Annotated in this window: 98 protein-coding genes, 1 pseudogene and 1 riboswitch (2 of these 100 running past the window's edge); of the genes and pseudogenes, 49 read left to right on the forward strand and 50 right to left on the reverse strand. The window is 61.8% G+C overall.

Going from position 1 to position 115,343, the window contains the following annotated elements; translation table 11 throughout:
• On the reverse strand, positions 1–142 hold the start of the coding sequence (locus PBDP_RS02445; RefSeq protein WP_414479211.1) for an MFS transporter. It extends 1,115 nt beyond the left edge of the window; the window shows 142 of its 1,257 coding nt (coding positions 1–142); the start codon lies at positions 140–142; its stop codon lies beyond the left edge, outside the window.
• Positions 143–282: 140 nt separating this feature from the next.
• Between PBDP_RS02445 and PBDP_RS02450 the strand changes: the two genes are divergently transcribed.
• A complete protein-coding gene (locus tag PBDP_RS02450) occupies positions 283–1,185 on the forward strand; it encodes a LysR family transcriptional regulator (protein WP_116834001.1) in 903 nt (300 codons plus the stop codon).
• Here PBDP_RS02450 and PBDP_RS02455 read toward each other — a convergent pair.
• A complete protein-coding gene (locus tag PBDP_RS02455) occupies positions 1,175–1,588 on the reverse strand; it encodes a hypothetical protein (protein WP_146206836.1) in 414 nt (137 codons plus the stop codon). The two genes, PBDP_RS02450 and PBDP_RS02455, sit on opposite strands and share 11 nt — an antisense overlap.
• Before the next feature lie 159 nt (positions 1,589–1,747).
• On the opposite strand from PBDP_RS02455, the gene PBDP_RS02460 reads away from it, so the two are divergent.
• Positions 1,748–2,278 carry a DUF2846 domain-containing protein gene (locus PBDP_RS02460; protein WP_249411832.1) on the forward strand — a complete coding sequence of 177 codons (531 nt, stop codon included), beginning with the start codon at positions 1,748–1,750 and terminating at the stop codon, positions 2,276–2,278.
• Between the two features lie 147 nt (positions 2,279–2,425).
• On the opposite strand, the gene PBDP_RS02465 is transcribed toward PBDP_RS02460, so the two are convergent.
• Complete coding sequence (locus PBDP_RS02465) at positions 2,426–3,400, reverse strand: alpha/beta fold hydrolase (protein ID WP_249411833.1); 975 nt, start codon at positions 3,398–3,400, stop codon at positions 2,426–2,428.
• Positions 3,401–3,807: 407 nt separating this feature from the next.
• Here PBDP_RS02465 and PBDP_RS02470 point away from each other — a divergent pair, with 407 nt between their 5' ends.
• Positions 3,808–4,341, forward strand: coding sequence for a PAAR domain-containing protein (locus PBDP_RS02470; protein ID WP_212801773.1), 534 nt, complete (start codon positions 3,808–3,810; stop codon positions 4,339–4,341).
• Positions 4,338–4,613: a PAAR domain-containing protein gene (locus PBDP_RS02475; RefSeq protein WP_116834004.1), complete on the forward strand. Its 276-nt coding sequence runs from the start codon at positions 4,338–4,340 to the stop codon at positions 4,611–4,613. Before PBDP_RS02470 ends, PBDP_RS02475 begins: the two co-directional genes overlap by 4 nt.
• A 155-nt stretch (positions 4,614–4,768) precedes the next feature.
• Here PBDP_RS02475 and PBDP_RS02480 read toward each other — a convergent pair whose 3' ends face one another.
• The 21 genes from PBDP_RS02480 to PBDP_RS02580 form a co-directional block, all read right to left on the reverse strand.
• A complete protein-coding gene (locus tag PBDP_RS02480; protein ID WP_003197008.1) occupies positions 4,769–5,215 on the reverse strand; it encodes a hypothetical protein in 447 nt (148 codons plus the stop codon).
• 42 nt (positions 5,216–5,257) lie between these two features.
• Positions 5,258–6,484 (reverse strand): beta-ketoacyl-ACP synthase, encoded by a 1,227-nt coding sequence (locus PBDP_RS02485; protein ID WP_116834005.1) that lies wholly within the window; start codon positions 6,482–6,484, stop codon positions 5,258–5,260.
• Positions 6,484–7,212 (reverse strand): 3-oxoacyl-ACP reductase FabG, encoded by a 729-nt coding sequence (gene fabG / locus PBDP_RS02490; RefSeq protein ID WP_109752066.1) that lies wholly within the window; start codon positions 7,210–7,212, stop codon positions 6,484–6,486. The genes PBDP_RS02485 and fabG overlap by 1 nt, the downstream gene beginning before the upstream one ends.
• On the reverse strand, positions 7,209–7,676 hold the full coding sequence (locus PBDP_RS02495; protein WP_109752067.1) for a hotdog family protein: 468 nt from the start codon (positions 7,674–7,676) through the stop codon (positions 7,209–7,211). Before PBDP_RS02495 ends, fabG begins: the two co-directional genes overlap by 4 nt.
• Complete coding sequence (locus tag PBDP_RS02500; RefSeq protein ID WP_212801774.1) at positions 7,673–8,869, reverse strand: beta-ketoacyl-[acyl-carrier-protein] synthase family protein; 1,197 nt, start codon at positions 8,867–8,869, stop codon at positions 7,673–7,675. The genes PBDP_RS02495 and PBDP_RS02500 overlap by 4 nt, the downstream gene beginning before the upstream one ends.
• Complete coding sequence (locus PBDP_RS02505; RefSeq protein WP_109752069.1) at positions 8,866–9,348, reverse strand: DUF3261 domain-containing protein; 483 nt, start codon at positions 9,346–9,348, stop codon at positions 8,866–8,868. The genes PBDP_RS02500 and PBDP_RS02505 overlap by 4 nt, the downstream gene beginning before the upstream one ends.
• A complete protein-coding gene (locus PBDP_RS02510; protein ID WP_116834007.1) occupies positions 9,345–10,073 on the reverse strand; it encodes a class I SAM-dependent methyltransferase in 729 nt (242 codons plus the stop codon). Before PBDP_RS02510 ends, PBDP_RS02505 begins: the two co-directional genes overlap by 4 nt.
• A 10-nt stretch (positions 10,074–10,083) precedes the next feature.
• Positions 10,084–11,331 carry an NAD(P)/FAD-dependent oxidoreductase gene (locus PBDP_RS02515; protein WP_109752071.1) on the reverse strand — a complete coding sequence of 416 codons (1,248 nt, stop codon included), beginning with the start codon at positions 11,329–11,331 and terminating at the stop codon, positions 10,084–10,086.
• Positions 11,318–12,475 carry a sodium:proton antiporter gene (locus PBDP_RS02520; RefSeq protein ID WP_109752072.1) on the reverse strand — a complete coding sequence of 386 codons (1,158 nt, stop codon included), beginning with the start codon at positions 12,473–12,475 and terminating at the stop codon, positions 11,318–11,320. The genes PBDP_RS02515 and PBDP_RS02520 overlap by 14 nt, the downstream gene beginning before the upstream one ends.
• On the reverse strand, positions 12,472–14,811 hold the full coding sequence (locus PBDP_RS02525) for an MMPL family transporter (protein ID WP_163855615.1): 2,340 nt from the start codon (positions 14,809–14,811) through the stop codon (positions 12,472–12,474). Before PBDP_RS02525 ends, PBDP_RS02520 begins: the two co-directional genes overlap by 4 nt.
• Entirely contained in the window at positions 14,795–15,388 is a 594-nt protein-coding gene (locus PBDP_RS02530) for an outer membrane lipoprotein carrier protein LolA (RefSeq protein ID WP_212801775.1), read from the reverse strand. The genes PBDP_RS02525 and PBDP_RS02530 overlap by 17 nt, the downstream gene beginning before the upstream one ends.
• Positions 15,385–15,810 carry an acyl-CoA thioesterase gene (locus PBDP_RS02535; RefSeq protein ID WP_212801776.1) on the reverse strand — a complete coding sequence of 142 codons (426 nt, stop codon included), beginning with the start codon at positions 15,808–15,810 and terminating at the stop codon, positions 15,385–15,387. Before PBDP_RS02535 ends, PBDP_RS02530 begins: the two co-directional genes overlap by 4 nt.
• Positions 15,803–17,347: an HAL/PAL/TAL family ammonia-lyase gene (locus PBDP_RS02540; protein ID WP_109752076.1), complete on the reverse strand. Its 1,545-nt coding sequence runs from the start codon at positions 17,345–17,347 to the stop codon at positions 15,803–15,805. The genes PBDP_RS02535 and PBDP_RS02540 overlap by 8 nt, the downstream gene beginning before the upstream one ends.
• Entirely contained in the window at positions 17,328–18,272 is a 945-nt protein-coding gene (locus PBDP_RS02545; RefSeq protein WP_109752077.1) for a lysophospholipid acyltransferase family protein, read from the reverse strand. Before PBDP_RS02545 ends, PBDP_RS02540 begins: the two co-directional genes overlap by 20 nt.
• The gene (locus tag PBDP_RS02550; protein WP_212801777.1) at positions 18,269–19,003 is read right to left on the reverse strand and encodes a glycosyltransferase family 2 protein; all 735 of its coding nucleotides are present in this window, start codon (positions 19,001–19,003) and stop codon (positions 18,269–18,271) included. The genes PBDP_RS02545 and PBDP_RS02550 overlap by 4 nt, the downstream gene beginning before the upstream one ends.
• 146 nt (positions 19,004–19,149) lie before the next feature.
• Positions 19,150–20,829: an ApeI family dehydratase gene (locus PBDP_RS02555; protein WP_109752079.1), complete on the reverse strand. Its 1,680-nt coding sequence runs from the start codon at positions 20,827–20,829 to the stop codon at positions 19,150–19,152.
• On the reverse strand, positions 20,826–21,371 hold the full coding sequence (locus tag PBDP_RS02560; RefSeq protein ID WP_109752080.1) for a COG4648 family protein: 546 nt from the start codon (positions 21,369–21,371) through the stop codon (positions 20,826–20,828). The genes PBDP_RS02555 and PBDP_RS02560 overlap by 4 nt, the downstream gene beginning before the upstream one ends.
• The gene (locus PBDP_RS02565; protein ID WP_030140951.1) at positions 21,368–21,622 is read right to left on the reverse strand and encodes an acyl carrier protein; all 255 of its coding nucleotides are present in this window, start codon (positions 21,620–21,622) and stop codon (positions 21,368–21,370) included. Before PBDP_RS02565 ends, PBDP_RS02560 begins: the two co-directional genes overlap by 4 nt.
• Before the next feature lie 9 nt (positions 21,623–21,631).
• A complete protein-coding gene (locus tag PBDP_RS02570; protein WP_109752081.1) occupies positions 21,632–21,889 on the reverse strand; it encodes a phosphopantetheine-binding protein in 258 nt (85 codons plus the stop codon).
• Entirely contained in the window at positions 21,870–22,679 is an 810-nt protein-coding gene (locus PBDP_RS02575; RefSeq protein ID WP_109752082.1) for a lysophospholipid acyltransferase family protein, read from the reverse strand. Before PBDP_RS02575 ends, PBDP_RS02570 begins: the two co-directional genes overlap by 20 nt.
• Positions 22,655–23,383, reverse strand: coding sequence for a beta-ketoacyl synthase chain length factor (locus PBDP_RS02580; RefSeq protein WP_109752083.1), 729 nt, complete (start codon positions 23,381–23,383; stop codon positions 22,655–22,657). The genes PBDP_RS02575 and PBDP_RS02580 overlap by 25 nt, the downstream gene beginning before the upstream one ends.
• Positions 23,384–23,723: 340 nt before the next feature.
• Between PBDP_RS02580 and PBDP_RS02585 the strand changes: the two genes are divergently transcribed.
• Entirely contained in the window at positions 23,724–24,494 is a 771-nt protein-coding gene (locus tag PBDP_RS02585; RefSeq protein WP_109752084.1) for a ParA family protein, read from the forward strand.
• 152 nt (positions 24,495–24,646) lie between these two features.
• Here PBDP_RS02585 and trxC read toward each other — a convergent pair whose 3' ends face one another.
• Positions 24,647–25,069, reverse strand: coding sequence for a thioredoxin TrxC (gene trxC, locus PBDP_RS02590; RefSeq protein ID WP_178082462.1), 423 nt, complete (start codon positions 25,067–25,069; stop codon positions 24,647–24,649).
• A 175-nt stretch (positions 25,070–25,244) separates the two neighbouring features.
• Positions 25,245–25,871 carry an isochorismate family cysteine hydrolase YcaC gene (ycaC, locus tag PBDP_RS02595; RefSeq protein WP_109752086.1) on the reverse strand — a complete coding sequence of 209 codons (627 nt, stop codon included), beginning with the start codon at positions 25,869–25,871 and terminating at the stop codon, positions 25,245–25,247.
• A 207-nt stretch (positions 25,872–26,078) separates the two neighbouring features.
• Between ycaC and PBDP_RS02600 the strand changes: the two genes are divergently transcribed.
• From PBDP_RS02600 to PBDP_RS02610, 3 genes are all read left to right on the forward strand, one after another.
• On the forward strand, positions 26,079–26,984 hold the full coding sequence (locus tag PBDP_RS02600; protein WP_204334279.1) for a LysR family transcriptional regulator: 906 nt from the start codon (positions 26,079–26,081) through the stop codon (positions 26,982–26,984).
• A gap of 250 nt (positions 26,985–27,234) precedes the next feature.
• Positions 27,235–27,513 (forward strand): hypothetical protein, encoded by a 279-nt coding sequence (locus PBDP_RS02605; protein ID WP_109752088.1) that lies wholly within the window; start codon positions 27,235–27,237, stop codon positions 27,511–27,513.
• A gap of 303 nt (positions 27,514–27,816) precedes the next feature.
• Positions 27,817–28,218, forward strand: coding sequence for a helix-turn-helix domain-containing protein (locus PBDP_RS02610; protein ID WP_109752089.1), 402 nt, complete (start codon positions 27,817–27,819; stop codon positions 28,216–28,218).
• 124 nt (positions 28,219–28,342) lie between these two features.
• Here PBDP_RS02610 and PBDP_RS02615 read toward each other — a convergent pair whose 3' ends face one another.
• The 6 genes and pseudogenes from PBDP_RS02615 to PBDP_RS30200 form a co-directional block, all read right to left on the reverse strand.
• Positions 28,343–28,693, reverse strand: a complete 351-nt coding sequence (locus PBDP_RS02615) for a DUF6124 family protein (protein WP_109752090.1) — start codon at positions 28,691–28,693, stop codon at positions 28,343–28,345.
• 538 nt (positions 28,694–29,231) lie between these two features.
• Complete coding sequence (gene selO, locus PBDP_RS02620; protein WP_109752091.1) at positions 29,232–30,695, reverse strand: protein adenylyltransferase SelO; 1,464 nt, start codon at positions 30,693–30,695, stop codon at positions 29,232–29,234.
• A gap of 36 nt (positions 30,696–30,731) precedes the next feature.
• Positions 30,732–34,094, reverse strand: a complete 3,363-nt coding sequence (gene mscK, locus PBDP_RS02625) for a mechanosensitive channel MscK (RefSeq protein ID WP_109752092.1) — start codon at positions 34,092–34,094, stop codon at positions 30,732–30,734.
• A gap of 34 nt (positions 34,095–34,128) precedes the next feature.
• Positions 34,129–35,871, reverse strand: a complete 1,743-nt coding sequence (locus tag PBDP_RS02630) for a potassium/proton antiporter (protein ID WP_109752093.1) — start codon at positions 35,869–35,871, stop codon at positions 34,129–34,131.
• A gap of 205 nt (positions 35,872–36,076) precedes the next feature.
• On the reverse strand, positions 36,077–36,949 hold the full coding sequence (locus PBDP_RS30195) for a methyl-accepting chemotaxis protein (protein ID WP_428983237.1): 873 nt from the start codon (positions 36,947–36,949) through the stop codon (positions 36,077–36,079).
• A 30-nt stretch (positions 36,950–36,979) separates the two neighbouring features.
• Positions 36,980–37,768 (reverse strand): annotated as a pseudogene (locus tag PBDP_RS30200) (MCP four helix bundle domain-containing protein); the annotation flags it as partial.
• 192 nt (positions 37,769–37,960) lie between these two features.
• Between PBDP_RS30200 and PBDP_RS02640 the strand changes: the two are divergent.
• On the forward strand, positions 37,961–38,191 hold the full coding sequence (locus PBDP_RS02640; RefSeq protein WP_109752095.1) for a hypothetical protein: 231 nt from the start codon (positions 37,961–37,963) through the stop codon (positions 38,189–38,191).
• A complete protein-coding gene (locus tag PBDP_RS02645; RefSeq protein ID WP_212801778.1) occupies positions 38,188–38,490 on the forward strand; it encodes a cell division protein ZapA in 303 nt (100 codons plus the stop codon). Before PBDP_RS02640 ends, PBDP_RS02645 begins: the two co-directional genes overlap by 4 nt.
• A 162-nt stretch (positions 38,491–38,652) precedes the next feature.
• Here PBDP_RS02645 and PBDP_RS02650 read toward each other — a convergent pair whose 3' ends face one another.
• The 3 genes from PBDP_RS02650 to putA form a co-directional block, all read right to left on the reverse strand.
• Positions 38,653–40,455, reverse strand: a complete 1,803-nt coding sequence (locus tag PBDP_RS02650; protein WP_109752097.1) for an acyl-CoA dehydrogenase — start codon at positions 40,453–40,455, stop codon at positions 38,653–38,655.
• Positions 40,456–40,571: 116 nt separating this feature from the next.
• On the reverse strand, positions 40,572–41,534 hold the full coding sequence (locus PBDP_RS02655) for an IS110 family RNA-guided transposase (protein ID WP_212801779.1): 963 nt from the start codon (positions 41,532–41,534) through the stop codon (positions 40,572–40,574).
• 358 nt (positions 41,535–41,892) lie between these two features.
• Complete coding sequence (gene putA / locus PBDP_RS02660; RefSeq protein ID WP_212801780.1) at positions 41,893–45,846, reverse strand: trifunctional transcriptional regulator/proline dehydrogenase/L-glutamate gamma-semialdehyde dehydrogenase; 3,954 nt, start codon at positions 45,844–45,846, stop codon at positions 41,893–41,895.
• 463 nt (positions 45,847–46,309) lie between these two features.
• Between putA and putP the strand changes: the two genes are divergently transcribed.
• Positions 46,310–47,794: a sodium/proline symporter PutP gene (gene putP, locus PBDP_RS02665; protein ID WP_109752099.1), complete on the forward strand. Its 1,485-nt coding sequence runs from the start codon at positions 46,310–46,312 to the stop codon at positions 47,792–47,794.
• A gap of 220 nt (positions 47,795–48,014) precedes the next feature.
• Here the strand turns inward: putP and PBDP_RS02670 are convergent, their stop codons facing one another.
• Positions 48,015–48,509, reverse strand: coding sequence for a DUF2165 family protein (locus PBDP_RS02670; RefSeq protein WP_109752100.1), 495 nt, complete (start codon positions 48,507–48,509; stop codon positions 48,015–48,017).
• A 266-nt stretch (positions 48,510–48,775) separates the two neighbouring features.
• Between PBDP_RS02670 and PBDP_RS02675 the strand changes: the two genes are divergently transcribed.
• The 3 genes from PBDP_RS02675 to PBDP_RS02685 all read left to right on the forward strand — a co-directional run bounded on the left by PBDP_RS02675 (position 48,776) and on the right by PBDP_RS02685 (position 52,479).
• Complete coding sequence (locus PBDP_RS02675; RefSeq protein ID WP_212801781.1) at positions 48,776–50,830, forward strand: type VI secretion system Vgr family protein; 2,055 nt, start codon at positions 48,776–48,778, stop codon at positions 50,828–50,830.
• Positions 50,827–51,558, forward strand: a complete 732-nt coding sequence (locus PBDP_RS02680; protein WP_212801782.1) for a DUF4123 domain-containing protein — start codon at positions 50,827–50,829, stop codon at positions 51,556–51,558. The genes PBDP_RS02675 and PBDP_RS02680 overlap by 4 nt, the downstream gene beginning before the upstream one ends.
• Positions 51,559–51,639: 81 nt before the next feature.
• A complete protein-coding gene (locus PBDP_RS02685; RefSeq protein WP_109752102.1) occupies positions 51,640–52,479 on the forward strand; it encodes a 23S rRNA (adenine(2030)-N(6))-methyltransferase RlmJ in 840 nt (279 codons plus the stop codon).
• Between the two features lie 122 nt (positions 52,480–52,601).
• Here the strand turns inward: PBDP_RS02685 and msrA are convergent, their stop codons facing one another.
• From msrA to aceE, 5 genes are all read right to left on the reverse strand, one after another.
• Positions 52,602–53,249, reverse strand: a complete 648-nt coding sequence (gene msrA, locus PBDP_RS02690; RefSeq protein ID WP_109752361.1) for a peptide-methionine (S)-S-oxide reductase MsrA — start codon at positions 53,247–53,249, stop codon at positions 52,602–52,604.
• Positions 53,250–53,367: 118 nt separating this feature from the next.
• Positions 53,368–56,061: a putative bifunctional diguanylate cyclase/phosphodiesterase gene (locus PBDP_RS02695; protein ID WP_109752103.1), complete on the reverse strand. Its 2,694-nt coding sequence runs from the start codon at positions 56,059–56,061 to the stop codon at positions 53,368–53,370.
• A gap of 194 nt (positions 56,062–56,255) precedes the next feature.
• Positions 56,256–57,647, reverse strand: a complete 1,392-nt coding sequence (locus PBDP_RS02700) for an alkaline phosphatase D family protein (protein WP_176688739.1) — start codon at positions 57,645–57,647, stop codon at positions 56,256–56,258.
• Positions 57,648–57,997: 350 nt separating this feature from the next.
• Positions 57,998–59,680 (reverse strand): dihydrolipoyllysine-residue acetyltransferase, encoded by a 1,683-nt coding sequence (gene aceF, locus PBDP_RS02705; RefSeq protein ID WP_212801783.1) that lies wholly within the window; start codon positions 59,678–59,680, stop codon positions 57,998–58,000.
• 11 nt (positions 59,681–59,691) lie between these two features.
• Positions 59,692–62,337 carry a pyruvate dehydrogenase (acetyl-transferring), homodimeric type gene (gene aceE / locus PBDP_RS02710; RefSeq protein ID WP_063323231.1) on the reverse strand — a complete coding sequence of 882 codons (2,646 nt, stop codon included), beginning with the start codon at positions 62,335–62,337 and terminating at the stop codon, positions 59,692–59,694.
• A 382-nt stretch (positions 62,338–62,719) separates the two neighbouring features.
• On the opposite strand from aceE, the gene glnE reads away from it, so the two are divergent.
• The 15 genes from glnE to PBDP_RS02785 all read left to right on the forward strand — a co-directional run bounded on the left by glnE (position 62,720) and on the right by PBDP_RS02785 (position 81,516).
• Positions 62,720–65,659, forward strand: coding sequence for a bifunctional [glutamate--ammonia ligase]-adenylyl-L-tyrosine phosphorylase/[glutamate--ammonia-ligase] adenylyltransferase (gene glnE / locus PBDP_RS02715; RefSeq protein ID WP_109752106.1), 2,940 nt, complete (start codon positions 62,720–62,722; stop codon positions 65,657–65,659).
• A 344-nt stretch (positions 65,660–66,003) separates the two neighbouring features.
• A complete protein-coding gene (gene waaF / locus PBDP_RS02720) occupies positions 66,004–67,038 on the forward strand; it encodes a lipopolysaccharide heptosyltransferase II (RefSeq protein ID WP_109752107.1) in 1,035 nt (344 codons plus the stop codon).
• A gap of 1 nt (position 67,039) precedes the next feature.
• Positions 67,040–68,098, forward strand: a complete 1,059-nt coding sequence (gene waaC / locus PBDP_RS02725) for a lipopolysaccharide heptosyltransferase I (RefSeq protein ID WP_109752108.1) — start codon at positions 67,040–67,042, stop codon at positions 68,096–68,098.
• Complete coding sequence (locus PBDP_RS02730) at positions 68,098–69,222, forward strand: glycosyltransferase family 4 protein (RefSeq protein ID WP_109752109.1); 1,125 nt, start codon at positions 68,098–68,100, stop codon at positions 69,220–69,222. Before waaC ends, PBDP_RS02730 begins: the two co-directional genes overlap by 1 nt.
• Positions 69,219–70,025 (forward strand): lipopolysaccharide core heptose(I) kinase RfaP, encoded by an 807-nt coding sequence (gene rfaP, locus PBDP_RS02735; RefSeq protein WP_109752110.1) that lies wholly within the window; start codon positions 69,219–69,221, stop codon positions 70,023–70,025. Before PBDP_RS02730 ends, rfaP begins: the two co-directional genes overlap by 4 nt.
• Positions 70,025–70,759, forward strand: coding sequence for a lipopolysaccharide kinase InaA family protein (locus tag PBDP_RS02740; RefSeq protein WP_109752111.1), 735 nt, complete (start codon positions 70,025–70,027; stop codon positions 70,757–70,759). The genes rfaP and PBDP_RS02740 overlap by 1 nt, the downstream gene beginning before the upstream one ends.
• On the forward strand, positions 70,756–71,508 hold the full coding sequence (locus PBDP_RS02745) for a lipopolysaccharide kinase InaA family protein (RefSeq protein WP_109752112.1): 753 nt from the start codon (positions 70,756–70,758) through the stop codon (positions 71,506–71,508). The genes PBDP_RS02740 and PBDP_RS02745 overlap by 4 nt, the downstream gene beginning before the upstream one ends.
• A complete protein-coding gene (locus tag PBDP_RS02750) occupies positions 71,508–72,968 on the forward strand; it encodes a lipopolysaccharide kinase InaA family protein (RefSeq protein ID WP_212801784.1) in 1,461 nt (486 codons plus the stop codon). The genes PBDP_RS02745 and PBDP_RS02750 overlap by 1 nt, the downstream gene beginning before the upstream one ends.
• A gap of 358 nt (positions 72,969–73,326) precedes the next feature.
• A complete protein-coding gene (locus PBDP_RS02755; RefSeq protein ID WP_109752114.1) occupies positions 73,327–75,084 on the forward strand; it encodes a carbamoyltransferase family protein in 1,758 nt (585 codons plus the stop codon).
• Positions 75,068–76,198, forward strand: coding sequence for a glycosyltransferase (locus PBDP_RS02760; protein WP_109752115.1), 1,131 nt, complete (start codon positions 75,068–75,070; stop codon positions 76,196–76,198). The genes PBDP_RS02755 and PBDP_RS02760 overlap by 17 nt, the downstream gene beginning before the upstream one ends.
• Positions 76,198–77,094: an antimicrobial resistance protein Mig-14 gene (locus tag PBDP_RS02765; RefSeq protein ID WP_116834021.1), complete on the forward strand. Its 897-nt coding sequence runs from the start codon at positions 76,198–76,200 to the stop codon at positions 77,092–77,094. The genes PBDP_RS02760 and PBDP_RS02765 overlap by 1 nt, the downstream gene beginning before the upstream one ends.
• 8 nt (positions 77,095–77,102) lie before the next feature.
• Positions 77,103–78,503 carry a PIG-L deacetylase family protein gene (locus PBDP_RS02770; protein WP_212801785.1) on the forward strand — a complete coding sequence of 467 codons (1,401 nt, stop codon included), beginning with the start codon at positions 77,103–77,105 and terminating at the stop codon, positions 78,501–78,503.
• An 84-nt stretch (positions 78,504–78,587) separates the two neighbouring features.
• Positions 78,588–79,544, forward strand: coding sequence for a glycosyltransferase family protein (locus PBDP_RS02775; protein WP_109752118.1), 957 nt, complete (start codon positions 78,588–78,590; stop codon positions 79,542–79,544).
• Positions 79,545–79,599: 55 nt separating this feature from the next.
• A complete protein-coding gene (locus tag PBDP_RS02780; protein WP_109752119.1) occupies positions 79,600–80,364 on the forward strand; it encodes a glycosyltransferase family protein in 765 nt (254 codons plus the stop codon).
• Between the two features lie 48 nt (positions 80,365–80,412).
• Positions 80,413–81,516: a glycosyltransferase gene (locus tag PBDP_RS02785; RefSeq protein WP_109752120.1), complete on the forward strand. Its 1,104-nt coding sequence runs from the start codon at positions 80,413–80,415 to the stop codon at positions 81,514–81,516.
• Here the strand turns inward: PBDP_RS02785 and PBDP_RS02790 are convergent.
• Positions 81,502–82,107, reverse strand: coding sequence for a BUD32 family EKC/KEOPS complex subunit (locus tag PBDP_RS02790; RefSeq protein ID WP_116834023.1), 606 nt, complete (start codon positions 82,105–82,107; stop codon positions 81,502–81,504). The two genes, PBDP_RS02785 and PBDP_RS02790, sit on opposite strands and share 15 nt — an antisense overlap.
• Before the next feature lie 107 nt (positions 82,108–82,214).
• Between PBDP_RS02790 and PBDP_RS02795 the strand changes: the two genes are divergently transcribed.
• From PBDP_RS02795 to hldE, 5 genes are all read left to right on the forward strand, one after another.
• Entirely contained in the window at positions 82,215–83,387 is a 1,173-nt protein-coding gene (locus PBDP_RS02795; RefSeq protein WP_109752122.1) for an O-antigen ligase family protein, read from the forward strand.
• A 15-nt stretch (positions 83,388–83,402) separates the two neighbouring features.
• Positions 83,403–85,208 (forward strand): lipid A export permease/ATP-binding protein MsbA, encoded by a 1,806-nt coding sequence (gene msbA, locus PBDP_RS02800; protein WP_109752123.1) that lies wholly within the window; start codon positions 83,403–83,405, stop codon positions 85,206–85,208.
• Between the two features lie 314 nt (positions 85,209–85,522).
• Entirely contained in the window at positions 85,523–86,227 is a 705-nt protein-coding gene (locus PBDP_RS02805; RefSeq protein ID WP_212801786.1) for a sulfotransferase family 2 domain-containing protein, read from the forward strand.
• Positions 86,220–86,828, forward strand: a complete 609-nt coding sequence (gene cysC, locus PBDP_RS02810) for an adenylyl-sulfate kinase (RefSeq protein ID WP_212801787.1) — start codon at positions 86,220–86,222, stop codon at positions 86,826–86,828. Before PBDP_RS02805 ends, cysC begins: the two co-directional genes overlap by 8 nt.
• Positions 86,829–86,927: 99 nt before the next feature.
• Positions 86,928–88,349 carry a bifunctional D-glycero-beta-D-manno-heptose-7-phosphate kinase/D-glycero-beta-D-manno-heptose 1-phosphate adenylyltransferase HldE gene (gene hldE / locus PBDP_RS02815; protein ID WP_109752363.1) on the forward strand — a complete coding sequence of 474 codons (1,422 nt, stop codon included), beginning with the start codon at positions 86,928–86,930 and terminating at the stop codon, positions 88,347–88,349.
• Between the two features lie 141 nt (positions 88,350–88,490).
• Here hldE and PBDP_RS02820 read toward each other — a convergent pair whose 3' ends face one another.
• The 4 genes from PBDP_RS02820 to PBDP_RS02835 all read right to left on the reverse strand — a co-directional run bounded on the left by PBDP_RS02820 (position 88,491) and on the right by PBDP_RS02835 (position 92,014).
• Complete coding sequence (locus tag PBDP_RS02820; RefSeq protein ID WP_116834024.1) at positions 88,491–89,456, reverse strand: metal ABC transporter ATPase; 966 nt, start codon at positions 89,454–89,456, stop codon at positions 88,491–88,493.
• Between the two features lie 34 nt (positions 89,457–89,490).
• Entirely contained in the window at positions 89,491–90,303 is an 813-nt protein-coding gene (locus PBDP_RS02825; protein WP_109752129.1) for an aldo/keto reductase, read from the reverse strand.
• Positions 90,300–91,475 (reverse strand): NAD(P)/FAD-dependent oxidoreductase, encoded by a 1,176-nt coding sequence (locus tag PBDP_RS02830; RefSeq protein WP_212801788.1) that lies wholly within the window; start codon positions 91,473–91,475, stop codon positions 90,300–90,302. Before PBDP_RS02830 ends, PBDP_RS02825 begins: the two co-directional genes overlap by 4 nt.
• Positions 91,476–91,681: 206 nt before the next feature.
• The gene (locus PBDP_RS02835; protein ID WP_109752132.1) at positions 91,682–92,014 is read right to left on the reverse strand and encodes a DMT family transporter; all 333 of its coding nucleotides are present in this window, start codon (positions 92,012–92,014) and stop codon (positions 91,682–91,684) included.
• Between the two features lie 104 nt (positions 92,015–92,118).
• On the opposite strand from PBDP_RS02835, the gene PBDP_RS02840 reads away from it, so the two are divergent.
• On the forward strand, positions 92,119–93,009 hold the full coding sequence (locus PBDP_RS02840; protein WP_163855572.1) for a LysR family transcriptional regulator: 891 nt from the start codon (positions 92,119–92,121) through the stop codon (positions 93,007–93,009).
• A gap of 22 nt (positions 93,010–93,031) precedes the next feature.
• A complete protein-coding gene (gene waaA / locus PBDP_RS02845; RefSeq protein WP_212801789.1) occupies positions 93,032–94,306 on the forward strand; it encodes a lipid IV(A) 3-deoxy-D-manno-octulosonic acid transferase in 1,275 nt (424 codons plus the stop codon).
• 132 nt (positions 94,307–94,438) lie between these two features.
• On the opposite strand, the gene PBDP_RS02850 is transcribed toward waaA, so the two are convergent.
• A complete protein-coding gene (locus PBDP_RS02850) occupies positions 94,439–95,878 on the reverse strand; it encodes a TolC family outer membrane protein (protein ID WP_116834028.1) in 1,440 nt (479 codons plus the stop codon).
• 154 nt (positions 95,879–96,032) lie between these two features.
• Positions 96,033–96,138: riboswitch (TPP riboswitch) on the forward strand.
• Positions 96,139–96,313: 175 nt separating this feature from the next.
• Between PBDP_RS02850 and thiC the strand changes: the two genes are divergently transcribed.
• A complete protein-coding gene (gene thiC, locus PBDP_RS02855) occupies positions 96,314–98,203 on the forward strand; it encodes a phosphomethylpyrimidine synthase ThiC (protein WP_109752137.1) in 1,890 nt (629 codons plus the stop codon).
• A 171-nt stretch (positions 98,204–98,374) separates the two neighbouring features.
• Positions 98,375–99,667 (forward strand): putative hydroxymethylpyrimidine transporter CytX, encoded by a 1,293-nt coding sequence (cytX, locus tag PBDP_RS02860; protein ID WP_212801790.1) that lies wholly within the window; start codon positions 98,375–98,377, stop codon positions 99,665–99,667.
• On the opposite strand, the gene PBDP_RS02865 is transcribed toward cytX, so the two are convergent.
• Positions 99,636–100,382 (reverse strand): DUF3298 domain-containing protein, encoded by a 747-nt coding sequence (locus PBDP_RS02865; protein WP_109752139.1) that lies wholly within the window; start codon positions 100,380–100,382, stop codon positions 99,636–99,638. The genes cytX and PBDP_RS02865 overlap by 32 nt on opposite strands.
• A 214-nt stretch (positions 100,383–100,596) precedes the next feature.
• On the opposite strand from PBDP_RS02865, the gene PBDP_RS02870 reads away from it, so the two are divergent.
• The 10 genes from PBDP_RS02870 to PBDP_RS02915 all read left to right on the forward strand — a co-directional run bounded on the left by PBDP_RS02870 (position 100,597) and on the right by PBDP_RS02915 (position 111,483).
• Positions 100,597–101,214 (forward strand): NUDIX domain-containing protein, encoded by a 618-nt coding sequence (locus tag PBDP_RS02870; protein ID WP_109752140.1) that lies wholly within the window; start codon positions 100,597–100,599, stop codon positions 101,212–101,214.
• Positions 101,205–101,657 (forward strand): DUF1249 domain-containing protein, encoded by a 453-nt coding sequence (locus PBDP_RS02875; RefSeq protein ID WP_003186471.1) that lies wholly within the window; start codon positions 101,205–101,207, stop codon positions 101,655–101,657. The genes PBDP_RS02870 and PBDP_RS02875 overlap by 10 nt, the downstream gene beginning before the upstream one ends.
• A 99-nt stretch (positions 101,658–101,756) precedes the next feature.
• On the forward strand, positions 101,757–102,572 hold the full coding sequence (cpdA, locus tag PBDP_RS02880; RefSeq protein ID WP_109752141.1) for a 3',5'-cyclic-AMP phosphodiesterase: 816 nt from the start codon (positions 101,757–101,759) through the stop codon (positions 102,570–102,572).
• A 729-nt stretch (positions 102,573–103,301) separates the two neighbouring features.
• On the forward strand, positions 103,302–103,658 hold the full coding sequence (locus tag PBDP_RS02885; protein WP_109752143.1) for a DUF6124 family protein: 357 nt from the start codon (positions 103,302–103,304) through the stop codon (positions 103,656–103,658).
• A 606-nt stretch (positions 103,659–104,264) separates the two neighbouring features.
• Entirely contained in the window at positions 104,265–104,873 is a 609-nt protein-coding gene (locus tag PBDP_RS02890) for a YqiA/YcfP family alpha/beta fold hydrolase (RefSeq protein ID WP_212801791.1), read from the forward strand.
• Positions 104,874–104,915: 42 nt separating this feature from the next.
• Positions 104,916–106,820, forward strand: coding sequence for a DNA topoisomerase IV subunit B (parE, locus tag PBDP_RS02895; RefSeq protein WP_212801792.1), 1,905 nt, complete (start codon positions 104,916–104,918; stop codon positions 106,818–106,820).
• Entirely contained in the window at positions 106,820–107,806 is a 987-nt protein-coding gene (locus tag PBDP_RS02900) for an esterase-like activity of phytase family protein (protein WP_109752146.1), read from the forward strand. Before parE ends, PBDP_RS02900 begins: the two co-directional genes overlap by 1 nt.
• A complete protein-coding gene (locus tag PBDP_RS02905; protein ID WP_109752147.1) occupies positions 107,803–108,324 on the forward strand; it encodes a retropepsin-like aspartic protease family protein in 522 nt (173 codons plus the stop codon). Before PBDP_RS02900 ends, PBDP_RS02905 begins: the two co-directional genes overlap by 4 nt.
• Positions 108,325–108,334: 10 nt before the next feature.
• Positions 108,335–110,599, forward strand: coding sequence for a DNA topoisomerase IV subunit A (gene parC / locus PBDP_RS02910; protein ID WP_116834037.1), 2,265 nt, complete (start codon positions 108,335–108,337; stop codon positions 110,597–110,599).
• 179 nt (positions 110,600–110,778) lie between these two features.
• Entirely contained in the window at positions 110,779–111,483 is a 705-nt protein-coding gene (locus PBDP_RS02915; RefSeq protein WP_109752149.1) for a PqiC family protein, read from the forward strand.
• A gap of 236 nt (positions 111,484–111,719) precedes the next feature.
• Here the strand turns inward: PBDP_RS02915 and PBDP_RS02920 are convergent, their stop codons facing one another.
• Positions 111,720–113,237, reverse strand: coding sequence for an AhpA/YtjB family protein (locus PBDP_RS02920; RefSeq protein ID WP_212801793.1), 1,518 nt, complete (start codon positions 113,235–113,237; stop codon positions 111,720–111,722).
• 133 nt (positions 113,238–113,370) lie between these two features.
• Between PBDP_RS02920 and serB the strand changes: the two genes are divergently transcribed.
• Positions 113,371–114,585, forward strand: coding sequence for a phosphoserine phosphatase SerB (gene serB / locus PBDP_RS02925; RefSeq protein WP_212801794.1), 1,215 nt, complete (start codon positions 113,371–113,373; stop codon positions 114,583–114,585).
• A 184-nt stretch (positions 114,586–114,769) separates the two neighbouring features.
• On the opposite strand, the gene PBDP_RS02930 is transcribed toward serB, so the two are convergent.
• Positions 114,770–115,343, reverse strand: partial view of a cyclic-di-GMP receptor FimW-related protein gene (locus tag PBDP_RS02930; RefSeq protein WP_109752152.1) — the end only. 1,187 nt of this gene lie beyond the right edge of the window; the window shows 574 of its 1,761 coding nt (coding positions 1,188–1,761); its start codon lies off the right edge, out of view; it ends in the stop codon at positions 114,770–114,772.

Consider the following 115,343-nt stretch of genomic DNA (forward strand, 5'->3'; position numbering starts at 1 on the left):
ACAGCAAGGCGAAGGTCGCAAAGCCACCGCTGAACAGCGCCAGCACCGTGCGCATGAACATCGGCGTGCCTTTCTCGATGTAGATGTCCTTCAATTCGGCGACGACGTCATCCTGCACACTAGGTGGGATTTCATGGGCCAGTGGAGCGACAGCAGTTTTCACGGTGGACCTCGAACGAACACGGCCAGGCAGGCAATGAAAAAAGCATATAGCCGGCTAATGTTTCTATCCAATATATTGTTCGACCTGTTTAAGACGTTTTACGACCTATTGGATTGCCCATGGAATTGCGTCATCTGCGTTACTTCATCGCCGTGGCCGAAGAGCTGCATTTTGGCCGCGCGGCCCTGGCCCTGGGCATCTCCCAACCGCCCTTGAGCCAGCAGATCCAGGCGCTGGAGCAGGAGATCGGTGCACGGCTGTTCGAGCGCACCAATCGTCGGGTCGAACTGAGCGAGGCCGGGCGACTGTTCCTCGAAGAGGCGCGACGGGTACTGGCTCAGGTCGATAAGGCGGCTGACGTGGCCCGCCGTGCCCAGTTAGGCGAGTTGGGTGAGCTGAAAATCGGCTTCACTTCCTCGGCGCCGTTCAACTCGACCATTCCCCAAGCGATCTTCACGTTTCGCCAACGCTTCCCGGCCGTGCATCTGAATCTGCGGGAAATGAGCAGCACCCAGGTCGCGGATGCATTGGTAGACGAAGCGATCGAGGTGGGCATCATGCGTCCGCTGCCACTGCCCGACTCCTTGCAGGAAATCGAACTCAGCCGCGAACCGCTGGTGGCCGTGCTCAGCTCCAAGCATCCCCTGGCCCAGGGCAGCGAAGCGGGCCTGTTCCTCTCGGCGCTGGCTCAGGAACCCTTCGTGTTCTTCCCTCGCAGCTACGGCAGCGGCCTCTACGCGCAACTCCTGAGCCTGGCCCGCGACGCCGGCTTCAGCCCACACTTCGCCCAAGAGGCCGGTGAAGCCATGACCATCATCGGCCTGGTCGCGGCGGGGCTGGGTGTCTCAGTCCTGCCGGCGTCATACCAGCGCATGCGTATCGACGGCGTGGTCTATCGATCGCTGCTCGACCCGGCGGCGGTGTCGGCGGTGTGGCTGGTACAGCGCAAGGACCAGCGGTCGCCGATGGCGAAGGCGTTTGTGGCGTTGTTGACCGATGAGGTGGAGTTACCTAGTGGTTAATGTCGGCGCGGATGAAACCATAAAGTTGAAGTTGGTAATGAATGTAAAAACAGAGGGTGGTAAGGAAAATCCAGAAAGTTGGCAAATGTTTTGGCGTTGACCAATAGAGTATGTGCTCCAGCAACAGGATCACCGTTACGGTCGTGGCGAGGACGCTCGCGGATTTGGTAAGAAGGGTATTGGGCGCGTTATTTGCTTTTCTTAAGCGATAAGGATGCTGGAAAAGTAGCAGGAGTAGTAATGTGAGCAGGGTGCCGATCATTGCTGCGAATGGGATGGCGATAATGTCATGTTCGGCTGGGTAGAGGTTGTTTGTATAGTTTGCGAATAAGTTATAACTGCCAATGATTAGAGTGGTTGAAAGGCTCATCAGGTAAGACCAAAGAGAGTGTTTTGTTTTCACGATTTTTATCCCTATCCATGGCATTGCTTATTTTGACGGCTAATTGAGCACGCATGAATAAGAGACTCAATGCCCTAATGACAGCTTGGGAAATGGATTACAAGTTTTACGGAAGGTTACCTGTCTGGGCTTGAGGCTTGCTGTTGCCAGGCGCCACCCGTGACCGAGCAAGCCAACATTGCTTCAGTTTTTCACCGTCTCAGCCGATATCCGATTGTTCGACCTACCCAATCATGGAGAAACAGGATGTTCAAGCGATTGACCTTTACTGCCTTGCTGGCAGTCGCCGCGCTGACCACGGGGTGTGCTTCGGTAAAAATGGCGGATGACACCCAGGATGCTCAGGCGAAAACCTTCCAGACCGTTCCTGACAAAGCGAACATCTACGTTTATCGCAACGAAAGCATGGGCGCCGGGGTGAAAATGCCGGTAACGCTCAACGGTAAAGCTGTCGGGCAGACCGTTGCCAAGTCGTATCTGATGCTATCGGTACCGGCTGGCCAGCAGACGCTGGTGTCGTCTGCGGAAAACGATTCAGAACTCAAGCTCAGTACAGAAGCGGGCAAGAACTATTTTGTCTGGCAGGAAGTGAAAGTGGGTTTCATCAAGGCTCGTAACAACCTGCAGGTTGTCGATGAAAAAACCGGTCGCGCCGGTGTGGTGGAAAGCAAGTTGATTCAGGCACAGTAACTCGACTGTCTCTGATCCGTGCTGCTTGAGAGGGCGCTGAAAAGCGCCCTTATTTCATGCAGCAAGGCCGACAATTGATTGTCCTTCTATGTGGTGGTGATAAAGGCAGTCAAACTCGCGATGAGCCTTGACGGATCATGCCAACGGTCATTTTTTATCACGTAAAAATGCCAGGATCGCCTCGCAGGTAGCCTGGGTTTTTTCTTCCAGTACCCAATGCCCGGTGTTGTGCAATATAAAAGAGTACGGTTGCGTAGTAATGCATTTGACTTGCTCGGCCAAGGTATTTCCTCTCGAATGGTCGCCACCGATGGTGAGCACAGGCATCGTCAGTTTATTGTTGGCGAACGCTTGGTTATCAATCACATCATGCTCTATCCAGGCTGAATAAAGCTTGAAGGCCGCCTCCATGCGTCCAGGCCGGGAATAATCTTTCATCAGGGCCACGCGCACCTCGTCCGGCACTGTGTCGTTGCCAGGAAATACAAAGTCGTCAAAAAACATGTTCAGGTAAGTTTTTTCCTGACCTTGGATCATGGCTATAGCCGTCTTGCCAAAGAAGCGAAAATGCCACTTGCTCGCAATACGGGCTTCCGGGTTTCCGTTATAAGCCGTTTCCCAGCCTGGGATGCCAGGAATGAATCCATCCATCAAGACAATACGTTTGGTTTCATCCGGATAAAGTGCCCCGTAGGCATAGGCAATAATTAACCCCATGTCATGGCCGATAACATCAACCTGTTTGATATTCAGGTGGATGATCAGCTCGTGCAAATCATGCGCCATGCTTTTCTTGTCATAGCCGCTTTCTGAAATATCGGTTTCTCCAGCGCCGCGATAATCAGGAACGATCGGCGTATAACCGGCACGCAGCAATGGGCCCAAAAATACCTCCCAATTGCGCCAGCTTCCCGGAAACCCATGCACCAGCAACACCGGTTTTTCGCCATCGCCGCTCATGAGATAGTGCATGCGAACACCGTTCACATACGCGTACGCACGTGTGAATGTCGCACCACCTACAACAATGTTTTGTTCCACAGAAGGCGAGGTGGCCTGGTGTCGAGAAGATAACGCGGTGACGCCCGACCAAGCTATTGTATCCACCATTTTTTTGTCCATTTTTGGAACCAAATTAATTTCATGAGATACGCAGTACAGCTCATCAATAACAGCCGAACTGTTTTTATCGAGCGTTAACCTGGACGGTATTTTTCAGGCGTTTAAAGCCTTAAGCTTTCCGAGCCCCGTCGATACTGTCGAAGTTGACAGTCCCGACAAGCGGTAGTTGGGGCAGCAGAACAGGGGGGGTGAAGACGCCGGGCAAGGCGTGCCAGGACTCCCGTTGACTGTAGGAAAATACGCTTTCCTAGTTGCGATGTTTCCTATTCGCTCCAGATGTCCACGCTGTTGGGCTTGCGATTCACCAGCGTAGCAACGTCTTATTCATCATTCCGAATTGTCTGGCCCAATGCTCCTTCCCGGCGGAAAGGGAAGTAGCCCAAAGCCCGTGAATAAGGCCCTTGGAAATGCACTCATCTTCCTACACCCCATACACCAACGAAGTCTCTCGTGAATATCTCCGTCATTTGGACGATTTGTACTTGGAGCAACAGCCGCTTGATGGTTTTGACGAAAAAGTCATCACATTTCTTAATCAACAAAAAGCGTTCGTCATGGCTCATCCCCCAATCGCTATTTACCGGGTGGCCACCGAGGGTAGCCAGACGCGTTACGGCGGAACGATCCAGCAAGTGTCATCGTCGTTGACGTTCACCTTGGACAATGGCTGGAAAGTACGCGCCGCGCAGAAAGGCGACCAGGTTGTGTACGCCGATGGCAGCACCGCGCGGATCGTAACCGCCGCCGGGGCCGCCAATAGCAACATCGCCCTGGTCGGCAGCCGCTTGAGCAATGGCGACGAGATCATCAATACGCCGCAGAGACGTTTTCTGATCATCGTGCGTGAAGGCGTGCCGATGGCGGAGGACTTTTTGCCCGCTCTCAAACTGGCGGATGTTCATTACCTGCACTCGAATGGGGTGAAGGAGAACATCCAATGAGAGAGGGGTACTTCATCGGTTTGGGTGACAAGACCACTTGTGGTGGGAAAGTGCTGGAAGGCGATAGCAGGGGCAACATGTTTGGCCTACTGCATGCCCGCGAAGGTGATCGCGTCTCGTGTGGCCGGGATGGAAAAACCTATCAGATCAGCGGCGGCATCACGCATATGGTCAGTCATGGCAGGCATATGGCCGGCACGCTGGATAGCCACAGTACCTGCCCCTGCAAAGCGCGACTGATCCCTTCGGTGCTCTGGGCTACCTACAAATGAAGAGGTGATGACGGTAGCCCAGCCAACATCATCGGTGCTGACCCACTGCAATCGCGAGCAGGCTCGCTCCCACAGGATTTGGTGGCATACCAGATTGCGTACACCCTGGATCCACTGTGGGAGCGAGCCTGCTCGCGATTGCGGCGGATCCGGGTTTATTGCACCTTCGCCAGATCCCCTTTCAACGCGACGCCCGCCATGATCGCGCCGGCGTGGCATTCATAGGTGGTCGGGTCCTTGCGTTCGTTGCTCTTGTAGAAGCTGACGATGTTGGTGACAGCGTTGGCGCCGGCGTTCTTGGCGGCCTGGTGCAGGCTGATCAGTGCCGATTGCAGCACCCATTCGCAGGCCACTTCATCGGATTTGTTGAAGGCGTTGGTTTTCTTGTTGGTCACGGCGCCGGGGCTGACCACGGTGACGTTGCCGGCCGGTTTGTTGCCGGCCAGGTAGAACTTCACGCTGCCGTCGATCTTGCCGGTGCGGATGGCCTCGGCGACGACTTTGTCGAACGGCAGGAACAGCGCGGTATCACGGGCCTGGCTGAGGCTTGGCAGGGTGCTGAGCAACAGGGCGGCGGTTACGGCGATTTTCTTCAACGACATCATGGTCTCCTTGACGAGGGGTAACAGGGTTTTGAATCCGATTCAGTGCCAGCGGCGGAAGATCAGCGAGGTGTTGACCCCACCAAAGGCGAAGTTGTTGTTCATCACGTATTCGTGGCTCATCGGCCGGAATTCGTTGCGCAGGTAATCGAGCTTGCCGCACTGGGGATCGACCTCATCGAGGTTGAAGGTGTGCACGTACAGGTCGCGATTCATCATTTCGATGCTGAACCAGGACTCCAGCGCCCCGCAGGCACCCAGGGTGTGGCCGAGGAAGCTCTTTTGCGAGCTGATGGGCATGTGTTCGCCAAACAGGCTGCTGGTGGCCAGGGTCTCGGCGATGTCGCCCTGCTCAGTCGCGGTGCCGTGGCCGTTGACGTAGCCGATGGCCGAGGGTTCGAGGCCGGCGTCTTCCAGGGCCAGCTCCATGGCCCGGCGCATGGTGCTCAGTTCGGGTCGGGTGGCGTGCTGGCCGTCGGCGTTGCTGCCAAAGCCGACGATCTCGGCATGGATTTTTGCGCCACGGGCCAGGGCGTGTTCCAGTTCTTCGAGTACCAGTATGCCGGCGCCTTCGCCGATCACCAGGCCATCGCGGCCCTTGTCGTAGGGACGTGGGCTGGTTTGCGGCGCATCGTTTTTCAGGCTGGTGGCGTACAGCGCATCGAAGACCATCGCTTCGGTCGGGCACAGCTCTTCGGCGCCGCCGGCCAGCATCAGCGGCAGGCGCCCGAACTTGATGGCCTCGTAGGCATAGCCGATGCCGTGGCTGCCGCTGGTGCAGGCGCTGGAGGTGGGGATCAGGCGCCCGGTCAGCCCAAAGAAGATGCTGATGTTGGCTGCCGTGGTGTGCGGCATCATCCGCACGTAGGAGTTGGCGTTCAGCCCTTCGGCCACGCTGTTGAGCAGCATGTTGCCGAACGCCTTGATTTCGTCGGTGCTGCCGGTGGACGAGCCACAGGACACGCCCATGCGCCCGTCCTTGATCGACTCATCGCCCAACAGGCCTGCGTCGGCCAGGGCCTGTTCCGCCGCGGCGACCGCCAGGCGCGAGACGCGGCCCATGCTGCGCAATTGCTTGCGGGTCCAGTGGGCCGGGACCTGGAAGTCGTCGATGGGGCCGGCCAGCCGCGTGTTCAGTTCGCTGAAGCGGTCCCACTCATCCATGCGCCGGATGCCGCTGCGATTGGCGGCGAAGTTGGCGGCGATGGTTTCCCAGTCGCTGCCTATGGAGGTGATACCGGCCATGCCGGTGACGACAACGCGCTTCATCAGCACAAGCCTCCGTTGACGGCCAGGACTTGCCGGGTGATGTAGCCGGCTTCGGCGGACATCAGGAAATTCACCGCACCCGCCACTTCTTGCGCAGTGCCCATGCGCTGGGCGGGGATCATTTTCATCAGTTCTTCCACGGGTACGTTTTCATCGAGCATGGCGGTGTCGATCAGGCCGGGCGCGACGCAATTGACGGTGATCTTGCGCTTGCCCAGCTCGATTGCCAACGCCTTCGCCGCACCGATCAAACCGGCCTTCGAAGCACTGTAGTTGACCTGCCCGCGATTACCGATCAGCCCGGAGACCGAGGTGATGCAGACGATCCGCCCGGCGGCGCGACGCCGGATCATCGGCATCATCACCGGGTGCAGCACGTTGTAGAAACCGTCGAGATTGGTGCGCATCACCACATCCCAGTCGTCTTCGCTCAGGGCCGGGAAGGCGCCATCGCGGGTCAGGCCGGCATTGAGCACCACGCCGTAATAGGCGCCGTGGGTTTCGACGTCGGCTTCGAGAGTCGCTTTGCAGGCAGCACGGTCGGACACATCGAATTGCAGTACTCGCGCCTGGCGGCCCAGGGCCTGGATTTCTGCCTGGACCGCTTCGGCCTCGGCGCGGCCGCTGCGGCAATGCAGCACGATGTCGTGCCCGGCCTCGGCCAGGCGCAGGGCGATGGCGCGGCCGATGCCACGGCTGGAGCCGGTGACCAGTACGGATTCAGTCATGACGGGTTTCCTGTTGCGGACGGTTCATGAAGGTAATGGGCGGCCTTGGGCGGACGGAAAACGTTGAGCCGGGCCGTGGCATGGATGCCGGGGGCGTGGATGTGGCATTCGAACACGCCCATGCCGTTGTCGTCTTCCAGGGAGCGCACGCCGTGGATGCTCAGCTCGGCACCGACGGGAAAACAGTCGACGTTGCATTCGAACTTGCGGGTGCCGAGCAAAAAGCCCAGCTCCACGGCATCGCCGCGCCGGCGCGCATGGCAACCGGCAAACGCCGCGACGCTCTGGGCCATCAGCTCGATGCCGACCCAGGCCGGCAGCGCGCCGTCTTCGCGGTTGAACAAACCACCAGGCTTGACGGTGGTGTGGGTATGGATCTGTTCGTCATCGAACGACAGGATCCGGTCGATGAGGATCATGTCCCCTGCGTGGGGCAGCAGTTCGGCGAGCGGCCAGTCAATCATGGGGCGTCTCCGATAATCAGGCTGACGTTGTTGCCGCCGAAGGCAAATGAATTGCTCATCAGGCGGCGCGGGATGGCCGGGTTCAGGCGGGTGCTGGCGGTGACCCAGTCCAGCGCCGGCAACGCAGGATCGGCCTGGCCGTCCCAGACATGCGGTGGCAGGGCCTGGGCGCTGTTTTGGGGGCTCAGGGCCAGCCAGCAGAACGCCGCTTCCAGCGCCCCGGCCGCGCCGAGGGTATGGCCGGTCATGGGCTTGGTGGACGAGCAGGGCACACCCGCCGGGAACAGCCCGGCCACGGCCTGGCTCTCCATGGCGTCGTTGTGCTGCGTGGCGGTGCCGTGCAGGTTCAGGTAGTCGATCTGGCTGGCTTTGAGGCCCGCGCAATGCAGGGCTTTTTCCATGGCCTGGCGGGCGCCGCGACCGCTGGGCTCGGGGGCGGAAATATGATGGGCATCGGAGCTGGCGCCGTCGCCCAGCAGGGCGATCCTGGGGCCGTCTCCCGGGGTCTTGCTCATCAGGAACAGCACCGCCGCTTCGCCGATGTTGATGCCGCTGCGGTTCACCGAAAACGGATTGCAGCGTTCGCTCGATACCGCTTCCAGTGCGGAAAAACCGTTGAGGGTCAGTTTGCACAGGCTGTCCACGCCACCGCACAGCACGGCATCGCACAGGCCCAGGTCCAGCAGGCGTCGGGCACTCATCAAGGCGCGGGCGCTGGAGGTGCAGGCCGTGGAGATCACGTAGGACGGACCGCTCAGGCCGAGCCAGTCGGAAAGAAAATTGGCCGGCGCGCTGAGTTCCTGTTGCTGATAGTCGTAGCCATCGGGGAAGCGTTGTTCGCGCAGGTAGTGGGCGATGCCCTGGCTGGCCTCATCGATGCCCGACGTGCTGGTGCCCAGGACGATGCCGATACGGGCATGACCGTAGGCCTGGATGGCCTGGTCGATCTCTGCGCGAATCTGCAACCCGGCTTCCAGCAGCAGTTGGTTGTTGCGGCTGCGTTGCGCCGCAAGGACAGGGGGGATGGGCGCGAGTTCCCCCGGCACCGAGGCGACCGGCAAGGCGCGTTCGGCCACCCAGCCATCCTCGATGCGCACGCCCGAGCAGTCGCCGGCAAACAGGTTGCGCGCGACGCTATGTCTGTCGCGGCCCAGGGCGCAGATCACCCCGAGGGCATTCAAATAGGCGGTCATGGGGCGTTCTCGGTCAACGGTGTGATGCGGTAGCGGGGGCCTTGGGGCAGGCTCAGTTCAAAATCCAGCGGCTGCTTGTAGCGCACCAGCCAGCGACTATCGAGGCTCCGTTGCGACGCCTGTTGCCGGGCGGCCGGGTAGTTGTCGGGCAGTTCGGCTTCGGGGGTCAGGGCGAACAGCAGCGCGGCGAACAACTCCCGGGCCTCGGCGTTGGGCGGCAGCAGACCGTCGGCCTGCCACTGGCCAGCGACCAGGCGCTGGCGGGCCGCTGGAATGCCCAGCGGGTCCATCATCGACCAACGGATGCTGGCGTCTTCGCGCTGGATCACCAGCAACCAGTCCTGGCGTTGGCCGGCCATTGTCCGCTCGATGTGCAGTTGCATCGGCAACGCCAGGGTCGGCATGCGCGCGGGCAGCGGCGCGTGGCTGGCGCAGGCACTGAGCAGCAACACACAGGCGATCAGCAGGCCACGGATCATCCGGCAGCCCCTTCGAGAGGTTTGCGAGCCACCACGTTGACCAGGGTTTCCTCCCGCTCGCCAAATGGCTTGGGACGACGCAGGCCAAAGCGTTCCAGCAGGCCGAAATCCTTGGCACGGCTCCACCACAGGTACGGGTAGGACACGTTGCGGGCCTCGAACTGGAAACCCTGCTCGCGGATCATCTCCAGGTATTGCGCGGCGCTTTTCTGCACGTGCATGGGATGGCGGAACAGCCAGCGAATCACCCAGGTGTCGATGTAGGCTTCGGTGGATTCGGCGAACATCAAGTAGCCGCCGGGCTTGAGTACGCGATAGAACTCGGCGAGGGCCTTTTCCTGCTCCACCAGGTGATGGAAGGTTTGGTGGCAGAACAGCAGGTCGACGCTGGCATCGGGCACCGTCAATGTCGCGCAGTCGCTGCCGATCAGCTCCACGGTGATGCCCTGGCGCGCGGCTTCCTCACGGCTCAGATCCAGACTGTGGGGGTCGGCATCCACGCCGATCAGGCGTTGCGGCGCAAACACCTGACGCAGGTACTGGAATGATTTGCCCTGGCCGCAGCCGGCATCCAGCAGCACCGGGTTGGCCGGCAGCGGGGTGCTGAACAGGCTGCGCAGGTCGTTGATCGCTACGCGCAACACATGGTGCTGCCAGGTGTGGCTGCGCAGGAACCAGAAGCCGAAGCGGGTTTCTTCGACGTAGTTGTCGCTCAGGTAGCTCATGGTTGCTGACTCATGGTGCCGGGCTCGCACAGATTTCCGAAAGCATGCGCAGGCGCCGCTTGGGTTCGCTGACGAACGGGTTGCGCTGATCCCAGGCGTAGCCGGCCAGGATCGAGCTGATCATGCGACGGATGTCGTCCGAACCCTCGGTATAGAAAATCACGTCCTGGAAGGTGCCGGCGTACCAGCCCTCGACATAGCAGCGGAAGGTGTCGACGCCGCGCTTGAGGGGGTCGGCGAACTCGCTTTGCCAGTCCACGCTTTGGCCTTGCAACTGACGGTGGAGTACGTCGGCGGCCATGCTCGCCGAACGCATGGCGATGGTCACGCCGGAGGAGAATACCGGGTCGAGGAATTCCGCGGCGTTGCCCAGCAGGGCGAAGCCAGGACCATGCAGGGTCTTGACGTTGGCCGAGTAGCCGCCGATGGTCCGCGCCGGGGTGTCCCACACGGCGTTGCGCAGCACGCCGGCCAGGCTTGGGGTTTCGTCGATGAAGCCGCGCAGGCAGGCATCGAGGTCGTCGGTGCGGCCAGCGAAATGTTCCGCGGCGGCGACCACGCCCACCGAGCAACGCCCGCCGCTGAACGGAATGGTCCAGAACCACACGTCGCGCTTGCTCGGATGGGTGGTGATGAGGATTTTTTCGCGGTCGAAAGTCGCCGCGTCGATGCGATCTTCAATATGGGTGAACACGGCCTGGCGCACCGGGAAGTTCGACGGTGCCTCAAGGTCCAGCAGGCGCGGCAGGACTCGGCCATAGCCGCTGGCATCGAGCACGAAGTCGGCTTCGACCCGGTACTCGCTGCCGTCTTCGCGCTGCACGCCCAGTTGCGGCTTGGCGAGAGTGAAATCGGCGCTGGCAATGGCTTGGCCGTAGCGGATCTCCACGCCTTGCAGCGCAGCCTGGTCGGCCAGCAGTTTGTCGAAGTCGGCGCGTTGCACCTGGAAGGTCGTGGGCTTGCCGTTGCTGAAGGTGTCGCCGAAATCGAAGGCGCTGTAGCGCTCACCCCAGGCGAACGCGGCGCCGTTCTTGCGCTGGAATCCAGCGGCATTCACCGCGTCGAGCATGCCGGCTTCTTCGACGAAATCCAGGCAATGGGACAACAGGCTCTCGCCGATGGAGAACCGGGGGAAATGCTGGCGCTCGATGACCAGCACATCGTGGCCCTTGCGCTTGAGCAGCGCCGCCGCGATAGCGCCGGAAGGGCCTGCGCCGATGACGACGACCTGCCGACGTTCCATTTCAACTGTTGGCACTGGAGCTCCTGGCCGGGACGGCAATCGAGGGAATACGGTGGAAACCGGCCAAGGCCGGCAGCAATGTCGCGATCAGTCCCATCAGCATCAGCATGAAGTACAGCGCGGGGCTGATGAGCTGTTGTTGCAAGAGCAGATTGAGGAAGACGATTTCACTCAAGCCGCGAATATTCAGCAAGACACTTTCGCGCCAACGACTGGCGCCGGCGAAGGGAGCGGCGGCCCATCCCAGCCCCAGCCAGTTGCCCAGCAGTTTGCTGGCGATGGGCAACAGCAGCAACGCCGTCAATTGCACCCAGTCGAGGCTGTTCATGGCGCTGTGGACGTTGATCTGCACAATGCCGAACGTGAGGATCAGCGGGATCGCCAGGTACGTCTGCAAACCCTGCATCCAGGCGGCATCGAGCGGCAGCCGCAAGGGCACTTTGAGCGCGGCCATGCACAGCAGATAGCCGATGCCGACGATCAGTGCATTGAGCCGGTAGTGCTCGGCCACCACCAACAGCGCAAAGAACACGCCGCTGTACAGCAACGGCTGGCGCAGGCCGAGCAGGCGCAACAGCAGCGGCACGCCGGCGCAGGCCAGCGGCAGCAACAGGCTGCTCAAGTGGAGGCTGCCCTGGGCCAGGCCGAACAGGCTCCAGCAGGCCAGGTCGATCAGGATCGCCGTTTGCACCAATCGCCGCGTGGCGGCGGGCGGATAGTCGATGTGACGCAGGTATAGGTACAGCACCGGGATCGCGGTGATCGCAAACAGCAGCCCCACCGCCAGGGAACTGATCCAGGGTTGGGGCGGCAGCAGCCAGAACGCTGTCGCCAGGCCGCAGGCAAACGGAACGACGAAGCTGGGCAGGGCGATCTTCACGCTCTGGCGATCCAGGCGCAGGTCGATCACGTCGCTGAGAATGTGCCCCAGCAACAGCGCGAACGCGAGGCTGTAGAGGTTCTTCAGCCACACCGGCGACACCAGTTGCGCGCCGCTGAGCTGCCAGCCCGGCTCGATCCAGAAATACATCAGCAGGGGCAGGCCGAAGGTCGCCAGCAACAACTGGCTGACAATCGGGATCAACCCGAAGCGACAGCCTATGCGGGTTGCGACAGCGAACAAGCCCAGGGCCATGAGCCAGAACAGCAGGGTCATCATGGGGCGGGCTCCGCGACGGCAGCCGCGTGGGCCTGATGCCCGGCCCACGGCGCCAGCATGAAGCTGAAGGCCAGTCCCAGGCTCACTGCCAGGCCGAAGTTACTCACCGCCGGGGTGCTGGACAGCGCCAGCAGGCCGAACGACAGCCAGGTGGTGACCGCCGCCAGGAACGTGCCCAGCAGGCTCACGGCGGCACCGCCGATCTGCTCGCGCATCAGGATCGCGTAGTCGACGCCGATGGCCGTCACCAGCAACAGGCCGAACAGGCTGAACAAGGTCAGTGGCTGGCCGAGCCAGCCGAGGCTCGCCAGGCTGCACAGCGCAGCCAGCAGCGGCAGTGCCACGATGCGCAAGGCGCCGCCGACGCCAAACGGCCAGATCAGCACCAGCACAATCAGCACGCAGGAGGCCAGTTTCAACTCGGCGGCGCTGACCTGCGTGGCGGCGAAGACCCGGTTCAGGTCGCCCAGGCGATCCACCAGTTGCACGCCTGGCAAATCCACCGCCTGCACCCGCAGCAGCGCGGCATCGTTCAAGCCTTGCAGGCTGATCATGGCGGCCACGCCCTGTTCTGTCGGGCCGAGCCAGAGTGTGCGATAGGGCTCGGCCAAGGGGCCGGTCAACGCTGCATCGATGTCTTCCACCGGCAAGGCTTGCAGTTGCGCCAGCTCCGTTTGCAGCGCGGCGACCGGCACGCCCAGGTCCAGCAGCGGTTGCCAGAAGGCTGGCAGGCGGGCCAGGGCCTCACGCACTTTCTGCTGTTCGGCGGGTGGGCTGACCAGTTGGTTAAGCGACAGGTAGCCCTGGAGTTTCTCCAGGCCGATCAACTGATCCAGCCGTTCGTTGAGGGCGGTCTGGCGCTCCAGCAGTTGTGCCTGGTCGCCGGCGCGGATCAGGAAGAACTGGCTGGTGGGCTGGAAGCCGGTGATGCGCGCGATGTCGCGGGCTTCGTCGGTAAGGTGCTGGGGCGTGCCGATCCACTGGCGAATGTCGTTTTTGGTGGTCAGGTGCCAGAGACCGCCTGCGCAAAAACTCAGCAGCAACACCAGCAGCACTGGCGTGGGCACCCGCGCCAACAGCGCCTGGCGGGTCTGGAGCAGGCATTCGCACAGCCGCAGCGGCCACTGGGCCGGGCGCAAATCGGCACCCTTGAGCAACGCTGGCAGCAGGCAGACGGCGGTCAAGTAGGCGCCTACCAGCCCGGCGGCGGAAAATATCGCGATCTGGGTCAGGGCCGGGAACGGCGTCCAGGCCAGGGCCAGGTAGCCGATGCAGGTGGTCGCCAGGCTCAGGCTCAGCCCCGGCAGAGTCAGGCGCAAGGCCGGCCAGCTGCGCCAGGGCTTGAGGCTCCAGCTTTTGGACAGGTAGTGCAGCGGGTAGTCCACCGCGACGCCGATCAGGCTGGAACCCAGGACCAGGGTCATCACATGCATGCGCCCGAACAAGGCCACGCACGCCACCGCGCCGAACAGCATGCCCACCAGCACTGGCACGAACGCCAGCCACACGCGCAAACGCCGGAAGGCCAGTAACAACAGCAGTAAGATGCCTACCGTCGCGCCGCCGCCGACCCAGGTGATTTCCCGCGAGGCCTGTTGCTGGCCGCTGGCGGCGTACAGCAGGCCGCTGGCCGCCAGCAGTTGCCCTTGGGCCTGGCCCGCCTGGTCGCGGCTGCGCCGCAGCAGTTCGGCCACTTGCAACGGCAGGTTCATGTCGAAGGCGTTGCCCTGGGCGCGAGCCCGCAGCATCACCCAGCTCTTACCGTCGGCATCGGCGACCAACGCACCGCTGCCAATATCGAATTTGATCGCGCCGCGTTGTGGCTGGCTGTTCTGGATGCGCCCGGTCAGGCCCAGCCAGTCGTCCTGGTTCGGCACCAGGCTGAAGCCGCTGAATGGGTCGAACAGGGCCTGCACCCGTTGTTGGATAAACGCTTGGGGCTGCTCGATCAATTGCTGGCGGTCCGCCGCCGAGAGCATCGCCAACCGCCCGTTGAGCAATTGCGTGCGCAGCGCCGGCAAGTCGGCCTGCAACGTCCACTGGACCTTGTCGAACAGGCCGCTGGCCTGCCATTGCTCACCCAGGGTCTGTGCCAGGGCGATGGCTTGCTGGCGGTCGGTGTGGCCGACCAACACCAGCACTTCACGATTGAGCGGCTCCTGCATGCGTTGCTCGGCGATCAGCTCCAGGGCATCGGGCGACGTGCCCGGCACCAGCTCCATGAGATTGGCCGACAGCGGTGCGCCATTGCGCCATTGCCAACCGGCGAGCGCCAGCACTGCCAGCAGCAGGACCAGGAACAGCCGGGGCAGCATCCGTTCACTCGGCAAAATCATGTTGCTCCGTTTGGCTCAAGGGTTGCGTGCTGATGCTGTCCTGCATGCGCAGCACGGTGCTGTCGCCCTGGGTTTCCAGCAGTTCGATGCGCTGCACCAGTTCGCCGCCGTCGATGTTGATCTGGTTGAAGACCTGCTTGAGCAGCACCGAGCGTGGGGTCAGGGTGAGTTTCCACTGTTGTGGCTCGCCCGACAGGCTCAGTTCGAAGTCCCGCAGCAAGCCACTGCTGTCGCCCTGCAATACCGCCAGGAACAAGCGGTTCTGCTCGGCCCCGGCGCTCTTGTTCGGCAGCATCTGCCAGGCGTTGCCGTCCCGCCGGGCGATGCCCTGGGGGGTGATGCGGTAGTCCTGTTGCAGCGGGGTTTGCAGCAGCCACAGCAGGCCGTGTTTTTTCGCCAGCACGAAGCGTCCCTTGCTGGTGAGGGGCTGGGGCAGGGCGCGCAGGTGTTTTTCCTGGATGAACTGCCCGTGGATCACTTCCGGGCGGGCCAGTTGGTCGCTCAGCTGTTGCAAGTCGAACGCCTGGGCCAGGGGCGCCAGGCAGCACAGCAACAGCCAGACTGACAGGCGCTTCATGGCAGTTTCCTTTCAACGGCTTGGACAAAGACCCGAGGCGAGGCCAACAGCATTTCGCGACTGGCGAGGTCCACGGCCACTTGTACCGAACTGGCGCGGGTCAAGCGTTCGCCTGTGGCGGCGTCGCTGATCAGGTAGTTGATCTTCAGTCGGTTTTCCCATTCCACCAGGCTGGCACGCACGGTCAGCGCCTGGCCGAACACGGCGCTGCGCACGTAGCGCAGTTGCAGGTCGATGATCGGCCACGCATGGCCGGATTCGAGCATTTCGTTGTAGTTGTGGCCGATCAGGTCAAGCAAGGCGCAGCGGGCCACTTCCAGGTATTTGACGTAGTGGCCGTGCCAGACCACGTTCATCGAATCGACATCGAAAAATGGCACCACGATCTGCGTGTCGACGTGCAAAACACCTTGGTTACGCATGCAGCCTCCAGTGTTGGTCGGCGATGCGTTGCAGGCACAGTCGCAGTTCGCCTTCCAGGGCGCGGTCTTCGATGACTGGGGCGAAATCCTCGGCCAGTTGCTGGTGCATGGCGGCCAGGGCCGGGGGCAGCGGTCGCGCGTCTTCGGCGCGGCTGCGTAGCCACACGCCCTGGTTGGCGGCCAGCAGCGTTGCGGCGGCCACTTGCTCAGTCAGCTCCAGCACGCGGATCGCGTCCCGGGCGGCGATGGTGCCCATGCTCACCTTGTCCTGGTTGTGGCATTCGGTGGAGCGCGAGAACACGCTGGCCGGCATGGTGTTTTTCAGGGCTTCGGCGGTCCAGGCACTGGTGCCGATCTGCACGGCCTTGAAGCCATGGTTGAGCATCGCCCGCTCGGCGCTGGCGCCGGACAGGTTGCTCGGCAGGCCGTGGTTGTAACGCTCGTCCACCAGCAGCGCGAGCTGGCGATCCAGCAAGTCGGCGACGTTGGCCACCAGGTTCTTCAGGCTGTCCATGGCGAAGGCGATATGCCCGCCGTAGAAATGCCCGCCGTGCAGTACGCGCTCGGCTTCGGCGTCGATGATCGGGTTGTCGTTGGCGCTGTTGAGTTCGGTTTCGATGAACGAACGCAACCAGCCCAGGCTGTCCGCCAGTACGCCGAGCACGTGAGGGGCGCAGCGCAGGGAATAGCGATCCTGCAGGCGATGCAGCGGCGCGGTCGGCGCGTCGATCGCCAGGTCCTTGCGCAGCCACGCGGCGACTTGCATCTGCCCCGGGTGTGGCTTGGCGGCGAACAGGCGCTCGTCGAAGTGTTCCGGGTTGCCTTGCAGGGCGACAACGTTCAGCGCGGTGATGCGGGTCGCCAGTTGCAGCAGATAGTCCGCGCGGGCGAAGGCCAGGCAGGCCAGGCCGGTCATCACGGCGGTGCCGTTCATCAGCGCCAGGGCTTCCTTGGGCCGCAGCACCAGCGGGGTCCAGCCCAGTTCATGGTGCACGTCCGCAGCCAGGCGCCGCTCGCCACGGAACATCACTTCCCGCTCGCCGGACAGGGTCGCGGCGACGTAGGACAGCGGGGTCAGGTCGCCACTGGCGCCCACCGAGCCTTCTTCCGGAATCAGCGGCAGGATGTCGTGTTCAAGGAAGGCCTGCAGGCGTTCCAGCAGTTCCACCCGCACCCCCGACACGCCGTGGCACAGCGACTGCAAACGCGCCGCCAGCACCGCACGGGTGGCCTGGGCGTCGAGCAACTTGCCCAGGCCGCAGCCATGGAACGTGTACAGGTGACGCGGCAGGGCCTCGACGTGGTGCAACGGCACGGCCACCACGCAGGAGTCGCCGTAACCGGTGGTCACGCCGTAGATCACGCCTTCCTTGTCCAGCAGGGAATCGAGGAATTGCGCACCCTTGGCAATCCGTTGGCGGAACGCCGGGTCATCCTGCAACTGCGTCGGCGCCCGGCGGTTGGCCAGGGCCAGCACATCTTCAATGCGCAAGGGGCATTCGCCGAAGGTTACCGGCTCAAGAGTGGGCATCGTCATCGGTCTTCCAGAAAGGGTAAAAGTTGAACCACTGTTGGGGGCCCTGGAGGCAGTACTGCGCCAGGCGCTCGGCATAGCGGCCGGCCCAGTGGGCGATCACTTGCTCGCGGTCGTTGCGTTTCCACGCCACGGCATCGGCGAAGGGTTCCAGGGTGACGCGATAGCGTCCCTCGTGCTTGAGGCACATCAGCAGGTTGACCGGGCATTTCAGCAGGCCAGCCAGCAACCAGGGCCCCTGGGGGAATGCCGCCGGGTGGCCCATGAAATCCACGGTCACACTGCGTCCGCCGTGCAGCGGTACGCGGTCGCCGGCAATCGCCAGCCACTCGCCACGCTCCAGGCGTTCACTCAGTTGCAACATGATCACCGGGTCCAGCTCGCTGACCTGGATCAGCCGCAGGTGCGTGGCGCCGGCTTCACCGAGCAAGCGGTTGAACTGCTCGGCGTGCTTGGTGTGCACCAGCACGTTCATGGTCACCTTCTCGCCCAGCTCGGCCAGGGCCCGGCACATTTCCAGGTTGCCAAGATGCGCGCCCACCAGCATCTGCCCGCGGGCGTCACGCAAGTGATTGCGCAGTAGCGCCGGGTCGACGATTTCGATCTGGTCGATGCTCAGCTTGCCGTTCCAGACATCGAGCTTGTCCAACAGGGAATCGGCAAACGCCATGAACTGGCCGAACACCCGCCGGTGGGTCGGGCGCAGTTCGGGGCGCTCGCTCCATTCGGCCAGGCGCTGCTGGTATTGCCAGGCGGCCTGGCGGGCGCTGCGGCCGAAAATGAAGAAGTACAGGACGATGCCGTACAGCACCGGGGTCAATAAGCGCCGGCCGAGCACCTTGGCGGCGACTGCGGTGAGTTTCATCAGCCAGAAACTGCCGCGCTCCTGGCGGTCGGCCCAATGTTGCTTGTCTGCCTGAAGGCTCATGCCCGCCACCGTCGCCAGAGAATCAGGGGAAAGCGCACCAGCATGCCGAAGAACAACCGGGTGTGCATGATGGAAATCAGCACGTTGTCGTGGAACAGGCGAAAGTGCGAGACCCCGTCCTGGGGGTAATGGACCCGGGTGTGCAGCCAGTGCATCGGTTGATTGCGCCAGGCCAGGCGCACGAGGATGTCCGAATCGAAATCCATGCGCTTGCCGATGTTGGCCGAGTCGATCAGCGCCAGGGTCGGTGGCAGGGGATAGACCCGAAAGCCGCACATGGAGTCGCGGATCTGCAGGGACAGGCTGTTGATCCAGACCATGATGTGAGTCAGGTAGCGCGCGTACAGACGACCTTTCGGCACGCTGGCGTCGTAGTGCGGATAACCACAGATCACCGCGTCCGGGTGGGCGCGGGATTGCTCGATGAAAGTCTTCACGTCGCCAAGATCGTGCTGTCCGTCGGCGTCCACCTGCAAGGCGTGGCTGAAACCCAGGCGCGCCGCTTCCCGCAGGCCGGTCATCACCGCGCCACCCTTGCCCTGGTTGATCGCCAGCCTGACCAGATGAACCCGCTCGTCTTCGGCCAACCGCTCCAGCACGGCGGCGCACGCCGGGCTGCTGGCGTCATCCACCAGCACACAAGGCAGGCCGTTGGCGAGCAACGCCTGGACCACGGCCGAGATGGCGGTTTCGTGGTTGTAGACCGGGATGACGGCGCAGGGGTTATGCATGCGGCATGTCTCGGTGGCCAAGGAGCATTTTGTGGCGAGGGAGCTTGCTCCCGCTCAAGTGCGAAGCACTCGCTCTTGAAATACCAGGGGCTGCTTCGCAGCCCAACGGGAGCAAGCTCCCTCGCCACAGTGATTTGTACAGGTGCCTAGGCATTGTTTTCCCCCAACACAATCCGCCCACTGGAACAGGCCGCCGTGTCATTGCGGTAGGCAAAGTACAGCTTGCCGCGCTCGCGGTCGAAGCGCAGGTGCAGTTGGACTTCATCGCCAGGGCGAACCAGTTGCTGGAACTTCAGCACCTCCATGCCGACGAACCGGGGCGGCAGGTCCATCAATTGCCGGCCCAGGCTCAAGGCCCAGTCGACCTGCACTACGCCTGGCAACACTGGCGCGGTGGGGAAGTGGCCGCTGAAGTATGCAAGGTCCGCAGGCACGACCAGTTGCAGGTTCCACTCACCGTCGGTTTCGACTTGCTCCAGCACGTCAGGGGTTTTGGGGCGTGGCGCCATCAGCAACGCCTCGACCTCGGCCTGGGGCAACTTGCCCTGGGCGTTGAGCGGCAACTGCCGCAGCCAGCGCCAGCGCCGGGGCAGGGCAAGGGTTTCGCAATGTTCGCTCAGGTGCCGACGCAGGCCTTCGGTAACGGCGCGCCGGCCCAGGTTGCGCAAGGCGTGCAGGCCGTTTTCGCTGAGCACCACCAGTGCGCCAAGGGAGGCGCGCTTCTCCTGCACCACCCCCAGCCGCGCTTCGCTGACCCAGTCGTGGGCCATCAGCGCTTGTTCCAGCATCGGCAGGGAGATGCGTTTTTCTTCGAGCTTGACGATGCGATCCAGTCTCCCGAGCAGCTCAAAGCGTCCATCTGTGGCGATTCGCGCCGCGTCGGCGGTGTGTTCCACATGCCCGGCCGGCAGATAGGGCGAAGCGATCAGCAAGGCGCCGTCGCTGTCCTGGCTGAGCTCGACGCCGGCAAAGGGCTGCCACAATCCGTCACCCTGACGCCAGGCGATACCGCCAGTTTCCGAACTGCCGAAAATTTCCGTCGGCCATTGTCCCAGACGTTGCTGCAAGCTTTGTGCAGCCTCGGGGGGCAAGGCGCCGCCAGAGGAGAACACCCGGCGCACGCTGCTCAGGGCCGGCCAATCGAGGTTATCGCCCATGCGCTTGAGCAGCGCCGGGCTGGCGACCCAGGCGAAGGCCGGTTGTTCGCGGCTGGCGCGTTGCAGGTCCTCGGGAAACGCCAATTGCCGACGCACGAACGGGCGCCCGGCGCACAGCGGCCACAACACCCGGAACAGCAACCCGTAGATATGCTGGGCGGCAACGCTGCCGATCATGCAGGCCGGCCCCAGGTCGGCGCCCCACAAGTGCTCCAGGGCGTGGACTTCGTTACTCAACTGGCGCAGGGTTTTCTCGATGCGCTTGGGCTCGCCGCTGGAGCCGGAGGTGCACAGGCTCAGCCAGCAGTGATCGAGGTCCAGTTCGGCGGCGTCCATCGGCGCCTGTTGCACGTCGTTGGGATGCGTGTCGCCGGGCTGGTCGGTCAGCCACAGGTCCACGTCCGCCGCCCAGCGCTGGCGCGTCTGCACCTGCAGGTCGGCGGGAAGCAAGACCCGGACTCCGGCGCGCCAGGCGCCGAGCAGGGCGATGGCCAGGTCGGCGGCGTCTTCCAGGTGCACCGCCACATGCCGCACGCCACGGGCTTGCAGGCCGGCCGCCAGGCTCAACGCCGCGCCCCGCAGTTGCGTGTGACTGAGCGCCGGATCGAGCGCGACGGCGCGTTCCGGTTCAGTCCTGAGCAGAATCTGCTCAAGTGTTATCCAATTCATGGGCGGCCTCTTACCCGTTGTCGTATGAGCCATTCAATGGCAAACAGCAGCCCCATCAATCCGTAGGAAATCAGGCCGGTGTACAACATCCACCAGCTCAGCGGCGCCCAGAGGGTCAGGGCGGCGGCGAGCAAACCGTTACACAGGAAAAACACACTCCAGGCCACTGTGACCTGGCGGGTATACACCACCGCCTTGGCAGGTAGCTGCGGTTCGCGCAGGCGGGCCAGGCGTTCGATCATCGGCGGGCCGTATTTCAGGCTCAGGACGAACAGCCCGAGCATGAACGCGCTGATCAGCACCGGGTACCAGCGCAGTAGGAGCGGGCTGTCGAACAGCGCCAGCAGTACGCAAAACACGATCGCCGTGGCCGCCATCCAGCGGCTGCCGGGCCCGCCCTTGCCAAGCAATGCCCGGGCCAGCCACAGGCTGCCGAGCAGCAACCCGAACTGCCACGGGGCGAAGTGCTCCATGCCGAAATACACCGCAAAGGGGTACAGCAGGCCCGCCAGCAGCAGGCCGAGGCCAATCAGCCGGGTCATGCGGCCGGTTGGACCAGTCGATAGACCGCCTCGACCACGTCATTGACGGTGCGCACCGACTTGAATTCTTCGGCGGCGATTTTCTTGCCGGTCTGACGCTTGATGTGGTCGATCAGGTCGACCGCATCGATGCTGTCGATTTCCAGGTCCTGGTACAGGTTCGATTCCAGCGTCACGCGCTCGGGGTCCAGCTCGAAGAGCTCGACCAGAGCATCGCGCAGGGTGTTGAAGATGTCGTCACGAGTTTGCATGGTCTGGTCTCAGGCGCTTTTTGCAGTGACGAAGGCCGCAAGGCTTGCCACATTGCTGAAATGGTTACGGGTGTCCTTGGCGTCGGCATCGATCTTGATGCCGTACTTCTTCTGGATCGCCAGGCCTAGCTCCAGGGCATCCACCGAGTCCAGGCCCAGGCCTTCGCCGAACAGGGTCTGGTGGTCGCCGATATCGTCGATGCTTATGTCCTCCAGGCCGAGGGCATCGATGATCAGCTGTTTGATGTCACGGTGCAGATCGCTCATCTTCGGCGAGCTCCTTGATGAAATAGTGATGCAAAAAATCGTTGAGCCTGCGCGAAGCCTGGGGTGGTGGGCCGAGCGCGGCGAAGGCCTGTGGGTCTATATCGGCCCCCACGCGAAAACTGAAGTGCACGCGGCGCTGGGGAATGCGATACCAGGGTTCGGCCTTGGTCAGAGTAGTGGGGCAAACCTTGATGGTGACGGGCGTGAGGATTTTCGCACCCCGCAGGGCAATGGCCGCCGCCCCCCGATGAAAGGCCGGTGCCTGGCCGGGCTGGGTGCGCGTGCCTTCGGGGAAGACGATCAGGGTCTGGCCATCCTGCAGGGCATCGCTGGCGGCATCAAGCATGTCCATGCTGCCGTCGTTGCTGATGTATTGGGTCGAGCGCAGCGGGCCGCGGGTGAAGGGGTTGTCCCACAGGCTTTGCTTGACCACGCAGTTGGCGTTGGGCACCAGCCCGATCAGGAACACCACGTCGATCAGCGACGGGTGATTGGCGATGATCATTTGTCCGGGGCGGCCGAGCCGTTCGGCGCCGTCGATCCGGTAGGTCAGCACCCCGGTGCGGGCCATGAACCGGATGAAGAACCAGAACAACCGCCCGACCGTGCGACGGGCCCGTTGCCGATGGGCCTGGGCATCGCCGGGCCACCAGGCCAGCAACGGAAACACCAGCAAACGCAGGCACAGCCCGCCCAGCCCGAACAGGGCGAAGCTTGCGGCGGTCGCGATCAGGCGCCAGTAATAGGCGTCGCGATGTTTACCGGTCACCGGTTGCGTTGCCAGGTCCATACACGATTCTTCCAGGCATGTTGGCAGGTGGTTTCGTTGTTCAGCAGGGTACGCAACAGATCCAGGGCATGGGGCCAGTCGCTGCCAGGCAATTGGCCGGTTTGCGCACACAGGTCCAGTTGCCAGTCGTCGCCCGGGGTTAGCAGCAAGCCCATGGCATAGGGAAACGGCACGTCATTGACCCACGGCGCGTAGACCTGCGGGGGTTGCTCCTCGGTGATCACCAGCAACACCGCCGGCGAGCCTTCGTTCAACAGTGCGGCGGCTTCCAGCACACCGTGCTCCAACCCGTCGCCGGTAGCGGCCAGGGCAGTCATTTCGCTGGTTTCGCCTCGCATGATCGACCACAGGCCAATCACTGCGTTGTGCACCGACAGGCTGAATTGGGTCGGCGACAAGGGCTGGTCGGCTGCCAGGTCCTTGAGAATCTCGAAAGTGCGTGGGGTTTCGCCGTGGCGGGAAATAAAGACCAACGGTAGGTCCGGCCGATCCTCGGCCAGCGGCCAGCCAACACTGAAGGCCATCCGCGCCAGGCGGCTGAGGCGCCGACGCTGCATGGCCGGCAGGAACGATACGTCAGGGGAGGCATCGCTGGGCGGCAATACGACCGGCTGTCGGCTCCAGGCCTGCCAGTCGTCCACGCTTTCGAGCCCAGGGGCCCACGCGCGCCATTGGGCGATATTGAAATTGATCACAAAATTCATCCCACCCCTGCGGGCTTTTATTGTCACGGCTCAGTGGTTTGACCCGCGTCCAACCCTGCATGGCCTTGCGACCCAAGTGGCGCGCATTATCCCGGTGCGGTTGGCTTGTAGCAAATACTGGTTACATTTTGTCCAGCGAAATGTACGACTTGGTTCAGTTGCAAACTATTGTCGCGATCATTGCTCGCCTGTCTGTCGGTTCTTTCTGTCATTTTCCGGGCGAATTGACGCTTCGATTGTTGGAAAAGCCACTGTTGCCGTAGTCCTTCTACGCAGAAGGTAGCTAAGCGGTGTCGCGGCCTACTACACTCGGGGATCTTTGATACACGGAGGTTTTGACATGCGGCGTGTGGTGTTCAATCAGAAAGGTGGCGTGGGCAAATCCAGCATCGCCTGCAACCTGGCGGCAGTCAGCGCCAGCGAAGGCTATCGCACGCTGTTGGTGGATCTGGATGCCCAGGCCAACTCCACGCAATACCTGACGGGCCTGACCGGCGATGACATTCCCATGGGCATTGCCGATTTCTTCAAGCAAACCCTGTCATCCGGGCCCTTTTCGAAAAAGAACAAGGTGGATATCTACGAAACGCCGTTCGACAACTTGCACGTGATCACCGCCACGGCGGAGCTGACGGATCTGCAGCCCAAGCTTGAGGCCAAGCACAAGATCAACAAGCTGCGCAAACTGCTTGAAGAACTGGAGGAAGATTACGACCGGATTTACCTCGATACCCCGCCAGCGCTGAATTTCTATGCGGTTTCAGCGTTGATCGCTGCTGATCGAGTGCTGATCCCCTTCGACTGTGACAGTTTCTCCCGTCAGGCCCTGTACGGCCTGCTGGCGGAAATCGAAGAGCTCAAGGACGACCATAACGAGGGCCTGGAAGTCGAAGGCATCGTGGTCAACCAGTTCCAGGCTCGCGCCAGCCTGCCGCAGCAGATCCTCGACGAACTGATCGCCGAAGGCCTGCCGGTACTGCCGGTGTACCTGAGCAGTTCGGTGCGCATGCGCGAATCCCACCAGGCCAGTTTGCCGCTGATCCACCTGGACCCACGGCACAAGCTGACCCAGCAGTTCATGGAGTTGCATAGCCTGCTGGAAGGCGCCTGATTCTGGCCTGTGCAAAACCCTGTGGGGGCAACTGTGTGGGAGCAAGGCTTGCCCGCGATGAAAACGCCGCGGTCTCTTGAGGACCGCAGCGCCTGGATCGCGAGCAAGCTTTGCTCCCACAAAAAGCCCGCTCCCACAGTTATCTCATGGCTTCAAATCCCCTGGCTGCGCAACCAGCTCATCAACTGAGGCAAGGGAAACGCCCCACTCTGACGCGCCACCTCCCGGCCTTCCCTGAACAGAATCAGGCTGGGAATCGAGCGGATCCCCAACTGCGCCGATAACTGCTGATTAGCCTCGCTGTCGAGCTTGGCCAACCGACATTTACCCGTCAGTTGCGCAGCGGCCTGTTCGAACACCGGCGCGAAGGACTTGCACGGTCCGCACCAATCGGCCCAGACATCCACCAGCAACGGCAGGTCGCCCTTGATCTGGCTGGCGTAGTCGCCTTGCTTGAGTTCGAACGGTTTGTTCAATAGCACTGGGGCCTTGCAGCGCCCGCACTTGGGCTGGTCGCCCAGGCGTTCGGCGGGGATGCGGTTGAGCCCGTTGCAATGGGGGCAGGGGATCAGCATCGGGGCAGTCTCCAGAAAAATCATTGGCGAAGATTTGAACACCGTGCAAAGCACACCGCAAACCTTTGTGGGAGCGAGCCTGCTCGCGATTGCGACCTGACAGTCAATACATCATTGACTGTCCTGCCGTCATCGCGAGCAGGCTCGCTCCCACAAAGGTGGATCGGTGTGGCTGTTACTTGGCGTTGGTCAGCGTGTTGTAGCTGGTCATCAGGTTGCGGTAGTCCGGGATGTGGTTGGAGAACAAGGTCGCCAGCCCTTCCACATCATTGCGCCAGTCGCGGTGCAGTTCACAGGCCAGGCCGAACCAGGTCATCAGTTGCGCACCGGAGGAGGACATGCGGTCCCAGGCCGATTGACGGGTCAGTTCGTTGAACGTGCCTGAGGCATCGGTGACCACGAACACCTCGAAACCTTCGGCCAGGGCCGAGAGTGCCGGGAAGGCCACGCAGACTTCAGTCACCACGCCGGCGATGATCAGTTGCTTCTTGCCGGTGGCCTTGATGGCCTTGACGAAATCTTCGTTGTCCCAGGCGTTGATCTGGCCGGGACGGGCGATGTACGGCGCGTCCGGGAACAGGGTCTTGAGTTCTGGCATCAGCGGGCCGTTGGGGCCGGTTTCGAAACTGGTGGTGAGGATGGTTGGCAGCTTGAAGTATTTGGCCAGGTCGGCCAGGGCCAGCACGTTGTTCTTGAAACGGTCCGGGTCGATGTCACGCACCAGCGAGAGCAGGCCAGCCTGGTGGTCCACCAGCAGAACGGCGGCGTTATCTTTGTCGAGACGGTTGTAGGAAGTAGTCATGGCGTAGCCCTCATTAAGTTTTGGTTGCCGAAGGTTTCGGCGTGGTTAAGGTTTTTAATGTCGGTGTAGCGATTGATCGGTGACTCATCCGGTCGAAGCGCTTCGGCTTCAAACCGTGTTGCGTTTCGATGGGTGTAGATTAAAACTGGCACCTTTGATGCGCTAGACTGCGAAAATTAGCCTTAGCGTTCTATTTGGAGAACGATCATCGAAGACCTCAACACGCTGTACTACTTCACCCAGGTCGTGGAGCACCGTGGTTTCGCCGCCGCCGGTCGCGCGCTGGACATGCCCAAGTCGAAACTCAGCCGACGTATCGCCCAACTGGAAGAGCGACTCGGGGTGCGGCTGCTCCACCGCACCAGCCGCCATTGCACGCTGACGGAGATCGGCCAGGCCTATTACCAGCGCTGCCTGGCGATGCGGGTCGAGGCCGAGAGCGCGGCGGAAGTGATCGAGCGCAACCGCTCCGAACCCCAGGGGCTGGTGCGCATCAGTTGTCCGACGGCGCTGCTCAACAGTTGGGTCGGACCGATGCTGACCCGCTACATGCTCAAGTACCCACGGGTGGAGTTGTTCATCGAGAGCACCAACCGCCGGGTCGACCTGATCCACGAAGGGTTCGACATCGCCTTGCGGGTGCGCTTTCCGCCGCTGGAAAACACCGACATGGTCATGAAGGTGTTGAGCAACAGCACCCAATGCCTGGTGGGCAGCCCGGCGTTCCTGGAGCGTTTGTCTGCACCGGCTTCCCCGGCGGACCTCAACGGCTTGCCGAGCGTGCACTGGGGGGCGGCACAACGTGAATACCAATGGGAATTGTTCGGCCCCGACGGCACCCGCGCGCTGATCCGTCATGAACCGCGCATGGTCACCGACGACCTGCTGGCCCTGCGTCACGCCGTGCTGGCCGGCATCGGCGTCGCTCACCTGCCCACCGTGGTGGTGCGCGAAGATATCGCAGCCGGGCGGTTGGTGGAGCTGGTGCCGGGCTGGACGCCCAAGTGCGGCATCGTCCATGCGATCTTTGCTTCGCGACGGGGGTTGCTGCCGTCGGTGCGTACGTTGATTGATTTTCTGGCCGAGGAATTCAGCCACAGTGATATGGCGTAGGGCGGGCGCTCTTGAGTGAGCGTGCTTCTGTGGGAGCCAAGCTTGCTCGCGATGAACGATAACGCGATCTTCCGGTAGATCGTGGTGCCTTCATCGCGAGCAGGCTCAGCTCCCACAGGCTTTTCACTGATCTTCCTTCCGAGTTTCGCCAAAGTTATCCAAGGCTGCCATTCATCAGGTGCGCCGCACTGAGAAGGTGTCACGGCCTCAAAAAGACACCACGTACCTGTTTGCAGACTCAGGAGGTCCCATGAGCCATCCTCAAGACCCAACCACGCCCCAGGCAGTGGACAACCCTAACGACGACGGCTTCGTCCTCGGCACCGCCGGCCGCGATGAAGACCCCAACGCCGCCCCGTCCTACGCCACCGACCGCCGCCACGACCGGGATGAACTGACCCCTGAAGACGCCCGCGGCATGCCCGGCTATCCCGAGGAAAAACCACCGGCCAACCCCAAGGAGAAGGGGGTTGAAGAGGCAGAGTCGGGGATCGAGACGCCTGAGCAGGGGAACGATAAGGTTGGATGAGCAGGCAGACGGTTTGGGCGGGCGATGAACCACTCAAAGCCAGTCAGAAACATTGTGGCGAGGGGATTTAGCGAAACGTCGCACCGCCCCGCTCGGCTGCGAAGCAGTCGTAACCCGGCTGATGCGGCTTATCTGCTGCACCACGTTGACTGGTTTTTGGGGCTGCTTCGCAACCCAACGGGGATAAATCCCCTCGCCACAGAAGCTTCGTCTGTTTTCATCACTCTTGCCGAAATTATCGCAGTTTGCGATTAGCCAAGTCCGTGGTTAACTCGTCCATAGCAAAATGAGATGAGTAAAAAGATGAGTCCGCTGATCGAACAAGTCGCCGCCCATTGGGAGTTTGTGTCGCCCCTGCTGCGTAAGCCCAGGAGCGAAGAGGATTACGACCGGTTGGCTGCAGCGCTCGATGAATTGTTGGAGTTGGTTGGCGAAGAAGAAGCCCATCCGCTGATGAGCCTGGTGGACATCATCGGTGAATGGATCGAGGCCTGGGATCATCAACACCGGCCGATGCCCAAGGCTACTGGCGTTGAGGCGCTTCGTTATCTGATGCGTGAACACGGTTTGAGCCAGAGCGATTTGCCGGGCATAGGCACCCAGTCGGTGGTGTCGGAGATATTGAGCGGCAAGCGCCAGCTCAATTTAAGGCAGATCCGCTGGCTGGCGGAGCGCTTCGGCGTATCGGTTGAGACCTTTATTTGATGGCTTGGCGTACTGTGGCGAGGGAGCTTGCTCCCGCTCGGCTGCGAAGCAGTCGTCGCTTTTGAGGTTTTGGGGCCGCTGCGCAGCCCAGCGGGAGCAAGCTCCCTCGCCACAGGGGGATGCGTTATGTCGACTGGCGTGGTTCGACACTGTCCAGTGCGCTGTTCGCCAATAAGCTGCTCAGCTCGATCAATTGCTGAATACCCATGGCAACGTGCCGCCTGGAACCTTTCAGGTCGAATGCCAGGTCACTGATCATGGCGTTGGCCGAGGCTAGGTTTTCGCTGAGGTTGGCGAGCAGGGTTTCGGTGTCGACGCCATTGACGACGGTGAACAGTTGGCTGGGATCAGCCTCGGGTTTGCTGGGTTTTGGGTTGAGGTAGTAGTCGAGGACGCGGTCGGCCGTTTCGTCGAATTCTTTTGAGTTTGGGTGGGCTGGATCGGTATCAGGCGGGTTGGGGGTTGCTTTGAACATGGCGAATCTCCGTGATTGGTTGAGCCGCCACGACCTATCGCTAAACAAGTAAAGGTGGCGGCTGTACGCAGGTTAGCGATCCGGGTCACAGAAACCCCGGGTAGACCAGAAGGTCTCCCACGCACAGCCACCATTAAGCAAATTGCAGATGTAAAAGACTGCAATCGAGACTGGGCATTGTTGCGTCTGTGTTGAGTCGGATCGCTAAACCCGATCGCTGATTTTCAGCGACGGGGAAACGATAGAGCCCGACCCCAAGGCGCACAAGCCGGCGGATTCTGGCGTAGTTGTAGGCAATGGCGCAAGGCGGCGTAGCCTGGTCCTGAGTGGTCCTACATCGAAATAAACGCGGTGACTGCAGTGCTCTTGTGGCGAGGGGATTTAGCGAAACGTCGCACCGCCCCGCTCGGCTGCGAAGCAGTCGTAATCCGGCTGACGCGGTTTATCTGTTGCACCGCGCTGCCTGGTTCTTGGGGCTGCTGCGCAGCCCTGCGGGGATAAATCCCCTCGCCACAGGGTTATGTGTTTGGCGGGAAGGTTACGACGAACAGCTGATCTCCAGGTGCTTGCCCCATTCCGGCGGACGTTGCGCGTAGCTGTCCATGCCCGGTTGTTCTTCGAACGGCTTGCTCAGCACTGTGTGCAGGCGGCGGACTTCTTCGTAGTCGCCTGATTCGGCGGCGTCGATGGCTTTCTGCGCGAGGTAGTTACGCAGCACATACAGTGGGTTGACGGCATGCATGCGGGCTCGGCGCAGGTCCTGATCGACAACGCCTTCGCGGTTGACGCGGGCAATATACAGCTCGCCCCAGGCATCGAAACCCTTGAGGTCGACGAAGTCGTCGCGCAGGTTGGCAATGGCCAGTTCGGGTGATCGATCGCCCAGCCGACGGAAGAACAGGCTGTAGTCGACGCCGCTGTTCTGCATCAGTTGCAGCAGGCGCTCCACCAGTTTCTGGTCATCTTCTTCGGCAAGGGTCAGGCCGAGGCGGCGGCGCATCAGGTCCAGGTAGTGGGCCTGGAACAGTGGCAAGTACAGGCCGAGGGTTTCGCGCAGGGCTTCGACGCTGATGAACGGCGTCAGGGCCTGGGCCAGGGCGCTGAGATTCCACTGACCGATGGGCACTTGGTTGCTGAATGAATAGCGGCCCTGGTCATCGGAGTGGTTGCAGATGAAATTGGCGTCGAAGTCGTCGAGGAAGGCGAACGGCCCGAAGTCGAAGGTGATGCCCAGGATCGACATGTTGTCGGTGTTCATCACGCCGTGGCAGAAACCGTAGGCCTGCCATTTGGCAATCAGCTCGGCGTTGCGCTCGACGATCTCGCGGAACATCGCCAGGTACGGCTCCGGCTGCTCGCGGCACTCGGCAAAATGCAGGTTCAACACGTGCTCGGCGAGGGCCGCGTGCAGCTCGGGCTTCTTGGTGTAGTAGAAATATTCGAAATGGCCGAAGCGCACGTGGCTGGGTGCCAGGCGCAGCACCATGGCGGCGCGCTCCTGTTTTTCGCGCCACACCGGGGTGTCCGAACCGATCACGCACAAGGCGCGGGTGGTGGGGATGCCCAGGGCGTGCAGGGCTTCGGAGGCGAGGAATTCGCGGATCGAGGAACGCAGCACTGCCCGTCCATCGCCCATCCGGGAGAACGGCGTCTGGCCGGCACCCTTGAGGTGCAGGTCCCAATGCTCGCCGGCCTCGTTGTACACCTCGCCCAGCAGCAACCCACGGCCATCGCCCAATTGCGGGTTGTAGTGACCGAACTGATGCCCCGAATACACCATCGCCCGGGGCTCGGTTTCGGCCCAGAGCTTATGGCCGCCGAAGATCTCGGCAAACAGCGGAGCCTCGGCTTCGGCCGGATCCAGGTCCAGTAACGCCATGGCGGCCGGGCTGGCGACCACCAGTCGCGGATTGTCGATGGGCTCGGGCAGCACGTGGGTCGATAACCCGTCGCCCAGGCGGGCGAAACGGTTATCGAAGGTCAACGTTTCCAGCGTTTTCATGGCCGTCTCCGGCGCGAGGCCTTCAGGCAGCGCGCATCAGTCGAGTGTTTCTTGCGGCGGCTCGGGTACCGGCTTGATGCTGGCAACAGCCGAAGGCACGGGTGCGATGGTCTTTTTGTCGGGCTCGGCAGGCACCAGTTTGTATTCCTGGCCTTGCATGTTCTTCAGATAGATTTCCATCTGCCGGAAGGAGATGTTGATGTGCTCCTTCTTGAACTCTCGGTTGATGAAGCGGTTGATCTCGTCCAGTACCGGGTTGCGGTCACCGAGGTCGCGCACGTGCATGCGTAGCTCATGGTCCAGGGTGCTTTCACCGAAGTTCAGGAAGTACACGATCGGTTCCGGCTCCTTCAGTACCCGTGGGTTTTCACGGGCGGCCTTGAGCAGCAGTTCGCGCACCCGATCCAGGTCCGAGCCGTAGTCCACGCCCAGTTTCAGGGTCACCCGGGTCACGGTGTCGGTCAACGACCAGTTGATCAGTTGCCCGGTGATGAAGGTCTTGTTCGGGACGATGATGTCCTTGCGGTCGAAGTCGGTGATGGTGGTCGCGCGGATGCGGATCTTGCTGACGGTGCCCGACAGGTTGCCGATGGTGATGGTGTCGCCGATGCGCACCGGACGCTCGAACAGGATCATGATCCCGGAGATGAAGTTGGCGAAGATCTCCTGCATGCCGAAACCCAGGCCCACCGACAGTGCGGCCACCAGCCATTGCAGTTTGTCCCAGCTCACGCCCAGGGTGGACAGCGTGGTGACGAAGCCGACACCGGCGATCACATAGGACAGCAGCGTGGTGGTGGCATAGGCACTGCCCTGGGCCAGGTTCAGTTTCGACAGTACGAACACTTCCAACAGGCCCGGCAGGTTGCGTGCCAGGGCGAAGGTGATGCCGATGATGATCAACGCGCCGAGCATGTCGCCGATACTGATCGGCACCATGCTCATGTTGACGCCGGTGCCGCTGGTGTATTCGTAGAGGGTGATGTTGTCCAGGTACGAGAACACGCTGATCAGGTCCGACCAGACCCAGTACAACGCGGCGATGAAGCCGCCGAGCAAGGCCAGGCGGATCAGGCGCAGGGACTGCTCGTTGACCTTCTCGATGTCCAGGGTCGGCTCCTCGACCACCGCTTCGCCGTCGCCGGCTTCCTTGGCGGCCTGGCGCTTGGCCAAGGCACGCTGGTAGGCCAGGCGCCGCGCCGCCACCGACAGGCCGCGCACGAAGGTCGCCTCGATCACCAGCCAGAACATCAGCAGGTACAGGGTATTGATCAACCGGTCGCTGAGCTTCAGTGCGGTGTAGTAGTAGCCGAAGCACACCGCCACGAACAGCGCGATCGGCAGCGCGGTGAACAGCACCCCGACGGCCTTGCGGAACAGCGAGGTGTTCTTGTGTGTCGGGCTGCTCAGCAACAGGCGGCTGAGCAACCACGCCATCAGCGCGTAGCAGGTCAGTACCACCGGCATGCCGAGCACGTCATCGGCCAGGGTCGAGGGCTGCAACTCGGCCACGGCCACCACGGCCACCAACGCCAGCACCACCAGCCCAAGCCGGCGGATCCAGCCCTGGAGGAATTCGACCTGGGGTTTCTCCCAGCGGAAATGCAATTCGGCCACGCCGCCCGGGGCCAACACCCGATAGGCGGTGTAGAACACCAGCCAGGCCTGGCCGATCTGCAGCAGCGCCGCGCCGAGGTTGGCGTTCTGGCCGCGGGCGTCGATCTGCAAGGCATAGCCGCAGAGGGTCAGCGCCAGGGCCACCGGCATTGCCAGGAGGATATTGATCAGGATCGCCTGGGGCGTGTGCCACTGGCTGTCGCGCTTGAAGTGACCAACGTCCTGGTGAACCTTGTTCAAGCGCGCATAAAGATTCTTGCGCCGCCACAGCAGTGCCCCAATCAGCAGCGCCAGGGGCAGGAACAGCAGCGGACGCTGGGTCAGGCCATCGGCCAGCTCACTGAGGCTCGAAGCCCAGGGCAGCGAATCGATCTGTTTTTCCAGGCGCATCGGCACGCCGCGCATCCATTCGAAATCCAGCGGCTTGTTGCTGGGAATCCAGAACATCTGCTCTTCAAGCGTCGCCCGCAGGTTCTGGGCGGTGCTGAGCAGTTGCTTCTGGTTGAGCTGCAGGGTGATGGATTCGTTGAGCACTGCGCTCAATTCGCGGTTCAGCCGTTCCAGCAGGTCGACGCGGGTCAGTGCCAGTTCCAGCAAGGTCTTGCGCAGTTGCGGCGTGGCCTGTTCCGATGGCTGGGAGGCCAGCAGGTTGTCGACATAGGCACTGGGATTGTTCAGCAGCTCACGTTGTTGGCTGACTTCGAACTGGTACAGGCGGATGTCGGCGATCTGGTCGGCCAGGTTCTGGTCCAGCTTGAGGCGCGGCAGGGTCTGGCGCTGCTTGTAGAGGATCTTGGAGAGCAGCAGGCTGCCCTTGAGCACGCTGATCTGCTCGTCCAGGGCGGCGTCGGTCTGGGTGACGCTGTCCAGCAGTTGCTTGGTCTGCAAGTTCTGCTGGGTCACCTCGTTGAGGCGGTCGGTGCTTTTGAGCAGGTAGTCGGAGAGCTTCAGGTTGGCCGCGCTTTCGGTCGCCAGCAAGCTGCTGCCACCGGCCTTCTGGGCTTCGATGGATTGCTGGGTCACCGTCTCCTGGGACTGGGCCAGGCGCTTCTGGTTGATCAGGTTCTGCAGGTCCTGGATTTCCTGCTCCGTGCGGGCGATTTTTTCCATCAGCAAATCGTGTTGACCGTTGCCCAGATCCTGCAGTTGGCTGTTGCCGGCCAGCTCCTGGCGGCGTAGCGGAATCAGCGCGTTGAGCGCCGCCAACTCGGCGTTGAGCTGGTCGCGTTGCTCGGCGCTCAGGGTTTTGCCGGCGTCTCGACCGGCCTTGAGGATGGTGTTGATTTGCTGGATGCGGGTCTGGCTGCTGGAGATTTCCGCCTGGGCACGCTCGGGACGGGTCTGGGCGGTGATGATCAGGCTGTTGGCGTCGGCCAGGGCTTTTTGCAGATCACCCTGCTGGGTGGAGCGATCCGAGAGCATTTGCTCAAGCTGGGGAATCGGCAGGTTGGCATAGCGTTGCGCCACCGGCACCACCGTGGTGCCCTTGAGCCGCGCCAGTTCGCGCTGGTTCTCGATGTTCTGCTTGGGCGCGGTGGCCAGTTGCTGTTTGAGCGCCTGCAACTTCTGTTCGTAGTCGGCCTTGTTGCTGAGCTGGGTCAGCGTGTTCTGCAAGACGGCCTGCAGGGCTTTCTGGTCGGCTTCCGGCAGTTTGCGGTCGGCGATCTTGTCCAGGCTGGCCTGCACCGAAGCACTGGAGGGAAGATCAGCGGCTTGCAGTGTGCAGACGGAGAGACTCAAGCCCAGCAGGGCGATGGCGAAAAAGGAGCGCAGGGTAGGCATAGAGACCGGTCGAGCAAGTGAGAGTGGGAGCAGTTTAGAGGAACAAGCCGGGACCCGGGCGACTTCCTTCGGGGAATCTGACGCCCACTTTGCCGATCTTGTTCCCGTCCATGGCCGCGACGGTCCACAGGGTGTTGTTCCAATCCACCTGGTCGCCGACCACCGGCGCGCCGCCGACTTTCTGGGCAATGAAGCGCCCCAGGGACATGTCCGGATCGATGCCATCCAGTTGCAATCCGTACAGGGCGGCAACCGCGGCCAACTGGGCGTCTCCTTCGAGTACGAAGTCGCCGAAAAAGCGCAAATCAAGGCCCCGTTGCGGCGCTTGGCTGAACAGTTTTCCAAGGGCCGGCAAATCATGTTCATGGCCGATAACACAGAGCAAATCATCGACTTCCAACACCGTACTACCCGACGGATGGAGCAGTTGTTGGCCGCGAAACAGTGCGGCGATGCGCGTGCCTTCGGGCATTTTCAGGTCCCGCAGGGGCGAGCCGATGCACCATTTTTCCGCGCCCAGGCGATAGATGAACAGCTCCCATTCGCTGGTGACGTGCACTTCCAGCGCCGCCCGGGAAATCGGCAGCGGCTCGGGCGGGACGGTCACGTGCAGCAACTTGGCGACCCACGGCAGGCTCGTGCCCTGCACCAGCAGCGAGACCAGCACGATGAAGAACGCCAGGTTGAAATAGAGTTGGGCGTGGGGCAGGCCGGCCATCAGCGGGAACACGGCGAGAATGATCGGCACCGCGCCGCGCAGGCCGACCCAGGAAATAAAGGCTTTTTCGCGACCATGGAACGCCTTGAATGGCAGCAGGCCCACCATGACCGACAGCGGGCGCGCGAACAGGATCATCCACAGCGCCAGGCCCAGGGCCGGCAGGGCAATGGGCAGCAGGTCGTGGGGCGTGACCAGCAGCCCCAGCACCAGGAACATGCCGATCTGCGCCAGCCAGGCCATGCCATCGAGCATGTGCAGGATGCCGTGGCGGCTGCGTACCGGACGGTTGCCCAGCACCAGGCCACACAGGTACACCGCCAGGAAACCACTGCCGTGCAGGGCGTTGGTCAGGGCGAACACGGCCAGGCCGCCGCTGATGACCAGGATCGGGTAGAGGCCGTTGGCCAGGTTGATGCGATTGACCAGTTGCAGCATCAGCCAGCCACCGCCCAGGCCAAGCACCGAGCCAATGCCGAACTCGCGCACCAGATGTCCCAGCAGGCTCCAGTGCAGGCCGGTTTCGCCACTGGCGAGCATGCCGATCAGGGTGACGGTGAGGAACACCGCCATGGGGTCGTTACTGCCGGACTCGATCTCGAGGGTGGCGCTGACCCGCTCGTTCAGGCCCTTGCCGCCCAGTAGTGAAAACACTGCCGCCGCATCCGTCGAGCCGACGATGGCGCCGATCAGCAGGCCCTGGATCAGGTTCAGGTTGAACAGCCACGCCGCCGCCAGGCCGGTCAGTCCAGTGGTGATCAATACCCCGACCGTGGCCAGCGACAACGCCGGCCACAGCGCCACGCGAAAGCTCGACACCCGCGTGCGCAAGCCGCCGTCGAGCAGAATGACAGCCAATGCGAGATTGCCGACCAGGTAGGCCGTGGCGTAGTTATCGAAAAGAATACCGGCGCCATCGACACCGGCCACCATGCCCACGGCCAGGATGATCACCAGGATCGGGATACCCAGGCGGGACGAAAGAGAACTCACCAGGATGCTCGCACCTACCAGCAACGCGCCGATCAAGAACAGGCTGTTGATGGTCGTCGCAGTCAAAGGCGTTACTCCGGGAAAACTGAAGGGCGGGCACAGACTGACCATGCAGTCTGCGTGCCAGCGATTCTAACCTGTTGAAATGTGATGCTGTCAAAAAAGGTTGGGGGATCGGGTTCTGGGCGCAGCCCTTGTGGCGAGGGAGCAAGCTCCCTCGCCACAACAGCATTGATCGCTCATGGATTGTGAGCGATCAATGGGTTTGCGGTTAAAGGCTGAACCGTCCAACCATGCTGTTCAGGTCCACGGCCAGGCGCGACAGTTCGGCACTGGCGGCGCTGGTCTGGTTGGCGCCGGTGGCCGATTGCACCGACAGGTCGCGGATGTTCACCAGGTTGCGGTCCACTTCGCGGGCCACTTGGGCCTGCTCCTCGGCGGCGCTGGCAATCACCAGGTTGCGTTCGTTGATCTCGACGATGGCGGTGTTGATGGTGTCCAGGGACATGCCGGCGCCGCGAGCGATGTTCAGCGTCGACTCGGCGCGTTCGGTGCTGTTGCGCATCGAATCCACGGCCTGTTCGGTGCCGTTCTGGATACTGCCGATCATGCGTTCGATCTCGCTGGTCGACTGCTGCGTGCGGTGAGCCAGGGCGCGGACTTCGTCGGCGACCACGGCAAAACCACGACCGGCCTCACCGGCACGGGCCGCTTCGATAGCGGCGTTCAGCGCCAACAGGTTGGTCTGGTCGGCCAGGCCACGGATCACGTCCAGCACCTTGCCGATATCGCGGGACTCATTGGCCAGGTTGCCAATCAGCGTGGCAGTGCTTTGCACGTCGGCGCTCATGCGTTCGATGGCGCTGACGGTTTCCTGCACCAGGTCACGGCCATCACCGGCGGAAGTCGTGGCGTCTTTCGATGCTTCGGAGGTGCTGACCGCATTGCGCGCCACTTCTTCCACGGCACTGGTCATTTCGTTGACTGCCGTGGCGGCCTGTTCGATTTCGTTGTTCTGCTGGGTCAGGCCACGGGCGCTTTCGTCAGTGACGGCGTTGAGCTCTTCGGCCGCCGATGCAAGTTGTGTGGCCGAGCCAGAAATCCGCTGCAGGGTGTCGCGCAGTTTCTCCTGCATGGTCGCCATCGCTTTGAGCAGGCGACCGGCTTCATCGGTGCCATCGACGGTGATTGGCCGGGTCAGGTTGCCCTTGGCGATTTCCTCGGCGGCGTCCAGGGCATTGGCAATCGGCTTGGTAATGCTATTGGTCAGCAGCCAGGCGAACAGCAGGGTCAGGCCGGTGGCGATGACCAGCAGCGTGACGACCAGCATGAAGGCTTTTGAATATTGCTGCTCAGCGCTCTGGTTGAAAGCCTCGGCCTGGTGGTTATTGATTTCCAGCAGGCGGCCCAGGATTGCGTTGATGGCTTCGGAGTTGCTCAGCAGTTCGGTGTTGAGCAATACCCGCAGTTCCTCGATCTGATTATTGCGCGACAGGGTTTTCATCCGCTCTTCGAGCTGACGGTACTGACCCAGCAGTTGCACATACTGATCGTAGGCGGCCCGTTCTTCCGGGGCGCTGATGAGTTTTTCGTAGGCCGTCTGGGCGGCGCGGATCTGTTGGTTGCGTTGCTCGAACAGATCGTAGGTTTTCTGCTGGATGTCCGGTTCGCGGTTGGTCAGCAAGCGATAGGACAGCACCCGCAGACGCAGGGTGAGCTGGGTGAACTCATCCAGGGCCTTGATGCTGGGCACGCTGTTGCGGGCGATGCTTTCGCCAGAGGTGCGGATGTTGCTCATCTGGGCCAGGGCAAACACCCCGAGGGCCAGCATCAGGGCGCCTATCAGGGCAAACCCCAGGAACGCCCGCGGCGCGATGTTCATATTACGTAGAGACATGGGAAGTACCGGAAGAAGACGCGTCCGTGCGGGGCTGTGACTGCTGTTCCCTGACTTATCGGTCATACGACTGAAGTCTTGAGGCCGACGCGTGCTTTTGTCGCAGGGCAACACCTACCGTGCGACGAAGGGTAGGAACCAGATTCCCGAATCGCAGTCTCTACAGCTCGCGAGCGAAGCACCGCCGCCGTGTAACCGTGGCATCGGCGGTGACTTTTCTTTATCGTACGCGCCCCTTGAAAATGCCTGGAAATCAATATGTTGGAAACATCCCTCAGCCAGCTGGAGCAACTGGTCAACGACCTGGTGCAACAGAACCGTCACCTCACCGGCCTGAACGAAACCCTGAGCGCGGAACTTGCCAGGGCCAAGGATGAAAACGAGAGCCTGCAACTGAGCCTGATGGAACAGGAAGAACTGCACGGCGCTACCGCTGCCCGCATCCAGGCGTTGATCGAGCGCGCCAGCGCCGGTCCTGTCAGCGCATGAAGCACGGCGCCGATGGGGTGACAGTCATCTCGATCCTGGGAGAAGACTATTCAATCAAGGCCCCGGCCGGGCAGGAGCAGGCCCTGCTGGACGCCGCTGCCATGCTCAAGGCCGCCCTGGCCGATACCAAGAGGAAATACCCGACGCTGATCGGTGAACGCCTGCTGGTACTGGCGGCGATGAACCTGTGTTCGCAACAGATGGAAATGCAAAAGGCTCATCAAGCGGAACTCGACCGTTACCAAGAGCAAGTCAGCGCCACGGTCGAGGTGATTGCCAAGACTATTCAGCAGGCCTGAACCTGCGACGGGCTTGTGCAGCAGTGTTGTCTGCACCTGAGTCATCGCGAGCAGGCTCGCTCCCACATAGGGGCTAAGTGGACATAAAATCTGTGTTCACCCCGTTCCACTGTGGGAGCGAGCCTGCTCGCGATCGGTTTTCAGCCCCGCACAAGAGCAGGCTCAGAACCACTCATCCCGCATCCCCAGGCACGTATCATCCCGCGTCTCGAGCAGCTCCAGCTCATGGTGACACCCCGGCACTTCCCAGGTCAGGAAGTACCGCGCCGCTTGCAGCTTGCCCTTATAGAAGTCGCTGTCCGCCTCGTTCCCCTTGGCCAAACCTTCCTCGGCCCGAATCGCCTGTTCCAGCCAGCGCCAGCCAATCACCATGTGACCAAACACCTTGAGGTACAGCGCCGAGTTGGCGAGACTGCTGTTGACCTTGCCTTGGGCCAGGTCCGTCAGCAGGCCGAGGGTAACCGTTTGCAGGCGTGCTACCAGCGCTTCCAGTGGTTGGCGCAATGGCGTCAGTGATGCGTGGGCCTGGGCGCGCTCAGTGGTGTCGGCCACCAGCCGGATCAATTGCTTGAGGCCAGCGCCGCCGTTCTGCGCCAGCTTGCGCCCCAGCAGGTCCAGGGACTGGATGCCGTGGGTGCCTTCATGGATCGGGTTCAGGCGGTTGTCGCGGTAATACTGCTCCACCGGGTATTCGCGGGTGTAGCCGTGGCCGCCAAGAATCTGAATCGCCAGCTCGTTGGCCTTCAGGCAGAACTCCGAGGGCCAGGATTTGACGATAGGGGTCAGCAAATCCAGCAGCTCATGGGCGCGCCGGCGCTCGGCTTCGCTTTCCAGGGTGGTGGTGTCGTCGAACAGCCGCGCGGCGTACAGGCCCAGGTCAAATGAACCTTCAACGTAGGCCTTCTGGGTCAGCAGCATGCGGCGTACGTCGGCGTGCTGGATGATCGCCACCGGCGGCGTAGTCGGGTCCTTGCTGTCGGGTACCCGGCCCTGCGGGCGCTCGCGGGCGTATTCAAGTGAATACAGGTAGCCGGCGTAACCCAGCATCACCGCGCCCATGCCGACGCCGATCCGTGCCTCGTTCATCATCTGGAACATGTAGCTCAGGCCGTGGTGCGGTTTGCCTACGAGGTAACCGACACATTCGCCGTTGTCGCCGAAGTTCAGCGCGGTAGAGGTGGTGCCACGCCAGCCCATTTTGTGGAACAGCCCCGCCAGCAGCACATCGTTGCGCGGGCCGAGGCTGCCGTCGTCGTTGACCAGGAACTTGGGCACGATAAACAGCGAAATGCCTTTCACGCCAGGCGGTGCATCCGGCAGTTTCGCCAGCACCATGTGCACGATGTTTTCCGATAGCGGATGATCGCCGCCGGAGATGAAGATCTTGTTGCCCTTGAGTCGGTAGGTGCCGTCGGACGCCGGCTCCGCGCGTGTACGAATATCCGACAGCGAAGAACCTGCATGTGGCTCGGTCAGGGCCATGGTGCCGAAGAAGCGGCCGTCGATCATCGGTTGCAGGAAGCGTTGCTTTTGCTCCTCGCTGCCGAAGCTCTCGATCAGATTCGCCGCGCCCATGGTCAGGAACGGGTAAGAGGTCGAAGCGGCGTTGGCCGATTGGAAATGCGCGAAGCAGGCCTGGGACAACAACGTCGGCAGTTGCATACCGCCAGCCTCGAAGCTGCGTGCGGCATTGAGAAAGCCAGCCTCGAGGAAGGCATCCACCGCCGGTTTCACCTCGGGAATCAGAATCGCCTCGCCGTTCTCGTAGCGCGGTTCGTTTTCATCGTTCTTGCGGTTGTGGGGCGCGAAAAATTTCTCGGCGATGCTGCGGGCCGTAGCGAGGGCTGCGTCGAAGGTTTCGCGATTGTGCTCGGCAAACCGCTCGCGCTGGGTCAGGCCCTCGGCATCGAGGACTTCATACAGCTCGAAAGCCAGATTGCGGGAACTGAGCAACGTCTCGGACATGGCGGCCTACCTTTTTTTGGAATGGGCCGAGTCTAGGCGTGGGAATAGAGGCTGAACAGGATGATTGATGGCAGTGATGCAGAGGTTAGGGCGACACTAATCCAATGTGGGAGATTCTATGTTGCAGGGGAACCCTGCAACCGTGAATTTGGTTGGTATTCGCTCTGATTTTTCATCAGGGCGAATGCTACCCGACACAACTTGCGGGCGAGGATAACCAAGGCCTGAGTTCTGGCCAGGCCTCGTGCCAAGAAGGCCTCATAGTAAGGTTTCCAGGCAGGAGACCGACAGGCCGCCATCGCGGCGTTGTGCGCCAGGCGTCGTAGCTCCCCGTCCCCTTTTTTGCTCAAGTGACGAGGACTGTGCTTCTTCCCTGAATCTTTTGGACGCAAATCCATCCCCAAGAAAGCAATGAATGCATCGCCACTGACAAAGTGACCGCGCATGAATGCGGTCGCCAAGCCAGTGGCCGTCAGTTCACCAATCCCTTCGATGGCTTTGCAGCGGTTGATGTTTTCAGTGATCCCTGCCGCTTGGCTGGCCTCACGCATTAGTTTCTGAATGGCCTGATCGGACTCTTTGAAGACCTCCAACTGCCGGGCCAAGATGTCCTTCAGACACGGTTCGTTCGAAAAACTCAGCACGATACTGACGCGGGCCTTGATGAGTGCCGCACGTTTTCTAAGCAGGTTTTTTAACACTTTGTAGGCTTCTGGAGGTGGGCTCCAGATACGCAGCCTTGCTTGCTCGTTCGTTAGATACCGAGCCAGCAAACGCGCATCACAAGGATCAGTTTTAGCCCGCAGCCCAATACTTTCACGGTAATGGGCCACCCGATAAGGATCCACAACGTAAACATGAAACCCCATTCCATGGGCCAGCTCAGCTGTGTCCAGGTGATAAAAGCTGGTGGCTTCCAGCGCAATCGAGCTTTGGGCTGGTAGCGTTTTGAGCCACCGGCCAAGAGCTTCGCGGTGGTTGGCGATGGCTTGAGTGATTTTCAGGTCTTCGCGGTAAACGACGATTTCGGCCTTCGCTACATCGATACCAATAACCGTTGGTGAGTTAAGGATTGTCATGACGAATCCTCGGAGCTAGGGTTTAGGTGCTTGTCGGGGTCTACCTTTGCGCTGGCTTGCCTCTATCGTCGGTTTTACCGATGAATTCCTTATCGGCGCTTTAGGTAGAAAGGGCGGAACGAGAAGTCTCCCACGGTCCGTACTGGCTAGAGTCGGAATCGAGCTTTTAGTCCCGCCCACCCCTTCAAGTCTAAACATACAAGCGAGTTTTGTGGGAGCAAGGCTTGCCCGCGATGAAAGCGCCGCGGTCTCTTGAGGACCGCAGCGCCTGGGTCGCGAGCAAGCTTTGCTCCCACTAAGCTCGCACACAGGGTTTCTATGACCAGGCACCCATTGCAGGTGCCTGGTCTACAACGGTTTAGCCAATGGTCATCAGGCTGGCGTTACCACCTGCGGCAGCCGTGTTCACGCTCAACGCCCGCTCGATGACCAAACGCTCCAACGCAATGTTGGTCTCGCCCTGGGACAAACCGTGCACCCCGACGATAGCACCGGCCCGCTTGGCCACCTGCTGGCAAACGCCGCGCAGTTGGTCCGAATCGCCATGATGCAGCACGGCGTCGAACAGCACGTCGTCCTTGGTCCAGTCGGCAACCCGTTGGATGCGTGCCTGAATCTCCTTCGGCAAGCGTGCGAACAAAGCCTTGCTGGTGTCGGTTTCCGGCCACACGGCCGAGCCGCCCACAGCCAGTACCGCCGCCAGTTGCGTCAGCAGATCGCCTTCCACGTCCGCCAGGCACAACACGTGCTCGCGCGGCAGGATGGCGTAGCTGTTGCGTTCGCCGGTCGGGCCGGTCAGCTGGCGGGTAATACCGCTTTGCGACTGGGCGGCGAACTGCACGCACAGGGCGCTCAGCTCGGCGAGTTTCTGGCTGTCGGCCCAGGCTTGCAGGGCGGTCAGCGGTTTGCTCAGGGCTTCACGTAAACGCAGGTCTGGCGCAGTGAGGGCATCGCCACGCACGAAGGATTGCTGGATTGCATCGGTAGGACGGGTCGACAGCAGGCGGTACAAGTACAGCGGACCGCCGGCCTTGGGACCGGTGCCCGACAGGCCTTCGCCACCGAACGGCTGCACGCCGACCACGGCCCCGACAATGTTGCGGTTCACGTAGACGTTGCCGGCATGGACGTTATCGACCACTTTGGCGATGGTCTCGTCGATACGGGTGTGCACGCCGAGGGTCAGGCCATAACCGGAAGCGTTGATCTGGCTGATCAACTGATCCAGCTCCTTGCGCTTGTAGCGCACTACGTGCAGCACCGGTCCGAAGATCTCCCGTTGCAGCTCGTCGAAGCTTTCCAGTTCGATCAGGGTCGGCATCACAAAGGTGCCGCGCTTGCACTCGTCACTGTCGGCGATTGCCATCTGGTACACGGTGCGACCTTTATCGCGCATGGCCTGGATGTGTTTCTCGATGCCGGCCTTGGCTTCGGCGTCGATCACCGGGCCGATGTCTACCGACAGGCGTTCAGGATTGCCGAGGCGCGATTCGGCCATGGCGCCCTTGAGCATTTCGATGACACGGTCGGCGGAATCTTCCTGCAAGCACAGCACCCGCAGGGCCGAGCAACGCTGGCCGGCGCTGTCGAAGGCCGAAGACACTACGTCGATGACCACTTGTTCGGTCAGCGCCGAGGAGTCGACGATCATGGCGTTCTGGCCACCGGTTTCGGCGATCAGTGGGATCGGACGGCCCTGGTTGTCCAGGCGACCGGCGATGTTGCGTTGCAGCAGGCGCGCGACCTCGGTGGAGCCGGTGAACATCACGCCTTTGACCCGCTCGTCACCCACCAGACGGGCGCCGACGGTTTCGCCACGGCCCGGCAGCAGTTGCAGCACGCCTTCCGGAATGCCGGCTTCGAGCATCAGGCGCACCGCTTGGGCCGCCACCAATGGCGTCTGCTCGGCGGGCTTGGCCAGTACCGGGTTGCCGGCGGCCAGGGCGGCGGCGACCTGGCCGCTGAAAATCGCCAGGGGGAAGTTCCACGGGCTGATGCAAACCACCGGACCCAAAGGACGGTGGGCGTCATTGGTGAAATCGTTGCGTGCCTGCACTGCGTAGTAGCGCAGGAAGTCCACGGCTTCACGTACTTCGGCGATGGCGTTGGCGAAGGTCTTGCCGGCTTCGCGGGCCAGCAGGCCCATCAGCGGCTGGATCTCGCCTTCCATCAGGTCGGCGGCGCGCTCGAGGATCGCGGCGCGTTCGGCTGGCGGCGTGGCCTGCCAGATAGGCGCGGCGTTGAGGGCGCACTGGATGGCATTGTCGACGTCGCTGATCGTGGCTTCCTGCACATGGCCGACCACGTCACGGTGATCGGACGGGTTCAGCACTGCTGCCGGTGCTTCTTCGCTGGCGGCGCAACCGAGCATCGGCACGGCTTTCCAGTCGTTATGGGCGGTCGCCAGCAGGGCGCAAGACAGCGACGCCAGGCGATGCTCGTTGGCCAGGTCGATGCCGCTGGAGTTGGCGCGCTCGCTGCCATACAGGTCGCGTGGCAGTGGGATGCGCGGATGCGGCAGGCCGAAGCCGCCTTCCAGGGTTGCCATCTGCTCGATGCTGGCCACTGGATCGGCCACCAGCTCCTGGATCGAAATGGACTGGTCGGCGATGCGATTGACGAACGAGGTGTTCGCGCCGTTTTCCAGCAAACGACGTACGAGGTACGCCAGCAGGGTTTCGTGAGTACCTACCGGAGCGTACACGCGGCACGGACGGTTCAGCTTACCTTCGGAGACCTTGCCTACAACCTGTTCGTACAGCGGTTCACCCATGCCGTGGAGGCACTGGAATTCGTACTGGCCCGGGTAATAGTTCTGACCGGCGATGTGATAAATCGCCGACAGGGTATGGGCGTTGTGCGTGGCGAACTGTGGGTAGATGACTTCCGGCACCGACAGCAACTTGCGGGCGCAAGCGATGTAGGACACGTCGGTGTACACCTTGCGGGTATAGACCGGATAGCCTTCCAGGCCTTCGACCTGGGCGCGCTTGATTTCGCTGTCCCAGTACGCGCCTTTCACCAGGCGGATCATCAGGCGATGACGGCTGCGGCGAGCCAGGTCGATGACGTAGTCGATCACATACGGGCAACGCTTCTGGTAAGCCTGGATCACGAAGCCGATGCCGTTCCAGCCGGTCAGTTGCGGCTCGAAGCACAGGCGTTCCAGCAGGTCCAGGGACAACTCGAGGCGGTCGGCTTCCTCGGCGTCGATGTTCAGGCCGATGTCGTATTGCTTGGCCAGCAAGGTCAGCGACAGCAGGCGCGGGTACAGCTCGTCCATGACGCGTTCGTACTGGGCGCGGCTGTAGCGCGGGTGCAATGCGGACAGTTTGATGGAAATGCCCGGGCCTTCATAAATCCCACGGCCATGGGACGCTTTGCCGATCGAGTGGATGGCTTGCTCGTACGAGGCCAGGTACTTCTGGGCGTCATGTTCGGTGAGCGCGGCTTCACCCAGCATGTCGTAGGAATAGCGGAAGCCCTTGGATTCGAACTTGCTGGCGTTGGCCAGGGCCTCGGCGATGGTTTCGCCGGTGACGAACTGTTCGCCCATCAGGCGCATGGCCATGTCGACGCCCTTGCGGATCATCGGCTCGCCGCTCTTGCCGATGATACGGCTCAGGGAGGAAGTCAGGCCGGCTTCGTTGTGGGTGGCGACCAGTTTGCCGGTCAGCAGCAGGCCCCAGGTGGCAGCGTTGACGAACAGCGATGGGCTGTTGCCCAAATGCGGTTGCCAGTTACCGGTACTGATCTTGTCGCGGATCAGTGCATCACGGGTGCCTTTGTCCGGGATACGCAGCAGCGCCTCGGCCAGGCACATCAGCGCCACGCCTTCCTGGGATGACAGGGAAAACTCCTGCAGCAGTCCCTGGACAATACCGGCACGGCCGCCGGCACTTTTCTGGTTGCGCAGCTTTTCAGCAATCGAGGCGGCCAGCTTGTTGGTGGCTTCGGCCATTTGCGCCGGCAGGCGGGCCTGCTCGATCAGCATCGGCACCACTTCCGGCTCGGGGCGACGGTAAGCGGCGGTGATGGAGGCACGCAGGACCGATTGCGGCAGGATGCTCTCGGCGAATTCGAGGAAGCATTGGTGAGCGTGGTCGACCTGTACATCGCCGGCATCATCGCTGTCGGCGCGGGGTGAACCGTTCAGCTCGGTCAGGGTTGCACCACCCTCGAGTTTTTCCAGGTAATTGAAAATTGCCTGCTTGATCAGCCAGTGTGGTGTGCGATCAATCGAGGTTGCGGCCGCCTTGAGGCGTTCGCGGGTCGGGTCATCGAGTTTGACCCCAAGGGTGGTGGTAGCCATATTTTTATCCTCATGTTTACCACGTATGGCGTGGCATCAGCTGGCGGCAAGATTAGCTGCGCGATGATTGAGGTGCAACCGGGTGCAACCCTTTTTTTCTTGAAATGACAGGCAGTTCATCTGGAAGCAAATTCTGCCCCGTCAATCCTGCACCGGCTTAGTGCTTTGGCTTCTAGCGGACCGCTATGGACTGCACTAAAAAGGAGCAAAAAGTACAGATTCTGCGATAAAACCGATCAGGTGCAACTTATTCGAGCGAAACAGGTTGCACCTTATTTCATTTGTTGAATAGCATTCGCGGCCAAGGTGCAACCGGCTTGAAAGTCGAGGGGCATCGGCTGATGGCTTTCCTGGGGAAACATCAGTCATAAATTCGCGGGACTGCAAATCGTCGCTACAACGTCCGCGTTGTCGACGCTTTCAACTGCCACCGCTACATAAAAACAAAGCCAGGGCGTAACTCATGAGTGTTAGTAATCCCACCTTGATCACTTTCGTGATCTACATCGCAGCCATGGTCCTGATCGGTCTGATGGCTTACCGCTCCACCAATAACCTTTCCGATTACATCCTGGGCGGTCGTAGCCTGGGCAGCGTGGTCACGGCATTGTCCGCCGGTGCTTCCGACATGAGCGGCTGGTTGTTGATGGGTTTGCCGGGTGCCATCTACATGTCTGGCCTGTCGGAAAGCTGGATCGCCATTGGCCTGATCGTCGGTGCCTACCTCAACTGGCTGTTCGTGGCAGGGCGCCTGCGGGTGCAGACCGAGCACAACGGTGACGCGCTGACGCTGCCAGACTATTTCTCCAGCCGTTTCGAGGACCACAGCGGCCTGCTGCGGATCATCTCCGCGGTGGTCATCCTGGTGTTCTTCACCATCTACTGCGCTTCCGGCATCGTCGCCGGCGCCCGTCTGTTCGAAAGCACTTTCGGTATGTCCTACGAGACCGCGCTGTGGGCCGGTGCCGCCGCGACCATCGCCTACACCTTCGTCGGTGGTTTCCTGGCCGTGAGCTGGACCGACACCGTACAAGCCACCCTGATGATCTTCGCGCTGATCCTCACGCCGATCATCGTGCTGCTGGCCACCGGTGGCGTGGACACCACGTTCCTGGCCATCGAAGCGAAAGATCCTTCGTCCTTCGACATGCTGAAAAACACCACCTTCATCGGCATCATTTCGCTGATGGGCTGGGGCCTGGGCTACTTCGGTCAACCGCACATCCTGGCGCGCTTCATGGCGGCTGATTCGGTCAAGTCCATCGCCAACGCCCGTCGTATCTCCATGACCTGGATGATCCTGTGCCTGGGCGGCACCGTGGCTGTCGGCTTCTTCGGTATCGCTTACTTCTCGGCGCACCCTGAAGTGGCCGGTCCGGTGACCGAAAACCATGAGCGCGTGTTCATCGAGCTGGCGAAACTGCTGTTCAACCCGTGGATCGCCGGTGTCCTGCTGTCGGCCATCCTGGCGGCGGTAATGAGCACCCTGAGCTGCCAGTTGCTGGTGTGCTCCAGTGCCCTGACCGAAGACTTCTACAAGACCTTCCTGCGCAAGAACGCTTCCCAGCTGGAACTGGTCTGGGTCGGCCGTGCCATGGTGTTGCTGGTGGCCTTGGTCGCCATCGCCCTGGCCGCCAACCCGGAAAACCGCGTACTGGGCCTGGTGAGCTACGCCTGGGCCGGTTTCGGTGCCGCGTTCGGCCCGGTTGTGCTGATCTCGGTGATCTGGAAGAACATGACCCGTAACGGCGCGCTGGCCGGCATCCTGGTCGGTGCGATCACCGTGATCGTCTGGAAGCATTTCGAGCTGCTGGGCCTGTACGAAATCATCCCGGGCTTCATCTTCGCCAGCCTGGCCATCTACGTTGTCAGCAAGATGGGCTCGCCTACCGCCGGTATGCTGCAGCGCTTCGAAGCGGCCGAGAAAGATTTCCGTCTGAATCAGTAAGACCTTCAGCGCGGCCTTGACGGCGCGCTTGAAGAACATGAAAACGGCCCGTCTCCAATGGAAACGGGCCGTTTTTTATGCGCGGAATTTATCGACCACGCCTGTTACCTGTGGGAGCGAGCCTGCTCGCGATGAGGTGTCACATTCAGCATCCAGGCAAGCTGGTACGCCGCTATCGCGAGCAGGCTCGCTCCCACGCTGGATCTTCAAAGGACGCGCATCACTTCACCTCGGTGTCAGGCTGGTTGAGAAAGATCAACACGCCCAAAATCGCCATATAGAACCTGAACGCGGCATCCTGGCCGTTCCAGACTTCTGATTGCCACATCAGGAACCACTCGCCGCCGACGACCATGAAACCGAAGAACCAGACGAAGAAACCCACCGTCAGACCGGCAACGGCCCACCCCTTGGCGCGGGCGAACACCGAGGCCTCGGCCCGGCGTGCCTGCCACAGTTTCAGTGTGCCGTAACCCAAAAGCCCTGCTGTCAGCGCTTCGCCGACGATGATCAGCCAATAGGCGCCATGCCACATCCAGGGCTGATCGATGGCCCGGTATCGGGCGGCATTGTCGGGGAAGGTGGTGTCCATGCTCAGCACGTGATGGACGAAATTGAAGTTGGAGCTGTAGTCCGTGATGTTGTTGAACACGGTCAGGAAGGCGAAGGCGGCGAGCGCCAGGATCATTGCGATTTTTGCGTAACGGATCGTCATCGGTGCTTCCTTTGCTTTTTGCGACGAAAGAACGTTAGCACGGCCAGTTGCAGTCCCGAGGCCCGTCACTTTGTAGGAAGTTGCTGATTGTTCGTGCGGCCATTTCAGTTTGCCGTCACGCAAGGAATGTCTGTCGGAAAATACAGCGCATGCCGCATGCCTTTATCTTCTTGGGTGTAAGGCAAATCTGTTTTTAATGAGGGTCGATCAGCTTTGCGTAGGGCTCATGCACAATCGCCCGCCTCCATTTTGCAGAGGCACATCGGATGTTCCCGCCTGCCAACCCACCGCTTTTCACGCTGACGCTCGACAGCGGACCGAATGACCTCAAGGTGCTTGAGTTCAAGGGCACGGAAGCCATCAGTCAGCCCTATCGTTTTGACCTGGAGCTGGTCAGTGAGCGGTCTGACCTGGCACTGGAAGAACTCCTGCATCGCCAGGCATTTCTGGGTTTCGATGGCGGGAAGGGTGGCATACACGGTCAGGTCTACAGCGTGGCCCAGGGGGATTCGGGCAAACGCCTGACCCGTTACCAGATCAGCCTGGTGCCTCGCCTGGCCTACTTGCGCCATCGCATCAACCAGCGGATTTTCCAGCACCTGAGCGTGCCCGATATCGTCGCCCGGGTGTTGAAGGAACACGGAATCCTGGCGGATGCCTGCCAGTTCACGCTTGGCGGGCAGTACCCCGAACGCGAATATTGTGTGCAGTATGGCGAAAGCGACCTGGCCTTCATCGAGCGAATTTGCGCCGAAGTTGGTATCCATTATCACTTCAGGCACCGCCCTGACGGCCATCTGCTGGTGTTCGGTGACGACCAGACGGTGTTTCCCCGCCTGCCCGAATCGACGCTGTACCTGCCGGACAGCGGCATGGTCGCCGACGAGTCGGCGATCAAGCGCCTGGCGGTGCGGCTCCAGACCTGCACCACTGCCGTAACGTTGCGCGATTACGACTTCCGCAAGCCCGGCTTGTTATTGGAAACCCATTTGGATAATCGGCAGCGTCCTGCCCTGGAAGACTATCGCTATCCCGGCGGATTCTCTGCCCGTGACGACGGCAAGCATCTGACCCGGCGCGCCCTTGAGCGTCATGGTGCCGACCAGCGCGTGGCAGAGGGCGGCAGCGATGAAAGCGCCTTCCTCAGCGGACATTTCATGTGCATGAAGGAGCATCCTCGTGAGCAGTTCAATGATCTCTGGCTCTTGACGCATGTCGACCATCATGGTCGTCAACCGCAGGTGCTGGAAGAAGTCGCCAGTGCCGGCCCGGATGAATTCCAGGGTTACAAAAATACCTTTCTCGCCACGCCATGGGACGTGTTCTTTCGGCCACCCCTGCATCACGAAAAGCCGCGGGCCCACGGTTATCAGTCGGCGGTGGTGACCGGGCCGGTCGACAGCGAGATCCATTGCGATGAGTTCGGGCGGGTCAAGGTGCAGTTGGTCTGGGATCGCGACGGTAAACATGACGAACATTCCAGCTGCTGGCTGCGTGTGGCCTCCGGTTGGGCCCACGATCACTATGGCGCGGTGATGATCCCCCGGGTTGGCATGGAAGTCCTGGTCGGGTTCATCGATGGCGACGTGGACAAGCCGATGGTGGTGGGTTGTCTGCCCAATGGCGCCAACCCGGTGCCGCTGGACTTGCCGGCGGACAAGACCCGCAGCCTGTTGCGCAGTCGGAGCAGCCCTGGCGGGGGAGGTTACAACGAACTGCGCATCGAGGATCGCAAGGGCGCCGAGGAGATCTACCTGCGGGCCCAGCGAAACTGGACCCAGCATGTGCTGCATGACCAGCGGGTGCAGGTCGATCATGAGCGCAGCATTGTCGTCACCGGTATGGCGCGACACGAGCTCAAGGCCGATGAACAGCGCCTTACCCATGGTCGGCGCCGGGCTGAAGTCCGGCAGGATGATCATCTGCTGGTGAGTGGCGAACGGCATATTCGTGTCACCAGCCAGGTGCTGAGTGCGAGCCAGCAGTTTCATGTCAGCGCCGGCCAACACGTAGTATTGGAAGCGGGTGCCAGTGTGACCCTCCAGGCCGGCGGCCATTGGATCAGCATCGGGGCCGGCGGGATCTCCAGCAGCGTGCCGATCGAGGTCGGTGGGGCGCCGATGGCGGTCATGAGCGCGGCATCCGGCACGCCAGGCAGTGCCGAGAAACGGGTCGCTGCGGCGCCTGCGCTTTCCCTCGCGCAAATCCTCAGTTTCCAGGGCTCGGCGCCGTTCTGCGAGGAGTGTGAACGTTGCAGAAGCGGCGTCTGCGTAGCGCCATCGGTCTTTCGCAAACCTGTCGATATCCAGGAGCGACCATGAGCTGCGGTCAATCTCCCCGCGCCTGGCTTGAGGACCATCCCTTGCAGGCCTGCGAGCAACTTTTCGCCATCTTCAGCAACGCCAGTAGCGCCGGGGTGTTGTCGGCCTGGAAGCGCTCGATGAGCTCGGAGGCGAGTCCGATCTGGGCCGACACGCCATACGCCGAGTGGGAATCGGTCATGCCCTATGTAGGGCTTGTCGGCGTGGACAACGGATTTCTTGATTGGATAGCCGCCACCGACTCGCTCGATTGGGGCTGGCTGGCGGTTTCGTGTGTGAACCAGCAGACCCTTGCCGAACATTTGCGGGGGCTCACGCAGGTGCTGTTGCCGGGTGGCAAGCCGGTCTTCCTGCGTTTTTGGGATGGGCGCTTTTTGCGGTCGATCCTGCAATCGACGGAGGTGGAGGCCGGGCAACTCTTGCCAGTCATCACGCGCTGCCTGATCAACGGGCAATCCCTTGAGATCATGGGAAATGCCCAGCGGGCGGCCCGGGCTTTTCCATGGTGGCAGGTACCCGTCGCGCTGTTGGAGACAATGGCCGAGGTCCCGACGGACTGTCTGTTGGATAACTTGCTCACTTGGCTGGGCGAAGAGCATCCGTATTTGTTCGAGCGCGTCGACGACAGCGTCCTGAGCAGCAAGATTGCCTACTTTCTTGAGCGATCGGAGTCGGTTGAAGCATCAAAGGCGCCATTGCTGGCGTATCTGGTGCGAGAGCTGGGCTGATTGTGGCCTGTCCGCCGGGCTGCGAACGCCTGACGTCCGACGCGCTTCGAGGTAAACTCGTCGCCCTTCGCAGGAGCCGCCATGAATTATCGCCACGCCTTCCACGCCGGCAATCACGCCGATGTGTTCAAACACCTGACCTTGACCCGCCTCATCGCCTTGATGTCGCGCAAGGAGCAACCCTTCGCTTACCTCGATACCCATGCGGGCATCGGGTTGTACGACTTGCAGGGTGACCAGGCCAACCGTACCGGTGAGTACCTGGAAGGCATCGCGCGGTTGTGGGGCGAGAGCGATCTGCCGCCATTGACCGCCGATTACATGAAGGTGCTGCGCGAGATGAACCCGGACGGGCAGTTGCGCTACTACCCGGGCTCGCCGGAGCTGGCGCGGCGCCTGACCCGGTCGCAGGACCGTGTGCTGCTCAATGAGAAACACCCTGAAGACGGTGTATTGCTCAAGGACAACATGAAAGGCGACCGTCGCGTGGCGGTACACCTGGGTGAAGGTTGGCATGTGTCGCGAGCACTGCTGCCGGTGGCGGAGAAGCGTGCCCTGATGCTGATCGATCCGCCCTTCGAACAGCTTGACGAAATGCAGCGCTGCGCCGCTTCGCTCAAGGAGGCCATTGGCCGGATGCGCCAGACAGTGGCCGCGATCTGGTACCCGGTGAAGGACCAGCGGATGTTGCGCCGTTTCTACCAGGACCTGGCCGGCACAGGGGCGCCGAAGCTGTTACGCGTGGAGTTGCTGGTGCACCCACTGGCGACGCCCAACAGCCTGAACGGCTCCGGCCTGGCGATTGCCAATCCGCCGTGGGGGCTGGAGGAGGAGCTGCGTGAACTGCTGCCGTGGCTGTCGAAAAAACTGGGGCAGACCCAAGGTGGGTGGCAGATGGATTGGTTGATCGCTGAAAGCTGATGCACCGATGGCGTCTGGAAGGCCGCCATCGCGAGCAGGCTCGCTCCCACATGTGGACGCACTGCCACCAATCCCTGTGGGAGCCGAGCTTGCTCGCGAAGCTTTTTTTCAGGACAGAGGGTTCAGATCGGGCACGTCACGCCGGTCCCGCCAATCCCGCAATAGCCTTCCGGGTTTTTCGCCAGATACTGCTGGTGGTAGGCCTCGGCGAAGTAGAACGTCGGTGCTTCTTCGATTTCGGTCGTGATGGTGCCTTTGCCTGCCTTGGTCAACTCAGCCTGGAATACTTGCTCGCTGTGTTTGGCCGCCGCCAGTTGAGCCGGGTTGGTGGCATAGATCACCGAGCGGTATTGGGTACCGATGTCATTGCCCTGGCGCATGCCCTGGGTCGGGTTGTGCAGTTCCCAGAACATTTTCAGAAGCTGGTCGTAGCTGACTTTTGCCGGCTCATAGACCACCAGTACCACCTCGCTGTGGCCGGTAAGGCCCGAACAGACTTCTTCATACGTCGGGTTTGGCGTGAAGCCGCCGGCGTAACCCACCGCCGTGCTGACCACGCCTTCGCGCTGCCAGAATTTGCGTTCCGCACCCCAGAAGCAGCCCAGGCCAAAGATCGCGAAATCCACGTCCATGGCAAACGGGCCCAGCAGCGGCGCGTCGAGTACGAAGTGTTTTTCCGGCACGGTCATTGGGGTTTCACGGCCAGGCAGGGCTTGTTCTTGAGTAGGGAGCACGTTTTTGTTCACCAGGATTTCCGAGCGCAAGACCATCATCAGTCCTCTCAGTCAGATTGGGTTGAGCGAAATAGACCGTCAGTGTGCCCAATGCCGGTTAGTTAAGAAAGACACAGCGTTGACGAGGGGATGGACGTAGGGGCAGGCAAGGCCGTCAGACGAGCGGCCCGCGGGGGTAGCGCTTGAGCTTTTCGATCAGCTCGGCGCCGGGGATCGGGCGGTCGAACAGGTAGCCCTGGCCGACATCGCAGCGGTGACGCCTTAGGAATGTCAACTGCTGGGCGGTTTCGATGCCTTCGGCCACGACCTTGAGTTTCAGGTTGTGGGCCATGGCGATCACCGCCGAGGTGATTTCCATGTCGTCCTGGTTGTCCGGGATCTCATGGATGAAGCTGCGATCGATCTTGATGATGTCGATCGGGAATTTCTTCAGGTAGCTCAGGGACGAGTAACCGGTGCCGAAGTCGTCCATCGCCAGGGTCAGCCCCAGGCGCTTGAGCTGGTCGAGCTGCAAGTGGGTGTCTTCGGTGGCTTCCAGCAACAGGCCTTCGGTCAGCTCCAGTTCCAGCAGCCGGGCCGGCAGTTGTTCCTCCTTGAGGATACTGGCGATGGAGGCGACCAGGTCGGGGTCGGAGAACTGCTTGGGCGACAGGTTGATCGCCACTTGCAGGTTGCCCAGGCCGGCGGCGGTCAATTGCTTGCTCATGCGGCAGGCCTGGCGGGCGATCCATTTACCGATAGGGATGATCAGCCCGGTTTCTTCGGCCACGCTGATGAACTGGTCCGGGCGGATCATGCCCTTTTCCGGATGGTTCCAGCGCAGCAACGCCTCCATGCCCAGCAGACGGCCGCTGCGCAAGCACAACTTGGGTTGGTAGAACACGTCCAGTTCGTTCTGGGTCAAGGCGCGGCGCAGGTTGTTTTCCACGAACAGCTTGTAGCTGGCCTCGGCATTCAGCGCCTCGGTGAATACCTGGACCTGATGTTTGCCGTTGGCCTTGGCCTTGTGCAGGGCAAGGCCGGCGTTGCGCATCAGGGTCTGTGGATCGCGGCCGTGCAGCGGAGCGCAGGCCAGGCCCACGGAGCCGGTCACGCTGATCAGTTGGTTGTCGACGAACATGGGTTTGTCGAGGGTCATCAGCAATTGGCTGGCGATCTGCTGCCCGGCTTCCAGGTCAGTGTCGTCCAGCAGGACCGCGAATTCGTTACTGGCGAATCGCGCCAGGCTGCCGCTGGGGCTCAGGCTGTTGCGCAGGCGCCGAGCCAGGCTGATCAGCAGCTTGTCACCGGTCTGGTGGCCAAGGCTGTCGTTGATGCGCTTGAAGTTGTCGATGTCCACCAGCAGCAGGCTGATGGGCGAATCACTGTCCCGGGCGAAGCGTTCATCGAGGTTGCGGATGAACGCCGGACGGTTGCCCAGGTTGGTCAGGTTGTCGGTGTAGGCCAGGCGCTCGATGCGCTGCTGGGCCAACTTGGTCTGGGTGATGTCTTCGTAGATGCCGATGTAGTGCGTCAGTTCGCGGTTGTCGCCGTAGACCTTGGAAATCGACAACTGGCCCCAGTAGGGTTCCAGGTTCTTGCGCCGGCTCTTGAATTCGCCCTGCCAACTGTTGCTCTGGGCCAGCGCCGATGGCGCGTCGAACAGCAGTTCGCTGAGGTTCTCCAGGGCCGGCAGTTCCGAGAGGCGTTGGCCGTGGACTTCCTCGGTGGTGTACTGGGTGATCGCGGTGAAGCTTGGGTTGACGTACTCCACCACACCGTCGCAATTGACCAGCAGGAACGCATTGGCGCTCTGTTCCACGGCGCGCTGGAACAAGTGCAGGGCGCTGGTCGCGGTTCGTCGATTGTGGTTGTTGATGACCTGGGCGAACTGGTCGGCCAGTTCACCGGCGAAGGCGATTTCGTCCGATTGCCAGGCTCGGGTGACGCCGACCTGTTCCAGGCACAGTACGCCGACTACCTGGCCGTCGATACGAATGCTGGCGTCGAGAATGGCGTTGACGTCGCGGGCGCGCAGGCTCTCGGCCATTTCCCGGGTGCGCGGGTCGCGCATCGCGTTGTGAGCGTCGATGGCGCGGCAGGTCTGCAACGCCTCCATGTAGTCGGGAAAGTCGTTGGCGTCGATCACCTCCGGCAGGAAATACTCCTGGGAAGCGCGGTTGTAGGCGGAGATCGGTACCAGTTTGCCGTCGTCCAGGTTCCAGATACTGGCGCAGTCGATCTGGTAGATGTCACAGGCGCTGCGGGTGATGAGTTCGGCCGCTTCGAGCAGGGAATTGTTGGCGCTGTAGCGTTGACGGGTCAGCAGCAGAATCAGGTCTTGCTGGGCTCGCACCCGGTCCAGATGCTGGAGCTGTTCTTGCTGGGCGCGCTGGTTCAGTTCCAGGGCGATCTGCAAGCGTGAATTCTGGGTTTCCAGGTCCAGGGCCGGCATGGAGGGTTCGCCTTGCAGCAAATTGTCCACCGCCAGCAGGAAACCGCGCAGCAGATGACGATTGTGTTGCTTATAGGCCTCACCGGTTTCCAGCACGTTCATCGGGCCTTTGGCGGTGTGTAGCGTGTAGCGAATCTGGTAATGCGAGGCCTGGGCCAGTTGCTGCTGGATGGCGTCATGCAACTGATAGCGCGCTTCGGGCTCCATCAGGCTGGCATAGGGCGCACTGACCAGCGAGCACAGCTCTACCGCCGGCAGGCCGAAGTATCGCTCGCAGTTGGGGTCGAGGAACAACAGCGCCCAGCTTGCTTCATTCAGCCGTTCGAAACGCAGCATACCGAGCCGCGAGGGCACCGGTAACTGCGTCACTACCTCGGCCGCCATACGGCTGGCGGCATCGGGTTGGCTTTTCATGGGGAAACTCGCTTCGAAAATGCTGATCGCGCCGGGCTGACGCCCTCGTTATTACGGATTGGCGCAAGGTTGCATCATTGCGGCACTGGCTGACAAGAGAGATGAAGGCCAAGTGCTATAAACCTTTTATCGGCCGACGAGGGGATTTCTCCAGTCGCCGACCGATCAGAGGCCATGGAAGGTACCAGTGCCTGTCATTGCAGTGGTATATCGACGCTCTGCAAGGGGGCGCCGTCCCGGTCGTGGAAAGTGACTTGAAGGCTCTGCGCCGTGACATGCAGGCGGGCGAAGTTGTCTTGGCTCACCACTTTGCTGGTCAGTTCATAGCGATACTGACCGCTTTTGGTGCGGGCCATGGGCCTGTGGAAAATAAAATCCGAGGCTTTTGCAAAAGGCAGCAATTTGCTGTTGTAGAACGGCGAGGAAACCACGGTGTTGACCTCGAAATCAGGATCCTCGCTGTGACGCAATCGGCTGGTCATGGAGCCGTGGACATCGCCCGAGACGAAAACCACGTTTTTGATCCGATGGTGGCGAATGGTTTCAAGCAGGCGCAGGCGTTGTTCGGGGAAGGCCTGCCAGGCATCGCCGTCATTGTGCTTGCTGTCAGGGAAGAACATGACGCTGGTCACGATGAGTTTGACCCGGGCGGGGCTGTCGATGAGCCATTGGAGCAAAGACTGTTCCTGTTCCTCGTCGAGGATGCGTCGGTCGTCCGCCGACAGATTGCGTTGCGTCCGGCTGTCGGTGACGAACCATTGGATATCGCCGTGAGTGAGGATGTACCAGTAGTGCGTTAACGACTTGTTTAATCTTCCGTCGCCCGACAGTTCATGGGCGGGCCCATGGCTGGCCTGATAAAGCCCATAAGCGTCCATGGCATTTGCGTATAGAACGTCGTCGTTGACGGTTTTCCTGGCGGGCCAGTTGTCTTCGATTTCATGGTCGTCGAGGATCATGTAGGTAGGGATACCCGACATTAACTTCCTGATGTGCGGCTGGGTAAACACCGCACGGTACCTGAAGAGAATGTTCTTATAGATTCGGTCCGGGCCGATGACGTTAAGGTCATCGAGATAAACCTGGTCACCGATCATTAACACTGCGCTGATCGGCGGGTTGGCCTGTGCCACGATGCGATTGATACCGGCAAAGGTGCGGTCCCCAAGCCCGGGTAACAACGGGGTGCGGGCGGCGATTCGCAAGTAGCGACAAGAACCCACGATGTAAGCGCGCGGTGCGTTGGTTCTGCTGGCCGGCGTTCGGAAGCAGTAAGTGTTGCGGGGCCATTGCAGCGGCAGTTCCTGGACGGTTTCCACAGTATGGGTGGGGCTCAGGGGGCTGAACCAGCCGGCCTGGTATTCGTAGGCGGTGTCGGGTTGCAGGCCTTTCAACACGATGACATCGGACATGTCGCGGTAGGCCTTCAGTTGGACGAAATGCCCTTTCGACCAGTGGGGATCACCTTGGCGCCTGTGGCGAACTCCGGCGAATACCAGGTTGTTGTCGAGATCGCCTCGCAGGAATATCCGAGCGTGATCCGTTGTCGTGTGGCCGACGATGGGGCCGACGGTAGGTTTGAACATGTTCGAATCCATTCGAAGTTGTAATCGGTGGGGGTAAGCATCAAGTTGCCTTGGCGGTTTGATGCTAAAGCGCCGCGCGTCATAAATATCGAGAGGGGAGGGGGCACAGGTTGTGGGTAATGACTAATAGGGGGCGTAGTCATTTAAAACTTGCGGGGTAGGAAAAGTGCTGGGATGTCTGGCGTACCGCTATCGCGAGCAGGCTCGCTCCCACAGAAGCGCCCGGCCTGCTGACTGGCTTGAATGGCAGGCAAAAAAAGCCCCGCCAAACGGGCGGGGTTGAGGTACGAGCGTGGCGCTCGGAAAACGGCGGTCCGGATGGCCCTCCGCAAAGGGAGGGCCGCCCGGTGTTACAGCAGGATGGTACGGATGTCGCCCAGCAGGTCGCTCAGGCGCTTGGTGAAGCGTGCGGCGGCGGCGCCGTTGATCACACGGTGATCGTAGGACAGCGACAGTGGCAGCATCAGCTTCGGCTGGAAGGCTTTACCGTCCCAGACAGGCTGGATGGTGGCCTTGGAAACACCCAGGATCGCCACTTCCGGCGCATTGACGATCGGCGTGAAGCCGGTGCCGCCAATGTGGCCGAGGCTGGAGATGGTGAAACAGGCGCCCTGCATGTCGTCGGCGGTGAGCTTCTTGTTCCGAGCCTTTTCGGCCAGGGCAGCGGCTTCGCCAGCCAGTTGCAGCAGGCTCTTCTGGTCGACGTTGCGGATGACCGGTACCAGCAGGCCTTCCGGGGTGTCGACGGCAAAGCCGATGTGCACGTATTTCTTGCGGATCACTGCCTTGCCGCTTGGCGCCAGGGAGCTGTTGAAATCCGGCAGTTCCTTGAGCAGGTGCGCGCAGGCCTTGAGCAACAGCGGCAGCACGGTCAGCTTGACGCCGGCCTTTTCCGCCACGGCTTTCTGGGCGACGCGGAAGGCTTCCAGCTCGGTGATGTCGGCCTGGTCGAACTGAGTCACGTGGGGAATGTTCAGCCAGCTGCGATGCAGGCTCGACGCGCCGATCTGCATCAGGCGAGTCATGGCCACTTCTTCGGTTTCGCCGAAGCGGCTGAAGTCCACCGCCGGGATCGGCGGAATGCCCGCGCCGCCAGTGGCGCCTTCGGCCGGTGCGTTCTTGGCCTTCTGCATCATGGCCTTGACGTAGGCCTGCACATCTTCCTTCAGCACGCGACCGTGTGGACCGCTCGGGCCAACGGCAGACAGCTCGACGCCGAATTCACGGGCCAACTGACGCACCGCAGGACCGGCATGCACTTTGGCACCGCTTGGCGCAGGCGCGGCGGCAACAGGCGCAGGAGCCGCTTCGGCCTTGGCCGCAGGCGCGGCGGCTGGCGCTGGAGCTGCTTCGGCCTTGGCCGCAGGCGCGGCGGCTGGCGCTGGAGCTGCTTCAGCCTTGGCGGCAGGCGCAGCGGCTGGGGCTGGCGCGGCTGGTGCCGAGGCGCCCGCTACTTTCAGCTTCAGGATCAGGTCGCCAGTGCCGACTTCGTCGTCCAGCTTGACCTCGACGCTTTCCACCACACCGGCGGCCGGCGATGGGATTTCCATGCTGGCCTTGTCGGATTCCAGGGTGATCAGCGACTGGTCGGCTTCGACGGTGTCGCCAGCCTTGACCAGCACTTCGATGATCTTGGCCTTGCCCGACGAACCGATGTCCGGGACATGAATGTCCTGGACCGTGGCAGCGGCAGGCGCAGCAGCGGGTGCGGGAGCCGCCTCGGCAGCCGGTGCGGCGGCAGGCTTTTCAGCCGCGGCCGGGGCAGCAGCGGGTGCGGCCGCTTCAGGCGCCGCGGCGGCGCCCTCGACTTCCAGCTCCAGCAACTCGTCGCCTTCTTTCAGGCGGTCGCCCAGCTTCACTTTCAGGCTCTTGATCACACCGGCCTTCGGCGCAGGCACTTCCATGCTGGCCTTGTCCGATTCAAGTGTCAGGATGCTCTGGTCGGCTTCGATGCGGTCGCCGACCTTCACAAACAGTTCAATTACTTCACCTTCACCGCTGCCGATGTCAGGTACGCGAATGAGTTCGCTCACGAAAATTCTCCTCAGCAGTCCAGTGGGTTGCGTTTTTCCGGATCGATGCCGAACTTGACGATGGCTTCGGCCACCACTTTCGGTTCGATATCGCCACGGTCAGCCAGGGCTTCCAGGGCTGCCAACACAACGAACTTACGGTCGACTTCGAAGAAGTGACGCAGCTTCTTGCGGCTGTCGCTACGGCCGAAACCGTCGGTGCCCAGCACTTTGAATTCCTTGGAAGGAACCCACTGGCGGATCTGCTCGGCGAACAGCTTCATGTAGTCGGTAGAGGCGATGACCGGACCTTTACGGCCGTTCAGGCATTCTTCGACGTAGCTCAGCTTAGGCTTCTGGCCAGGGTGCAGGCGGTTGCTGCGCTCTACGGCCAGGCCGTCGCGACGCAGTTCGTTGAAGCTGGTGACGCTCCACACGTCGGCACCGACGTTGAACTCTTCACGCAGGATCTTCGCTGCTTCACGCACTTCGCGCAGGATGGTACCGGAGCCCATCAGCTGGACGTGGTGCGCCGCTTCGCGGGTGTCTTCCTCGAGCAGGTACATGCCCTTGACGATGCCTGCCTCGACACCGGCCGGCATGGCTGGCTGCTGGTAGGACTCGTTCATCACGGTGATGTAGTAGAAGACGTCCTGTTGCTCTTCGGTCATCTTCTTCATGCCGTCCTGGATGATCACCGCCAGCTCATAGCCATAGGTCGGATCATAGGTGCGGCAGTTCGGGATGGTCCCGGCCAGCATGTGGCTGTGGCCATCTTCGTGTTGCAGGCCTTCGCCGTTCAGCGTGGTCCGGCCAGCGGTACCGCCGATCAGGAAGCCACGGGTACGGCTGTCGCCGGCCGCCCAGGCCAGGTCGCCGATACGCTGGAAGCCGAACATCGAGTAGAAGATGTAGAACGGCAGCATCGGCTGGTTGTGGCTGGAGTACGAAGTACCGGCGGCAATGAAGGAGCTCATGGCGCCCGCTTCGTTGATGCCTTCTTCGAGGATCTGGCCCTTCTTGTCTTCGCGGTAGAACATCACCTGGTCTTTATCGACTGGCTCGTAGAGCTGGCCGACGGAGGAGTAGATGCCCAACTGACGGAACATGCCTTCCATACCGAAGGTACGGGCTTCGTCCGGGATGATCGGGACGATGCGCTGGCCGATTTCCTTGTCCTTGACCAATTGCGCGAGGATCCGCACGAAGGCCATGGTGGTGGAGATTTCACGGTCGCCCGAGCCGTCCAGGATCGCCTTGAGGGTCTCCAGTGGCGGGGTCGGGACGCTGAAGCTCTTGGCGCGGCGCTGTGGTACGAAACCGCCCAGCGCGGCACGGCGCTCGGCCAGGTAACGGGCTTCGGCGCTGCCTTCTTCCGGCTTGAAGAACGGCAGGTTTTCCAGCTCGCTGTCCTTGACCGGAATGTCGAAGCGGTCGCGGAACAGCTTCAGGCTGTCGACATCGACCTTCTTGGTGTTGTGCGCGGTGTTCTTCGCTTCGCCGGCACCGGTGCCATAACCCTTGATGGTCTTGGCCAGGATGACGGTCGGCTGCTCTTTGTGGTTGACCGCTTCGTGGTACGCCGCATAGACCTTGTACGGGTCGTGGCCGCCACGGTTGAGTTTCCAGATCTCGTCGTCGGACAAGTCGGCAACCATTGCCTTGAGTTCAGGCGTGTTGAAGAAGTGCTCACGGACGAACGCGCCGTCCTTGGCCTTGTAGTTCTGGTACTCGCCGTCGATGACTTCGTCCATGCGACGTTGCAGGATGCCGTCGACGTCCTTGGCCAGCAGTGGGTCCCAGAAACGGCCCCAGATGACTTTGTTGACGTTCCACTGGGCGCCACGGAACACGCCTTCGAGTTCCTGGATGATCTTGCCATTGCCGCGAACCGGGCCGTCGAGGCGCTGCAGGTTGCAGTTGATGACGAAGATCAGGTTGTCCAGCTTCTCGCGGCCGGCCAGGGAGATCGCGCCCAGGGATTCCGGCTCGTCGCACTCGCCGTCACCCATGAAGCACCAGACTTTCTGCTTGCCTGGCTGGATGAAACCACGGGCTTCCAGGTACTTCATGAAGCGCGCCTGGTAGATCGCCTGGATCGGGCCCAGGCCCATGGATACGGTCGGGAACTGCCAGAAGTCTGGCATCAGCCAAGGGTGCGGGTACGAGGACAGGCCGTTGCCGTCCACTTCCTGGCGGAAGTTGTTCATCTGGTCTTCGGAGATGCGGCCTTCCATGAACGCACGGGCGTAGACGCCTGGCGATGCGTGGCCCTGGAAGTAGATCAGGTCGCCGCCGTGTTCGTCGGTCGGGGCCTGGAAGAAGTAGTTGAAACCGATGTCATACAGCGTCGCGCTGGAGGCGAAGCTGGAGATGTGACCGCCCAGGTCAGAATCTTTCAGGTTGGTACGCATGACCATGGCCAACGCGTTCCAACGTACCAGCGAGCGAATGCGGCGTTCCATGAACAGGTCGCCAGGCATGCGTGCTTCGTGGGTAACGGGGATCGTGTTGCGGTACGGCGTGGTGATGGCGTAGGGCAGTTGCGAACCGCTGCGGGTCGCGAGTTCGCCCATACGGGTCATCAGATAATGAGCACGGTCTTCGCCTTCTTTGTCGAGAACCGATTCCAGGGCGTCCAGCCATTCCTGGGTTTCGACGGGATCGAGGTCTTGCATGGCTTGCTCCAGGGCGGAAAGGCTACCAGAATCGGTTGCCTGAGTTTGCGACTGGCCTTGTGGGCAGACGATATAAATTCTTGGATTGCCGAAGGTTGTTTCGGCGGCGTGTAGTTTTACTACAAATCGTTGGCCGTTTCAGCCTTTCGAATGTATAGACGAGTAGTAAAACTACACATGAGCGGCTTATGGCCGCTCGTTTCGTTGTGAGAATAATCGTTACTGTTGGTCTTTAGCCAACTCGAACAGGTAAAAACTTGATGCCGGCTGCCAATAAAATCAGATTTTCAGCTATTTATCATCTTTGTTCGACAGTCGATCAGGTAGTGTCTTCTGAAAAAACACTACATCCAGCCTCTCCCGCGCCGATCAAGGATAGACCATGAGCCTGCCCTCGCTTGCCGAAGTACCGGCCATTCTCCAGTCATTGGTCAGTCGGGCCGAGCAGTCGTTCCGTGCCGCGGTCGCCTTGTTCGACGACGACCACGGGTTGTCTGCCTGGACGCCCGAGCGTTGGGATGCGTTCAAGCGCGTTGCCGCCGCCAGTGATTTTTTCATCGAGCAGAGTCTCCGTGACCCGGCGATGCTGCTGGAGCTGGTGCGCAGCGGCGAACTGGACCGCAGCCTGGCTCCCGGTGAAATGTGCGCACAGATCGGTGCCGCAGTACAGGCCGCCGAGACCGAGGATGAACTGGGACGCGTCCTGCGCCGTCAGCGTACGCGCCAGCAGGTGCGGATCATCTGGCGCGACCTGACCCGCCAGGCCGACCTGGTCCAGACCTGTCGCGATCTCTCGGACATGGCCGACACCTGCATCGACCAAGCCTATCAATGGTTGTACCAGCGCCTCAGTCAGCAATTCGGCACGCCCACCGGACGGCGCAGCGGCGAGCCGCAGCAGATGGTCATCCTGGGCATGGGCAAGCTTGGCGCCGTGGAGCTGAACCTGTCGTCGGACATCGACCTTATTTTCGCCTACCCCGAGGGCGGCGAAACCGTTGGCGTCAAGCGACCGCTGGATAACCAGGAGTTTTTCATCCGTGTCGGCCAGCGCCTGATCAAGGCCCTGGACCCGATGACCGTCGACGGTTTTGTCTTTCGCGTCGACATGCGCCTGCGCCCCTACGGCTCGGCCGGCGCGCTGGTGCTGAGCTTCAATGCCCTGGAGCAGTATTACCAGGACCAGGGCCGCGATTGGGAACGCTACGCCATGATCAAGGCGCGGGTGGTGGCGGGCGATCAGGTGGCCGGTACGCAATTGCTCGACATGTTGCGCCCGTTCGTCTATCGCCGTTACCTGGATTTTTCCGCCATCGAAGCGCTGCGCACCATGAAGCAACTGATCCAGCAGGAGGTGCGGCGCAAGGGCATGGCCGACAACATCAAGCTGGGTTCGGGCGGCATTCGCGAGGTGGAATTCATTGCCCAGGCGTTCCAACTGATCCACGGCGGTCGCGACTTGAGCTTGCAGCAGCGGCCGTTGCTCAAAGTGCTGGGCACCCTGGAAGGCCAGGGCTATCTGCCGGCCAAGGTGGTCGACGAGTTGCGCCAGGGGTATGAGTTCCTGCGTTATACCGAGCACGCTATCCAGGCCATCGCCGACCGCCAGACCCAGATGTTGCCGGACAGCCCACAGGATCAGGCGCGCATTGCATTCATGCTGGGTTTTGCCGACTGGTCGGCCTTTCACGAGCAATTGATGTACTGGCGCGGGCGTGTGGCCTGGCATTTCGGCCAGGTCATCGCCGACCCGGATGAAGAGGAGGGCGGGGAAAGCGAAGTGGTGGTGGGTGGCGAATGGTTGCCCTTGTGGGAAGACAGCCAGGATGAAGAGGCGGCATGTCGTCAGTTGCAGGACGGTGGCTTCGTCGATGCACCCAAGGCCCTCAAGGCACTGGCTGCCTTGCGCGCGAGCCCGCAACTGCGCGCCATGCAGCGCCTGGGGCGCGAGCGTCTGGATGCCTTCATTCCACGCCTGTTGGCCCAGGCCGTGGAGCATGCCAATCCGGACCTGGTGCTGGAGCGGGTGCTGCCATTGGTAGAGGCTGTCGCCCGCCGTTCGGCCTATCTGGTGTTGCTGACGGAAAACCCCGGAGCCCTGCGACGCTTGCTGACGCTGTGCGCGGCGAGCCCTTGGATAGCGGAACAAATCACCCGTTTCCCATTGTTGCTCGATGAATTGCTCAATGAGGGCCGGCTGTTCAAGCCGCCCCTGGCGCCGGAGTTGGCGGCGGAGTTGCGTGAGCGCCTGACGCGCATTCCCGAGGATGATCTGGAGCAACAGATGGAGGCGTTGCGGCATTTCAAGCTGGCGCATCGCCTGCGGGTAGCGGCTTCGGAAATCGCCGGCAGCCTGCCGCTGATGAAAGTCAGCGATTACCTGACCTGGCTGGCCGAGGCGATTCTCGAGCAAGTGCTGGCCCTGGCCTGGCGCCAGACGGTGACCAAGCACGGCGTGCCATTGCGCACCGATGGCAGTCTGTGCGATCCGGGCTTCATTATTGTCGGTTATGGGAAAGTCGGCGGGCTGGAACTGGGGCATGGTTCCGACCTGGACCTGGTGTTCATCCACGATGGCGACCCTCAGGCGGAAACCGATGGCCCGAAACCCATCGACGGCGCGCAGTTCTTCACCCGGCTTGGCCAGCGGATCATCCACCTGCTGACCGCCCAGACCAACTCCGGGCAGTTGTACGAAGTGGATATGCGCCTGCGACCGTCCGGGGCGTCGGGGTTGCTGGTCAGTTCCCTTGGGGCGTTTGCCCGTTATCAGGAGAATGAAGCCTGGACCTGGGAACACCAGGCATTGGTGCGAGCCCGGGTGCTGGTGGGCAGCCAGGACGTGGGCCAGGCGTTCGAGAAGGTCCGCGCCCAGGTGCTGGGACGCAAGCGTGACTTGCCGATGCTGCGCCAGGAAGTCAGCGAAATGCGCGCCAAGATGCGGGACAACCTTGGCAGCAAGGCCACCGCCGCCGGGACTGCGCCGAATGCCTTCGAGGCCGCGGCGCCCTTCGACCTCAAGCAGGACGCCGGAGGTATCGTCGATATTGAATTTATGGTGCAATACGCGGCCCTGGCGTGGTCCGAGGAACACCCTTCGCTGGTGCGCTACACCGATAACATCCGCATCCTGGACGGGTTGCAGGAGCTCGGGTTGATGCCGGCCGAAGATGCCACGCTGTTGCGCGAAGCATATAAAGCCTACCGCTCCGCTGCCCACCGCCAGGCCTTGCAGAAAGATACCGGGGTGATCGCAGGCGACCAGTTCGTGGATGAACGCCGGCAGGTCTTGCGGATCTGGCGGGAGCTGGGGCTGAGCTGAGTATTGAATGAATGTGGGAGCGAGCCTGCTCGCGATGGCGGAGTGTCAGGCGACATTGAGGTTGGATGTGATGGCCTCATCGCGAGCAAGCTCGCTCCCACAGTGGATTTGCGGTGCGGCACCGTACTTGAAACAGATGAAGGCCCCTTGTGGGAGCGAGCCTGCTCGCGATGGCGGAGTGTCAGGCGACATTGATGTTGAATGTACCGGCCTCATCGCGAGCAGGCTCACTCCCACAGTTGATGGGGGGGTGTTGTAGATTAGGGCAACAGGCAACGACCTAAGCCACAGTGATTCTCGAGGCGGGGAGGCGTAGGCCTCCCTGTATCGTTTTTGGAAAGCACATGAATATTCTGATCGTTGGGCCCAGTTGGGTCGGTGACATGGTGATGGCGCAGACACTGTTTCAGTGCCTGAAACAGCGCCATCCGCAGTGCGAAATCGACGTCCTGGCCCCCGAGTGGAGCCGGCCGATCCTTGAGCGCATGCCCGAAGTACGCAAGGCCTTGAGCTTCCCGCTCGGCCACGGCGTGTTGGAACTGGCGACCCGTCGGCGTATCGGCAAATCCCTGGCCGGCCAGTACGACCAGGCGATCCTGTTGCCCAATTCGTTGAAATCGGCACTGGTGCCGTTCTTCGCCCGTATCCCCAAGCGCACCGGCTGGCGTGGCGAGTTTCGCTACGGCCTGCTCAACGATGTGCGCACACTGGATAAAGAACGTTATCCGCTGATGATCGAGCGCTTCATGGCCCTGGCCTACGAGCCTGGGGTCGAGTTGCCCAAACCCTATCCGCGACCGAGCCTTGCGATCGACCCGGTGACCCGTGAAGCGGCGCTGGCCAAGTTCGGCCTGAGCCTGGATCGTCCGGTGCTGGCTCTCTGTCCGGGTGCCGAGTTCGGTGAATCCAAGCGCTGGCCGGCGGAGCATTACGCCCAGGTTGCCGAGGCGAAGATTCGCGAAGGCTGGCAAGTCTGGCTGTTCGGCTCGAAAAAAGATCATCCGGTGGGCGAGGACATCCGCTCGCGGTTGATCCCGGGGCTTCGGGAAGAGTCGGTGAACCTCAGCGGCGACACCTCCCTGGCCGAGGCCATCGACCTGCTGTCCTGCGCCGATTCCGTGGTGTCCAACGACTCCGGCCTGATGCACGTGGCCGCCGCCCTGAATCGGCCATTGGTGGCGGTCTACGGCTCTACTTCGCCAGGCTTCACACCACCGTTGGCCGACAAGGTCGAAGTCGTGCGCCTGGGCATCGAGTGCAGCCCGTGCTTCGACCGCACCTGCCGCTTCGGTCATTACAACTGCCTGCGCCAGCTTATGCCGCCTGCCGTGAACGAAGCCTTGGAACGTTTGCAAGGCACACCCGTGGAGGTCCGGTAACTTGCGGGTATTGCTGATCAAGACCTCTTCGCTGGGGGATGTGGTTCATACCCTGCCGGCGCTGACCGACGCGGCGCGAGCGATTCCTGGCATCAAGTTCGATTGGGTGGTGGAAGAAGGCTTCGCCGAAATCCCCACCTGGCACCCGGCCGTGGGCAAGGTCATCCCGGTGGCGATCCGGCGCTGGCGCAAGAACCTCTGGCAAACCATCAAGAGTGGCGAATGGCGACGCTTCAAACAGAACGTGCGGGCCGAAAAGTACGACCTGGTGATCGACGCCCAGGGCCTGCTGAAAAGCGCCTGGCTGACCCGCTACGTCAAGGCCCCGGTCGCCGGCCTGGATAAGCACTCGGCCCGCGAACCCCTGGCGGCGCGCTTTTATTCCCGGCGCCTGGCGGTGGCCCGTGGTCAGCATGCGGTCGAGCGCGTGCGCCAGTTGTTTGCTCTGGCGCTGGGCTATGACTTGCCGCAAACCCAGGGCAGTTATGGCCTCGACATCGACCGATTGGTGGAATTGCCACGCCCCTACCCCTACGTGGTGTTCCTGCACGGCACGACCTGGGAGTCCAAGCATTGGCCCGAACTTTACTGGCGCCAGCTCACCGAGCGCATGGGGCAGTTCGGAGTGGTGGTAAAACTGCCGTGGGGCAACCCCGCCGAAAAGGCCCGGGCCGAACGCATCGCCAGCGGGCTGCGCAACGCCTTGGTACTGCCGAAACTGAACCTGGGCGGGATGGGCAAGGTGCTTGCCGGCGCCCAGGCCTGCGTGGCCGTGGACACCGGTCTGGGGCATCTGGCCGCGGCCCTGGACGTGCCGACCATTTCGCTGCTCGGTCCGACCAATCCGGTGCTGACCGGCGCCTACGGCAAGGGCCAGATTCACCTCGCCAGTGATTTCCCCTGCGCGCCGTGCATGCAGAAACAATGCACTTACCCGCCGACCGCCGAAGATGCTCGGCGGTTTGACCTGAAACGCGAGCAGCCCCTGTGCTTCACGCGTCTGAACCCCGAGCGTGTTGCCAGCCACCTGAGCACGTTATTGGCTGAGGAGCCGCGCTGATGCAATTGGCTTTTGTCCTTTACAAGTACTTCCCCTTTGGTGGCCTGCAGCGTGACTTCATGCGCATCGCCCTGGAATGCCAGCGACGCGGCCACCAGATCCGTGTCTACACGCTGATCTGGGAAGGCGACGTGCCGCCTGGCTTCGAGGTGCTGGTGGCGCCGGTCAAGGCGCTGTTCAACCATCGCCGCAACGAGAAGCTCAGTGCGTGGATGGAGGCCGATCTGGCCAAGCGCCCGGTGGACCGTTTGATCGGCTTCAACAAAATGCCCGGCCTGGACGTGTACTACGCCGCCGACGGCTGCTTCGAAGACAAGGCGCAGAACCTGCGCAATTCGCTGTACCGGCGCTGGGGTCGCTACCGGCATTTCGCCGAGTACGAGCGGGCGGTGTTCGCCAAGGACGCCAAGACTGACGTGCTGATGATCTCCGAAGTCCAGCAGCCACTGTTCATCAAGCATTACGGCACGCCGCTGGAACGCTTTCACCTGCTGCCACCGGGCATCGCCCAGGACCGCCGTCGGCCCGCCGATGCCGAGGAGATCCGCGCGGCGTTCCGGGCTGAATTCGAGCTGGCCGCCGACGACCTGCTGCTGGTGCAGATCGGCTCCGGGTTCAAGACCAAGGGCGTGGATCGCAGCCTCAAGGCCCTGGCCGCGTTGCCAGCCGAACTGCGAAAACGCACCCGACTGTTTGTAATCGGCCAGGACGACCCCAAAGTATTCCAACTGCAGAGCGCTGCGTTGGGGCTCGGTGACAATGTGCGGTTCCTCAAGGGCCGCAGCGACATCCCGCGTTTCCTGTTGGGCGCAGACCTGTTGATCCATCCGGCGTACAACGAGAACACTGGCACCGTGCTGCTCGAAGCGCTGGTGGCCGGGTTGCCGGTACTGGTCAGCGCGGTATGTGGGTACGCCCATTACATCGCCGAGGCCGACAGTGGCCTGGTGCTCGACGAGCCGTTCGAACAAGCCCAGCTCAACGAATACCTGGAGCGCATGTTGAACGACGCCGATGCCCGGGCGGCCTGGAGCCGCAATGGTCTGGCCTTCGCCGAGACGGCCGACCTCTACAGCATGCCGCAGCACGCGGCCGATGTGATATTGGCGGAGCACGCACAATGAAATTGATGCTGGCCGAACCGTTCAAGAGCCTTTGGGCCGGGCGCGATGCGTTCGCCGAAGTCGAGGCGCTCAAGGGCGAGGTCTATCGCGAACTGGAAGCCCGGCGCACCTTGCGCACGGAGGTGGACGGTCGTGGTTTTTTCGTGAAGATCCACCGCGGTATCGGTTGGGGCGAGATCTTCAAGAACCTGTTCACCGCCAAGCTGCCGGTACTCGGCGCGGGTCAGGAGTGGAAGGCGATCCAGCGTTTGCAGGAAGTCGGCGTACCGACCATGACGGCTGTAGCCTACGGCGAGAAAGGCCGCAACCCGGCGGACCAGCATTCGTTCATCGTCACCGAAGAGCTGGCGCCGACCGTCAGCCTCGAAGACTTCAGCATCGACTGGGTCAAGCAGCCGCCGCAACCGACACTCAAGCGTGCCCTGATCGCCGAAGTGGCGCGCATGACCGGCATGATGCATCGCGCCGGGGTCAATCATCGTGACTGCTACATCTGCCACTTCCTGTTGCATACCGACAAGCCGGTGACGCCGGCGGATTTCAAACTCTCGGTGATCGACCTGCACCGCGCCCAGACCCGCCCGGCCATCACCACTCGCTGGCGCAACAAGGACCTGGCGGCACTGTATTTCTCGGCGCTGGACATCGGCCTGACCCGCCGCGACAAGTTGCGTTTCCTCAAGGGCTATTTCCAGCAGCCGTTACGGCGGATCCTCGCCGAAGAGGCTGCGTTGCTGGCCTGGCTCGAAGGCAAGGCCAACAAGCTGTATGCCCGCAAGCAGCGGTACGGGGACGCGCTCTGATGTCGGGTTGGAATCTGGAACCTGCGTACGTCGAGCTGGCGCAGGACTTTGGCAGTCTCGACGCGGTGTTCGCGTTGCAAGGGGAGCGTTTGACCCGTGACCCGTTGTCAGAGGTGATCCGGGTGCAGCGCAACGGCGTGAACTATTACGTCAAGCGCTACGTCGGCGCCGGCAAGGGTTTGCGCCGCTACCTGGGCAAGCCGCGGGTCAAGTCCGAGTGGCAGAACCTCAAGCGCTTCGCCAAATGGGGCATCCCCACCGCCGAAGTCGTGGGCTGGGGCTTGGAGCGAAACGGCGCGACTTATGCCCGTGGCGCGCTGATCACCCGCGAACTGCCGCATACCGAAGACCTCTCGGCCCTGGCCGAGCGGCACGACCCGCGACTGGCGGATCGCGCCTGGGTCGATGGCGTGAGCCGGCAATTGGCCGGCTACACGCGGACCATGCACGACCATCGCTTCACCCATAACGATCTGAAGTGGCGCAACCTGTTGATCGACGATCGCTCGCGGCTGTTTCTGATCGACTGTCCAAACGGCGACTTCTGGCGTGGTTTCTGGCTCAAGTACCGTATCACCAAGGATTTGGCGTGCCTGGATAAAGTGGCCAAATACCATTTGTCGGCCACGCAGCGCCTGCGTTTTTATCTGCAATACCGTCAGCGCGACCGGCTCGATGCGTGCGACAAGAAACGCATCCGTCACGTGGTGAGATTTTTCGAGGGGCGTGAATGACTGATTTTCTGGCCGCTGAAGACCGGGCGTTGTTGCAGCGTCATGGCCTGGACAGCTTCGAGGCCTTGTGGGCGCGGCAACTGGAGGCGGTGGACGAACCCAACACCTCGGGCGACGGCTGGAGCAGCGTGTTCCGACTGGAGCTGGAAGGGCAGGGTTATTACCTCAAGCGCCAGAGCAATTACCTGACCCGAACCTGGTCCCACCCGTTTGGCGAACCGAGTTTTTCCCGGGAGTTTCGCAACATCAGCCGTTATCGCCAGTTGGGGATTCCGGCCCTGCAAGCGGTGTTCTACGGCCAGCGCAAAGTGGATGGCGAGGTGCGAGCGATCCTGCTGACCCGCGCCCTGGATGGCTGGGACGACCTGGATTCACTCTTGCAACGCTGGCCGAGCCTGACGACGGCGCAGCGCACCACCATCCTCGACGCCTGCGGTCAGTTGGCGCGGCGACTGCACGGCATGCATCAGGTGCACGGCTGCTTTTATCCGAAACACATCTTCCTGCAAGCCACCGCCAGCGGTTACCAGGCGCAATTGATCGACCTGGAAAAGACCCGGCCACTGCTGTTCGGCCAACGGGATCGGGTCAAGGACCTGGAGCCTCTGCTGCGTCGCGCGGCAGTCTGGAGCGATGCCGATGTGCGCCAATTGCTGTCTACCTACCTGGACCAGCCGCTCGACAGTGGGCTGGTCGACAGCTGGATGACCCGCCTGACCGCCCGGCGTAGCCACAAGGAAGCCCGTTGATGCATTTGTCCGAATTGAAGAATGCAGGCCGCAGCCCCAGCCTGCCGCTGAGCCTGGAACTGGCCGACGCTGCTGGCGCGGCGCAATTGCAGCTGCTTTCGCTGTTGCGGGTGTTGCCGGGGCAGCGTTATGTCGGCGCGGGCGTCTGGCGTGGTCGGCCGGTGCTGGCCAAATTATTGGTGGGCAGCAAGGCCGCCCGGCATTTTCAGCGGGAACTGCAAGGCGTGCGCTTGCTGGCCGAGCAAGGGTTGACCACGCCGTTATTGCTCGCCGATGGCCTGAAAGAGGGTGAAGGCGGCTGGTTGTTGTTCCAATTGCTCGAAGACGCCGAGAGCCTGGGCGATGCCTGGAAACAGGTCGAACACCTGCCGTTGCTGGCCGACGAGCAGGCGGCGGTGCTGGCCGAAGCCCTCGGCGCCATCGCGCAACTGCACGGCAAAGGCCTCTGGCAGGAAGACCTGCACCTGGACAATCTGCTGCGCCATGACGGCCAGCTCTATTTGATCGACGGCGCTGGCATCCGCGCTGAGACCCCGGGGCAACCGTTGTCGCGGCAGAAGGTCCTGGAGAACCTGGGGGTATTTTTCGCCCAGTTGCCCAAAGCCCTCCAGCCGTTCAATGAAGAGCTGCTGGTGTATTACCTGCTGGGCAACGCCGAACACGCGCTGCCCATGGAAGCGTTGCAAAAACAGATCGACAAGGTGCAAGCCTGGCGTCTCAAGGACTTCCTGGCAAAAGTCGGGCGTGAGTGCAGCCTGTTCAGTGTGCAGCGCGGGGCGTTCGGCCTGCGGGCGGTCCGTCGTGATGAAGAAGCGGCGATGACGCCGGTGCTGGAGCAGGCCGATGCGTTGCTTGACCAGGGCCATCTGTACAAGACCGGTGGCGCGGCCAGCGTCGGCAAAGTCGAGGCGAACGGTCGTACCTTGGTGATCAAGCGCTACAACATCAAGAACTTCGCCCACTGGCTCAAGCGCTTCTGGCGCCCGAGTCGTGCCTGGCATTCCTGGCGCGAAGGCCATCGCCTGGCTTTCCTCGGCATTGCCACACCCAAGCCGCTGGCTTTGCTGGAGAAGCGCTTCCTGTGGTTGCGCCGCGGCGCCTACCTGGTCACCGAACACCTGGCGGGGCCGGACATCATCGAGCGCTTCGGCCCTTACGTGGAGAACGGTGAAGCCCCCGAAGCTGAATTGCTGGCGCTGGATCGCTTGTTTGCCGACCTGATCCGCGAGCGCATCAGCCATGGCGACTTCAAGGGCCACAACCTGTTCTGGCAGCACGACCGCTGGGCGCTGATCGACCTCGACTCCATGTGCCAACACCGCACCCAGGCCAGCTTCGCCCCGGCCTACGCCCGGGATCGCGCGCGGTTCATGCGCAATTGGCCGCAGGACAGTGCGTTGTATCGGGTGATTGATGGGCGGTTGCCCAAAACAATCGATAGCGCCTCGTCCGCCCTATGAATCGCAAGTGAAGACCGTGCTGTTCACGTGAGGTCGCCGATGCACCGTGGCGAGGGAGCTTGCTCCCGCTGGGCTGCGCAGCAGCCCCAAAAAGGCCGGCGCATTCCCGCAGGAAAACCGCATCAACCGGTTTACGACGGCTGCGCCGCCGAGCGGGAGCAAGCTCCCTCGCCACAGGTACGCTGCCCTGCAAGCGCCAGGCAATCGTGTGCTGTACGCTCGCCACTCACCGCTAGAGGCTTAAGGCCGCTTTTAAGCTATAATCCCGCCCTTTAGCTGCCCCGCACCCTTGGCGCGCGGCACATCAATTTTTCGCGGCGCTTGTCGCCCGTATGCAGACATAAGAGGCTAGACCCCTGTGGCATTGACGATTCTTGGCCTGTCCGGCGCCCTTAGCCATGATCCTTCCGCAGCGCTGTACATTGACGGCAAGCTGATCGCGGCGGCCGAGGAAGAGCGCTTCGTACGCGATAAACATGCAAAGAACCGCATGCCCTACGAGTCGGCGAAGTTCTGCCTGGAACAGGCTGGCATCAAGCCGTCCGACGTTGACGTGGTGGCGATTCCCTTCGCCCCGATCAGCCTGTTCGGCGAGGCTCGCTGGCACTACGCCAAGCGTTACTGGTACGCCCCGGACCGCGCCCTCGACGCGATCCTGATGGGTAACCGTCGCTACAAGCGCTATCGCCGCAAGATCGTCTGGTGCCTGGAGCAACTGGGCTTCGATCCGAAAAAAATCAAGATCGAGCCGGTCGAGCACCACCTGGCCCACGCCTCCAGCGCCTACCACTGCTCGGGCTTCCAGGAAAAAACCGCGATCCTGGGCATCGATGGCAAGGGCGAATACGCCACGACCTTCTTCGGCTACGGCGAAAACGGCAAGATCCACAAGATCAAGGAATTCTTCGACCCAGACTCCCTGGGTGGCCTGTACGGCGCGATCACCGAGTTTCTCGGTTTTGAAATGCTCGACGGTGAATTCAAGGTCATGGGCATGGCGCCTTACGGCGATGCCAGCAAGTACGATTTCTCGCGCCTGGCCTCGTTCGAAAACGGCGAGCTGGTGATCAACACCGACTATGCCAACGTGATCGGCCTGCGTCGCTATAAAGAGAAGGGCAAGGGTTTCTACTTCTCGCCGAAGCTGATCGAGTGGCTCGGCCCGAAACGCGAAGGCGACATCGCCGACGAGCCGTACATTCACTACGCGGCCAGCATGCAGGCGCTGTTCGAGAAGCTCGCGCTGCAAATGATTGATCACTACCTGGGCGACGTACTCAAGGAAACCGGCAAGCTGGCTTTCGCCGGCGGCTGCGCGTTGAACGTCAAGCTGAACCAGAAAATCATCGCCCGCGACGACGTCAAGGAGCTGTTCGTGCAACCGGCTTCCGGTGACGCCGGTACCGCGGTGGGTGCGGCGGCTTATGTGTCCCACGCCCGTGGTGTGCCGGTAGAGAAGATGGAACATGTCTACCTCGGCCCGGCCTACAGCAACGAAGACGTGATCGCTGCATGCGCCCGCCATCCGAGCAAGCCGGCATGGCGCAAGATCGACAACACGCCTGAGCGCATCGCCAAGATCATGGTCGACGGCAATCCGGTGGCCTGGTTCCAGGGGCGCATGGAGTTTGGCCCGCGTGCCCTGGGCGGTCGCTCGATCATTGGCTGCCCGAGCGCCAGCGGCGTGGCCGATCGCATCAACGAACAGATCAAGTTCCGCGAGCGCTGGAGGCCTTTCTGCCCGTCGATGCTCGACACCGTCGCGCCGCAGATGATCAAGGTCGACCACCCGGCGCCGTTCATGACCTTCACCTTCGAAGTGGCCGAAGAATGGAAAACCCGCGTGCCGGAAGTCGTCCATGAAGACGGCACGTCCCGGGCCCAGGTGCTCAAGCGTGAATACAACCCGCGCTACTACGACATGATGAAGGCGCTGGAAGTCCTGACCGGCAACGGCGTGTCGCTGAATACTTCGCTCAACCGTCGTGGCGAACCGATGATCTGCTCGCCGACCGACGCGCTGAACATGTTCTATGGTTCCGACCTGCAGTACCTGATCATGGAAGACATCCTGGTGGTCAAAGACGGCGTGGACGCTTATGACACGCTCGGCTGAGCGACATGTGCTGCAGTTCTGCCACGGTTATGACGGGCCGTTCCTCGACTGCGCCCGTCAGTACGCCAGCCTGTTCGCGGGCACTGGCTATCGCGTGACCACGGTGTTTCTCACTGGGGCGGCCGATGCTGAGGTCGCCGCCGGCTGTGCCTCGGACGAGGTGCTGTTCATGGAGTACAGCTCCAGTGCCGTTCGCGGCCTGAAGCTGGGTGCCATCAGCGATCTGCGCAAGATCGCCGCCTCACGCAATTTCAGTTTCTGCATTGCCCATCGCTTCAAGCCGATCTACATCGCCCTGTTGGGCACGCGCCTGCCGGTGATCGGCGTGCACCATGCCTTTGGTGACTACCAGCGGCGTACACGCCGGCTGTTCGCCCATGTGTTTCGCAAGCGTCTGAGCCTGCTCGGAGTGTCCGATGCGGTGCGTGACGACATGCGTCGCTGCCTGCCGAAATGGCCGGCTACGCGGATCCAGACTCTCTACAACCGCATCGACCTCGATGCCGCCCAGGCCGGCCAAGTCTCCCGGGAGGAGGCGCGGCATACGCTCGGGCTGGATACGGACGCCTGGATTGTCGGCAATGTTGGCCGTCTGCACCCGGACAAGGACCAGGCCACACTGTTGCGCGGCTTTGCCGCGGCACTGGAGTATCTGCCGGTCAACAGCCAGTTGGCGATTCTCGGCAAGGGCCGTCTGGAGCAGGATCTCAAGGCACTGGCTCGTGAGCTGGGCATTGCTGATCGCGTGCTGTTTCTTGGCCAGGTGCCCGAGGCGCGCCGTTATTTCCGCGCTTTTGATGTGTTCGCCCTGAGCTCCGACCACGAACCGTTCGGCATGGTGCTGCTCGAAGCCATGGCCGCTGGCGTGCCGTTGCTGGCCACGGCCTGCGGCGGCGCCAAGGAAGTGGTCGAGGACGTGGGCATCCTGTTTCCGCTGGGCGACGCCGAGCACATGGCCCAGGGGCTGCAACACCTGGCGGCCATGGACGATCTGCAGCGTCGCCAATGCGCCGAGCTGATGCTCGACCGCTTGCGCGAACGCTTCTCGGATCGCGCCGTACGCGAGGCATTCTGGCGTTTGCCCCAAGTCACCGAACTGGCGCCGAGGGCCTGATGCTCAACCGATTCCAAGGCTGGCGCGAGCGCGGCTGGACCGCTGTCGATGCGTCGATTTATGCCCAGGCCTGGCAGCGTTTTGGCGGCAGTGTGGCGACCCATCCTTTGGTGGTCGAGCGCCTGGCGGCCCTGGCCGGGATTCCCGTGCGCTACCTGGCGTTCGAGCAGGATGGCGAACTCAAGGCCGCCATACCGACCTGGGGCCGCGACCTGGCGCTGTCCAAAGACGTGCTCAAGCGCAGCGGCAAGAAGGGCCTGTTCGACCTGGGCAATGCCGAGCTGATCCTGCCGGCGGCGCCCGATGCACAAGCCCCGTTGCGGCATCGTGGACGTTACCTGTCGGCCCTCAATGAGGGACGCTTCAGCGGCTTGAAGTTGCAGCAGGAACAACTGGCCATGGCCCGCACGCCGGAAGAACTGTCCAAGAAGTTTCGCTACAACCAGCGCCGCGAGTTGCGTTTGCTGGAAGAGGCGGGCGGGGTGGTACGGCCGGTCGACGAGTTTTCCAGCGCCGAGTTGGCCTCGATCTACTGTGACCTGTTCCTGCGTCGCTGGGGCTTTGCGGCCACCGGTGCCGAGCGCATGGGCGAGGTGATCGAGTTGCTGCGCGAATGGTTGATCGGCTCGGTGATTTTTCTCAACGATGCGCCGATTGCCATCCAGTTGGTGTATCGCGTCGAAGCGCCCGAGTGGATCAGCGTCGAGTACATCAACGGTGGCGTCGACCCGCAGACCCGCGAATTCAGCCCTGGCAGCGTGTTGAGCTTCCTCAACACCCAAAGCGCCTGGGAACATGCTCGTGCCGCCGGCAAGCCGTTGCGTTTTTCATTCGGCCGGGCGGACCGGGAATACAAGGACCGTTGGTGCAACCCCGTGCCGGTGTTTACCGTATGAACCCGCCCATGAGTCGCAAGCAACAGCTGCTCCGGCGCCACCGTCGCAACAAGCGCGTGGGGTTGTTATTCGCCCTGGTGGTGTTGGTGTCGCTGGGCGTCGCGGTGGCCTGGTGGCTGCCCCTGGTACTGGCGGTGCTGGGCTGGATCGCCCACGAGGCGTGGTTCGCCGATCACTTGTTCTATTCGCCCCGGGACGATTACCAATACAGCTTCCCGCCGTTCACCCAGCAACCCAAGGTGCATTTGAATGCCGGGCGGCTACGGTTGGACGAAGGCGTGATCCTGGACGATGGCGCGACGCTGATCCTCGCGCTGCGGATCAAGAGCACTTGGCTGGGACGCTTTATCGACCCGCTCGTCGAATTGTCGGGCGGCGAAAGGGACCTGCAAACTTTCGAGCGCGGGGTCAATGGCCTGCGCTATCTCAACCTCAGCGAGCAGGGTCCGGCGTTGTCCCGGGGCGAGCTGCGTCTGCGTGGGCGCCATTGCCGTTTGCTGGGCGAGCCGACGCTGTGGTCTTTCGCGCCACCACAAGTCCAGCGCCAGCGGGTGATGGTCATCGCCCCTCACGCCGATGATGCGGAACTGGCTGCCTATGGTTTGTACAGCCAGGCAGACGAAACCTGGATTGTGACGCTGACCGCCGGTGAAATCGAAGCTGAGCATTATCAACAGATGGGCTTGGACCGTGTCGAGGCCGCGCGGCTCAAGGGCCGTTTGCGCGCCTGGGACAGCATTGCCGTACCGCGTTGGGCTGGGGTGCCTGAAGCGCACTGTGTGCAGTTGGGGTATTTCTGCCTGCAACTGGCGGCCATGCAGGCGGCGCCGAGCCAACCACAAGGCTCTCGCGAGGCTGGCCTGAGCGATATCCGGCTGTTCCGCCAGTTGAACCCGTTCACCTTGCCGGGCGATGCCGACGGCGCGCCGACCTGGAACAACCTGCTGGCGGACCTGCGCGAACTGCTGCTCAAGGCGCGTCCCGAAGTCATTGTATTGCCACATCCGACCCTCGATCCGCACCCCGATCATCTCTGCGCCCATCATGCCGTCCTGCAAGCCCTCGAAGGCCTGGAGTGGCAACCGACCACGCTGTTGGGCTACGCCAATCACCTGCACGACAATGATCGCTGGCCCATGGGGGATGCGGGCACAGGCATTGCGTTGCCGCCGTATTTCGAGCCGGCCCAGCCGATGCAGCCTGTCAGCCTGCCGCTGGCGTTGCCTGGACAGCGCGACAAGGCCATGGCGCTGGGCATGATGCATGACCTGCAACCGCGCGCGCCGTTCAAGCGACGCTTGCGCCGTGGCATCCAGCGCCTGCTGGCCGGGCGCACGGGCTCGCCGTATGGCGAGAACGAGTTTTTTCGCAAGGCTGTGCGTCGCCATGAGCTGTTCTGGCGGTTGTAACGGTCCAAGGTGGGGAGGCTTTGCGCTACGGCGCAAACCGGCCTCCGGTTATTTATCAAGTCGTTCGGTGCCGCAAGGAAAACGATGAAAGTTCTGTTTCTGGTGCAGAAAGAACAGCGGGCCATCCTGGACCGACTCTACGAAGGCGTGGCCGCTCATTGCGAGTGCGACTTGCGCTGGCTCGACAGCAAGGAACAACGCAACCTGCGGGGATATTTCCGCCGCCACGTGGATGTATCGCGTTATGACCGGATCGTGTTTTTCCTGCGTTTCAAGCAGGAGATCCGCCAGGCTGGTTTCATCCGCACGATCCCCAACCTGGTGATCCTCGAGCACGATGCCTACCAGAATTACATCCCGTGCAAATACACCGGCAAGTTCAGTGCGCATTACCGTCGCCTGCCGTGGGTGCGGGTGATCAGCTCCGGCTTCATGGTGACCGAACGTCTGCGTGGCGAAGGTTTCGATGCGGTTTTCGTGCCCAAGGGCTACGATCAGTCGTTATTGCAGGATCAGGGGCGTGAGCGGGACATCGAGTTGGCCTTCGTCGGCAGCACCAACAGTGTCGCCTACAGTGGTCGCAAGGCCCTGCTGGATGAGCTGGGGCGCGTTGAGCCGCTGGTCGTGACCCGGACCAAGTCCGGCGAAGAGTATTGCGAAACCCTTAACCGTATCCGTTTTTTCGTCAGTGCCGACGTAGGCATGGGCGAATTCATGATCAAGAATTTTGAAGCGATGGCCTGCGGTTGTGTGCTGCTGGCGTTCGATCAGGGCGTCGAGGAGGCGCGGGCGCTGGGGTTGCAGGACATGCACAACGTGGTGTTGTACCGTGACATCCCACAGCTCCAGGAAAAACTTTCCCGGCTGCGCGCCGACCCCGAGCTGGCGCGCAGTGTGGCGCACAACGGCCAGAAGCTGGCGCTTGAACAGTTCAGCTTCGCGCGCATCGGGCAGAAAATCGTTGAAGCATTGGAGCCGCCGCTGCGGCCTCGTGCCCCATTGAATCTGCTGGAAACATTGCGCCTGAAACTGGGCGTTTGATACGAACCGTTGAGCCATCCGGTGTTCAGATGGCGTTTGACTAAATGGTATTTCAGTGCAGTTTTCCGACGATAGTGACATTACCCTGGTGGTAACCAGTTGCGGCCGGCTCGACCTGCTCAAGCAGACCCTGGAGAGCTTCGACCGTTTCAACACCGCGCCGATCCGTGAGGTCTTCATTACCGAAGATGCCGGCGACGAAGGCGTACATGCGGTCATTCCCGCTCACTGGAAGGACCGCACGACGGCCTTCGTCAATCGACCGAAGCTGGGACAACTGGCTTCGATCGACCTGGCGTACGAGCACGTCAAGACGCCTTATATCTTTCACTGTGAAGATGACTGGGCGTTCTATCGCCCGGCCTTCGTGGAAGATTCGCGCACGATCCTGGAGCAACGGCCAGATATTCTTCAGGTGTGGTTGCGTAACTATGTCTACGATTTGTGCGTGCACAGTCCCTACATTCGCCTGGGCGAGCGTGAAGTCATCGGCGGCGTGCCCTGTTATCCATTGATTTCAGACAAGCCCGAATGGCAAAGCTTCTCCCTCAATCCTGGCCTGCGGCGGTTGAAGGAGTATCGGCTGTGTGCCCCTTTCGCCGGTTTCGGCGGTGAAAAAGCCTTGTCGCTTCGTTATGCCGAACTGAACTTGACGGCGGTCACGCTCGAAGGGGATGCTGTTTTGCATACCGGATTCGGGGTGCATGTGGAAGTACCCGTGGAGCGCCAGCGCAAGGCCCGCCGCAAGCGCCGCGAGCAAGTCAAGTTGTCCCTGGTTCTCTTGCTCGGGGTCTGCATTGGCTGGCTTATCAACTACTGAATGCCGCGAAGCATGAATCCTGGTCCGCGATAAAAGGTTTGCTGCTCGATGAGCATTATCAATGTCATGTGGGCGGGCGGTGCACCGTTCGCTTCGGTACACAAGGTCCATAATCAGATTCTCTCGCGGATGGAACCAGCGATGCCTGTCAAGACATGGCTCTTGCAGGGGTCGGCGGCTGCCTGCCAGATTGATGTCGGGGCGGCGCTTGAGTGGAATATGACATCGGCCCGGCTCAAGGGTCGACACGTTTGGCGTCTGCTAAAACCCCTGATGCACAATCGTTTCCGTCAGGCGTTGCTCGACAGCGATGCGCGTGTGGTATTGCTCGATGGCATCGGTGTGGCCCGTACCCTGTTGCCGGTCCTCAAGGTCATGCCGCAGATCCGCGTAGTGGTGATCTTCCATGGCGCGACACGGCTCAATCCTGCGGGGCGCGAGCTGTTGCGCGGCTTCCCTGCCTCCCGCCTGACCCTGGCTGCGGTCTCCCAGACCCTGGCGATGTCGCTCCAGGACGAGTTGGGCATGCAGGTCGCTGCGCTGCGTAGCGCGTTCGATCCGGCGCAATTCCAGGCCGCGCTGCTGTCTCGCGAAGCGGCACGTGCCCGACTGGGTCTACCAGACTCGCAGACGCGGATATTTGGCGCGGTGGGACGGCTGGTGGACAGCAAGGGGTTCGCCTGTCTGCTGGAGGCGTTTGGCCGGGCGGCGATCCACCACCCCGATTGGCGCCTGGTGATTGTCGGCGAGGGACCGAGGCGCGAAGCGCTGCAAGCGAGGATCGCCCGGCCGGATCTGGTCGACAAAGTCTTGCTGGTGGGGCATCTGGAGGATGTGGCGACGCTCTATCGGGCATTTGACTGGGTGCTGATCCCGTCCCTGGACGAGGGCCTTGGACTGACCCTCCAAGAGGCTGTCCTGGCTCGTGTCCCGGTGCTGGCCAGCGAACTTGCGGTCTTTCGTGAACAACTGGGCGACACCGGCTGGTACGCGATGCCCAACGACGAAAGTGGCTGGAGCGAGGCGATCGAACGAGCGGCGCAGGCTTCGGCCGATACGGTCGCAGCGGCTCAGTACCGGGCACTGGCCCCTGACGAGGCCTGGTCGAGCTTCAGCCAGGTCGCCCGGCAGTTGATCTCAGGCAGTCAGTAGGGCATTTTCCAATGCTTGCATCGGAAAGCTCCCGTTCAGGTTCTCTCGGGCAATATAACGAGCGAAATGCCGCAAGTTGCGACGTGCCAGATAGCGTGGCAGTGGCGAGCGCAGGAAGCGCATGTCGGCCACATCGATCAACCCCAGTTGGTTTTCAGGCGTGACGACGATGTTGCCCAGATGCAGCGAGCGAAAATAAATACCGCTGGCATGCAGGCTGCGGATCAACTCGACAAGCGCTGGAAGGGTATGCTGCCAGCTGAAGTTTTCCTGACTTGATAATTGACGCAGGGTTTTACCAGGAAGCGGTCGATACAGTACGGCGGTCATGCCGGGTTTTTGCAGTTTGTAGAAGGCCAGCACTTCGAGGGTCGGTACGCCGAGCTTCTGCAGGCGGGCCGCATTATTGATGAATCGCGTTGAATAAGGCCTCAGCAAGGCCGAAGAAAAAAGCCGCTTGCGGCGAAACAGCTTGAGGATATTCCCATCCTGCAGCAGATAGACTTTTGGGCCGTAGCTGTCGGCCTCCAGAATGCTGGCGCCTTCAATCAATTGATTCAAAGCGGCTTGGGGAAGCCGTGAGGATTGCATCGTAGGGAAACCTTGTTGAAAGAACCGGTGCCGTGGCGGGCCATGATGCCCAAAAGTTTTTGTTTTCACCATGCCGGTTTGGCTGGTAGACCGTTTAGGAGCGTTAGATGCAGGCAACACGTTGGGCACAGGGCTGGATGGCCTTTGGCTTGTTATGGTTTTTGCTGGCGATAGCCCTGGCACCGACTAACAAGATTTATCAACAGGGGTTGGTTGTATTTGTCTGGCTGCCGGTGATCGTCTTCGCCTGGCCGGCCCGTCATCGGTTGGCGGAGGTATGGCGTGCCCAACGCGTGATCTACACGGCGCTGCTGGCGCTGATGGCCTGGGCCCTGGTGACACTGGCCTGGGCCGAAGTGGCAGAGCCTGCCCGCGAGGCCAAGCGATTGCTCTACATCCTGGCGTTCCTGTTGTTTTTCCCGATCTTTGCCAACGGTCAGCCCGAACGCGTGATTCGTATCATGCAATGGGGCGGCCTGGGGCTTGCGCTGACGGCCTTGTTGGCCATCATCCATTTCTATGGGTATGCGAACCATCACTGGAATGTGCGTCTGCAAGGGTTGGGGGAGTTGTCTCATCCAATCCTTGGCGGCTACGTGATCGGGTTGGCGGCAATCTGGATGTTGCATTGGATGCCACGTCATTTGGGGTTGCAAGTGCTTTGGGTCGTGGCCTTGGCGCTGTTGGGCATATTCGTCGTGGCGAGTCAGAGTCGCGGCGCTGCGCTGGCCTTGCTGCTCAGCGTACTGGCCATGCCGATCTATTGTCGGGACCAGAGGGTCCGGATTATCGCCGCCACGACCCTGGTGCTGGCAATGCTGACTTTCTGGTTGCTCGAGCCGTTGGTCATGGCGCGCGGTGCTTCCTATCGGCCCGAGATTTTCATGTCGAGCCTGCACATGATTGCCGAGCGCCCATGGGGCGGTCTTGGCGTGGCGGCTGATTACCGGGTTATCGTCCACGGCCTCAAGTTCGATCACGCCCACAATCTGTTCAGCCATGTCGCCATTCAACTCGGGTTGCCGGGGCTGCTGCTGTGGTGCATCGTCTGGTTCGCCGTGCTGCGCGAAGCCTGGCGCGCCCGGGAAAGCCTGCTGGGCCGGGGCGTGCTCGGTATGTGGGTGTTTTCATTCCTGGCGATGCAGTTCGACGCTGCGAGCCTGACCGGAACCCCCCGCGCCGAATGGTTCATTACCTGGCTGCCGATTGGTCTGGCCAGCGTTTTGACCTGGGCGCAGGCCAATGCCGGTGGCTGTGATAAAATTCCGCGTTCTTCCTAACCAGTGAGCCCGACGATGAGTGACGCACCGCCCAAAGCGGAACAGGATTCCAGCCTGAAGATCTATTTTCGGTTGCTGGGATACGTCAAACCCTACGCGGGCATTTTTCTGCTGAGTATCGTGGGTTTCGTGATATTTGCCTCGACCCAGCCCATGCTGGCCGGGATTCTCAAATATTTCGTCGACGGCTTGAGCAACCCCGATGCGGTGCTCTTCCCCAACGTGCCGTACCTCAAGGATTTGAAACTGCTGATGGCGGTGCCGCTGCTGATCGTTCTGATCGCTGCCTGGCAGGGCCTGGGGTCGTTCCTGGGCAACTATTACCTGGCCAAGGTTTCCCTGGGGCTGGTGCACGACTTGCGGGTCGAGTTGTTCAAGAAGTTGCTGGTGCTGCCTAATCGCTATTTCGACACCCACAATTCCGGGCACCTGATTTCCCGCATCACCTTCAACGTGACCATGGTCACCGGTGCTGCCACCGATGCCATCAAGGTGGTGATCCGCGAAGGTCTCTCCGTGGTGTTCCTCTTCGCCTACCTGGTGTGGATGAACTGGAAGCTGACCCTGGTGATGCTGGCGATCCTGCCGCTGATCGCGGTCATGGTCAGCAGTACCAGCAAGAAATTCCGCAAGCAGAGCAAAAAGATCCAGGTGGCCATGGGCGACGTGACTCACGTTGCCTCCGAGACCATCCAGGGCTACCGAGTGGTGCGCAGCTTCGGCGGTGAGGCCTATGAAGAGCAGCGCTTTACCAACGCCAGCCAGGGCAACACCGACAAGCAATTGCGCATGACTCGCACCGGCGCGGTCTACACGCCGATGTTGCAGTTGGTGATCTACACCGCCATGGCGGCCCTGATGTTCCTGGTGCTGTTCCTGCGCGGCGACGCGACGGCCGGTGACCTGGTGGCCTACATCACGGCTGCTGGCCTGCTGCCCAAGCCGATTCGCCAACTCTCGGAGGTCAGCTCCACCATCCAGAAAGGCGTGGCCGGTGCCGAGAGCATCTTCGAGCAACTGGATGTCGAGCCGGAGATCGACAGGGGGACCGTCGAGCAGGAGCGGGTCAGTGGTCGTCTCGATGTGCGCAACCTGAGCTTTACCTACCCCGACGCTGAGCGCGAGGTACTCAAGGACATCAGCTTCACGGCGGCACCCGGACAGATGATTGCATTGGTGGGCCGTTCAGGTAGTGGTAAATCGACCCTGGCGAGCCTTATCCCGCGCTTCTATCACCATGAGGTCGGCCAGATTCTGCTCGACGACGTGGAAATCGAAGACTACCGCCTGCGTAACCTGCGTCGTCATGTCGCCCAGGTGACCCAGCATGTCACGCTGTTCAATGACACGGTGGCCAACAATATCGCCTACGGTGACCTGGCCGGTGCGCCACGGGCCGACATTGAAAAGGCGGCTCGGGATGCCTATGCGATGGACTTCATCGAGCAGTTGCCCGATGGCCTGGACACGGAGGTCGGCGAAAACGGCGTGTTACTGTCCGGCGGCCAGCGCCAGCGCCTGGCCATTGCCCGGGCGTTGTTGAAGAACGCGCCGCTGCTGATCCTCGACGAGGCCACCTCGGCGCTGGACACCGAATCCGAACGGCATATCCAGGCCGCGCTGGATCAGGTCATGAAAGGCCGTACGACCCTGGTCATCGCCCATCGTCTGTCGACCATCGAAAAAGCCGACATGATCCTGGTGATGGACCAGGGCCGTATCGTCGAGCGGGGAACCCATGGCGAGCTCCTGGCGCAGAACGGCTACTACGCGCGTCTTCACGCCATGGGGCTGGACGCCCCCGCCGAGAATATCGCCTGAGTTCGGATTCCAGGCTGTGACAGCCGGCCTGTTTCTCTCGGCCGGCTTCGATCAACTGTGGGACACAAATGTTGTGTGCAGCCAGTACCAATGTGCGAGCTTGCTCGCGATAGCGGTGTCTCCGGGGCGGCGATGTCGAATGTTCCGACGCCATCGCGAGCAGGCTCGCTCCCACAAGTTTGTATCGAAATCCTTACCCGCCTTGACCAACCCACAATAAATCCGCGACTCGTGACTGCTAAGGTCTGGCCACAGGACTTTTCCTGGACCAACTTAGTCATCGAGGGGGCCATCCCTCTCGCGCGGGTGCTTGAATGTTGCAACGCTATCTCTGGAAGCTACTGCCCAAGTCGCAGCGTTCCTTTCTGTTGGGGCGCCTGTCGGTTGTCGACCGACAGGTCGTGAACAAATCGATGTCGGCCAATTGCCGTTTTCCCGAAGCTTTCGCCCAACGCGGCTGTTTGTTCATCCATGTGCCAAAATGCGCCGGCAGCAGTATTTGCGTCGGGCTTTTCGATGGCTACAGCCCGGGCCACCTGCCGTTGTACTGGTACGAAGAGCAGTTTGCGCAGCAGTACGCCGCCAGTTTCAAGTTTGCCTTTGTCCGTGATCCGCTGGAACGTGCATATTCGGCCTATGCTTTCCTGCGGGGCAACACGTTGGGGTCGCGCGACCATGCGGCTCAGAAACTGGTCGGCCAATACCGCGACTTCGACGATTTTGTCGTTCGCTGGCTGCATCCGGAGAACATCACCCGGCAATTGCATTTCGCTGCGCAGACAGATTTCCTCACCGACTCCCTCGGCCACCTGGCGTTGGACTTCATCGGTTATCAGGAATACCTGGAGCGGGACTATCAGCGGGTGTGCGAGCACCTGGGGCTGGCTGCGACGTTGCCCCATGTGAACCGCACCCGCCAGCGCGTCGTGGTGCCGGTACGGGACATTTGCTCGGTACGGACCCGTCGGCTGGTGCGGCGGGTGTACCAACGTGACTACGAGATGCTTGGTTATGAATGAAACGTCAAAGGTATCGATGCAACAGGTGCAGATTCGTCCTTATGCGCAGGCGCTCACGCCCGAGGATCGGGCTGCCATCAAAGCCCAGCGCCCACGTTGTATCTGGCTGACCGGACTGTCGGGGGCGGGCAAGTCGACACTGGCCAATGCCTTGGAGGTGCAACTCAACCAGCAGGGTTTGCACACCGCCCTGCTCGATGGCGACAACCTGCGCCAGGGGCTGTGCCGGGGCCTGGGCATGGATGCCGAGGCCCGCAAGGAAAATATCCGCCGCATTGCCGAGGTGGCGCGCCTGATGGTCGACGCCGGCCTGATCGTCATCGTTGCGGCCATCTCACCGTTTCGCGCCGACCGGGAAGCGGCTCGACAGTTGTTTGCCCAAGGCACCTTCGTGGAAGTCTATGTGAGTACGCCTTTCGACGTCTGTGCCCAGCGTGACCCCAAGGGGTTGTACCGCGAAGCCCGTGCCGGGCGGATCAAGAACTTCACCGGGCTCGACAGTCCCTACGAGGAGCCACTCGCGCCGGACTGCGCGATCGATACCAGCGAGGTGGAAATGGCCGAGGCCTGTGCCCGGCTGTCGGCGTTGCTGCAGATTTGATCGAGCGCGCATCCTGGGGTCGCCTTGCAGCCATGGATAAGCCTTCGCCAACCCTGTGCTAATATCGCGGCCCTGTTCATTTTGTATGTGGGATGCTCCATGAAGTTGTCCATGCCGCGATTCGATCAAGCCCCTGTATTGGTGGTCGGCGATGTCATGCTCGACCGCTACTGGCATGGCGGTACCTCACGGATTTCCCCTGAGGCCCCGGTACCGGTGGTCAAGGTCGAGCACATCGAGGATCGCCCCGGTGGTGCCGCCAACGTTGCCCTGAACATCGCCGCCCTCGGTGCGCCGGCCTCCCTGGTGGGGGTGACCGGCGACGACGAGGCTGCCGACAGCCTGACCAACAGCCTCAAGGGGGCGGGTGTGCGGGCGATATTCCAGCGCATTGCGCACCAACCGACCATCGTCAAGCTGCGGGTCATGAGCCGTCACCAGCAATTGCTGCGTATCGACTTCGAAGAGCCGTTCGCCACTGATCCCTTGGCCCTCGGTGCCGAGGTCGACAACCTGCTCGAAGGTATCAAGGTCCTGGTGTTGTCGGACTACGGCAAAGGCGCGTTGAAAAACCACCAGGTGCTGATCCAGGCTGCCCGTGCCCGTGGTATTCCGGTAGTGGCCGACCCCAAGGGCAAGGATTTTTCCATTTACCGTGGCGCGAGCCTGATCACGCCGAACCTCAGCGAATTCGAAACCATCGTCGGTGGTTGCGTCGATGAGCACGACCTGGTGAGCAAAGGCGCGCAGTTGATGCAGGACCTCGACCTCGGTGCCTTGCTGGTGACCCGTGGCGAGCACGGCATGACCCTGCTGCGTCCTGATCACCCCGCGTTGCACCTGCCGGCCCGTGCCCGCGAAGTGTTCGACGTGACGGGTGCCGGCGATACCGTGATTTCCACCCTGGCCGCGGCGATCGCTGCCGGCGAGGAATTACCCCACGCGGTAGCCCTGGCGAACCTGGCGGCGGGCATTGTCGTTGGCAAGCTCGGCACGGCGGCCATCAGCGCTCCCGAGCTACGCCGCGCCATCCAGCGCGAGGAAGGCTCCGAGCGAGGCGTGCTGGGCCTGGAACAACTGCTGCTGGCCGTTGACGACGCCCGAGCTCACAACGAAAGAATCGTCTTCACCAACGGTTGCTTCGACATCCTGCACGCTGGCCACGTGACCTACCTGGAGCAGGCCAGGGCCCAAGGCGATCGCCTGATCGTCGCGGTCAACGACGATGCGTCCGTAAGCCGTCTCAAAGGACCGGGTCGCCCGATCAACAGCGTCGACCGGCGCATGGCGGTCCTGGCCGGCCTGGGCGCGGTGGACTGGGTGATCAGCTTCAGCGAGGGCACGCCGGAAAACCTGCTGCGCCAGGTCAAGCCGGATGTGCTGGTCAAGGGCGGTGACTACGGCATCGATCAGGTCGTGGGCGCGGACATCGTCACGGCCTACGGCGGTACGGTGAAGGTGTTGGGGCTGGTGGAAAACAGCTCGACGACGGCGATTGTGGAAAAGATCCGCAATAACTGAGCCGCAGTTTGTAGGGCCTGGCGGCTGTTGTGGCGAGGGAGCTTGCTCCCGCTGGGTTGCGCAGCAACCCCTTTTTTATGGGCGCTGCGCACCCAAGCGGGAGCAAGCTCCCTCGCCACAGAAGCGTTCCAATTGCTGTAACTAACGAGCCACCTTGCGCGGCACGATCTTCTTGAGCAATTGCCGGGCCTTGCCCTTGAGTCGGGTCAGGCCCGACTCCTTGCCCGGTGGTGTCAGCCCTTGCTGGCGCAGCCAGTCCTTCCAGCGAATCCGCTCGTCGCGCACCAGCCAGCCATCCTGTCGGGCGAAACTTTCCGCCAGGTACAGCCCCCGAGTGCTGGCCGGGTACAACTGATCCTTTTTCAAGGTGTACAGCTCAGGCAAGGGCTGCCCATCCTGCAGCGGCATCAGGTACAGGTCAGGCCGCTTGCGGTCCAGGCGCGCAACCAGTTGATCGCCCTCCAGGCGCTCATCAACGTGAAACAGGCTCAGGGACTTGGCTTCTCTGGGCACATCCAGGCGTAAGTCATAGATCAGTTGCAGTGATGCCGTCGGCAGGTGCACGTAGGCCCGTGGCCGCTCGATCAGTTGCAGGTTGGCGCTGCGCACCGGGCGGGCCGAGCCCGACAGCGGCGTCAGGCGAAACGGCAAGGCTTCGCGATAATGCAGGGCCGTGGCGTAGGGGGCCGGCAGCCAGGTGTCGTTGAAACGCCCGCCAAGCCAGCCTTCAGGGGTTTCCAGCAGGCATTCTTCGGCGATCTCGCTGATGGCGGTGAGCAGCGGCAGGTTCAGTTCATGGGCCGGGACGTAGCCGGAAATCAGCTTGAGCACCACGTCGCCGCGATCCTGTCGGCGTTGGCGCACCAGCACCCAGTAATCGCGGTTCTGCCAATGCAGGGTCAGGCGCACCGAGACGCCCAGGTTGGCCAGCTCCAGGGAGAAGCGCTCGGCATCGGCCACCGCGACAGGGCGGCGGCGCTGCAAGGTCTGGGCGAAATTCAGTGGCATCCCGACGCTCTGGTAAGTCAGGCCTTCGGGTGTTGCTTCGACGAACAGGGGCAGGGTCTTGAAGTTGCTTGGATTCTTTCTGATGAGCGTACGCGGCATGTCGGCTCCTTCCTTAAGGCCGCGTAGGGCGGCGTCAGTTTTTACGCAGGACCTTGGCTACGGTCGCGACGTTATGGGCGAGGTGCAGCGGATTGATGGTGCCGACAATAGCACTGGCGACCCCGGGATGCTCAAACAACAGTTCGAAACTGGCACGGACCGGGTCCACGCCCGGGCTCAGGCAGACGTGACCGCTGGCCAGGGCTTTCTTCACCAGGATCGCTTTGCCGTGCTCGCTGGCGTAGTCAATGACCGCCTTTTCGTTTCGTTCGTTCAGATTGTAGGTGACCATCGCACAATCGCCTTGCTCCAAGGCTTTCAAGCCGCCGTCGACGGTCTTGCCGGAAAAACCGAAACCGCCGATCTTGCCTTCGCGCTTGAGTGCCGCCAGGGTCGGGTAGACCTCGCTGTCGTTGAGGATCGCCAGGTCGTTGCCGTCGGAATGCACCAGCACCAGGTCGATATAGTCGGTTTCCAGGCGCTTGAGGCTGCGTTCCACCGAGAAGCGGGTATGGGCGGCACTGAAGTCGTGGCGTGACTGGCCATCGCTGAATTCTTCGCCGACCTTGCTGACAATCACCCAGTCCTGGCGTTGGCCACGCAACAGCGGGCCGAGACGTTCTTCGCTGCGGCCATAGGCCGGCGCGGTGTCGATCAGGTTGATACCCAGGTCGCGTGCCTGTTTGAGCAACATGCGCGCTTCGTCGTCATCGGGGATCCGAAAGCCGTTGGGGTATTTGACGCCCTGGTCGCGGCCCAGCTTGACGGTGCCCAGGCCCAACGGGGAGACCCGCGGGCCATCATGGCCCAAGGGGCGATAGAGGTCATGCAGGGTCGGTTGGCTCATGGCAACAGTTGCTCCCAGGCAGGCACGCCCATCGGCGGCTTCGGCAGCTCCGGCAAGGGGGCAGGGTGACTGGGTTGGATGCCATCGCGTTGCAGCGCATTGACCACCCGATCGGCGAAGTCCGGGGCCAGGGCCAGTTTGGTCGGCCAACCCACCAGCAGACGATCCTGCTCGGCGAGGAAGGCGTTGTCCGGGCGGGTCAGGCCCGACTGCAACGGTTCGGCGCGGTCAACCCGCAGCGTGGCCCATTGCGCGGTGCTGAGGTCGATCCACGGCAGCAATTGGCCAAGTTCTTTCTGAGCGACGGCGATCTGCTCGGCGGGTTCGCGGGCGATGGCATCGCCTTCGGCGAGGTCACCCCCCAGGTACCAGACCCATTGGCCATTGGCGGCCGGGTGGGTGGTCACGGTGACGCGCGGCTTCGGTCCCCCGCCCAGGCAATGGGCGTAAAGGGGCTTGAGGCTCGGCCCCTTGGCCAAAACCATGTGCAACGGCCGGGTCTGCATGGCCGGTTTGTCCAGGCCCAGGGCTTTGAGCAGGTCAGCGGTGCCCGCGCCAGCGCTGAGGATAATGCGTTGGGCACGGATCTCGCGGTCGTCGACCTTCAGGCCGACCAGCTCACCCGCTTCGCGCAATGGCTCGATGCGCTGCCCGGCCAGCAGGCTGTCGCCGGCCAGTTCCGCCAGGCGCGCGATCAGGCTGGGCACGTCCACCACCAGTTCGGCCAGGCGATAGACCTTGCCCTTGAAGCGCTTGTCTTGCAGGGCCGGCGGCAGTTGATCGCCCTTGACCTGATCGACCCGTCCGCGCACAGCCTTGCTGGCAAAGAAACTGGTGAGGTTGCCGGCCAGGGTGCCGGGAGACCAGAGGTAATGGGCGTCGGAAAGCATACGCACACCGGACAGGTCCAGTTCACCTTCCCCTTTCAGGGCTTCGCGCCAGCGGCGCGGCATGTCGGCGATGGCTTCCGAGGCACCGGTCAGGGCGCCATGCAAGGCGTACTTGGCGCCGCCATGGATGATGCCCTGGGATTTGACACTCTGCCCGCCGCCGAGGCTGGCGCTTTCCACCAGCACGGTTGAAAACCCCTGGCGGCGCAAGCGCGCGTTCAGCCAGAGGCCGGCGACTCCGGCGCCGACAATCAGGATGTCGGTGGAAATAACGGATGGCATGCAGCGACCTCAGTGTTCAAGACGAGGGCGCAGTATACAGACTCGATGGGTGGAGTTTTCGCCACTCAACCTGTGGGAGCAAAGCTTGCTCGCGATACAGGCGCCTCGGTTCCAGAGAGACCGCGTCGTTTTCATCGCGGGCAAGCCTTGCTCCCACAGATTCCTCCTTGCCAAACATATATTTTCAGCCCTATTAAGCCGTGTCTTCAGTGCCCTGCCGTCTTGGAAAACAGCTGAATCACCACAACCCCCAACACAATCAAGGCCATCCCCAGCATCGCCGGCACGTCCAGTTTCTGCCCGTAGATGAACAGCGCCGCCACGCTGACCATGACGATCCCCAACCCGGCCCAGACCGCGTAGGCCACGCCCACCGGTACGGTGCGCACCACCAGCGTCAGCATCCAGAACGCGGTGCCGTAGCCGGCGATGACCAGCAGCAAGGGCAAGGGTGTGCTCAAGCCCTTGATCGCTTTCATCGAAACGGTGGCGATCACTTCGGCGCAGATGGCGATGGCCAGGTAGTAGTAAGCGTTCATGGGCAGTTCCTCTTTGACAGTTGCGTCTTTCGATAGAGGCCATTCTAGAGATTGCCCAGATGCGGTAAAGTCATTACCTATCTGTAATCAAGATAGGTTGGGCCATGAACGTACAGTGGAACCTGGAGCAATTGCGACTGTTTGTCGGGGTCGCCGAGAAGCGTTCGTTTTCCGCCGTGGCCCGGGACCAGCGCAAGGCGCAGTCGGCCATCAGCAGTGCGATTGCCTTGCTGGAAGACGACTTGGGGGTGAGCCTGTTCGAGCGCAGCAGCGGCCGTCAGCCGAGGCTCACCGACGCTGGCGAAGCCCTGCTCGAAGAAGCCAGGGAGGTGCTGCGCCAGTGCGAGCGCCTCAATGGCCGGGCCCTGGCCCTGATGCGCGGGCAGGAAGCGTCGCTGCGCCTGGCCCAGGACGAAGCCATGCCCTATCAACCGGTCATCGACAGCCTGGCGGCCCTGGCCGAGCAATTCCCCACCCTCGAAGTGCAACTGGCCAGCGCCGCCCAGGGCGATGTGGCGCGCAAACTGGTGGAGCGGCGCGCCGACCTCGGCTTGCTGTTCTATCACGACCAGATCCCCGAGGCGCTGGAGCGCCGGGTACTGGGCAGCGTCGAAATGGTCACGGTGTGCGGCCGGGGCCATGCATTGGCGGACCATGGTTATGTGACCTGCCGGGAAATGGCCCGGCACCGCCAGTTGTTGATGGCGACCCAGTCCAGCGTCTATCCCGGCAGCGAGCAGGCCAGCCCACAGGTCTGGCGGGCCGACAGTTTCTATGTGTTGGCCGAATGGCTGAGGAGTGGCCTGGGCTGGGCCTGGCTGCCTCGGCATGTGGTGCAATACCCGGCGTACCTGGGCGACATGGTTGAACTCAGCAGCGAGTGGACCCCGCCGGCGCTGGTGGTGGAACTGGTCTGGCGCCGCGACGAACCCCTGGGGCCGGCGGCCCGTTGGCTGGCGGAACGTTTTGCCGTGCAGTTGCAGGCGATCGGCTGAAAAACCGATAAACTCCGCCGCCATGAACAGAACTCTCTATAGCGCGTTGTTTTATCTGGGGCTGCCACTGGTAGCGATTCGGCTGTGGTTACGGGCCCGCAAGGCGCCGGCATATGCCCGGCGCATTGGCGAGCGGTTTTCCTGGGGGCTGCCGGTCATGGTGCCGGGGGGCATCTGGGTTCATGCGGTGTCGGTGGGCGAGAGCATTGCCGCCGCGCCGATGATCCGTGCCTTGCTGCAACGTTATCCACAGCTGCCGATCACGGTTACCTGCATGACGCCCACCGGTTCGGAGCGGATCCAGGCCATGTTCGCCAACGAGCCGCGTATCCAGCATTGCTACTTGCCGTACGATTTGCCTTGCGCGGCCAAGCGTTTTCTCGACCGGGTCCGACCGTCCCTGGCGGTCATCATGGAAACCGAGCTATGGCCCAACCACATTCACCAATGCGCCAGGCGCGGCATTCCCGTGGCTTTGGCCAACGCACGGTTGTCGGAGCGTTCAGCGCGGGGTTATGCACGCTTTCCCAGACTGACCCGGCCCATGCTCGCCGAGATGAGCCTGTTCGCCGTGCAGACCGAAGCCGAAGCCGAGCGTTTTCGCCAGTTGGGCGCTCGGACGGAAACCGTCGAAGTCACTGGTTCCATCAAGTTCGACCTGACCATCGACCCGCAATTGCTGGAGAGCGCCAGCGCCTTGCGCCGCCAGTGGCAGGCCACCGAGCGTCCGGTATGGATCGCCGCCAGCACCCATGAAGGCGAGGACGAAGTGGTGCTGGCCGCCCATCGTCGGTTGCTCGACAGCTATCCCGATGCCTTGCTGATCCTGGTGCCGCGGCATCCCGAGCGTTTTGATGCCGTGCATCAGCTCTGTGAGAACCAAGGCTTCGCCACGGCCCGGCGCTCCAGCGCTCAACCGGTCACCGCCCAGACGTCAGTGTTGCTGGGCGACACCATGGGCGAACTGCTGTTTCTCTACGCCTTGGCCGACAGCGCTTTTGTCGGAGGCAGCCTGGTGCCCAACGGCGGACACAACCTGCTCGAGCCGGCGGCGCTGGCGAAACCGGTGCTCAGCGGGCCGCACCTGTTCAACTTCCTCGAAATCGCCGCGCAACTGCGTGCCGCCGGTGCCCTGGCGGAAGTGGACGATGCCCAAAGCCTGGCCCTGGCGGTACAGCGCCTGTTCGAACTGCCCCGCGATGCCCAGCGCATGGCCGAGGCGGGGCTTGCGGTGATGCGCCGCAATCAGGGCGCGTTGCAGCGGTTGCTGGAGGGGTTGGGGCGGTTGATTGATTGAGCGACTGAATACCTGTGGGAGCAAAGCTTGCTCGCGATGCAAGCGCCCCGGTTCCAGGGAGACTGAGTTGTATTCATCGCGGGCAAGCCTTGCTCCCACAGGATGTTGTTGGCAGGGCTTCCCTCCAAGGGGTTACTGCGCCGGCCGCGAACGCAACTGCTCCGCTGCCGCCTTGGCCAGGTCCGGCGGCAGGAAGTCGCGGTCGGGGTTGTAGTCGGGCTTGAGGTAGCGAGACAGGTCCTGCAGGTCCGCCGGGCTCAACGTGCCGGCGGCCTGTTTGAGACGCAGGTTGTCGAGGATGTAGTCGTAGCGGGCGTTGTTGTAGTTGCGCACCGAGGTATATAGCTGACGCTGGGCATCGAGCACATCGACGATGTTGCGCGTGCCGACCTGGTAGCCGATCTCCGTGGCTTCCACCGCGCTCTGGTTGGAGATGATCGACTGGCGTCGGGCCTGGACCTGCTCCACATCGGTGTTCACCGCGCGGTGCAGGTTACGGGTGTTCTCCACGACCTGGCGGCGCAGGGCTTCGCGTTGTTGCTCGGTCTGGGTGAGTTGCGAGTAGGACTCGCGCACCTGGGAGCTGGTCAGCCCACCACTGAAAATCGGAATGTTCAGTTGCAAGGCCAGCGTGCGCTGATCGACGTCGCCACTGTAGGCGCGGCCAAATGCGTTCGGGTTGCTGAAGCCCAGGGCGTCGTTGTCGCCTTTTTCGTATTTCGCAACGGCGTCCAGGGTTGGCGCGTGACCGGCCTTGCGCTGGCGCAAAGTATCTTCGGCGGCGGTGACGGCGTAGTTGCTGGCCAACAGATTAAGGTTCTGTTTGGCGGCGGTGTCGACCCAGGCCTTGGCATCGTTGGGCGTCGGCGGCAGGATCGGCAGGGTATGGACGATGCCCTGGAGCGAGTTGTACTGGCGGTTGGTCAGGGTGATCAGCGCTTCGAAGGCGTCCTCGACCTGGCGCTGGGCCAGGATCCGGTTGGCCCGGGCGGTGTCGTAGCTGGCCTGGGATTGCAGCACATCGGTCTTGTCCGACAGGCCCACGTCGAAGCGCTCGTTGGACTGGTCGAGCTGACGCTTGAACGCGGCTTCTTCGGCCTTGGTCGAGGCCAGGTTGTCCTGGCTGCGCAGCACATTGAAGTAGCTCTCGGCGCTTTGCAGGATCATGTTCTGTTCGGTGGCCGACAGTTGCAGCGACGCTTGTTCGTTCACCGACTTGGCCGCCTGGAACTGGAACCAGCGGTCGGCACGAAACAGCGGCTGGGAGAGTGTGGCCTGATACGAGCGGGCACTGCGGTTGGCGACCGCGGCAGGCTGGTCGATATCGGTGCGCACGTTGGCGACTTCGGCACCGCCGGACAGGTTTGGCAACAATCCGGCACGCGCCTGGGGTACCACTTCCTTCTGGGCGCCGTACTGGGCGCGGGCAGCGGCCAGGTCGGCGTTGTTGTCTACCGCTTCCTGGTAAACGCTCACCAGATCGGTTTTGGTGGTGATGGGCGCTTCGGCAGCCCAGGCCATTCCATTGGACGCACAAGACACGGCTAGGGCCAGTGAGAGTTTGCGCAACATGAGGCGATCCCTATTTCACGGATGAGTGCGCACAAGAGGCGCGGCGTAGCGAGTGTAGTTGCGCGATGGCACGGCAACAATCCTGTATATGCGCCATTCATCACGCCTTTTGCCCTGGCGATGGCGTTCTCTGGTAGTTGTGTCTAGACTGGCCGGGTTCTTGTCGGGGTGCCTTGCTATGAGGCTGAGATCGAATAATTTCGGATCCCGTTGAACCTGATCAGGTTAACGCCTGCGTAGGGAACAAGATTTCTCGTCACCCGGCGAGTCCTCTTGTGCTTCGTCCGGGATGTTGTTCGACCATCGACTTTCGATTTTCGAGCATCCTCGAGCAGCAAGCACAGCGTCCGCACTCTCGTGCAGGGACGCGTCCATTCGCTACAGGTTCGCTCCGACAAAAATCCACTGCCTGGATGTGTGTCTGGAGAGCCCGTGATGACGACAAAAGCAAAAAACGCGACCAACCTCAGTGAATCGGCCCAGGTCGATGAGCAATCGGTCCAGCCCTTTACCCGCTCGCAAAAAATCTATGTCCAGGGCAGTCGCCCGGATATTCGCGTGCCCATGCGCGAAATCAGCCTCGACGTGACCCCCACCGACTTCGGCGGCGAAATCAACGCGCCGGTGGTGGTATATGACACTTCGGGCCCCTACACCGACCCGAACGTGATCATCGACGTGCGCAAGGGCCTGGCCGATGTGCGCTCGCCGTGGATCGAAGCCCGTGGCGACACCGAACGCCTGGCCGGCCTGAGTTCCAACTTCGGCCAGGAACGCCTGGCCGACCCCGAGCTGACCAAGCTGCGCTTCGCCCACGTGAACAACCCGCGCCGTGCCAAGCCGGGCGCCAACGTCAGCCAGATGCACTACGCGCGCAAAGGCATCATTACCGCCGAGATGGAATATGTCGCCATCCGCGAAAACATGAAGCTGGAAGTGGCCCGCGCCGCCGGCCTGCTGGACCAGCAACACGCCGGCCACAGCTTCGGCGCCAGCGTGCCGAAAGTCATCACCCCGGAATTCGTACGCGATGAAATCGCCCGCGGTCGCGCGATCATCCCGGCCAACATCAACCACACCGAACTGGAACCGATGATCATCGGCCGTAACTTCCTGGTGAAGATCAACGGCAACATCGGCAACAGTGCCCTGGGTTCGTCCATCGAAGAAGAAGTGGCGAAACTGACCTGGGGTATTCGCTGGGGTTCGGACACGGTCATGGACCTGTCCACTGGCAAGCACATCCATGAAACCCGCGAATGGATCATCCGCAACTCGCCGGTGCCGATCGGCACCGTGCCGATCTACCAGGCCCTGGAAAAAGTCGGCGGCGTGGCCGAAGACCTGACCTGGGAGCTGTTCCGCGACACGCTGATCGAACAGGCCGAGCAGGGCGTCGACTATTTCACCATCCACGCCGGCGTGCTGCTGCGCTATGTGCCAATGACCGCCAAGCGCGTCACCGGTATCGTCAGCCGTGGTGGTTCGATCATGGCCAAGTGGTGCCTGGCACACCACAAAGAGAACTTCCTCTACACCCACTTCGAAGACATCTGCGAAATCATGAAGGCCTACGACGTCAGCTTCTCGCTGGGCGATGGCCTGCGTCCGGGCTCGATTGCCGACGCCAACGACGAAGCGCAGTTCGGTGAGCTGGAAACCCTCGGCGAGTTGACCAAGATCGCCTGGAAGCATGATGTGCAGTGCATGATCGAAGGCCCGGGCCATGTGCCGATGCAGTTGATCAAGGAGAACATGGACAAGCAGCTCGAGTGCTGCGATGAAGCGCCGTTCTATACCCTCGGCCCACTGACCACCGACATCGCGCCGGGCTACGACCACATCACCTCCGGCATCGGTGCGGCGATGATCGGCTGGTTCGGTTGCGCGATGCTCTGCTACGTCACACCGAAGGAACACCTGGGCCTGCCGAACAAGGATGACGTCAAGACCGGGATCATCACCTACAAGATCGCCGCCCACGCGGCCGACCTTGCCAAAGGGCACCCGGGCGCGCAGATCCGCGACAATGCCTTGAGCAAGGCGCGTTTCGAGTTCCGCTGGGAAGACCAGTTCAACCTCGGCCTGGACCCGGACACCGCCCGTTCGTACCACGATGAAACCCTGCCGAAGGATTCGGCCAAGGTCGCGCATTTCTGCTCAATGTGCGGGCCGAAGTTCTGCTCGATGAAAATCACCCAGGAAGTACGCGAGTACGCGGCCAACCAGCGCATTGAAGCGGTGGATGTCGATGTCGCCCAGGGCTTGGCGGAACAGGCTGAGCGGTTCAAGAAGGAAGGTAGTCAGCTTTACAAGAAAGTGTGATGTGAGCTGTGGGCGGCGGTGTTTTCACCGCCGCCTTCGCGAGCAGGCTCGCTCCCACAATGGATCTCGGTCGTTCACCCATCTCGTGTTCGCCGCAAGTCCCCTGTGGGAGCGAGCCTGCTCGCGAAAGCGATCGATAGAACAACAAATATTCCTCTGAGATAACAACTCTTGAACATCCAACCCAGCACCTACTCCCCAGACACCGCCGTCCCCCTGGACAAACGCGTCTTCGGCGCTCGCGACCTGTTTTCCCTGTGGTTCTCCCTCGGCATTGGCCTGATGGTCTTGCAGGTCGGCGCCTTGCTGGCGCCGGGCCTGGGCCTGAGCGGTGCGCTGCTGGCGATTTTCCTCGGCACGCTGGTGGGCGTCCTGCTGCTGGCGGCCGTCGGGGTGATCGGCAGCGACACTGGCCTGTCGGCCATGGCCGCCCTCAAGCTCAGCCTTGGCGGCAAGGGCGCGAGCGTGCCGGCGGTGTTGAACCTGCTGCAGTTGATCGGCTGGGGTTCATTCGAAATCATTGTCATGCGTGACGCCGCCAGCCTGCTCGGCGCCCGGGCTTTCAGTGAAGGTGGCCTGGGGGCCAATCCACTGCTGTGGACGCTGTTCTTTGGCGCCCTGGCGACCTTGCTCGCGGTCAGTGGACCGCTGACCTTCGTACGGAAGGTTTTGCGCAAGTGGGGTATCTGGCTGTTGCTGGCGGCGTGCATCTGGCTGACCTGGAACCTGTTCGCCAAGGCCGACCTGGCTGCGCTGTGGGCCCAGGCGGGCGACGGCTCGATGCCGCTGGCGGTGGGGTTTGACATCGCCATTGCGATGCCGCTGTCGTGGCTGCCGCTGATCGCCGACTATTCGCGCTTCGGTAAACGCGCCAAGAATGTCTTCGGCGGTACCGCGCTGGGGTTCTTCATCGGTAATTTCTGGCTGATGAGCCTGGGCGTGGCCTACACCCTGGCGTTTGCGCCAAGCGGCGAAGTCAATGCGCTGCTGCTGGCCCTGGCGGGCGCCGGGTTGGGGATTCCACTGCTTTTGATTTTGCTGGATGAGTCGGAAAACGCCTTCGCCGACATTCACTCGGCGGCGGTTTCCAGTGGCATGCTGTCGGGGCTGAAAGTCGAACACCTGGCCTTGGCGATTGGCGTCATCTGCACCTTGATCGCCTGCTTCGCGCCGTTGGCGCAATACCAGAACTTCCTGTTGCTGATCGGCTCGGTGTTCGCACCGCTGTTCGGCGTGGTGCTGGTGGACCACTTCATCCTGCGCAAACGCCGTAGCCAGGTGCTGTCAGCCGCGTTGCGCTGGCCGGCACTGTTGGCCTGGCTGGGCGGGGTGAGCACTTATCACCTACTGGCGAACTTCTATCCGGACATCGGCGCAACCCTGCCGTCGCTGATCCTGGCAGGGTTGCTGCAGCTGTTGCTGGGCCGGGCCTTCAGCTACGGCCAGGAAACAGCTCGGGCTTGAGAATGCCATTGAGGCGCGGGTAAGCGATCTTCAATTCGATGTGGCCCAGGGCGTAGGGCGCAATGGTGCTCACTTCGTACTTGAGGATCACACCGCCGTAGGTCAGCGCCACGTGTGGGGTTTTCTGGAAGGACCACTGTTTCAGGAAATCGGGTTCCTGATCCAGCTTGGTGCTGATCAGCCAACTGTTGTGAGCGACCTGCGCGGCTTTCCAGAAGGCTTCTTCCTGGCCCGGCAGCAGCATGTCCGACAGGGTCAGCACCTTGTGTTGCTGGCGCGAATAGTTGATGAAGCCGCGCCCCGGCGTGCCGTGGGCGCCGCCGGTGTCCAGGTAGCTGGACAGTTCGATGATCACCAGGCCGTCATGTTGCTCACGTACCTTGGCTTGCAAATAGCTGCTGTTACGCGGTGCGGCGCTGCGCAAAAACTGCTCGCGATAGGCGGCCAGCGTCGGTGCCACGGGGGCGCCCGGGGTGGTGCGGGTCAGTTCCAACAGGCGTTTTTCGATAATGCCGTCCAGGACCGGTTCGGTGGGGAAGTGCAAGGTGTCGATGTTTACCAATGGGCAGTCGGCGCTGGCGCAACCTTGTTGCAGTTGTTCCGAGGCATCGCGGGTGGTTTCCAGCGGGGCGCGGTAGTTGGGTTGGAACAGGCTTTGGCAAGCGCCCAGGGTCAGGGCAATGGCGGCCACGGAGGCAGTTTTGAAAAGCGACATGGGCGTCCTTCATGGAACAGGGAAAGGCGAAAAGTTACCCGCTTCGACTGCCAGCAGGACAATCAGTTCGCCACTAAGCTCATTAGAGTTCTTTCACCTTCTGCCGTCCATCCCGATGAGTGGAAAGGGGCTGCATCAAAGGGTACGGGCGCGTTAGGATGGCGCGAAGCCGAGGTTGGAACCTCGTATTGATTCACTGCACACGAGGATTGTCATGACCGACTTCGCCAACGCCGCACCCAGCACCGTGGACATCGTCAAGCGTGAAACCTGCTTCAAGGGTTTCTACAAGCTCGATCGCCTCGTCCTGCGCCACGAGTTGTTTGCCGGTGGCATGAGCCGTGAAATCAACCGTGAACTGTTCGTACGCCATGACGCGGTGTGCGTGTTGCCCTACGACCCGCAGCGCGATGAAGTGGTGTTGATCGAACAGTTTCGCGTGGGCGCCATAGGCAAGACGACCAACCCTTGGCTGGTTGAACTGGTGGCCGGCCTGATCGACAAGGACGAGCAACCGGAAGAAGTTGCTCATCGTGAGGCGCAGGAGGAAGCTGGGCTTGTCTTCGCTGCGCTCTGGCCGATGACCAAGTATTTTCCATCGCCGGGCGGCAGTGATGAATTCGTACATTTGTACCTGGGGCGTTGCGACAGCACGGGGGCCGGAGGCCTGCATGGCCTGGAGGAGGAAGCTGAAGACATTCGGGTGAAGGTCTGGGCTTTCGAAGATGCCTTGCAGGCGGTGCGCGACGGACGTATCTGCAACGCGGCCAGCATCATTGCCTTGCAATGGCTGGCCTTGAATCGCGATGAAGTGAGGGGGCTATGGTCCTGAACAAGCTGCGCGATCGTTATCGCGTCGATCTGGTGGGGCTGCAGGCCGCCTGCGAGGCCAACTACGCCCGCCTGATGCGCCTGTTGCCGGACATGCGCAACGACCCGGCGCCACGGCGCATCGCCGTGACCCACGGCGACCAGATGCTCGGCGTGCTGGCCCTCGAGGTATTGCAGACCTGTCCCTACACCACCACCTTGCAGGTGCGCCAGGAACACAGCCTGCCCTGGTTGCCGGTGCCGCAACTGGAAGTGCAGGTCTATCACGATGCGCGCATGGCCGAAGTCGTGAGCGCTGAACATGCACGACGCTTTCGTGGCATCTATCCTTACCCCAATGCGTCAATGCACCAGCCGGACGAAAAAGCCCAGTTGAATCTGTTTTTGGGTGAATGGCTGAGTCATTGCCTGGCGTTGGGTCACGAGTTCGAAGTCGTTCGGTAGTTGTGAACCGGTTCCGGTTCGCGGGTTTCCCCTTTCGATCGTCCCCCAGCATAATTGCGGCTTCATGCAACGGCGTGATTGCGCCTGGGAGAGAGCGATTTGCCGAGCGTATCCAGCCTGACCACTGCCGATGCGGCGTTGTTGGTCCAACTGTCCGATAGCCATTTGTTCGCCGAGGCCGATGCTTCGTTGCTGGGCATGAACACCCGTGACAGTTTGCGGGCGGTCATTGACCTGGTGCTCAAGCAGCAGCCCGACATCGACCTGATGCTTGCCACTGGGGATTTGTCCCAGGACGGGACGCTGGAATCCTATGAAGCGTTTCGGCAGTTGAGTGGACTAATCGAGGCTCCGGCGCGGTGGATTCCCGGTAACCATGATGAGCCGCAGGTGATGCTCGAGGCGGCGGTCAAGAGCACGTTGCTCGATCCGGTGGTGGACATTGGCAATTGGCGGGTGACGATGCTCGATTCTGCCGTGCCCGGGTCGGTGCCGGGTTTTTTGGCCGAGGAGCAGCTGATTCTGTTGGCCAATGCCTTGAGCGAGGCGCCGGAGCGGCATCACCTTGTTTGTCTGCATCATCATCCGGTGTCGGTTGGGTGTGTGTGGATGGAGCCGATTGGGTTGCGTAATCCGGAGGCGTTGTTTGCGGTGTTGGATCGGTTTCCTCAGGTGCGTGCTGTGCTATGGGGGCATGTGCATCAGGAGGTTGATCGGGTGCGGGAGGGGGTTCGTTTGTTGGCTTCGCCTTCGACCTGTATTCAGTTTGAGCCGGGGAGTGAGGATTTTGCGGTGGGCTCGCAGGCGCCGGGGTATCGGTGGTTGCGGCTTTGGCCGGATGGGCGGTTGGAGACGGGGGTTGAGCGGGTGGTTGGGTTTGCGTTTACCCCGGACTATGAGTCCAACGGTTACTGAGTTTTGATTGAGTACATATCCGTTGCTGCGGTAACGGCCACTTATGGTTCCGCTCTTACAGCGGGTCACTTTCGAAAAGCCCGGAAGCCGGCCCAGTCGAAAGTAACCAAAGCGCTCCTGCCCCACCACTCGGTGCCTCGCCTAGGCTCGGCATGCCCTCACTCCGGCATTGCTCCGTGGGCCCGCCGCGAAGGGCCATCCATGGCCCAGCGCGGCTATCCCGGCATCCATGCCGGGATGCCCACTGCGCAACGCCTGCGTTCGGCCATCGTGGTTAACGGGGCGCCAAAATCTACGTCCATCGCGAGGCGGCCTGATAGCCGGCCTGGCTCTTGTGGGGTGTACACCCATCAGACTTGTTTGAGCTGGACCTGTGGGAGCAAAGCTTGCTCGCGAAGGCGACGGTACATTCAGCATTGATGCAAGCAGACCCACCGCTTTCGCGAGCAAGCCCGCTCCCACAGGGATCGGCGATGGACGCTCATCTTATAAACGACCAAAAACCTGTGTGGGAGCGAGCTTGCTCGCGATGGCGGCCTGACAGCCGACCAGGGTTTGTGGGAATGGTCGGACACCCCTCCGGGCTGCATTAGATTTTTCCGACGAGCTCTGGCGGTTGCCGGGTGGGAAGGGCTGTCGCTAACCTTTTTCCGTCGCTGAAAACTCAGCGGCCGGGTCTGGAAACCCGAAAGTAGGGGGCGTTATTTCAATCCTAATGGAGCGCTCAACATGTCTGAAAGTAACTCTGGGCCAACAAAAAAAGATTCCATTTCTCCCGAAGCCAGCCAGATTCCCCCAATGCTTGATGAAGCCGCCAAGCGCGCCATCGACCATTACCTCGACCCCAAGCCCCAACCCAAGAAGAAACAACCCTCAAGCCAATTGTTCTCCGTCGCGGAGAGCGCAGACACCGAAACCCTCCTAGCCAACCTCAGCGAAACCCTGGCCTCCGCCAACGCCATGCTCGGCGACCTGACCTTCGACCTGGAAGGCTCGCGTCGGCATTTCGCCCTGGGAGTCCAGCAGATGATCGAACTCAGTGAATTGTTGGCGAACCGGGCGTTGGACATCGTCGATCCGCGCTAACTTCAAGCGCAAGCATTGTGTGGGAGCACTTGGGTGTGTCATTCAACATTGATGTTGGCTGACCCGACGCATTCGCGAGCAAGCCCGCTCCCACAGGAGAAACGCGGTCTCACCAAGAACCAGGTCGGCTACTAGGCCGCCTCATGGTGGACGTTGATCTCGGCGCCCCGTTAACCACGATGGCCGAACGCAGGTATTGCGGAGTGGCCATCCCGGCATGGATGCCGGGATAGCCGCGCTGGGCCATGGATGGCCCTTCGCGGCGGGCCCACGGAGCAATGCCGGAGTGAGGGCACACCGAGCCTAGGCGAGGTGCCGAGTGGTGGGGCAGGAGCGCTTTGGTTACTTTCGACTGGGCCGGCTTCCGGGCTTTTCGAAAGTGACCCGCTGTAAGAGCGGAACCATAAGTCGCCGTTACCGCAGCAATGGATATGTACCCGGTCAACAACATCCCGGCCGGCTGTCAGGCCGCCATCGCGAGCAAGCTTTGCTCCCACAGGCACCGTGATCAACTGATCATCGGCAACAACAAGACAGTCAAATCCCCCAAACCCCCACAAACTCCCTGTAAACTCCGGCCTTTGCCCAACACCCAGGGAGTCGGCAATGTCGGGTTCAATCCTCTATATCCATGGCTTCAACAGCGCCCCAGCATCGACCAAAGCCTGCCAGTTGACCGAGGTGATGGCACGCCTCGGCCTGAGCGACCAATTACAGGTGCCCGCCTTGCACCACCACCCCCGCCAGGCCATCGGTCAGCTGGAGCAGGCGATTACACAACTGGGACGGCCGCTGCTGGTCGGCAGCTCGCTCGGCGGCTACTATGCCACTCACTTGGCCGAGCGCCACGGCCTCAAGGCCCTGTTGATCAACCCTGCCGTCAGCCCCCATCGGATGTTTGACGGTTACCTGGGCACGCAGAAGAATTTGTACACCGACGAAACCTGGGAATTGACCCACGACCACGTCACGGCCCTGGCCGAACTGGAAGTGCCGGCGCCCCAGGATCCGCAGCGGTTTCAGGTATGGTTGCAAACCGGTGACGAAACGCTGGATTATCGCCACGCCCAGCAGTATTACCGCGCCTGTGCCTTGCGCATCCAGGCCGGCGGCGACCACAGTTTCCAAGGGTTTGCCCAGCAGTTGCCGGCGCTGTTGAGTTTTGCCGGCATTGGCGCCGATTTGTACCAGGCGATCGACTTCACGTCGCTGTGAGCCCATCGCCCCTTTTTCATTGAACACTGACGACGAGACCCCATGGCCACTCCCAGCGCTAGCTCCTATAACGCAGACGCCATCGAAGTCCTCTCGGGCCTCGACCCGGTGCGCAAGCGCCCCGGCATGTACACCGACACCAGTCGGCCGAACCACCTCGCCCAGGAAGTCATCGACAACAGTGTCGACGAAGCCTTGGCCGGGCATGCGAAGTCGGTGCAGGTCATCCTGCACGCCGATCACTCGCTGGAAGTCAGCGATGACGGTCGCGGCATGCCGGTGGACATTCACCCTGAAGAGGGTGTTTCGGGCGTCGAGCTGATCCTCACCAAGCTCCACGCCGGCGGCAAGTTTTCCAACAAGAACTACCAGTTCTCCGGCGGTCTGCACGGGGTGGGTATTTCTGTGGTCAACGCCTTGTCGACTCAGGTGCGGGTGCGGGTCAAGCGTGATGGCAACGAATACCAGATGACCTTCGCCGACGGCTACAAGGCCACCGAGCTGGAAGTGGTCGGCACCGTCGGCAAGCGCAACACCGGGACCAGCGTGTATTTCGCCCCGGATCCGAAGTATTTCGATTCGCCAAAATTCTCCGTCAGCCGCCTCAAGCACGTGCTCAAGGCCAAGGCCGTGTTGTGCCCGGGGCTGCTGGTCAGTTTCGAGGACAAGGCCACCGGCGAGAAAGTCGAATGGCATTACGAAGACGGTCTGCGCTCTTACCTGGTGGACGCGGTCAGCGGTTTCGAACGCCTGCCCGACGAGCCGTTCTGCGGCAGCCTGGCCGGTAATAAAGAAGCCGTGGACTGGGCGCTGTTGTGGCTGCCTGAAGGTGGCGAAAGCGTCCAGGAAAGCTATGTCAACCTGATCCCCACGGCCCAGGGCGGCACCCATGTCAACGGGTTGCGCCAGGGTTTGCTCGATGCCATGCGCGAGTTCTGCGAGTTCCGCAACCTGCTGCCCCGTGGCGTGAAGCTGGCGCCGGAAGACGTCTGGGAACGCATCGCCTTTGTCCTGTCGATGAAGATGCAGGAACCGCAATTCTCCGGCCAGACCAAGGAACGCCTGTCGTCCCGCGAAGCGGCGGCGTTTGTTTCCGGTGTGGTCAAGGACGCGTTCAGCCTGTGGCTCAACGCCAACCCGGAAACCGGTTTGGCCCTGGCGGAACTGGCGATCAACAACGCCGGCCGGCGCCTCAAGGCGAGCAAGAAGGTCGAGCGCAAGCGCATCACCCAAGGGCCGGCGCTGCCGGGCAAGCTCGCCGATTGCGCCGGGCAGGACCCGATGCGTTCCGAGCTGTTCCTGGTGGAAGGTGACTCCGCCGGTGGTTCGGCCAAGCAGGCGCGGGACAAAGAGTTCCAGGCGATCCTGCCGCTGCGGGGCAAGATCCTCAACACCTGGGAAGTGGACGGCAGCGAAGTGCTGGCCAGCCAGGAAGTGCATAACATTGCGGTGGCCATCGGTGTCGATCCGGGCGCCGAGGACATGAGCCAGCTACGCTACGGCAAGATCTGCATCCTCGCCGACGCCGACTCCGACGGCCTGCACATCGCCACGTTGCTCTGCGCCTTGTTCGTCCAGCATTTTCGCCCACTGGTGGATGCCGGCCACGTCTACGTCGCGATGCCGCCGCTGTATCGGATCGACCTGGGCAAGGAAATCTACTACGCCCTCGACGAGGCCGAGCGCGACGGCATTCTCGACCGCTTGGTGGCCGAGAAGAAACGCGGCAAGCCGCAGGTCACCCGATTCAAAGGCTTGGGCGAAATGAACCCGCCGCAACTGCGCGAAACCACCATGGATCCGAACACCCGTCGTCTGGTGCAGTTGACCCTGGATGATTTCGACGCGACGTCGGAAATGATGGACATGCTGCTGGCGAAGAAGCGCGCCGGTGATCGCAAGTCCTGGCTCGAATCCAAAGGGGACCTGGCCGAGGTGCTGGCCTGATGCGCAACGGTTTCGCCCTGGCGTTATTGCTGTGGGCGGGGGTTGTGGTCGCAGGACCGGCGCCGGAACTGAAGTTGCTGTCCGAGCACGTCGTCGAGGGCATGCGCGGTGGCAATCTGTCCGGGCTGGCCCTGTGCGGCAGTGAAATGTGGACGGTGTCTGATCGCGACGATGATCGGATCTACCGCCTCACACCCTCCGAGGCACCAGTCTGGCCGGCGCAAGTGGTCGATATCGAGGTGCCTGAGGTGCCGGACAGCGGTTTTCCCTGGGGCTTGAAATCCCGCACCTGGGCGGCGTCGTTCCTGCGCGGTGGCGAGCTGGATTTCGAAGGCATCAGCTGCGACAGTGCTGGCAATCGCTATGTGGTCAGTGAGTCCCATGCCGCGGTGTTGCAGGTGCCGCCATCGGGACCTGCGTCGTGGTTGAAAATCGCCCCGACGCTGATCCGCCAGGCCCGTGCCAGTGGCATGTTGCTGCATTTCAATGCCCTGTTCGAAGGCCTGGCGATCAACCCGGCTGGCGATCAATTGTGGCTGGCGGCCGAGCGCGAAAGTCGCGGCCTGTTGCTGATCAAGCGCAAGCAGACGGTGTGGGACTGCGATGGCAATTGTGTATTGCTGAGCGAAGCGGGGCTGGAGATGCAGCCAGCGCAGTTCCCCAAGGCCAAGGCGGTTCCACGTGATTTCGCCGATCTGTCACTGTTCAATGGCAAGCTGTTTACCTTGGAGCGCAACGCCTTTCAGATCTGCCGGCGTGACTCGCAGACCGCCCAAGTGGAGCGCTGCTGGTCGTTCGCCGCCGAGGCGTTGCTGGATAATCGTCGTTACGCGCAGGCCTATGGCCTGGCCGAAGCGCTGGTAGTGGACGCCGAGGGCGCCTGGATCGGCCTGGACAACAACGATGGTGCTCGCGCCGACGGCGAAACGCGGCCGATCATCTGGCGCTTTGCCGCGCCGGACGGTGGTTGGGGCGCCTCGCCATGAGTCAGCAGCCGCCGGGCAAGCGTGCTGGCCGGGTGTTGATGATATTGGCCTGGTGCGCGGCGCTGTTTCTGGCGACGCGGTTTTTTGCCCAATGGGAACAGCGCCAGCAAAACCCCAATACCCAGGTGTACTCGCAAAGAGGTGAAGGTTTTATCGAGGTGAAGCTGGTCGGCAATCAACAGGGGCATTTCGTCGCCAGCGGCCAGATCAACGGTCAGCCGGTGGACTTCATGCTCGACACCGGAGCCACCGACGTGGCGATTCCGATGGAGTTGGCCGAGCGCCTCAAGCTGGAAAAGGGTTTCGGCGTGACCTTGAGCACCGCCAACGGTGTGAGCGAGGGCTACCGTACCCGCGTCGACCGGCTGCAATTGGGCGACATCGTCTTGCGCGATGTCCGTGCCCTGGTGGCGCCAGGCCTGGGTGGCACGCAAGTGCTGCTGGGCATGAGCGCCCTGAACAAACTTGAATTTACCCAGCGCGACGGCACCATGCTGCTGCGCCAGACAACGAACTGATGAGGCCCGCATGAGCGACATTCTTGCAGACAGCTTAGACGGCGTAGAACGCCGATCGCTGGCTGACTTCACCGAAAGTGCCTACCTCAATTACTCCATGTACGTGATCATGGACCGCGCCTTGCCGCACATTGGCGACGGTCTGAAGCCGGTCCAGCGGCGGATCATCTATGCCATGAGTGAGCTGGGGCTGGATGCCGATTCCAAGCACAAGAAATCGGCGCGGACCGTCGGTGACGTGCTCGGTAAGTTCCACCCCCACGGCGACTCGGCCTGCTATGAAGCCATGGTGCTGATGGCCCAGCCGTTCAGCTATCGCTACACGCTGGTGGACGGGCAGGGTAACTGGGGTGCGCCGGACGATCCCAAGTCCTTCGCTGCCATGCGTTACACCGAGGCGCGGCTGTCGCGTTATTCCGAGGTTCTGCTCAGCGAACTGGGCCAAGGTACGGCGGACTGGGGCCCGAACTTTGACGGCACCCTTGAAGAACCCCTCGTATTGCCTGCACGTTTGCCGAATATTCTCCTCAATGGCACCACCGGCATTGCCGTGGGCATGGCCACTGACGTACCTCCCCACAACCTGCGGGAAGTGGCCACGGCCTGCGTGCGTCTGCTGGACGAGCCGAAAGCCACGGTGGAACAACTCTGCGAACACATCCAGGGCCCGGATTACCCGACCGAAGCGGAAATCATCACGCCGCGCGCCGACCTGCTGAAAATCTACGAGACCGGTCGCGGTTCGGTGCGCATGCGCGCCGTGTACCACATCGAAGACGGCGACATCATTGTCACGGCATTGCCGCACCAAGTCTCCGGGGCGAAGGTCTTGGAGCAAATCGCGGCGATGATGCAGGCAAAACCGTCGAAAGCTCCACAAGTCGCCGATTTGCGCGATGAGTCCGACCACGAGAACCCCTGCCGCATCGTGATCATTCCGGTCAACAGCCGGGTCGACCACGACGCGCTGATGCAGCACCTGTTCGCCAGCACTGACCTTGAGTCCAGCTACCGGGTCAACATCAACATCATCGGCCTGGACGGCAAACCGCAGTTGAAGAACCTGCGGGCATTGCTGGTCGAATGGCTGGAGTTCCGGGTCAAGACCGTGCGTCGGCGCCTGCAGTTCCGCCTGGACAAGGTCGAGCGCCGCCTGCATCTGTTGGACGGTTTGCTGATTGCCTACCTGAACCTGGATGAAGTGATCCACATCATCCGCACCGAGGAGCACCCCAAGGCCAGCCTGATCGAGCGCTTTGCCCTGAGCGAAATCCAGGCCGACTACATCCTCGACACCCGCCTGCGGCAATTGGCGCGGTTGGAAGAGATGAAGCTGCGCGCCGAGCAGGATGAACTGCTCAAGGAGCAAGCCAAGTTGCAAGCCTTGTTGGGCAGCGAAGCCAAACTCAAGAAGCTGGTGCGCACTGAACTGCTCAAGGACGCCGAGACTTATGGTGATGATCGTCGTTCGCCAATCGTTGAGCGCGCCGAAGCCAAGGCATTGAGTGAGCACGACCTGCTACCGAACGAGAAAGTGACCGTCGTACTGTCGGAAAAAGGCTGGGTGCGCTCGGCCAAGGGTCATGATATTGACGCTACCGGGCTTTCCTACAAGGCTGGGGACGGTTTCAAGGCGCTGGCGGCCGGGCGTTCCAACCAGTTTGCGGTGTTCGTCGATTCTACCGGGCGCAGTTATTCGGTGCCGGCCCACACCCTGCCATCGGCTCGCGGCCAGGGCGAACCGCTGACCGGTCGTTTAACGCCCCCGCCGGGTGCAACTTTTGAATGCGTGCTGATGCCTGATGATGATGGGCTGTACGTTATTGCATCGGACGCGGGTTATGGGTTCGTGGTCAAGGGTGAAGACCTGCAAGCCAAGAACAAGGCGGGCAAGGCGTTGTTGAGCCTGCCGAACAACGCCAAGGTCATTGCCCCGAGGGCGGTCAGCGATCGAGAGAACAATTGGCTGGCTTCGGTAACGACCGAAGGTCGCTTGCTGGTGTTCAAAATCAGCGACTTGCCTCAGTTGGGTAAAGGCAAGGGCAACAAGATCATCGGTATTTCCGGCGAACGGGTGGCCAGTCGCGAGGAATATGTCACGGATATTGCAGTGTTGCCGGAAGGCGCCACGCTTGTGCTACAGGCTGGAAAACGTACGCTTTCGTTGAAAGCAGACGATCTTGAACATTACAAAGGTGAGCGCGGGCGGCGAGGCAACAAGCTTCCAAGAGGTTTTCAGCGGGTGGATGCACTGCTCGTCGAAAACCTCAATTAGGCGTGCTAGAGGGCTCGGTCTGCGATTAAAAGCCGCAGATCGATGCTTTGGCGCTGGAGTCGCGGCGCATATTCACGGATGATAGGCCCTTTCAAGCGCCGGCGTGGCCGAGCGTTCTTCATAATGACCGAGTATTTTTTCACTGTGGCAAGCCTTGTGGCTGCCACCTGGACGGAACGATGACTGCTCTGCGCCTTCCTATTTTGTGGCTCGCCGGCCTGCTTGGCCTGGCGGGTTGCAGCATGAACCAGCCGGTGTCGCTGTACCAACTGGACAGCGGAACCCCGGCCCAGCCTGCGCAAAGCACAGGCATGGCAGTATTGCTGGGGCCGGTCCTGATCGCCGATTACCTGCAACGCGAAACCTTATTGCAACGCCAACCGGACGGTAGCCTGCAGGCCGCCACCGACGGACGCTGGGCTGGCAGCCTGTCTTCCGACATCGATCAATTGCTGTTGCGTCAGGTCGCCGGGCACCTGGACAGCCAGCGTGTGGTACTGGCGCCTGCGACCCAGGGCTTCACCCCGGATGTGCAGGTGCTGCTGTCGATTACTCGCCTGGACTCGGGTAAAGCGCAACCGGCAGTGCTCGATGCCCAATGGCGGTTGATCGACCGTCGTGGCAAGGTGCGTGAGAACCGCATCGTTCATCTGCAAGAGCAACATGCCGGCACCACCGCCGCGCAGGTCCAGGCTCAAGGCGTGCTCCTGCAACGCCTGGCCGAACAACTGTCTGTATCGCTCAAGCCCCTGGCCAACCAGCCGCCTGTCGCCGAAGTGCCACGCAAGCCCGCTCCAGCCCCAGCCAAGCCGGTGGAAAAGGAAAAGGACAAGATTCCCATGGCCTTGCCGATTCGTACGGACATGGAAGTGTTCAGGTTCTGACGCCAGGCCTGGATGCAAAGCGAAGCCCGCATTGATGCGGGCTTTGTTGTTTCTGCGGGTTGGTTCTTCAGTGTCTGTACCGGCCTCATCGCGAGCAGGCTCGCTCCCACAGGGGAGCTCTGCAAGCCACAGACCCAATGTGGGAGCGAGCCTGCTCGCGATGGCGGCGCTGAAGACAACAAAAAGCCCGCAGACAATCACTCATCTGCGGGCTTCGTTACTTCAAGTACCGGGACTCAGGCCTGGCGCTCATGCATCCGCGCCAGTTGCCGCTCCAGCAACGATGGATAAGGCTCCATCAAGCGCTCCACGCAGCACGCGCCTTCGGGGCTGGCGATGGGGCGGATGCGGGCGCGCTGGCGGATCAGGGCGTCGTCGTTGATCTTGCGTTCCACCAGCAGCAGGTTGCGGCTGTGTTGCGACAACGCCAGGGCGTCCTGGGCGGTTTCGGTCAGCAGCAGGTCGATCTGGCTCAGGCCGAACAGACCATCGCCCAAGGTCAGGCCCAATTGCAGTTGCAAGGTGATGCCGCTGTCGGCGACTTCGATCTGCAACTGGTGGCCCAAGGCGCGCAGCAACTCACCGCAGCAAATGGCGTTGGTCAGGTAGTCGTCGCCGCTGTCTTCGGTGTGGAACAGCATCAGCGTGCTGCCATCGTTCAGGGTGTGCACTTCACCCTGATAAAGCGAGGCGGCCTGGTCGAGGCAGTCGCGGTAGCGTTCGAGTAGTTCCTTCAGGCGGGCCTGGGGCAAGCGGCGCAGTTGGTCCTGGGCGCCCAGTTGTACGGCCAGTACGGCGCTGTGCTGGGGCAGGTTCGAGACAGCAGGCCTGGCGAGCGGTTGAGGTGCGCCATCGACCGATTCGTCACGCAGGTCGGCGAACGCGTCGTCGTCTTCCTCGTCCTCCACTGTACGGACCACATGGCGTGGCGCCGGTTTGGAGGCGGGCATCGGCTGGCTTTCATCAAAGCCTGGGTCGCGCAGGTTACGCACTTCGAAGCCCGGCTCAGTGTCCTCGTCGTCCACGTAGTCGATGTCTTCAGGTTCCGGCAAGGGCTCGGGTTCCGGCGCGAAGCTGGCGTGCAGCTGCCGGGCCAGGTCGCCGATTTCATCCTGGCGCTGGGTGGCAGGGGTGTGTTCGTCGATGTCCCGCAGCCAGACGCGCAATTGCAACAGCGGCGTGGAGATGTGCCGCCCCAGGCGCAGACTCAAGGCCAAAGCCAGGGCCAGCAGTATCGCGCTGAGGATGCCCATGCTTTGCAGGCTGATGGTCATCGGTTGCTGGAACTGGTCCATGTCCAGGCTGATGCGCAGTTGTCCGGCGGTCACGTCCTGGAAGGTGATCTTGCTCTGGTACATGCCGCCGGACTCACCCAGCAGGCCCGGCTTGGGCCGTTGGCCGGCCTCGGCGAGGATGCGGTTGTCCACGCTGTAGATGGCGGCGTGGGCCACCAGTTTGTTCTTGGTCAGGTTGTTGAGCAGAACGTTGAGGCTGAGGATGTCGTTGGACACCAGCAGCTCGGTGGCGGACGTGGCGGTCTGGGTGGTCAGGCTTTCACCCAGGGCATCGGCCTGCTCGTGCATCGCCTGCTTGAATTGCAAACCCATCACGCAGGCATAGATAACCAGGGCCAGAGCGACCAGGATCACGTTATGGCTGGCAATGCGCAATGCAATCGGCACACGACGATGACGCAGTGCACGGAAGATCAGCAGGAAGAAGTTGTCGGTTTTGACTGGCGTGGGCCGGTTCACTGAGCTCGGCTCTTTGTCCGTGAAATTGACGCGCAGTATAGCGACAGCCCCATGACCGGCAAAGCACTGGCGGTGCCCGATGGTCACTGAATGTGGGTAGAATGCGGTTTTTTTCCACCTGCGGGGGTGCGCCTTGCGCGAAATCGTCCTGATAAACATCACTGGCAGCGACCGTCCGGGTCTGACTGCGGCCATTACCGGCGTTCTGGCCCAGGGTGGTGTGAACATTCTCGACATCGGTCAGGCGGTGATCCACGACACGCTGTCGTTCGGCATCCTGGTTGAAATTCCGGACGCCGAACAAGGCAAGTCGGTGCTCAAGGACATCCTGTTCACCGCCTACAAGCTCGACCAACAGGTGCGCTTCACCCCGGTGTCCGAGGACGATTACCGGCATTGGGTGGCCGGCCAGGGCAAGAAGCGCCACATCGTTACCCTGCTGACCCGCAAGGTCACTGCCGAGCAGTTGCAGCGCGTCAGCTCGATCACCGCCAAATATGACCTGAACATCGACCATATCGACCGCTTGTCCGGGCGCATGCCGCTGGACACTCCGGACGACAAGGGCAAGGGTTGCATTGAGTTTTCCGTGCGTGGCGAGCCGGCTGACCCCCAGGCGTTGCGTGCCGAGTTCCTCAGCGTGGCCCAGGAACTGAACGTCGACATCGCCTTCCAGGAAGATTCGCTGTTCCGTCGTAACCGCCGCCTGGCGGTGTTCGACATGGATTCGACGCTGATCGAGGCCGAAGTCATCGATGAACTGGCCAAGGCGGCCGGCGTCGGCGACAAGGTTTCGGCCATCACCGAACGAGCCATGGCCGGCGAGCTGGACTTCCGCGCCAGCTTCAAGGAGCGCCTGGCGCTGCTCAAGGGGCTGGACGTCAGTGTGCTGGATGCCATCGGCGCTTCCCTGCGCCTGACCGAAGGTGCCGAGACCCTGTTCGCTGAACTCAAGCGCCTGGGTTACAAGACCGCCATCCTGTCCGGCGGCTTCACCTACTTCGCCAAGCAATTGCAGGCCAAGCTCGGTATCGACTACGTATTCGCCAACGAATTGGAAGTGGTGGATGGCAAGGTGACCGGCGTGGCCGTGGAGCCGATCGTCGATGCCCAGCGCAAGGCGGACCTGCTGCGAGAGCTGGCTGAAAAGGAAGGCTTGCGCCTGGAGCAGACCATCGCCGTGGGAGACGGCGCCAACGACTTGCCGATGCTGGCGATCGCCGGCCTGGGCGTGGCGTTCCGCGCCAAGCCGCTGGTCAAGCAGTCGGCCAGGCAGGCGATTTCAACCCTGGGGCTGGATGGGGTGTTGTACCTGTTGGGTTTCAGGGATCGTGACGGGCAGCTCTAAGTAACATGCTTTGAGCAATACGCCGACTCTGGGGAGGCACGCACTTTGTGGCGAGGGAGCTTGCTCCCGCTGGCCTGCGCAGCAGGCCCAAGGCGGCCAACCTGACACTCCTCGGTCTCAGGTTTAGGGCCGCTACGCGCCCCAGCGGGAGCAAGCTCCCTCGCCACAGGGGGCTATGCGCTGTTTAGAGCGACTTCCACAACGAATCAAAATTCCCCTCTTGGTCGCCGCCACCCTCAGTCTCGGCTGAGTCTTCCGGGTGATAGGAAAACTGGTTGAAGCTGTGGGTACTGGTCACCCGGCGGTCCAGGCCGGCGCGGCGTTCCTGGCCGTTGGTGTTGATCAGTACACGCTGGCCCTCCTGGAACGGCAGGCGTGGGGCGATCATGGTGGGAGGCAGGTCGATGGCGCTGATCTCGGGCAGTAACAAGCCGCGCAGGTAGTGACCGTGCTCGTTCTCTTCCCGGACCAGTTGCAGCCCACAAGGCTGGGCATGGGGTGCGACCAGTTCGATGCCCATCTGCATGGCGCCGTTGCGCACTTGTCGGATCCAGCGCACCACGGCAACGCTCCAGGCTTGGTCACTGCTGTCTCGAATGCCGATCATTTCACCGGCTTGAAGCTGTTCCGGCACTTCCTTGGGCCAACCGAGGCAATAACCGCCAGGGCTGTGGTTGATGATCGGCAGGTCGTAGGTGGGAAAGTGGTGCTGATTGTCGGAGCTGGTGCCGTCGTCATCGGCCGGGTTGACCGGGTAC

Source organism: Pseudomonas sp. St290, assembly GCF_018325805.1.
Taxonomy (GTDB): domain Bacteria; phylum Pseudomonadota; class Gammaproteobacteria; order Pseudomonadales; family Pseudomonadaceae; genus Aquipseudomonas; species Aquipseudomonas bijieensis.

Bases quoted from the DNA above. Each gene is read 5' to 3' on its own strand.
- PBDP_RS02450 (WP_116834001.1), top strand. From the start codon at position 283: ATGGAATTGCGTCATCTGCGTTACTTCATCGCCGTGGCCGAAGAGCTG.
- PBDP_RS02465 (WP_249411833.1), bottom strand. From the start codon at position 3,400: ATGGACAAAAAAATGGTGGATACAATAGCTTGGTCGGGCGTCACCGCG.
- PBDP_RS02470 (WP_212801773.1), top strand. From the start codon at position 3,808: ATGCACTCATCTTCCTACACCCCATACACCAACGAAGTCTCTCGTGAA.
- PBDP_RS02475 (WP_116834004.1), top strand. From the start codon at position 4,338: ATGAGAGAGGGGTACTTCATCGGTTTGGGTGACAAGACCACTTGTGGT.
- PBDP_RS02480 (WP_003197008.1), bottom strand. From the start codon at position 5,215: ATGTCGTTGAAGAAAATCGCCGTAACCGCCGCCCTGTTGCTCAGCACC.
- PBDP_RS02485 (WP_116834005.1), bottom strand. From the start codon at position 6,484: ATGAAGCGCGTTGTCGTCACCGGCATGGCCGGTATCACCTCCATAGGC.
- fabG (WP_109752066.1), bottom strand. From the start codon at position 7,212: ATGACTGAATCCGTACTGGTCACCGGCTCCAGCCGTGGCATCGGCCGC.
- PBDP_RS02495 (WP_109752067.1), bottom strand. From the start codon at position 7,676: ATGATTGACTGGCCGCTCGCCGAACTGCTGCCCCACGCAGGGGACATG.
- PBDP_RS02500 (WP_212801774.1), bottom strand. From the start codon at position 8,869: ATGACCGCCTATTTGAATGCCCTCGGGGTGATCTGCGCCCTGGGCCGC.
- PBDP_RS02505 (WP_109752069.1), bottom strand. From the start codon at position 9,348: ATGATCCGTGGCCTGCTGATCGCCTGTGTGTTGCTGCTCAGTGCCTGC.
- PBDP_RS02510 (WP_116834007.1), bottom strand. From the start codon at position 10,073: ATGAGCTACCTGAGCGACAACTACGTCGAAGAAACCCGCTTCGGCTTC.
- PBDP_RS02520 (WP_109752072.1), bottom strand. From the start codon at position 12,475: ATGATGACCCTGCTGTTCTGGCTCATGGCCCTGGGCTTGTTCGCTGTC.
- PBDP_RS02525 (WP_163855615.1), bottom strand. From the start codon at position 14,811: ATGATTTTGCCGAGTGAACGGATGCTGCCCCGGCTGTTCCTGGTCCTG.
- PBDP_RS02530 (WP_212801775.1), bottom strand. From the start codon at position 15,388: ATGAAGCGCCTGTCAGTCTGGCTGTTGCTGTGCTGCCTGGCGCCCCTG.
- PBDP_RS02535 (WP_212801776.1), bottom strand. From the start codon at position 15,810: ATGCGTAACCAAGGTGTTTTGCACGTCGACACGCAGATCGTGGTGCCA.
- PBDP_RS02540 (WP_109752076.1), bottom strand. From the start codon at position 17,347: ATGACGATGCCCACTCTTGAGCCGGTAACCTTCGGCGAATGCCCCTTG.
- PBDP_RS02545 (WP_109752077.1), bottom strand. From the start codon at position 18,272: ATGAGCCTTCAGGCAGACAAGCAACATTGGGCCGACCGCCAGGAGCGC.
- PBDP_RS02550 (WP_212801777.1), bottom strand. From the start codon at position 19,003: ATGCATAACCCCTGCGCCGTCATCCCGGTCTACAACCACGAAACCGCC.
- PBDP_RS02555 (WP_109752079.1), bottom strand. From the start codon at position 20,829: ATGAATTGGATAACACTTGAGCAGATTCTGCTCAGGACTGAACCGGAA.
- PBDP_RS02560 (WP_109752080.1), bottom strand. From the start codon at position 21,371: ATGACCCGGCTGATTGGCCTCGGCCTGCTGCTGGCGGGCCTGCTGTAC.
- PBDP_RS02565 (WP_030140951.1), bottom strand. From the start codon at position 21,622: ATGCAAACTCGTGACGACATCTTCAACACCCTGCGCGATGCTCTGGTC.
- PBDP_RS02570 (WP_109752081.1), bottom strand. From the start codon at position 21,889: ATGAGCGATCTGCACCGTGACATCAAACAGCTGATCATCGATGCCCTC.
- PBDP_RS02575 (WP_109752082.1), bottom strand. From the start codon at position 22,679: ATGGACCTGGCAACGCAACCGGTGACCGGTAAACATCGCGACGCCTAT.
- PBDP_RS02580 (WP_109752083.1), bottom strand. From the start codon at position 23,383: ATGAATTTTGTGATCAATTTCAATATCGCCCAATGGCGCGCGTGGGCC.
- PBDP_RS02585 (WP_109752084.1), top strand. From the start codon at position 23,724: ATGCGGCGTGTGGTGTTCAATCAGAAAGGTGGCGTGGGCAAATCCAGC.
- trxC (WP_178082462.1), bottom strand. From the start codon at position 25,069: ATGCTGATCCCCTGCCCCCATTGCAACGGGCTCAACCGCATCCCCGCC.
- ycaC (WP_109752086.1), bottom strand. From the start codon at position 25,871: ATGACTACTTCCTACAACCGTCTCGACAAAGATAACGCCGCCGTTCTG.
- PBDP_RS02605 (WP_109752088.1), top strand. From the start codon at position 27,235: ATGAGCCATCCTCAAGACCCAACCACGCCCCAGGCAGTGGACAACCCT.
- PBDP_RS02610 (WP_109752089.1), top strand. From the start codon at position 27,817: ATGAGTCCGCTGATCGAACAAGTCGCCGCCCATTGGGAGTTTGTGTCG.
- PBDP_RS02615 (WP_109752090.1), bottom strand. From the start codon at position 28,693: ATGTTCAAAGCAACCCCCAACCCGCCTGATACCGATCCAGCCCACCCA.
- selO (WP_109752091.1), bottom strand. From the start codon at position 30,695: ATGAAAACGCTGGAAACGTTGACCTTCGATAACCGTTTCGCCCGCCTG.
- mscK (WP_109752092.1), bottom strand. From the start codon at position 34,094: ATGCCTACCCTGCGCTCCTTTTTCGCCATCGCCCTGCTGGGCTTGAGT.
- PBDP_RS30195 (WP_428983237.1), bottom strand. From the start codon at position 36,949: ATGGCGACCATGCAGGAGAAACTGCGCGACACCCTGCAGCGGATTTCT.
- PBDP_RS02640 (WP_109752095.1), top strand. From the start codon at position 37,961: ATGTTGGAAACATCCCTCAGCCAGCTGGAGCAACTGGTCAACGACCTG.
- PBDP_RS02645 (WP_212801778.1), top strand. From the start codon at position 38,188: ATGAAGCACGGCGCCGATGGGGTGACAGTCATCTCGATCCTGGGAGAA.
- PBDP_RS02650 (WP_109752097.1), bottom strand. From the start codon at position 40,455: ATGTCCGAGACGTTGCTCAGTTCCCGCAATCTGGCTTTCGAGCTGTAT.
- PBDP_RS02655 (WP_212801779.1), bottom strand. From the start codon at position 41,534: ATGACAATCCTTAACTCACCAACGGTTATTGGTATCGATGTAGCGAAG.
- putA (WP_212801780.1), bottom strand. From the start codon at position 45,846: ATGGCTACCACCACCCTTGGGGTCAAACTCGATGACCCGACCCGCGAA.
- putP (WP_109752099.1), top strand. From the start codon at position 46,310: ATGAGTGTTAGTAATCCCACCTTGATCACTTTCGTGATCTACATCGCA.
- PBDP_RS02670 (WP_109752100.1), bottom strand. From the start codon at position 48,509: ATGACGATCCGTTACGCAAAAATCGCAATGATCCTGGCGCTCGCCGCC.
- PBDP_RS02675 (WP_212801781.1), top strand. From the start codon at position 48,776: ATGTTCCCGCCTGCCAACCCACCGCTTTTCACGCTGACGCTCGACAGC.
- PBDP_RS02680 (WP_212801782.1), top strand. From the start codon at position 50,827: ATGAGCTGCGGTCAATCTCCCCGCGCCTGGCTTGAGGACCATCCCTTG.
- PBDP_RS02685 (WP_109752102.1), top strand. From the start codon at position 51,640: ATGAATTATCGCCACGCCTTCCACGCCGGCAATCACGCCGATGTGTTC.
- msrA (WP_109752361.1), bottom strand. From the start codon at position 53,249: ATGGTCTTGCGCTCGGAAATCCTGGTGAACAAAAACGTGCTCCCTACT.
- PBDP_RS02695 (WP_109752103.1), bottom strand. From the start codon at position 56,061: ATGAAAAGCCAACCCGATGCCGCCAGCCGTATGGCGGCCGAGGTAGTG.
- PBDP_RS02700 (WP_176688739.1), bottom strand. From the start codon at position 57,647: ATGTTCAAACCTACCGTCGGCCCCATCGTCGGCCACACGACAACGGAT.
- aceE (WP_063323231.1), bottom strand. From the start codon at position 62,337: ATGCAAGACCTCGATCCCGTCGAAACCCAGGAATGGCTGGACGCCCTG.
- glnE (WP_109752106.1), top strand. From the start codon at position 62,720: ATGAGCCTGCCCTCGCTTGCCGAAGTACCGGCCATTCTCCAGTCATTG.
- waaF (WP_109752107.1), top strand. From the start codon at position 66,004: ATGAATATTCTGATCGTTGGGCCCAGTTGGGTCGGTGACATGGTGATG.
- PBDP_RS02730 (WP_109752109.1), top strand. From the start codon at position 68,098: ATGCAATTGGCTTTTGTCCTTTACAAGTACTTCCCCTTTGGTGGCCTG.
- rfaP (WP_109752110.1), top strand. From the start codon at position 69,219: ATGAAATTGATGCTGGCCGAACCGTTCAAGAGCCTTTGGGCCGGGCGC.
- PBDP_RS02740 (WP_109752111.1), top strand. From the start codon at position 70,025: ATGTCGGGTTGGAATCTGGAACCTGCGTACGTCGAGCTGGCGCAGGAC.
- PBDP_RS02745 (WP_109752112.1), top strand. From the start codon at position 70,756: ATGACTGATTTTCTGGCCGCTGAAGACCGGGCGTTGTTGCAGCGTCAT.
- PBDP_RS02750 (WP_212801784.1), top strand. From the start codon at position 71,508: ATGCATTTGTCCGAATTGAAGAATGCAGGCCGCAGCCCCAGCCTGCCG.
- PBDP_RS02760 (WP_109752115.1), top strand. From the start codon at position 75,068: ATGACACGCTCGGCTGAGCGACATGTGCTGCAGTTCTGCCACGGTTAT.
- PBDP_RS02765 (WP_116834021.1), top strand. From the start codon at position 76,198: ATGCTCAACCGATTCCAAGGCTGGCGCGAGCGCGGCTGGACCGCTGTC.
- PBDP_RS02770 (WP_212801785.1), top strand. From the start codon at position 77,103: ATGAGTCGCAAGCAACAGCTGCTCCGGCGCCACCGTCGCAACAAGCGC.
- PBDP_RS02775 (WP_109752118.1), top strand. From the start codon at position 78,588: ATGAAAGTTCTGTTTCTGGTGCAGAAAGAACAGCGGGCCATCCTGGAC.
- PBDP_RS02785 (WP_109752120.1), top strand. From the start codon at position 80,413: ATGAGCATTATCAATGTCATGTGGGCGGGCGGTGCACCGTTCGCTTCG.
- PBDP_RS02790 (WP_116834023.1), bottom strand. From the start codon at position 82,107: ATGCAATCCTCACGGCTTCCCCAAGCCGCTTTGAATCAATTGATTGAA.
- PBDP_RS02795 (WP_109752122.1), top strand. From the start codon at position 82,215: ATGCAGGCAACACGTTGGGCACAGGGCTGGATGGCCTTTGGCTTGTTA.
- msbA (WP_109752123.1), top strand. From the start codon at position 83,403: ATGAGTGACGCACCGCCCAAAGCGGAACAGGATTCCAGCCTGAAGATC.
- PBDP_RS02805 (WP_212801786.1), top strand. From the start codon at position 85,523: ATGTTGCAACGCTATCTCTGGAAGCTACTGCCCAAGTCGCAGCGTTCC.
- cysC (WP_212801787.1), top strand. From the start codon at position 86,220: ATGAATGAAACGTCAAAGGTATCGATGCAACAGGTGCAGATTCGTCCT.
- hldE (WP_109752363.1), top strand. From the start codon at position 86,928: ATGAAGTTGTCCATGCCGCGATTCGATCAAGCCCCTGTATTGGTGGTC.
- PBDP_RS02820 (WP_116834024.1), bottom strand. From the start codon at position 89,456: ATGCCGCGTACGCTCATCAGAAAGAATCCAAGCAACTTCAAGACCCTG.
- PBDP_RS02825 (WP_109752129.1), bottom strand. From the start codon at position 90,303: ATGAGCCAACCGACCCTGCATGACCTCTATCGCCCCTTGGGCCATGAT.
- PBDP_RS02830 (WP_212801788.1), bottom strand. From the start codon at position 91,475: ATGCCATCCGTTATTTCCACCGACATCCTGATTGTCGGCGCCGGAGTC.
- PBDP_RS02835 (WP_109752132.1), bottom strand. From the start codon at position 92,014: ATGAACGCTTACTACTACCTGGCCATCGCCATCTGCGCCGAAGTGATC.
- PBDP_RS02840 (WP_163855572.1), top strand. From the start codon at position 92,119: ATGAACGTACAGTGGAACCTGGAGCAATTGCGACTGTTTGTCGGGGTC.
- waaA (WP_212801789.1), top strand. From the start codon at position 93,032: ATGAACAGAACTCTCTATAGCGCGTTGTTTTATCTGGGGCTGCCACTG.
- PBDP_RS02850 (WP_116834028.1), bottom strand. From the start codon at position 95,878: ATGTTGCGCAAACTCTCACTGGCCCTAGCCGTGTCTTGTGCGTCCAAT.
- thiC (WP_109752137.1), top strand. From the start codon at position 96,314: ATGACGACAAAAGCAAAAAACGCGACCAACCTCAGTGAATCGGCCCAG.
- PBDP_RS02865 (WP_109752139.1), bottom strand. From the start codon at position 100,382: ATGTCGCTTTTCAAAACTGCCTCCGTGGCCGCCATTGCCCTGACCCTG.
- PBDP_RS02870 (WP_109752140.1), top strand. From the start codon at position 100,597: ATGACCGACTTCGCCAACGCCGCACCCAGCACCGTGGACATCGTCAAG.
- PBDP_RS02875 (WP_003186471.1), top strand. From the start codon at position 101,205: ATGGTCCTGAACAAGCTGCGCGATCGTTATCGCGTCGATCTGGTGGGG.
- PBDP_RS02885 (WP_109752143.1), top strand. From the start codon at position 103,302: ATGTCTGAAAGTAACTCTGGGCCAACAAAAAAAGATTCCATTTCTCCC.
- PBDP_RS02890 (WP_212801791.1), top strand. From the start codon at position 104,265: ATGTCGGGTTCAATCCTCTATATCCATGGCTTCAACAGCGCCCCAGCA.
- parE (WP_212801792.1), top strand. From the start codon at position 104,916: ATGGCCACTCCCAGCGCTAGCTCCTATAACGCAGACGCCATCGAAGTC.
- PBDP_RS02900 (WP_109752146.1), top strand. From the start codon at position 106,820: ATGCGCAACGGTTTCGCCCTGGCGTTATTGCTGTGGGCGGGGGTTGTG.
- PBDP_RS02905 (WP_109752147.1), top strand. From the start codon at position 107,803: ATGAGTCAGCAGCCGCCGGGCAAGCGTGCTGGCCGGGTGTTGATGATA.
- parC (WP_116834037.1), top strand. From the start codon at position 108,335: ATGAGCGACATTCTTGCAGACAGCTTAGACGGCGTAGAACGCCGATCG.
- PBDP_RS02915 (WP_109752149.1), top strand. From the start codon at position 110,779: ATGACTGCTCTGCGCCTTCCTATTTTGTGGCTCGCCGGCCTGCTTGGC.